The 115,343-nt window shown below is 50.1% G+C and carries 112 protein-coding genes and 4 tRNA genes (2 of these 116 cut by a window edge); 35 read left to right on the forward strand and 81 right to left on the reverse strand.

What is annotated here, in order from left to right; translation table 11 throughout:
- On the reverse strand, window positions 1-504 hold the 5' portion of the coding sequence (locus CWI69_RS05380; protein ID WP_126762567.1) for an amidohydrolase family protein. Its footprint begins 2,589 nt before the window's first position; 504 of the gene's 3,093 nt are visible here — the first part of the coding sequence; it begins with the start codon at window positions 502-504; its stop codon lies off the left edge, out of view.
- Window positions 505-722: 218 nt separating this feature from the next.
- Here CWI69_RS05380 and CWI69_RS05385 point away from each other — a divergent pair, with 218 nt between their 5' ends.
- On the forward strand, window positions 723-1,187 hold the full coding sequence (locus CWI69_RS05385; protein WP_126762568.1) for a c-type cytochrome: 465 nt from the start codon (window positions 723-725) through the stop codon (window positions 1,185-1,187).
- A gap of 4 nt (window positions 1,188-1,191) precedes the next feature.
- On the opposite strand, the gene CWI69_RS05390 is transcribed toward CWI69_RS05385, so the two are convergent.
- Window positions 1,192-1,818 carry a cytochrome b/b6 domain-containing protein gene (locus CWI69_RS05390; RefSeq protein ID WP_126762569.1) on the reverse strand — a complete coding sequence of 209 codons (627 nt, stop codon included), beginning with the start codon at window positions 1,816-1,818 and terminating at the stop codon, window positions 1,192-1,194.
- Between the two features lie 78 nt (window positions 1,819-1,896).
- On the opposite strand from CWI69_RS05390, the gene CWI69_RS05395 reads away from it, so the two are divergent.
- Entirely contained in the window at window positions 1,897-2,280 is a 384-nt protein-coding gene (locus CWI69_RS05395; RefSeq protein ID WP_126762570.1) for a response regulator, read from the forward strand.
- On the opposite strand, the gene tyrA is transcribed toward CWI69_RS05395, so the two are convergent.
- From tyrA to ffh, 6 genes are all read right to left on the reverse strand, one after another.
- A complete protein-coding gene (gene tyrA / locus CWI69_RS05400) occupies window positions 2,227-3,384 on the reverse strand; it encodes a bifunctional chorismate mutase/prephenate dehydrogenase (RefSeq protein ID WP_126762571.1) in 1,158 nt (385 codons plus the stop codon). The two genes, CWI69_RS05395 and tyrA, sit on opposite strands and share 54 nt — an antisense overlap.
- Before the next feature lie 102 nt (window positions 3,385-3,486).
- Entirely contained in the window at window positions 3,487-3,846 is a 360-nt protein-coding gene (gene rplS, locus CWI69_RS05405; protein ID WP_126762572.1) for a 50S ribosomal protein L19, read from the reverse strand.
- Between the two features lie 20 nt (window positions 3,847-3,866).
- On the reverse strand, window positions 3,867-4,637 hold the full coding sequence (trmD, locus tag CWI69_RS05410) for a tRNA (guanosine(37)-N1)-methyltransferase TrmD (RefSeq protein WP_126762574.1): 771 nt from the start codon (window positions 4,635-4,637) through the stop codon (window positions 3,867-3,869).
- On the reverse strand, window positions 4,637-5,167 hold the full coding sequence (gene rimM, locus CWI69_RS05415; RefSeq protein WP_126762576.1) for a ribosome maturation factor RimM: 531 nt from the start codon (window positions 5,165-5,167) through the stop codon (window positions 4,637-4,639). The genes trmD and rimM overlap by 1 nt, the downstream gene beginning before the upstream one ends.
- Window positions 5,168-5,188: 21 nt before the next feature.
- Complete coding sequence (gene rpsP / locus CWI69_RS05420) at window positions 5,189-5,437, reverse strand: 30S ribosomal protein S16 (protein WP_126762578.1); 249 nt, start codon at window positions 5,435-5,437, stop codon at window positions 5,189-5,191.
- A gap of 106 nt (window positions 5,438-5,543) precedes the next feature.
- On the reverse strand, window positions 5,544-6,917 hold the full coding sequence (gene ffh, locus CWI69_RS05425) for a signal recognition particle protein (RefSeq protein WP_126762580.1): 1,374 nt from the start codon (window positions 6,915-6,917) through the stop codon (window positions 5,544-5,546).
- Window positions 6,918-7,075: 158 nt separating this feature from the next.
- On the opposite strand from ffh, the gene CWI69_RS05430 reads away from it, so the two are divergent.
- A complete protein-coding gene (locus CWI69_RS05430) occupies window positions 7,076-7,864 on the forward strand; it encodes a cytochrome C assembly family protein (RefSeq protein WP_126762582.1) in 789 nt (262 codons plus the stop codon).
- A gap of 93 nt (window positions 7,865-7,957) precedes the next feature.
- The gene (locus CWI69_RS05435) at window positions 7,958-9,259 is read left to right on the forward strand and encodes an HlyC/CorC family transporter (RefSeq protein ID WP_126762584.1); all 1,302 of its coding nucleotides are present in this window, start codon (window positions 7,958-7,960) and stop codon (window positions 9,257-9,259) included.
- A gap of 14 nt (window positions 9,260-9,273) precedes the next feature.
- On the opposite strand, the gene CWI69_RS05440 is transcribed toward CWI69_RS05435, so the two are convergent.
- Window positions 9,274-9,894 carry a transglycosylase SLT domain-containing protein gene (locus CWI69_RS05440; RefSeq protein WP_241971035.1) on the reverse strand — a complete coding sequence of 207 codons (621 nt, stop codon included), beginning with the start codon at window positions 9,892-9,894 and terminating at the stop codon, window positions 9,274-9,276.
- Window positions 9,891-11,504: a glutamate--cysteine ligase gene (gshA, locus tag CWI69_RS05445; RefSeq protein ID WP_126762587.1), complete on the reverse strand. Its 1,614-nt coding sequence runs from the start codon at window positions 11,502-11,504 to the stop codon at window positions 9,891-9,893. The genes CWI69_RS05440 and gshA overlap by 4 nt, the downstream gene beginning before the upstream one ends.
- 179 nt (window positions 11,505-11,683) lie before the next feature.
- Here gshA and CWI69_RS05450 point away from each other — a divergent pair, with 179 nt between their 5' ends.
- Both CWI69_RS05450 and CWI69_RS05455 read left to right on the forward strand, forming a co-directional pair.
- Window positions 11,684-13,711: a response regulator gene (locus CWI69_RS05450; RefSeq protein WP_198678891.1), complete on the forward strand. Its 2,028-nt coding sequence runs from the start codon at window positions 11,684-11,686 to the stop codon at window positions 13,709-13,711.
- Between the two features lie 15 nt (window positions 13,712-13,726).
- Window positions 13,727-13,906, forward strand: coding sequence for a hypothetical protein (locus tag CWI69_RS05455; RefSeq protein ID WP_126762589.1), 180 nt, complete (start codon window positions 13,727-13,729; stop codon window positions 13,904-13,906).
- Window positions 13,907-13,955: 49 nt separating this feature from the next.
- On the opposite strand, the gene CWI69_RS05460 is transcribed toward CWI69_RS05455, so the two are convergent.
- The 8 genes from CWI69_RS05460 to alaS form a co-directional block, all read right to left on the reverse strand.
- Complete coding sequence (locus tag CWI69_RS05460) at window positions 13,956-15,086, reverse strand: sodium ion-translocating decarboxylase subunit beta (protein ID WP_126762590.1); 1,131 nt, start codon at window positions 15,084-15,086, stop codon at window positions 13,956-13,958.
- A gap of 7 nt (window positions 15,087-15,093) precedes the next feature.
- Window positions 15,094-16,884, reverse strand: a complete 1,791-nt coding sequence (gene oadA / locus CWI69_RS05465; RefSeq protein WP_126762591.1) for a sodium-extruding oxaloacetate decarboxylase subunit alpha — start codon at window positions 16,882-16,884, stop codon at window positions 15,094-15,096.
- Window positions 16,885-16,902: 18 nt separating this feature from the next.
- Entirely contained in the window at window positions 16,903-17,139 is a 237-nt protein-coding gene (locus CWI69_RS05470; RefSeq protein WP_126762592.1) for an OadG family transporter subunit, read from the reverse strand.
- 114 nt (window positions 17,140-17,253) lie between these two features.
- Window positions 17,254-17,330, reverse strand: a tRNA-Arg gene (locus CWI69_RS05475).
- A 26-nt stretch (window positions 17,331-17,356) separates the two neighbouring features.
- Window positions 17,357-17,433 (reverse strand) — tRNA-Arg (locus CWI69_RS05480).
- 15 nt (window positions 17,434-17,448) lie between these two features.
- Window positions 17,449-17,541 (reverse strand) — tRNA-Ser (locus CWI69_RS05485).
- Window positions 17,542-17,723: 182 nt separating this feature from the next.
- Window positions 17,724-17,915 carry a carbon storage regulator CsrA gene (gene csrA, locus CWI69_RS05490; protein WP_126762866.1) on the reverse strand — a complete coding sequence of 64 codons (192 nt, stop codon included), beginning with the start codon at window positions 17,913-17,915 and terminating at the stop codon, window positions 17,724-17,726.
- A gap of 185 nt (window positions 17,916-18,100) precedes the next feature.
- Window positions 18,101-20,701, reverse strand: a complete 2,601-nt coding sequence (alaS, locus tag CWI69_RS05495) for an alanine--tRNA ligase (protein ID WP_126762593.1) — start codon at window positions 20,699-20,701, stop codon at window positions 18,101-18,103.
- A gap of 195 nt (window positions 20,702-20,896) precedes the next feature.
- On the opposite strand from alaS, the gene CWI69_RS05500 reads away from it, so the two are divergent.
- Window positions 20,897-21,790 carry an aspartyl protease family protein gene (locus CWI69_RS05500; protein WP_126762595.1) on the forward strand — a complete coding sequence of 298 codons (894 nt, stop codon included), beginning with the start codon at window positions 20,897-20,899 and terminating at the stop codon, window positions 21,788-21,790.
- 22 nt (window positions 21,791-21,812) lie between these two features.
- Here the strand turns inward: CWI69_RS05500 and CWI69_RS05505 are convergent, their stop codons facing one another.
- The gene (locus tag CWI69_RS05505; RefSeq protein ID WP_126762597.1) at window positions 21,813-22,274 is read right to left on the reverse strand and encodes a regulatory protein RecX; all 462 of its coding nucleotides are present in this window, start codon (window positions 22,272-22,274) and stop codon (window positions 21,813-21,815) included.
- Window positions 22,275-22,350: 76 nt separating this feature from the next.
- On the opposite strand from CWI69_RS05505, the gene CWI69_RS05510 reads away from it, so the two are divergent.
- Complete coding sequence (locus tag CWI69_RS05510) at window positions 22,351-23,061, forward strand: SIMPL domain-containing protein (protein ID WP_126762599.1); 711 nt, start codon at window positions 22,351-22,353, stop codon at window positions 23,059-23,061.
- Here CWI69_RS05510 and CWI69_RS05515 read toward each other — a convergent pair.
- From CWI69_RS05515 to CWI69_RS05630, 24 genes are all read right to left on the reverse strand, one after another.
- Window positions 23,058-24,107, reverse strand: coding sequence for an agmatine deiminase family protein (locus tag CWI69_RS05515; RefSeq protein WP_126762601.1), 1,050 nt, complete (start codon window positions 24,105-24,107; stop codon window positions 23,058-23,060). The genes CWI69_RS05510 and CWI69_RS05515 overlap by 4 nt on opposite strands.
- Entirely contained in the window at window positions 24,104-24,958 is an 855-nt protein-coding gene (rluB, locus tag CWI69_RS05520; RefSeq protein ID WP_126762603.1) for a 23S rRNA pseudouridine(2605) synthase RluB, read from the reverse strand. The genes CWI69_RS05515 and rluB overlap by 4 nt, the downstream gene beginning before the upstream one ends.
- Entirely contained in the window at window positions 24,955-25,557 is a 603-nt protein-coding gene (gene scpB, locus CWI69_RS05525) for an SMC-Scp complex subunit ScpB (protein WP_126762605.1), read from the reverse strand. The genes rluB and scpB overlap by 4 nt, the downstream gene beginning before the upstream one ends.
- Window positions 25,538-26,368, reverse strand: coding sequence for a segregation and condensation protein A (locus CWI69_RS05530; RefSeq protein ID WP_126762607.1), 831 nt, complete (start codon window positions 26,366-26,368; stop codon window positions 25,538-25,540). Before CWI69_RS05530 ends, scpB begins: the two co-directional genes overlap by 20 nt.
- Window positions 26,369-26,370: 2 nt before the next feature.
- Window positions 26,371-27,000: an L-threonylcarbamoyladenylate synthase gene (locus CWI69_RS05535; protein ID WP_126762609.1), complete on the reverse strand. Its 630-nt coding sequence runs from the start codon at window positions 26,998-27,000 to the stop codon at window positions 26,371-26,373.
- Between the two features lie 26 nt (window positions 27,001-27,026).
- Window positions 27,027-27,860 (reverse strand): PHP domain-containing protein, encoded by an 834-nt coding sequence (locus CWI69_RS05540; RefSeq protein ID WP_126762611.1) that lies wholly within the window; start codon window positions 27,858-27,860, stop codon window positions 27,027-27,029.
- Window positions 27,857-29,878 (reverse strand): NADPH-dependent 2,4-dienoyl-CoA reductase, encoded by a 2,022-nt coding sequence (locus CWI69_RS05545; RefSeq protein ID WP_126762613.1) that lies wholly within the window; start codon window positions 29,876-29,878, stop codon window positions 27,857-27,859. The genes CWI69_RS05540 and CWI69_RS05545 overlap by 4 nt, the downstream gene beginning before the upstream one ends.
- A gap of 98 nt (window positions 29,879-29,976) precedes the next feature.
- Window positions 29,977-31,359, reverse strand: coding sequence for a cell envelope integrity TolA family protein (locus CWI69_RS05550; RefSeq protein ID WP_126762615.1), 1,383 nt, complete (start codon window positions 31,357-31,359; stop codon window positions 29,977-29,979).
- Between the two features lie 9 nt (window positions 31,360-31,368).
- Window positions 31,369-33,336 carry a BCCT family transporter gene (locus CWI69_RS05555; RefSeq protein WP_126762617.1) on the reverse strand — a complete coding sequence of 656 codons (1,968 nt, stop codon included), beginning with the start codon at window positions 33,334-33,336 and terminating at the stop codon, window positions 31,369-31,371.
- A gap of 127 nt (window positions 33,337-33,463) precedes the next feature.
- Window positions 33,464-33,727, reverse strand: a complete 264-nt coding sequence (gene rpsQ / locus CWI69_RS05560; protein WP_126762619.1) for a 30S ribosomal protein S17 — start codon at window positions 33,725-33,727, stop codon at window positions 33,464-33,466.
- Entirely contained in the window at window positions 33,727-33,918 is a 192-nt protein-coding gene (rpmC, locus tag CWI69_RS05565) for a 50S ribosomal protein L29 (protein WP_126762620.1), read from the reverse strand. The genes rpsQ and rpmC overlap by 1 nt, the downstream gene beginning before the upstream one ends.
- The gene (gene rplP, locus CWI69_RS05570; RefSeq protein WP_126762622.1) at window positions 33,918-34,331 is read right to left on the reverse strand and encodes a 50S ribosomal protein L16; all 414 of its coding nucleotides are present in this window, start codon (window positions 34,329-34,331) and stop codon (window positions 33,918-33,920) included. Before rplP ends, rpmC begins: the two co-directional genes overlap by 1 nt.
- Before the next feature lie 11 nt (window positions 34,332-34,342).
- A complete protein-coding gene (gene rpsC, locus CWI69_RS05575) occupies window positions 34,343-35,029 on the reverse strand; it encodes a 30S ribosomal protein S3 (protein ID WP_126762624.1) in 687 nt (228 codons plus the stop codon).
- A 10-nt stretch (window positions 35,030-35,039) separates the two neighbouring features.
- Window positions 35,040-35,372, reverse strand: coding sequence for a 50S ribosomal protein L22 (gene rplV, locus CWI69_RS05580; RefSeq protein WP_126762626.1), 333 nt, complete (start codon window positions 35,370-35,372; stop codon window positions 35,040-35,042).
- Window positions 35,373-35,384: 12 nt separating this feature from the next.
- Window positions 35,385-35,663 (reverse strand): 30S ribosomal protein S19, encoded by a 279-nt coding sequence (gene rpsS / locus CWI69_RS05585; RefSeq protein WP_026860408.1) that lies wholly within the window; start codon window positions 35,661-35,663, stop codon window positions 35,385-35,387.
- A 16-nt stretch (window positions 35,664-35,679) separates the two neighbouring features.
- Complete coding sequence (gene rplB / locus CWI69_RS05590; RefSeq protein WP_126762628.1) at window positions 35,680-36,504, reverse strand: 50S ribosomal protein L2; 825 nt, start codon at window positions 36,502-36,504, stop codon at window positions 35,680-35,682.
- A 14-nt stretch (window positions 36,505-36,518) separates the two neighbouring features.
- A complete protein-coding gene (gene rplW, locus CWI69_RS05595; RefSeq protein ID WP_126762629.1) occupies window positions 36,519-36,821 on the reverse strand; it encodes a 50S ribosomal protein L23 in 303 nt (100 codons plus the stop codon).
- A complete protein-coding gene (gene rplD, locus CWI69_RS05600; protein ID WP_126762633.1) occupies window positions 36,818-37,423 on the reverse strand; it encodes a 50S ribosomal protein L4 in 606 nt (201 codons plus the stop codon). The genes rplW and rplD overlap by 4 nt, the downstream gene beginning before the upstream one ends.
- A gap of 18 nt (window positions 37,424-37,441) precedes the next feature.
- Window positions 37,442-38,086 (reverse strand): 50S ribosomal protein L3, encoded by a 645-nt coding sequence (gene rplC / locus CWI69_RS05605; RefSeq protein ID WP_126762635.1) that lies wholly within the window; start codon window positions 38,084-38,086, stop codon window positions 37,442-37,444.
- 38 nt (window positions 38,087-38,124) lie between these two features.
- Complete coding sequence (rpsJ, locus tag CWI69_RS05610) at window positions 38,125-38,436, reverse strand: 30S ribosomal protein S10 (protein WP_008488677.1); 312 nt, start codon at window positions 38,434-38,436, stop codon at window positions 38,125-38,127.
- 415 nt (window positions 38,437-38,851) lie between these two features.
- On the reverse strand, window positions 38,852-40,030 hold the full coding sequence (locus CWI69_RS05615) for a dipeptidase (protein ID WP_126762868.1): 1,179 nt from the start codon (window positions 40,028-40,030) through the stop codon (window positions 38,852-38,854).
- A 273-nt stretch (window positions 40,031-40,303) separates the two neighbouring features.
- Window positions 40,304-40,579 (reverse strand): hypothetical protein, encoded by a 276-nt coding sequence (locus CWI69_RS05620; protein WP_126762637.1) that lies wholly within the window; start codon window positions 40,577-40,579, stop codon window positions 40,304-40,306.
- 174 nt (window positions 40,580-40,753) lie between these two features.
- Complete coding sequence (dusA, locus tag CWI69_RS05625) at window positions 40,754-41,791, reverse strand: tRNA dihydrouridine(20/20a) synthase DusA (protein ID WP_126762639.1); 1,038 nt, start codon at window positions 41,789-41,791, stop codon at window positions 40,754-40,756.
- An 85-nt stretch (window positions 41,792-41,876) separates the two neighbouring features.
- The gene (locus CWI69_RS05630; protein ID WP_126762641.1) at window positions 41,877-43,484 is read right to left on the reverse strand and encodes an amidase; all 1,608 of its coding nucleotides are present in this window, start codon (window positions 43,482-43,484) and stop codon (window positions 41,877-41,879) included.
- 75 nt (window positions 43,485-43,559) lie between these two features.
- On the opposite strand from CWI69_RS05630, the gene zur reads away from it, so the two are divergent.
- The gene (zur, locus tag CWI69_RS05635) at window positions 43,560-44,000 is read left to right on the forward strand and encodes a zinc uptake transcriptional repressor Zur (RefSeq protein ID WP_126762870.1); all 441 of its coding nucleotides are present in this window, start codon (window positions 43,560-43,562) and stop codon (window positions 43,998-44,000) included.
- Here zur and dnaB read toward each other — a convergent pair.
- From dnaB to rnr, 11 genes are all read right to left on the reverse strand, one after another.
- Entirely contained in the window at window positions 43,997-45,409 is a 1,413-nt protein-coding gene (dnaB, locus tag CWI69_RS05640) for a replicative DNA helicase (RefSeq protein WP_126762643.1), read from the reverse strand. The two genes, zur and dnaB, sit on opposite strands and share 4 nt — an antisense overlap.
- A 92-nt stretch (window positions 45,410-45,501) precedes the next feature.
- On the reverse strand, window positions 45,502-46,470 hold the full coding sequence (locus CWI69_RS05645) for a DUF4097 family beta strand repeat-containing protein (protein ID WP_126762645.1): 969 nt from the start codon (window positions 46,468-46,470) through the stop codon (window positions 45,502-45,504).
- 14 nt (window positions 46,471-46,484) lie between these two features.
- Window positions 46,485-46,994 (reverse strand): hypothetical protein, encoded by a 510-nt coding sequence (locus CWI69_RS05650; RefSeq protein WP_126762647.1) that lies wholly within the window; start codon window positions 46,992-46,994, stop codon window positions 46,485-46,487.
- Complete coding sequence (locus CWI69_RS05655; protein ID WP_241971037.1) at window positions 46,978-47,541, reverse strand: RNA polymerase sigma factor; 564 nt, start codon at window positions 47,539-47,541, stop codon at window positions 46,978-46,980. The genes CWI69_RS05650 and CWI69_RS05655 overlap by 17 nt, the downstream gene beginning before the upstream one ends.
- Before the next feature lie 176 nt (window positions 47,542-47,717).
- On the reverse strand, window positions 47,718-48,170 hold the full coding sequence (rplI, locus tag CWI69_RS05660; protein ID WP_126762649.1) for a 50S ribosomal protein L9: 453 nt from the start codon (window positions 48,168-48,170) through the stop codon (window positions 47,718-47,720).
- A 43-nt stretch (window positions 48,171-48,213) separates the two neighbouring features.
- Complete coding sequence (gene rpsR / locus CWI69_RS05665; RefSeq protein ID WP_126762651.1) at window positions 48,214-48,441, reverse strand: 30S ribosomal protein S18; 228 nt, start codon at window positions 48,439-48,441, stop codon at window positions 48,214-48,216.
- 10 nt (window positions 48,442-48,451) lie between these two features.
- On the reverse strand, window positions 48,452-48,760 hold the full coding sequence (gene priB / locus CWI69_RS05670) for a primosomal replication protein N (RefSeq protein WP_126762653.1): 309 nt from the start codon (window positions 48,758-48,760) through the stop codon (window positions 48,452-48,454).
- Between the two features lie 23 nt (window positions 48,761-48,783).
- Window positions 48,784-49,155 (reverse strand): 30S ribosomal protein S6, encoded by a 372-nt coding sequence (gene rpsF / locus CWI69_RS05675; RefSeq protein ID WP_126762654.1) that lies wholly within the window; start codon window positions 49,153-49,155, stop codon window positions 48,784-48,786.
- Between the two features lie 128 nt (window positions 49,156-49,283).
- Window positions 49,284-49,745, reverse strand: a complete 462-nt coding sequence (locus CWI69_RS05680; protein ID WP_126762656.1) for a hypothetical protein — start codon at window positions 49,743-49,745, stop codon at window positions 49,284-49,286.
- 2 nt (window positions 49,746-49,747) lie between these two features.
- A complete protein-coding gene (rlmB, locus tag CWI69_RS05685) occupies window positions 49,748-50,494 on the reverse strand; it encodes a 23S rRNA (guanosine(2251)-2'-O)-methyltransferase RlmB (RefSeq protein WP_126762658.1) in 747 nt (248 codons plus the stop codon).
- Window positions 50,491-52,827 carry a ribonuclease R gene (rnr, locus tag CWI69_RS05690; protein WP_126762660.1) on the reverse strand — a complete coding sequence of 779 codons (2,337 nt, stop codon included), beginning with the start codon at window positions 52,825-52,827 and terminating at the stop codon, window positions 50,491-50,493. The genes rlmB and rnr overlap by 4 nt, the downstream gene beginning before the upstream one ends.
- Window positions 52,828-53,098: 271 nt before the next feature.
- Between rnr and CWI69_RS05695 the strand changes: the two genes are divergently transcribed.
- Window positions 53,099-53,938 (forward strand): c-type cytochrome, encoded by an 840-nt coding sequence (locus CWI69_RS05695; protein ID WP_126762662.1) that lies wholly within the window; start codon window positions 53,099-53,101, stop codon window positions 53,936-53,938.
- A gap of 74 nt (window positions 53,939-54,012) precedes the next feature.
- Here the strand turns inward: CWI69_RS05695 and CWI69_RS05700 are convergent.
- Window positions 54,013-54,099 (reverse strand) — tRNA-Leu (locus CWI69_RS05700).
- Between the two features lie 209 nt (window positions 54,100-54,308).
- Here CWI69_RS05700 and CWI69_RS05705 point away from each other — a divergent pair.
- On the forward strand, window positions 54,309-54,824 hold the full coding sequence (locus CWI69_RS05705; protein ID WP_126762663.1) for an RDD family protein: 516 nt from the start codon (window positions 54,309-54,311) through the stop codon (window positions 54,822-54,824).
- Between the two features lies 1 nt (window position 54,825).
- On the opposite strand, the gene lptG is transcribed toward CWI69_RS05705, so the two are convergent.
- Together lptG and lptF are read right to left on the reverse strand one after the other, a co-directional pair.
- Complete coding sequence (lptG, locus tag CWI69_RS05710) at window positions 54,826-55,902, reverse strand: LPS export ABC transporter permease LptG (protein ID WP_241971038.1); 1,077 nt, start codon at window positions 55,900-55,902, stop codon at window positions 54,826-54,828.
- The gene (lptF, locus tag CWI69_RS05715) at window positions 55,899-57,008 is read right to left on the reverse strand and encodes an LPS export ABC transporter permease LptF (protein WP_198678892.1); all 1,110 of its coding nucleotides are present in this window, start codon (window positions 57,006-57,008) and stop codon (window positions 55,899-55,901) included. The genes lptG and lptF overlap by 4 nt, the downstream gene beginning before the upstream one ends.
- Before the next feature lie 123 nt (window positions 57,009-57,131).
- Here lptF and pepA point away from each other — a divergent pair, with 123 nt between their 5' ends.
- From pepA to CWI69_RS05730, 3 genes are read left to right on the forward strand one after another with little or no spacing between them, the layout of a single operon-like run.
- On the forward strand, window positions 57,132-58,637 hold the full coding sequence (gene pepA, locus CWI69_RS05720) for a leucyl aminopeptidase (RefSeq protein WP_126762877.1): 1,506 nt from the start codon (window positions 57,132-57,134) through the stop codon (window positions 58,635-58,637).
- A 1-nt stretch (window position 58,638) separates the two neighbouring features.
- Window positions 58,639-59,091 (forward strand): DNA polymerase III subunit chi, encoded by a 453-nt coding sequence (locus tag CWI69_RS05725; protein ID WP_126762665.1) that lies wholly within the window; start codon window positions 58,639-58,641, stop codon window positions 59,089-59,091.
- A gap of 21 nt (window positions 59,092-59,112) precedes the next feature.
- On the forward strand, window positions 59,113-61,977 hold the full coding sequence (locus CWI69_RS05730; protein WP_126762667.1) for a valine--tRNA ligase: 2,865 nt from the start codon (window positions 59,113-59,115) through the stop codon (window positions 61,975-61,977).
- Between the two features lie 149 nt (window positions 61,978-62,126).
- Here the strand turns inward: CWI69_RS05730 and rraB are convergent, their stop codons facing one another.
- The 6 genes from rraB to CWI69_RS05760 form a co-directional block, all read right to left on the reverse strand.
- On the reverse strand, window positions 62,127-62,486 hold the full coding sequence (gene rraB / locus CWI69_RS05735; protein WP_126762669.1) for a ribonuclease E inhibitor RraB: 360 nt from the start codon (window positions 62,484-62,486) through the stop codon (window positions 62,127-62,129).
- A 12-nt stretch (window positions 62,487-62,498) separates the two neighbouring features.
- On the reverse strand, window positions 62,499-63,227 hold the full coding sequence (locus CWI69_RS05740; protein WP_126762671.1) for a 1-acylglycerol-3-phosphate O-acyltransferase: 729 nt from the start codon (window positions 63,225-63,227) through the stop codon (window positions 62,499-62,501).
- A 59-nt stretch (window positions 63,228-63,286) separates the two neighbouring features.
- The gene (gene parC / locus CWI69_RS05745; RefSeq protein ID WP_126762673.1) at window positions 63,287-65,527 is read right to left on the reverse strand and encodes a DNA topoisomerase IV subunit A; all 2,241 of its coding nucleotides are present in this window, start codon (window positions 65,525-65,527) and stop codon (window positions 63,287-63,289) included.
- 14 nt (window positions 65,528-65,541) lie between these two features.
- A complete protein-coding gene (parE, locus tag CWI69_RS05750) occupies window positions 65,542-67,434 on the reverse strand; it encodes a DNA topoisomerase IV subunit B (protein ID WP_126762675.1) in 1,893 nt (630 codons plus the stop codon).
- A 76-nt stretch (window positions 67,435-67,510) separates the two neighbouring features.
- Window positions 67,511-67,951 (reverse strand): DUF1249 domain-containing protein, encoded by a 441-nt coding sequence (locus CWI69_RS05755; protein WP_126762677.1) that lies wholly within the window; start codon window positions 67,949-67,951, stop codon window positions 67,511-67,513.
- Between the two features lie 9 nt (window positions 67,952-67,960).
- Window positions 67,961-68,566, reverse strand: a complete 606-nt coding sequence (locus CWI69_RS05760) for an NUDIX domain-containing protein (RefSeq protein ID WP_126762679.1) — start codon at window positions 68,564-68,566, stop codon at window positions 67,961-67,963.
- 251 nt (window positions 68,567-68,817) lie between these two features.
- Between CWI69_RS05760 and tolC the strand changes: the two genes are divergently transcribed.
- Both tolC and lpxL read left to right on the forward strand, forming a co-directional pair.
- Window positions 68,818-70,176: an outer membrane channel protein TolC gene (tolC, locus tag CWI69_RS05765; RefSeq protein WP_126762681.1), complete on the forward strand. Its 1,359-nt coding sequence runs from the start codon at window positions 68,818-68,820 to the stop codon at window positions 70,174-70,176.
- Window positions 70,169-71,095 carry an LpxL/LpxP family Kdo(2)-lipid IV(A) lauroyl/palmitoleoyl acyltransferase gene (lpxL, locus tag CWI69_RS05770; protein WP_126762879.1) on the forward strand — a complete coding sequence of 309 codons (927 nt, stop codon included), beginning with the start codon at window positions 70,169-70,171 and terminating at the stop codon, window positions 71,093-71,095. Before tolC ends, lpxL begins: the two co-directional genes overlap by 8 nt.
- Here lpxL and glnE read toward each other — a convergent pair.
- Together glnE and CWI69_RS05780 are read right to left on the reverse strand one after the other, a co-directional pair.
- Window positions 71,092-73,863, reverse strand: coding sequence for a bifunctional [glutamate--ammonia ligase]-adenylyl-L-tyrosine phosphorylase/[glutamate--ammonia-ligase] adenylyltransferase (gene glnE / locus CWI69_RS05775; RefSeq protein WP_126762683.1), 2,772 nt, complete (start codon window positions 73,861-73,863; stop codon window positions 71,092-71,094). The two genes, lpxL and glnE, sit on opposite strands and share 4 nt — an antisense overlap.
- The gene (locus tag CWI69_RS05780) at window positions 73,863-75,410 is read right to left on the reverse strand and encodes a CYTH domain-containing protein (protein WP_241971039.1); all 1,548 of its coding nucleotides are present in this window, start codon (window positions 75,408-75,410) and stop codon (window positions 73,863-73,865) included. The genes glnE and CWI69_RS05780 overlap by 1 nt, the downstream gene beginning before the upstream one ends.
- Before the next feature lie 169 nt (window positions 75,411-75,579).
- Between CWI69_RS05780 and putA the strand changes: the two genes are divergently transcribed.
- Entirely contained in the window at window positions 75,580-78,747 is a 3,168-nt protein-coding gene (gene putA, locus CWI69_RS05785) for a bifunctional proline dehydrogenase/L-glutamate gamma-semialdehyde dehydrogenase PutA (RefSeq protein WP_126762685.1), read from the forward strand.
- On the opposite strand, the gene CWI69_RS05790 is transcribed toward putA, so the two are convergent.
- Genes CWI69_RS05790 through CWI69_RS05800 form a run of 3 tightly spaced genes read right to left on the reverse strand, consistent with a single transcriptional unit; the run spans window position 78,744 to window position 82,732 of the window.
- Window positions 78,744-80,519 carry an acyl-CoA dehydrogenase C-terminal domain-containing protein gene (locus tag CWI69_RS05790; protein WP_126762687.1) on the reverse strand — a complete coding sequence of 592 codons (1,776 nt, stop codon included), beginning with the start codon at window positions 80,517-80,519 and terminating at the stop codon, window positions 78,744-78,746. The genes putA and CWI69_RS05790 overlap by 4 nt on opposite strands.
- A 54-nt stretch (window positions 80,520-80,573) precedes the next feature.
- Entirely contained in the window at window positions 80,574-81,296 is a 723-nt protein-coding gene (locus CWI69_RS05795; protein ID WP_126762689.1) for a general secretion pathway protein GspB, read from the reverse strand.
- The gene (locus tag CWI69_RS05800; RefSeq protein WP_126762691.1) at window positions 81,296-82,732 is read right to left on the reverse strand and encodes an ExeA family protein; all 1,437 of its coding nucleotides are present in this window, start codon (window positions 82,730-82,732) and stop codon (window positions 81,296-81,298) included. Before CWI69_RS05800 ends, CWI69_RS05795 begins: the two co-directional genes overlap by 1 nt.
- A gap of 104 nt (window positions 82,733-82,836) precedes the next feature.
- Between CWI69_RS05800 and CWI69_RS05805 the strand changes: the two genes are divergently transcribed.
- Window positions 82,837-83,946, forward strand: a complete 1,110-nt coding sequence (locus CWI69_RS05805; protein WP_126762693.1) for a tRNA nucleotidyltransferase/poly(A) polymerase-related protein — start codon at window positions 82,837-82,839, stop codon at window positions 83,944-83,946.
- Here the strand turns inward: CWI69_RS05805 and CWI69_RS05810 are convergent.
- From CWI69_RS05810 to folB, 3 genes are read right to left on the reverse strand one after another with little or no spacing between them, the layout of a single operon-like run.
- Window positions 83,935-84,729 carry an undecaprenyl-diphosphate phosphatase gene (locus CWI69_RS05810; RefSeq protein WP_126762695.1) on the reverse strand — a complete coding sequence of 265 codons (795 nt, stop codon included), beginning with the start codon at window positions 84,727-84,729 and terminating at the stop codon, window positions 83,935-83,937. The two genes, CWI69_RS05805 and CWI69_RS05810, sit on opposite strands and share 12 nt — an antisense overlap.
- 11 nt (window positions 84,730-84,740) lie before the next feature.
- Window positions 84,741-85,271: a 2-amino-4-hydroxy-6-hydroxymethyldihydropteridine diphosphokinase gene (gene folK, locus CWI69_RS05815; protein ID WP_126762883.1), complete on the reverse strand. Its 531-nt coding sequence runs from the start codon at window positions 85,269-85,271 to the stop codon at window positions 84,741-84,743.
- A 7-nt stretch (window positions 85,272-85,278) separates the two neighbouring features.
- Entirely contained in the window at window positions 85,279-85,632 is a 354-nt protein-coding gene (gene folB / locus CWI69_RS05820; protein WP_126762697.1) for a dihydroneopterin aldolase, read from the reverse strand.
- 98 nt (window positions 85,633-85,730) lie between these two features.
- On the opposite strand from folB, the gene plsY reads away from it, so the two are divergent.
- Window positions 85,731-86,321 (forward strand): glycerol-3-phosphate 1-O-acyltransferase PlsY, encoded by a 591-nt coding sequence (gene plsY, locus CWI69_RS05825; protein WP_126762699.1) that lies wholly within the window; start codon window positions 85,731-85,733, stop codon window positions 86,319-86,321.
- Here plsY and tsaD read toward each other — a convergent pair.
- Genes tsaD through CWI69_RS05840 form a run of 3 tightly spaced genes read right to left on the reverse strand, consistent with a single transcriptional unit; the run spans window position 86,318 to window position 89,578 of the window.
- Entirely contained in the window at window positions 86,318-87,343 is a 1,026-nt protein-coding gene (gene tsaD / locus CWI69_RS05830) for a tRNA (adenosine(37)-N6)-threonylcarbamoyltransferase complex transferase subunit TsaD (RefSeq protein ID WP_126762700.1), read from the reverse strand. The genes plsY and tsaD overlap by 4 nt on opposite strands.
- A gap of 51 nt (window positions 87,344-87,394) precedes the next feature.
- Entirely contained in the window at window positions 87,395-88,507 is a 1,113-nt protein-coding gene (locus CWI69_RS05835; protein WP_126762702.1) for a PilT/PilU family type 4a pilus ATPase, read from the reverse strand.
- 33 nt (window positions 88,508-88,540) lie between these two features.
- Window positions 88,541-89,578 (reverse strand): type IV pilus twitching motility protein PilT, encoded by a 1,038-nt coding sequence (locus CWI69_RS05840; protein WP_126762704.1) that lies wholly within the window; start codon window positions 89,576-89,578, stop codon window positions 88,541-88,543.
- 37 nt (window positions 89,579-89,615) lie between these two features.
- On the opposite strand from CWI69_RS05840, the gene CWI69_RS05845 reads away from it, so the two are divergent.
- The 4 genes from CWI69_RS05845 to CWI69_RS05860 are packed head-to-tail and all read left to right on the forward strand — an operon-like array spanning window position 89,616 to window position 92,145.
- Window positions 89,616-90,335, forward strand: coding sequence for a YggS family pyridoxal phosphate-dependent enzyme (locus CWI69_RS05845; protein ID WP_126762885.1), 720 nt, complete (start codon window positions 89,616-89,618; stop codon window positions 90,333-90,335).
- Window positions 90,316-91,143 carry a pyrroline-5-carboxylate reductase gene (gene proC, locus CWI69_RS05850; RefSeq protein WP_126762706.1) on the forward strand — a complete coding sequence of 276 codons (828 nt, stop codon included), beginning with the start codon at window positions 90,316-90,318 and terminating at the stop codon, window positions 91,141-91,143. The genes CWI69_RS05845 and proC overlap by 20 nt, the downstream gene beginning before the upstream one ends.
- A gap of 29 nt (window positions 91,144-91,172) precedes the next feature.
- Window positions 91,173-91,697, forward strand: a complete 525-nt coding sequence (locus CWI69_RS05855) for a YggT family protein (RefSeq protein WP_126762707.1) — start codon at window positions 91,173-91,175, stop codon at window positions 91,695-91,697.
- Between the two features lie 4 nt (window positions 91,698-91,701).
- A complete protein-coding gene (locus CWI69_RS05860) occupies window positions 91,702-92,145 on the forward strand; it encodes a DUF4426 domain-containing protein (RefSeq protein ID WP_126762709.1) in 444 nt (147 codons plus the stop codon).
- Here the strand turns inward: CWI69_RS05860 and CWI69_RS05865 are convergent.
- On the reverse strand, window positions 92,142-93,881 hold the full coding sequence (locus CWI69_RS05865; protein ID WP_338051896.1) for a potassium/proton antiporter: 1,740 nt from the start codon (window positions 93,879-93,881) through the stop codon (window positions 92,142-92,144). The genes CWI69_RS05860 and CWI69_RS05865 overlap by 4 nt on opposite strands.
- Before the next feature lie 72 nt (window positions 93,882-93,953).
- Here CWI69_RS05865 and CWI69_RS05870 point away from each other — a divergent pair, with 72 nt between their 5' ends.
- Both CWI69_RS05870 and hemW read left to right on the forward strand, forming a co-directional pair.
- The gene (locus CWI69_RS05870; protein WP_126762711.1) at window positions 93,954-94,550 is read left to right on the forward strand and encodes an XTP/dITP diphosphatase; all 597 of its coding nucleotides are present in this window, start codon (window positions 93,954-93,956) and stop codon (window positions 94,548-94,550) included.
- Window positions 94,547-95,683: a radical SAM family heme chaperone HemW gene (gene hemW / locus CWI69_RS05875; protein ID WP_126762713.1), complete on the forward strand. Its 1,137-nt coding sequence runs from the start codon at window positions 94,547-94,549 to the stop codon at window positions 95,681-95,683. The genes CWI69_RS05870 and hemW overlap by 4 nt, the downstream gene beginning before the upstream one ends.
- A 2-nt stretch (window positions 95,684-95,685) precedes the next feature.
- Here hemW and trmB read toward each other — a convergent pair whose 3' ends face one another.
- Window positions 95,686-96,417, reverse strand: a complete 732-nt coding sequence (trmB, locus tag CWI69_RS05880) for a tRNA (guanosine(46)-N7)-methyltransferase TrmB (RefSeq protein ID WP_126762715.1) — start codon at window positions 96,415-96,417, stop codon at window positions 95,686-95,688.
- An 85-nt stretch (window positions 96,418-96,502) separates the two neighbouring features.
- Window positions 96,503-97,564 carry an OmpA family protein gene (locus tag CWI69_RS05885; protein ID WP_198678893.1) on the reverse strand — a complete coding sequence of 354 codons (1,062 nt, stop codon included), beginning with the start codon at window positions 97,562-97,564 and terminating at the stop codon, window positions 96,503-96,505.
- Window positions 97,565-97,717: 153 nt separating this feature from the next.
- Here CWI69_RS05885 and mutY point away from each other — a divergent pair, with 153 nt between their 5' ends.
- From mutY to CWI69_RS05905, 4 genes are all read left to right on the forward strand, one after another.
- Window positions 97,718-98,734, forward strand: a complete 1,017-nt coding sequence (gene mutY / locus CWI69_RS05890; RefSeq protein WP_126762719.1) for an A/G-specific adenine glycosylase — start codon at window positions 97,718-97,720, stop codon at window positions 98,732-98,734.
- A gap of 71 nt (window positions 98,735-98,805) precedes the next feature.
- A complete protein-coding gene (locus CWI69_RS05895; RefSeq protein WP_126762721.1) occupies window positions 98,806-99,078 on the forward strand; it encodes an oxidative damage protection protein in 273 nt (90 codons plus the stop codon).
- A 188-nt stretch (window positions 99,079-99,266) separates the two neighbouring features.
- Window positions 99,267-100,379, forward strand: coding sequence for a glutamate 5-kinase (gene proB, locus CWI69_RS05900; RefSeq protein WP_126762723.1), 1,113 nt, complete (start codon window positions 99,267-99,269; stop codon window positions 100,377-100,379).
- Entirely contained in the window at window positions 100,376-101,629 is a 1,254-nt protein-coding gene (locus tag CWI69_RS05905; protein WP_126762725.1) for a glutamate-5-semialdehyde dehydrogenase, read from the forward strand. The genes proB and CWI69_RS05905 overlap by 4 nt, the downstream gene beginning before the upstream one ends.
- Here CWI69_RS05905 and waaA read toward each other — a convergent pair.
- Window positions 101,626-103,680, reverse strand: coding sequence for a lipid IV(A) 3-deoxy-D-manno-octulosonic acid transferase (gene waaA, locus CWI69_RS05910; protein WP_126762727.1), 2,055 nt, complete (start codon window positions 103,678-103,680; stop codon window positions 101,626-101,628). The genes CWI69_RS05905 and waaA overlap by 4 nt on opposite strands.
- A gap of 5 nt (window positions 103,681-103,685) precedes the next feature.
- Window positions 103,686-104,426 (reverse strand): glycosyltransferase, encoded by a 741-nt coding sequence (locus CWI69_RS05915; RefSeq protein WP_198678894.1) that lies wholly within the window; start codon window positions 104,424-104,426, stop codon window positions 103,686-103,688.
- Between the two features lie 157 nt (window positions 104,427-104,583).
- On the opposite strand from CWI69_RS05915, the gene CWI69_RS05920 reads away from it, so the two are divergent.
- Window positions 104,584-106,170, forward strand: coding sequence for a cryptochrome/photolyase family protein (locus CWI69_RS05920; protein WP_126762730.1), 1,587 nt, complete (start codon window positions 104,584-104,586; stop codon window positions 106,168-106,170).
- 58 nt (window positions 106,171-106,228) lie between these two features.
- Here CWI69_RS05920 and CWI69_RS05925 read toward each other — a convergent pair whose 3' ends face one another.
- Complete coding sequence (locus tag CWI69_RS05925; protein WP_126762732.1) at window positions 106,229-108,028, reverse strand: DEAD/DEAH box helicase; 1,800 nt, start codon at window positions 108,026-108,028, stop codon at window positions 106,229-106,231.
- A gap of 279 nt (window positions 108,029-108,307) precedes the next feature.
- On the opposite strand from CWI69_RS05925, the gene CWI69_RS05930 reads away from it, so the two are divergent.
- The 3 genes from CWI69_RS05930 to trxA are packed head-to-tail and all read left to right on the forward strand — an operon-like array spanning window position 108,308 to window position 112,041.
- The gene (locus tag CWI69_RS05930; RefSeq protein ID WP_241971040.1) at window positions 108,308-109,765 is read left to right on the forward strand and encodes an NAD-dependent succinate-semialdehyde dehydrogenase; all 1,458 of its coding nucleotides are present in this window, start codon (window positions 108,308-108,310) and stop codon (window positions 109,763-109,765) included.
- Between the two features lie 39 nt (window positions 109,766-109,804).
- Entirely contained in the window at window positions 109,805-111,154 is a 1,350-nt protein-coding gene (locus CWI69_RS05935; RefSeq protein WP_126762891.1) for an aldehyde dehydrogenase family protein, read from the forward strand.
- Window positions 111,155-111,192: 38 nt separating this feature from the next.
- The gene (gene trxA, locus CWI69_RS05940; RefSeq protein ID WP_241971042.1) at window positions 111,193-112,041 is read left to right on the forward strand and encodes a thioredoxin; all 849 of its coding nucleotides are present in this window, start codon (window positions 111,193-111,195) and stop codon (window positions 112,039-112,041) included.
- Here the strand turns inward: trxA and alkB are convergent.
- A complete protein-coding gene (gene alkB / locus CWI69_RS05945) occupies window positions 112,038-112,688 on the reverse strand; it encodes a DNA oxidative demethylase AlkB (RefSeq protein WP_126762736.1) in 651 nt (216 codons plus the stop codon). The two genes, trxA and alkB, sit on opposite strands and share 4 nt — an antisense overlap.
- 126 nt (window positions 112,689-112,814) lie before the next feature.
- On the opposite strand from alkB, the gene CWI69_RS05950 reads away from it, so the two are divergent.
- Window positions 112,815-114,233: a sodium-dependent transporter gene (locus CWI69_RS05950; RefSeq protein WP_126762738.1), complete on the forward strand. Its 1,419-nt coding sequence runs from the start codon at window positions 112,815-112,817 to the stop codon at window positions 114,231-114,233.
- 17 nt (window positions 114,234-114,250) lie between these two features.
- Window positions 114,251-115,343: the 5' portion of a tRNA(Met) cytidine acetyltransferase TmcA domain-containing protein gene (locus tag CWI69_RS05955; protein ID WP_126762739.1), read on the forward strand. 833 nt of this gene lie beyond the right edge of the window; the window shows 1,093 of its 1,926 coding nt (coding positions 1-1,093); it begins with the start codon at window positions 114,251-114,253; its stop codon lies beyond the right edge, outside the window.

Consider the following 115,343-nt stretch of genomic DNA (forward strand, 5'->3'; position numbering starts at 1 on the left):
GCGAGCACTTTGTACCGCAGTAAAACCTTGCTGAATGTAATCGTCCGCACTTTTGCTGTCGCTCGCTGCACGATCAACCCACTTGCTCTGCGCATGAATCGCATCATTGGCAGCGTTGCCGCCTTCGCGCTTGTTATTGTATTCAGGACGGGTCGAAAACCAGGGACCCCGGTCAGTTTTTTCTGGCTTCGGCACACCATAGTTACTGTAGGCATCGATAAAGCCGGGATAAACCGTGTGTCCCGAAAGGTCAATAACTCGCGCGCCTTCAGGCGCCCGATTGTTTTCGTTGATGCGTTCGATCTTGCCGTTGCGAATGACCAGGGTAGCATTCTCAATAGTCTGCCCAGGCTCGGTAACGATGGTCGCATTCTGCAGCGCAACGTAGCTTGATGAGTTGTCGTGCAACCCTTGCACAGTGGTGGTTTGCGATGCTGATACTAACGCTGGTAGCGCTGCACACATCGCAACCGCCAGCTTGCTGAGGCGGTTACTGCTAATCATCGGCGTCCCCTTTATAAGGTTTGTCTGTGGTGGTATTTTGGTTTTACTTCCTATTAACTTAGCTTACATTAAAGGTAGCATTGAGTTAAACGCAATCCAATAAGGGATAAACAGCTTAGATAAGTCGGTAAAGCGTTGTAGTATCTCTGCTGAACCCAATTACAACTGCATTCCATTGCAATATTTATTGCAACAGTAACAACAAAAGGAAACCTCTTATGTTTTCGAAAGCGGTACGCACATCACTCATTCTCGCCGCAACGCTTGCCAGCGCGACGGTGGTCGCTCAACATGCCTTCAATGATGCCGACAAAGCTGTTGAATACCGGCAAAAAGCACTTTCAGTCATGCAGAATAACTTTGCCTACATGGGCGATATGCTCAAAGGCGATATGCCCTTTGATTTGGCTATTTTCACCGAGCGTGCAGAAACCGTAGCAAAACTCGCGTCCGTGCCTTGGGTAGGGTTCTCTCAGGAAGGTGCGATGCCCGGCAATAACACCGATGCTCTGCCCGCTATCTGGGATAACTGGGATGACTTTCAGGACCGTGCTACGCAGCTGCAGGCCAATGCCGACAAGTTAGCCAGCGCGGCAAATTCAGGTGACCGGGGACAAATTCGCGATGCCTTTATGCAGACCGCAGATACCTGCAAAGGCTGTCACGACCAGTACAAGGATTAATCTGCTAGCCCCAGAAGTACCAGGCACTGGCGGCGATGACGGCTGCCAGCAGCCAACCCCAGATACTGTTATACAGGCGCGGGGCGCGATTTAACTCGCGCTTTCCGTGTAGCATTGCGGCAAGCAGGTTGGTGCCGCGCAACCAGTAAAAAACGATAGCTACCACGTGCACCGCGATAAGACCAAGTAGCAGGTTAAAGTTAAGCTTATGAATATCGGTCAGCTGCTCCTGCGTAGCGCTACTGACCAGACTTGCCAGCGGACCGGAGAAGAATATTTCATCAGTGGCAAAAAGTCCGGTACTTAGTTGAACGAACAGCACCAGCCACAGCGCCAGAACCGCCCAGCCGCCTGCGGGATTGTGTGATGTGCCAGGTTGGTAATCACCTTTTAGCAGGTCCTTAAAGTGCGAAATGACTGCTTTAGGCCCCCTGACAAAGGCGGAAAAACGGGCATTATGACTACCTGCAATCGCCCAGACCATACGCGCCACAAGTAGCGAACCAACACCTATCGCAGTGCGCAAGTGCCATTCCATGTAGCCATTCTCTGCGGTCCACCAGAGTACCGCAATACCAATAACCAGTAACCAGTGATAGCCGCGTACAAATGCGTCCCAAACTTTACTCATGCCCAATCTCCGTTGGCGAATATCGTTTTTGCGTTAAATTTGCTAGTGTTGTAGACCTAGTCATTACGGAGGAAAACCATGACGACTAAGCAAGTAAATGTAGTCATCGTCGATGACGATGTTATTTCACTCGAAGTCATGAAAGCAATGCTCGCTCACTTTCCGGACGCTAATGTGAAAACCGCTTTAACCGGACAGGAAGCTTTCGATTTGATTACCGAACAACGTCCCGATCTGGTGTTACTGGACCAGGAGCTACCTGATTTTAACGGCGTCGAACTCTATTGCAAAGTGCATGACACGCTGGGCGAAGCAACCCCTGTTACCGCAATGGTCTCCGGCCATAAACCGGAAGAATTTCAAGCTGAGTGTGAAGCCGCTGGCATAAACAAGCTACTTCAGAAACCGCTAGCGCCGGGCGACCTGGCTGAGTTGATGCGCATCGTCAGCACTGGCAAGTAAACGTTGACTATCTTCCAGGAACTTCTGTGAAAATTCGCCGAAATAGGCACTAACTTCGGCGAATTTCTCGACAAACTTCGATTTATCACCCTTTTCCAAAGTACCTAAACACTCATCGAAAGTAGCTAAGTAACGTCGCAGCATGGCAAAGTTTTCGGGGTGCGCAAGAATGATATCGGCATAGAGATCGGCATTTTGAGCAAATAACCTTCCCACCATCATGAGTTCAAGTCGATAGATAGGCGAGCTTAAATCGAGCAACTGCTGTAAGTCAGCGCGTTCTTCCGCCAGATGAGCGCCGTAAACAAAGGTTGATAAGTGCCGCATAACCTGAATAAAGCCCATAGCTTCATCATGTTGCGTAGCCGTCGTGGTATAGAGTTGCGCGCCCCAGCGCGATAAGGTATCGAGCAACCACTGGTAGTCCTGCGGTTGCCGACCTTCAGTGACAACGATCAGCTGCTTCGCCAGAGTTGCCACCTGAGGTCCGAACATAGGATGCAGCCCTACAACGGGTCCGTCGTGGTGATTCAACATGGCTTGCAGCGGTTGCTGTTTGACACTGGTAACATCCGCCAGAATACAATGTTTGGGTAACTCAGGTAAGTTGCTGATAACTGCTTCAGTGGTTGCGATCGGCACACTTACTAAAACCAGATCGGCTGCCTGGCAATAGCTTTCCGCCTGTTCCCAGTCATCCTGATCGAGACAATGAACTGTCGCGCCGGCTTCACGGAAGCGCTCAACGAATAAACCGCCTAACGCTCCTTTCCCCCCAACCACGACTATGGTCTTATCCTGCAAGTGCACGTCCGCAGCCTGCTGTTGCTGGTAGGATTCCCGGATGACCCGGCGCAGCACATCTTCGATAAGATCAGGCGACAAACCCACTGCACGCGCTTCGTCACGCCGCGCCGCCAGAAGCCTGGTTTCGCGTTCCGGCACATACAAGGGCTGACCTAGTGAACGCTTCACTACCCCTACTTCAGCTGCCAGTTGTTTACGACGCTGTAACAGATTTAGTAACGCGCTATCCGTCTCATCAATAGCTTCACGTAATTGCTGTAACCGTACATCTGAATTTTCGGCTGACGGATCGGACATGACCAGAACTCCTCGTTTGAACGCATAGGAGCATTGTGCCTGATTTTAGCCATAAAAAAACCCGCCATTGGCGGGTTTTTTCGGGTGCTTCTAAGCAAAAGCTTAAGACAGCTTCTCGCGGATACGTGCAGATTTACCTGAACGCTCACGCAAGTAGTAAAGCTTAGCACGACGTACCGCACCTTTACGCTTCACAACGATGCTGTCGATGATCGGGCTGTGTACCTGAAAAGTACGTTCAACGCCTTCACCATTTGACACTTTACGAACCGTCATTGCAGAGTGCAATCCACGGTTACGCTTGCCGATAACCACGCCTTCAAATGCCTGAACACGCTCACGGTTACCTTCAACAACCTTAACATTAACGACCACTGTATCACCGGGCGCGTAGTCCGGAAGGTCTTTCTTCATTTGTTCGTCTTCGACCGCTTTGATCAAATTGTGACTTACTTTTGCCATGTTAGCCTCACTTTCCCAGATTAACTACCCGCGTCAGACTCAGCTTGATACTGATGAATAAATTCATCGAGTAAAGCTTGCTGCTCGTCAGTCAGAGCTAGGTTATTTAACAATTCTGGACGTCGCAACCAGGTTCTACCAAGAGCCTGCTGTAAACGCCAGCGTCTAATTTTTTCGTGGTTACCACTTAACAAAACCTGTGGTACCGCCTCACCATCTAAATTTTCTGGCCGTGTGTAATGGGGACAATCGAGTAGACCAGCAGCAAACGAATCTTCTGTTGCTGAGTCCTGATGCCCGAGAACTCCGGGAATCAGCCGCGCCACACTGTCTATTAAAACCATTGCGGGCAACTCGCCACCACTTAACACGTAATCCCCAATCGACCATTCCTCATCAACGTGACGTGTAATAACACGTTCATCAATGCCTTCATAGCGACCGGCAATTAGGATCAACCTGTCATTTCCGGCGAGCTCGCGCACGCCCTCATGATCAAGTCTGCGACCCTGGGGTGATAAATAAATCACCTTGGTACTGGCTCCCAGTTGTTGTTTCGCGGCAGCAATCGCATCAGTCAGCGGTTGCACCATCATCAACATACCAGGCCCGCCACCATAAGGGCGGTCATCTACGGTACGATGTTTGTCGTGAGTAAAATCCCGCGGGTTAGTTAACGTTATGTCTAACAACCCATCGCGAACTGCTCTACCCGTAACACCGTTGTCGGAAATTGCCTGAAACATTTCAGGAAACAGCGTAATCACGCCCACCTGTAGTTTCGCAGCCATTAAAAGTCCGACGGCCAGTCCACAACAATGCGTTTATTCTCTTTGTCCACTGCTTGAATGTATTGACTCTGAATAAACGGAATCAAACGTTCAGAGCGACCAAATGCATCGTTGCTGTTCGCTTTAACCACCATCACATCATTGGATGCTGTGGCCATTAACTGGTCAACGACTCCCATGTTATAACCGTCAGTATTTACGACTGTCATACCAATCAAATCGCGCCAGTAAAACTCATCCTCTGGCAATTCAGGTAATTGCGCTGTGCTAATCACAATGTCGGCACCTGTTAACATGTGCGCAGCATCGCGATCCTCTACACCAGCTAATTTAGCAATCAGTCCTTTGTTATGCCGACGCCATTCATCGACAGTGACATCTTGCACTTTACCCTGTAAACGAATTTGCCAAGGGTGATAATCAAATATGGCTTCAACGTCGTCCGTGTAACTTTGAACCTTTATCCAGCCTTTTACCCCGTACACTGCGCCTAACTGGCCAACGACAACGTATTCAGCAGGATGATTCATAGCTACCTTTCAAATCGTCGATTAAGCTGCGCTACGCGCATCTTTTAAAAGCTTTGCTACACGCTCAGATAAAGTAGCGCCAGTACCAACCCAGTGGTCAACACGCTCTAAATCAACACGCAATTTTTCTTCCTGACCACGCGCTAGCGGGTTAAAGAAGCCTACATTTTCAATAAAACGACCGTCGCGGGCATTGCGACTGTCGGTTACTACCATTTGGTAGAATGGGCGCTTTTTGGCGCCGCCGCGTTGTAAACGAATGGTTACCATTACGTTCCTCGATACAGTTTTTAATGTTAAGTAAATAGAAAAACCTCCGACCGTGGTCGAAGAGCCCGGCAATTCTACCGATTTTTCTGTCGAATGCAAGTATTCTCTAGCGTTTAGGGAACATGCCTGGTGGCATTTTGCCACCCATTCCACCCATGCTTCGCATCATTTTCGCCATGCCGCCGCCTTTCATTTTCTTCATCATTTTTTGCATCTGCAAAAACTGCTTCAGTAATTTGTTGACGTCTTGCACCTGAGTGCCTGAACCAGCGGCGATACGACGTTTGCGTGAGCCTTTAATAAGATCCGGGTAGTCTCTTTCTTTGGGAGTCATTGAACTAATGATCGCTTCCATGCGGACGGTCATTTTATCGTCCAGCTGCCCTTTCATCTGCGAGGTCATCTTGCCCATACCTGGCATCTTGTCCATCAAGCCCATCATACCGCCCATGTCACGCATTTGCGCCAGCTGCTCACGAAAGTCTTCAAGGGAGAACTTGCCTTCCTTCATGACTTTCTTCGCAACTTTTTCGGCTTTGCTGCGATCAACTTTCTGTTCCAGCTCGTCGATCAGCGACATCACATCGCCCATGCCCAATATGCGCGACGCAACTCGTTCCGGATGGAAAGGTTCAAGTGCGTTGTTTTTTTCGCCCACACCTAAAAATTTGATCGGTTTGCCGGTGATATGGCGGATCGACAGAGCCGCACCACCCCGCGCGTCACCGTCGGTTTTGGTAAGAATGACACCCGTCAGTGGTAAGGCTTCATTAAAGGCTTTCGCTGTGTTCGCCGCATCTTGTCCGGTCATGGCATCCACCACAAACAGGGTTTCGATCGGCTTAATCGCGCGATGTAAGTCTTTAATTTCAGCCATCATGGCTTCATCAATCGCCGTACGACCGGCCGTATCGACTAATACCACGTCAATGAATTTCTTGCGGGCGTGACTGATCGCAGCTTCTGCAATCGCCACCGGCTTCTGATCAGTAGACGACGGGAAAAATTCAACCTCGACTTCCTGGGCCAAAGTTTCCAGCTGCTTGATCGCAGCAGGACGGTAAACGTCGGCAGAAACCACTAATACTTTCTTTTTCTCGCGTTCACGTAAAAACCGGGCCAGTTTACCAACACTGGTAGTTTTACCTGCACCCTGTAAACCAGCCAACAAAATAACCGCTGGCGGCTGAGTAGCGAGATTAAGGGGTACATTACCCTCACCCATAGCATGCTCGAGTTCCTGCTGTACAATTTTCAGGAACACCTGGCCTGGGGTCAGGCTTTTGTTTACCTCGGTACCGACGGCGCGCTCTTTCACCCGTTTTATAAAGTCACGCACCACGGGCAGCGCAACATCAGCCTCCAATAAGGCCATACGCACTTCGCGCAGGGTGTCTTTGATATTGTCATCGGTAAGCCGGCCGCGGCCGGTAATATTTTTCAATGACTGCGACAAGCGGTCGCTTAAATTTTCAAACATGGGATACTGTCCATCTACTGCTAGCTGACAATGATAGTGTGTCGAGTATATCGTAAATCAAGCAAAATTTCCCAACCCTATTGGGTTTCGTTACGACAATGCATATACTTGAGCAACAATCTCAGGAAGTTAGAAAAACTTAATTTTTGGGAACCGACATGCTGAGCCTTCTTGTTCTAACTCTGCTTCTCTATATTGCCAGTACTACCGTGATGTGGCGGCAGTTGGCCATTGCTGGTGCGCCGCAAAAATTATCCTGGGCGATCGCGTCGGCAGCGGTGATCAGCCATGGCTTTTTGCTGTGGGTTTACCTTGCTGGTGACGACTTCGATCATCTGAACGTCGCGAGTAGCCTCAGTGTCGTTGCATTTCTACTTGCTTTGATTTCGTTGATCAGCATAAAGCGTAATAGCGGCCTGGTGTTGCGCCCTGTTATCTACCTGTTTGCGGCTATCAGCTGTATTATCTTGTGGTTGAGTCCTGCCAGCTGGGGCGCAACTATTGCGGAAACCCATGGCTTAGTGATTCATATTGTCCTGAGTCTACTTGCTTACGCAATTCTCATGTTAGCGACCTTGTACGCGGTACAGTTGCTCTACCTCACCTATCTGTTGAAAAATCATCGCATGAACGCTTTGGCCAGCTACCTGCCGCCATTGATGGTAGTCGAGAGTTATTTTTTCCGCTTATTGAGCACCGGCACACTGCTGCTGTTCATCGCCATTGGTAGCGGCTTCGTGTTTCTCAATGATATGTTCGCCCAGGGCCAGTCACATAAAACTTTATTAAGCTCCGTCGCTGCGATCATCTACCTCAGCGTAGTTTTATTGCATGGTGTATCAAATATCCGCGGTCGCAGCCTCGTCATTGCTAGTGTTATTGCTAGCATCATTCTTAGTTTGGGCTACTTCGGTAGTCGTTTTGTCCGCGATGTACTATTGAGCTAATCACGGATAAGGCAAGAAAAATCCTTGTCAAACTTGACTTGTCTGCCGCGCTCATTAAATTAGGCATTCACGTATTAAAAATAGGTAACCTTCTTGGACGAAATAGCCACATCGACCCTGTTAATGATTTTGGGTCTATTACTGTTTCTCTCGGCGTACTTTTCAGGATCGGAAACTGGCATGATGTCAGTTAACCGTTATCGCTTACGCCATCTCTCACAACAAGATCATGCAGGTGCAAAGCGCGTCCAATATTTATTGGATCGCCCGGACCGCTTGATCGGCTTGATTCTAATCGGCAATAACCTGGTCAATATTGCAGCTTCTGCAATCGCAACGGTGCTCTGTATTCGCTGGTTTGGCGATGCAGGAATTGTTGTCGCCACCTTTGCGCTGACGCTGGTGGTGCTCATTTTTGCCGAAGTGACGCCAAAAACCATTGCCGCGTTACATCCGGAACGGGTGGCATTTCCCAGCTCCATTATTCTGAAACCTTTACTTACCTTAATGTATCCGTTCGTCGCCTCGATAAACTTTATCACTAACGGCTTCATGCGCTTACTCGGGATCAACCCAAACACCACCCTGGGTCAGGATGCTTTAAGTTCTGAAGAATTACGCACGGTCGTGAACGAAGCGCAGTCGATGATTCCCAGCAGTCACCAGGATATGCTGCTGAGTATTCTTGATTTGGAAAAAGTCACCGTCGAAGACGTAATGATTCCGCGCGCGGATATCAGTGGCATTGACGTACAAAACGACATTAAATTGATCATCAAACAACTGTCGCAAGCGCAATATACACGTTTGCTGTTGTACCGGAACGAGATTGACGATGCAATTGGCTTTTTACACGCCCGTGACATTATGCAAATCGTTACCAAAACCAGCGGTGATGCCGATAAAGCTGAGCTTATTCGCGCCGCACGTGAAATCTACTACATCCCCGAGGGTACTCCGCTTAATGTGCAACTGTTGAAATTCCAGCACAACAAAGAGCGGATCGGTCTGGTGGTTGATGAATACGGTGACATCCAGGGATTGGTTACACTGGAAGATATTCTGGAAGAGATCGTCGGTGATTTTACTACCAACATCACTCCGACCCCGAGTGAGTCAGTGAGTCCTCAGGAAGACGGCTCGATCATTGTTGAGGGGAACGCCAATATTCGCGAGCTGAACAAAGAGTTAAACTGGGAATTACCTACTGATGGCCCGAAAACCGTTAGCGGTTTGATCATTGAGTTGCTCGGCGATATCCCACAATATCCGCTTTGTATGCGTATCGAAGGTTATGCTCTGGAGATTCTGGAAAGTAGCGAAAGTATGGTGAAACAAATTCGCTTTTTGCCCAGCGAGTCACGTCACCTGGAGCAACAAAACCTGTTTAGCTGAACCTGACCTTTGGCTTAACCAAAGAACAACCGCCAGAACCAGCCCCGTTTGAGCTCATCTTCACAACTGCGTAATTGCGCGCCGTAAGTTGCGGCGCGTTGTTTCACCCGCTCTGCGGTAGACATCAACCAGGCTTTCGAGCGATACGTCTGGCGTTGATACCCACCCCAGCCTTCATGGTAATTTAAATATTGGCCATAAGCGTCCCACTTCGAGACGCCGTTAATCCGATGGCTTTTATTAATAAACCACCCCATGAAATCAAGCGCATCAGCAAAAGAATCACGCGATGCCCAACTGTTGCCCGTCTCACGTTCGTAGTCATCCCAGGTTGGGGTTTTCGCCTGAGAATAGCCGTATGCACTGCTCACCCGGCCCCAGGGAATAATCCACAACAAGTAATCTCGTGGCGGCACAGCATCGTGTTTAAATGAACTTTCCTGATACATCATCGCCATGGGGACCTGTATAGGTACGCCCCACTTATCGCGCATTTGCGCAGCAGCGTCGTACCAATCGCGTTTCTCGTAAAAGATTTCGCACAAATCGTCAGGTTGCTTCGGCGGAGCTGAAGCACAGCCAACTAAGGTCACCAGTATGCAGCCTGAGAGTACGGCCTTTAGCTTTAGCGTCATGACTTGGCGCATTCCGCCGCGGTACAACGCGCTTTTTCAAAGTAAGTCGCTAAATAGTCATCGAATGAGGTCCCTGCTTCGGCTTGCTCACGTGCTTCTTGCTCGGCAATGGAGGCATCCCGCCACGCGACAAAATCAGCTTCAGAAAAGTACCGCAAAGGCTGATCCAGTTGTTTTTTGTACTCTTTCGCCAGACGCAGTCCAAGGTGACTATTATCGAGGTTTTCTTCACGCAAGATGCGCAGCATTTGTCCGGAAAGCGTTAACTCCGGATTTAATACCATTTGATAGTGCTCTGCTACGGTTTGCTGATAGTGCGCCTGGCCATCGGCATCAAGAAACTTTGCGATATCGTGTAAATCCGCAAAGAGTTCTTCCAGCCAATCTGCAATCGGTCGGTCATGCCCCTGATCGTTCAAACTCAAACGCGGGTCGCGGCCATCCAGCACAACTTTTGTGAAATTGCGCTCAGTAATCTGTTGCTCTTCCCAGCTCAATTCGGGGCTATCATTTAGCAAGCACTGTAACAACAGCAAATCGAGCATACGGATTTGCGCTTCTGTGATACCGATAGGACTAAATGGGTTTACATCCAGTGCCCGCACTTCAATATACTCAACGCCACCGCGTTCCAGCGCCTGAGTTGGCGTTTCGCCGCTTTTAGTGACACGTTTCGGCCGGATCGGTGAATAGAATTCATTCTCGATCTGTAAAATGTTGGCGTTCAGTTGGCGATAATCAGCTTCGCCATTGGCACCAACTTCTTTCACGCCGATTTTAGCAAAACGCTGTGACGGCGTGGTGATGGCACGGCGTAATCGCGATACGTAATCCTGTAAAGAATTATAGGTAATCTGCAGATCAGCTTGCTCTTTATTGGTATAGCCCAGATCACTCATCCGCAGAGCCGTGCCAAACTCACGATACACCGTACCTTTGCCGAGCTTCTTTAACTCCATCGCACCATCAGTGTGTTCTAAAAACGACTGACAGATTGCCGGTGACGCGCCAAATAAATAAGGTATTACCCAGCAAAGTCGTTTGTAATTACGGATTAAACCAAAGTACCGGCTCGAGATGTACTCGGCGCTTAATTCTTCACCATCCTGCGCTGCAAGAGCTTCCCACATAGCCTGCGGAATAGAAAAATTAAAATGCACGCCAGAAATAATTTGCATGCCACCACCATAGCGGTAGGTTAATCCCTGACGATAAAGATTCTTCATCCGGCCACTATGAGAGTGGCCATAACGCGCAATATGAATGTCACCGGCATCGCCGACAAAACACGGCATGCTTAACGGCCACATCAATTCATCGCCCAAATAACGATAGGTATAGCTGTGAATATCGGTGAGCTGGTCAAGGGTGACCTGAACATCAGTTGCCACTGGAGTAATAAACTCCAACAGCATCTCAGCATAGTCCGTCGTAATATGCGGATGGGTCAGCGTTTTACCTAACTCAGGAGGATGCCCCGTAGCGGCAAGCTTGCCCGTCGGGGTGATGCGCAGACACTCACGCTCAATGCCGCGCTGAAAACCCCGCAGCTCAGTTTGATTCGGAAGTGTTTTAAAGTGCTCAAGTGTATTCAACAGCGATTTCTGCAAACTGGTTCCTGCCTGTTACAACTTCTGCATTAGATGATGCAAAGCTTACTGTTTATCAGTGGCTACGTCCATGATCCGGGTATAATTACACAGCATTTACCTACTTGGCGAATGTACCATTGCATGGCATCATGAAGCTATTCTTAAATCCCGCATAATCGACCATGGTAGCAGACGAAATGGCGTCGGAAAAAAAACCGCCCAGTACCGAGCAACTCCGAGACCTTGCCGATATGGAGCAGGCAATTGCCGCTGCCAAAGCCGCCAATGAAGCTAAAAGTGAATTTCTGGCGAATATGAGCCATGAAATCCGTACCCCCATCAACGCCATTTTGGGGATGACACAATTATGTCTTAAAACCGAACTCGATAACAAGCAACGTGGCTACCTGAAATCCATCGAAAGTTCCTCGAAAATTTTACTCGGCATTATTAATGACCTGCTCGATTTCTCTAAGCTGGAAGCAGACAAACTCACGATCGAAAAAATCCCGTTTGATTTAGAGGAAGTCTTGCGCAATCTTGCCGACCTCTTCGCTTACCGGGCGCACGATAAAAACCTCGAGTTCATCATTCAGTTACCACCTAATTTACCGACCCGCCTCATCGGTGACCCGTTGCGCCTGAATCAGGTGCTGGTGAATCTGGTTAGTAATGCCATTAAATTTACCGAACATGGTGAAGTCGTGGTGGCAGTTACTAAACTCGATGAAACCGACAGTCATCTGTATCTCCGGCTATCGGTGACCGACACCGGCATCGGCATGGATGAAGAGCAGCGCCACCGTTTATTTCAGGCCTTTACCCAGGCCGACACCTCAACGACACGCAAATACGGCGGCACCGGTCTCGGCCTGGCCATTAGCCAGCGCATTGTAAAATTAATGAACGAACACGGTATAGGGGTCGTCAGTAGTAAAGGCCAGGGCACTACTTTCTTCATTGAATTGCAGCTGCCATTGCAGCAGCCAAGGCAGCAACGTATTCCCGAGCAAGTGCTAACGGCGCTGGTCGGCAAACGGGTTCTTATTGTGGAAGATAACCTGACCACACGAGAAATGCTGAATGATATGTTACGCAGTATCCAGTTACAGGTGACGAGTTTGCGTACCGCCGAAGATGCCCTGCAGTCACTGCAGCAGCAGTCTTTCGACGTCTGCATTGTAGACTGGCAGCTACCCGGTATGAGCGGACTCGAGCTTTGCACCAAAATACAGGCTAGTGATGAGGCACCTGCCTGCATCCTGGCAACCAGCTACCACGCCAGTGAACTCATTGAACGCGCAAAGCAAATTGGTGTGAAGGAACAGTTACTTAAACCTTATACCAGCAATACCGTCATTCGCGCGTTAGCTTCGGTGTTTGCGTTGCAACCATCAGCGCCCGCAGAGGATGCGGAACAGCCACTTGATGGCTTATCAGGCACCCGCGTGCTGCTGGTCGAAGATAATGACATCAACCAGCATATTGCCAAAGAAATGCTCGAGCATTTAGGCCTGCAGGTCGAGTTAGCAACCAACGGAGAAGAAGCACTTGCTTTAGTTGAGCGCAATGATTTTGGTCTGGTGCTCATGGATATCCAGATGCCAATTATGGATGGCTATACCGCAGCACGGGCCATTCGGGCGCATTATTCTTATGAGCAGCTGCCAATTATCGCGATGACCGCGAATAATGCCAACGAAGACATCGAAAAATCGCTGGCAGCGGGAATGCAAGATCATCTTGGCAAACCCATAGACGAAAACAAATTACGTCAGGCGGTAGAAAAATGGTGCCGCCGCGACTGCAAGAAAGACTCTGACGAACGATTAAGCGAGACCAGAACACAACCGCAGGTTCGCTACCCGACTCACCACGATATCGACTTTCAGAGCTCTATGGAGCGTTTAAACCACAATGTCGAACTCTACGTGCAACTGGTAGAACGCTTAAAGGAAAGTTATAACGAGGCACCATTAAAAATTGTCGACTTCATGAGCAAAGGCCAGCATGATCAAGCGCGACGCTATTTCCACACGCTGAAAGGCTCTGCTGCTAATCTTGGACTGCTCGGGGTGGAACGTCTTGCTACGCAACTTGAAGAGGCAATGAAACGTGCTGAACATGATAAGGTAGCGGACCACATTACGCGGCTAGCGCCAATGCTGCAGCAGGCTGCACTGGCAGCCTCTGATCTCAAGTTGTGGGTTGAACGGCAACCTTAAACCAGGTAGAAAATTATGATTCGCTTTTTATTTCTGATTCCAATTGTTTTATGCGTGCTCTGGTGGGTTTATCTGAGTGCTAATGGTCATAGCTTCAGGGACGGTCGCAAAGGTTTTATTTACATTTTGATTGTCAGTGCGTTTATTGCCATCGTCTACAGCTTACTGCTATGGATAACAGGACGTCAGTTCTGATACTGACGTCCATTTTCGGGCAATTAGCTCCGGCAGTTACGCCAGGCAGTTACCCTACTAAAGCTAACAGAATACCGGCCGCTACCGCGGAGCCAAGCACCCCAGCGACGTTCGGTCCCATGGCGTGCATCAGCAGAAAATTATTCTGATTAGCTTCCAGGCCAACTTTGTTAACGACCCGGGCGGCCATTGGCACCGCAGAAACACCGGCAGCACCTATTAATGGATTAATTGGTGATTTACTGAATTTAGCCATCAGCTTGGCCATCAACACACCTGAGGCGGTACCGATACTGAAGGCCACTGCGCCAAGCGCTAATATTCCAACTGTCTGCAAGCTAAGGAACTCACTGGCTGACAACTTCGAGCCCACCGCCAGACCAAGAAAGATAGTTACAATATTAATAAGCTCATTCTGGGCTGTCTTACTCAAGCGTTCAACAACGCCCGATTCGCGCATTAAGTTACCCAGACAGAACATGCCTACCAGTGGCGTTGCCGTCGGCAAAAACAGTAACGTCAGAAACAACACCGCCAACGGAAACAAAATCTTTTCGCGACGTCCGACCGGACGTAATTGTTCCATCTTCACCGCGCGCTCTTCCTTGGTCGTCAAGAGGCGCATGATGGGCGGTTGAATAATAGGTACTAAAGCCATATAGGAATAGGCAGCGACCGCTATTGCACCGAGTAGATCAGGACTTAACTTAGATGCCAGAAAGATGGCTGTCGGACCGTCAGCGCCGCCAATAATGGCGATTGCTGAGGCGTCCTGCATAGAGAATTCAAACCCGGGTAAACCGTTAAGCGCAATGGCTCCCAGCAACGTCGCAAAAATACCAAACTGCGCTGCTGCGCCTAACAGCAGTGTGCGGGGATTTGCCAATAAGGGACCAAAGTCCGTCATTGCCCCAACACCCATAAAAATCAACAGCGGAAAGACGCCGGTATCAATACCCACTACGTAGATGTAATAAAGAATTCCGCCCGGGTCATTGAGTCCGGCAAGGGGTATATTTGCTAAAATCGCGCCAAATCCAATTGGCAGTAGCAGCAGGGGTTCAAACTTTTTACGAATTGCCAGATAAAGCAATAATGCGCCGACCAGCATCATGCCTGCCTGGCCCCAGGTAAAAGCTGCTAGCGCGGTACTTTCCCATAAGGTTAGCCAACGATCCATGTCACCATTACTCCAATTCTATTAAAACGTCACCGACGGCAACGCTGTCACCTTCACGGGCGTGGACCTGCGCCACAACCCCTGCCCGATCTGCTTTAATATCGGTTTCCATCTTCATCGCCTCGACGATGATAAGAACCTCGCCTTCCGCCACTTCCTGACCCGGCTTCACTAGAACTTTAAATACGTTACCGGCCAGGGGTGCAGTGACGGGTTCGCCCTCACCGGAACTCGAACCGCTGCTTGCTTCTTCGCTGTCCGAAGTTTCAGTTGAACTAACCTCGCCTGCAGGGCCCACTTCTACGGTGAACGACTTGCCATCAACTTTCACTTTGTAGGTGGCTTTACCACCTTTGGCAGGTGTCGCTGGCTGCGCTTTTGCATTGGCTTCTGGTGGAGTTTCCGACTCAGCTTGCGGCTCCGGTTCAAAGGCATCCGGGTTATCACGGTTGGCGAGAAACTTTAAGCCAATCTGAGGGAACAATGCGTAAGTTAAGACATCGTCAACTTCATTTTCGGCGATTCGTAACGACTTCTCTTTCGCATGTTCACGGAGTTCCTCGGTGAGCTTATCCATTTCATCATCAATTAAATCGGCCGGACGGACAGTAATAGGTTCGTCACCGTCAAGCACCTTAGCCTGCAACTCTTTGTTGACTGGCGCTGCGGTAGCACCATATTCACCCCGCAGCACACCTTTCGTTTCCTTCGAAATGGATTTGTAGCGCTCACCACTTAAGACATTCATTACCGCCTGAGTTCCGACAATCTGAGAGGTCGGTGTTACCAGCGGAATAAATCCAAGATCTTCGCGGACGCGCGGAATTTCATCGAGAACTTCGTCAAACTTATCTGCTGCGCCTTGTTCGCGCAGCTGATTTTCCATATTGGTCAACATGCCGCCAGGCACTTGCGCCAGCAAGATGCGGGCGTCAACGCCCTTTAACGAGCCTTCAAATTGCGCGTACTTCTTACGTACTTCACGGAAATAGCTGGCGATCTCTGTCAACTGTTCAAGATCCAGCCCAGTATCACGATCCGTATTCTCGGTCATTGCAACCAGGGTTTCTGTCGCTGAATGACCATAAGTCATGCTCATTGAGGAAATTGCGGTATCGAGCATATCAATACCTGCATCAATCGCTTTCTGATAGGTCGCAGTACTTAATCCCGTGGTCGCATGACATTGCATTGCAATCGGCAAGCCTGTGGCTTCTTTTAAGCCGGTAATCAAGTCATAAGCCGCTTGTGGACGCAGCAGTCCGGCCATATCTTTGATGCACAGTGAGTCACAGCCTAAATCGGCAAGCTCCTTACCCATTTCCAACCATTTTTCGAGGGTATGTACAGGACTAATGGTATAAGCCATTGTGCCCTGCGCGTGACCTTCAACATCTTTGGTTGCTTTGATTGCAGTCTCGAGATTACGGACATCGTTCATGGCATCGAAAATACGGAAAACATCAACTCCGTTTTCCTTGGCGCGTTCGACAAAACGACGCACAACATCATCGGCATAGTGCCGGTAACCTAATAAATTCTGTCCCCGCAGTAGCATTTGCTGCGGCGTCTTTGGCATCGCTTTCTTTAATTCCCGGATGCGTTCCCAGGGGTCTTCACCCAGATAACGAATGCAGGAATCAAAGGTTGCCCCGCCCCAGGATTCCATCGACCAATACCCCACATTATCGAGCTGCTCGGCAATCGGTAACATATCGTCCAGCCGCATGCGGGTTGCTAATAGCGATTGATGCGCATCGCGCAAAACGAGTTCGGTCAACTTTAATGGTTTTGTCATCCTTGGGCTCCTGTAAGTTTATTCGTGCTCGCGCCGATAAGCATGGATAGCTGCGGTAATTGCAGCTAATCGCTGAGTATCACTAGCTTTAGCAGTGCGCGTGGCAGTAGAGGAACGTGAGGCAGGGTGCTCTTCTTCAGTGCCGACAAAACGACGTAACAAGCCCATCGCCAGAAGAAGGAGAGTAAGAAACACGAACACCGTGATCATGCCGGTGAGCATAATAGATAGTGCTTCCTGAAGTTGCTGCTGCATCGTCGTTAACCTGCCTTTTTAGTTGTATAAATAAGCGTAACTTAAAAGCAGAATAACACAACTTTCTGATGCGTAAGCGTTAGTTGGTTCTATAGGAGATATAAATCTAAGAAATGGCGCGCTCGGGAGGACTCGAACCTCCAACCGCCTGGTTCGTAGCCAGGTACTCTATCCAGTTGAGCTACGAGCGCGTCGTTTAATCTGATGGGGTTGCAAATGGCGCGCTCGGGAGGACTCGAACCTCCAACCGCCTGGTTCGTAGCCAGGTACTCTATCCAGTTGAGCTACGAGCGCGTTGCAAACAAATAATGGCGGTGAGGGAGGGATTCGAACCCTCGATAGGGCTACAAACCCTATACTCCCTTAGCAGGGGAGCGCCTTCAGCCGCTCGGCCACCTCACCGCTTACTTGTGGCGATGAATTCTAGCGGCACTGACAATAATGTCAAACGATTTTTTCCGTTTTACGGTGCGTTTGTGGGATTTTTAAACATCTCGGGCAAAATTCCCACAGAACTCGTCATTTTGACAGGTTATAGATCAAAAAAGCTGATGCCAATGCATCAGCTTTTACGCAGGTCTAATCTAGTCAGACGATTCTGGCTTGTCTTGGTTCTCAGCCTGAATCCGCATATAAATTTCTTCTCGGTGCACTGAGACATCCTTGGGCGCATTTACTCCAATGCGCACTTGATTCCCTTTTACACCCAATACTGTGACTGTGACCTCATCACCAATCATTAAGGTCTCACCCACTCGACGGGTTAAGATCAACATTTTACCTGCTCCTTCCCTACTATTTATTTGTGTGGGCATCCATGAGAAAACACCACACGACCAGCCTGAATTATTCTCAATGATTTGCATGAATCCTCACCAGATGTCATGCAACTTTTATTCTAGCAAGGAAACCTCAACCATGACAGCTTGATTACTCAAGTCGAGGTCGTCTTGTCCACTCTTTACCGTAATAACTCTTCAATGCGACCTTGTGCAGCTGCCAGAGCTTGGCTTACCTTGCTGCTATCCGTGCCTCCGGCCTGCGCCATATCAGGACGACCACCGCCTTTACCGCCGACCTCCGCAGCAGCCACATTGACAATATCGCCGGCTTTAACCTTGCTGGTTAAATCTTTGGTCACGCCAACAATCAGGCTTACCTTGTTGTCGTTCGCAATAGCTAGCACCACAATACCGCTACCCAGCTGATTTTTCAGATCGTCAACCATTCCACGCAGTGCTTTACTCTCTACGTTTTCTAATTGGGCCAAGATCACTTTTTTGCCAGCGATTTCGAGGGCATCATCAACCAGGCTTCCTCCTGCTTGTGCCGCTAGTTGCTGTTGTAAATCAGCAATTGAACGTTCGAGTCCTTTGGCACGATCCAGCTGTTGCTGAAGGCGCTCTGGTAAATGGGCAGGATCGGCCTTCAGAAGACCTGCGCTTTGCCGCAACAGCTGTTGCTGATGCTGACTGTGTCTGACCGCCGCTAAGCCACTGACGGCTTCTATGCGCCGCACCCCAGAGGCAATCCCTGCTTCGCTGACAATACGGAACATGCCAATGTCGCCGGTGCGTTCTACGTGAGTGCCACCACAAAGTTCCATCGAGTAGTCGCCCATGCGCACGACCCGCACGTCATCATCATATTTTTCACCGAACAATGCCATCGCGCCAGCCTGTTTCGCTTCTTCAATTGGCATTAATGCTGTAGTTAACTGGTGGTTGGCGAAAATTTCTTCATTTACCTGGAGTTCGATTGCATCAATTTCTGCTGCAGTTAATGCAGCAAAATGAGAGAAGTCGAACCGTAAGCGTTCGGCGGTTACCAAACTACCTTTTTGGGTTACATGTTCACCTAAAACATTACGCAATGCGGCGTGTAACAGGTGCGTTGAACTGTGGTTGCGTTTAATCGCGGCGCGCCGTTGGCTGTCAATTTCAACTTTGACGCGATCACCTAGCTGTAACTCGGCTTCTGCGCGGCCATGGTGGGCAATAGCCTTGCCAATGTACTGGGTATCTTCGACCACAAATACGGTACCGTCGATCAGGAAGCGACCAACATCCCCCACCTGTCCACCACTTTCGGCATAAAATGGGGTCTGTGAAAGCACCACAACACCTTGTTGACCAGGGCTTAGCTGCTTAACCTTTTCGCCGTCTGCGAACAGCTCCACCACTTCGCTGGTGCCGCTGGTGGCGCTGTAGCCAGTAAATTCACTGCGATGCGACGACTTTAACCGCTCATTGTAATCAACACCAAACTGCGAGGCTTGCTGCGCGCGTTTGCGCTGCGCTTCCATTGCTCGCTCGAAGCCTTCTACATCAATAGTCAGCTCTTTCTCACGGGCAATGTCGGCGGTTAGATCGACCGGGAAACCATAGGTGTCGTAAAGCTTGAAGACAACTTCACCAGGAATCACGCTACCCTGCAGATCCGCAAGCGCATCGTTCAGAATTGCCAGACCACGTTCCAGGGTCTTGCCAAACTGTTCTTCTTCGCGCAGTAAAGCATCACTGATAACTTTCTCTTTGCTTTGCAATTCCGGATAGGCTGCGCCCATTTGTCGCAACAGTTCAGCAACGAGCTTATAGAAAAATGGCCCCTGCGCACCGAGCATATTACCGTGACGTACCGCACGACGGATGATCCGACGCAATACATAGCCACGCCCCTCGTTAGAAGGTTGTACGCCATCAGCAATCAGGAAACTACAGGAGCGAATATGATCAGCAATAACGCGCAGCGATTTACTATCCAGATCCCGCGTCCCGATAATGTCCGCTGCAGCTTTGATGAGCGCCTGGAACAGATCAATTTCATAGTTGCTATGCACGTCTTGCAACACTGCCGCAATACGTTCCAGCCCCATGCCGGTATCGACGGATGGCTTGGGCAATGGCTGCAGTGTACCGTCAGCTTGGCGATTGTACTGCATGAAGACCAGGTTCCAGATCTCAATGTAACGATCACCATCTTCTTCTGGTGTGCCCGGTGGGCCACCCCAGACGTCTTCACCGTGATCGTAAAAAATTTCTGAGCATGGGCCACAAGGACCAGTATCCCCCATCGCCCAGAAGTTATCTTTTTCACCAATACGCGAGATACGATCTTGCGGAACGCCAATCTCATTAGCCCAAATGGCGTAAGCTTCGTCATCTTCGGTAAAAACAGTTACCCAAAGTTTTTCTTTCGGTAACTGCAGCACCTCGGTCAGAAATTCCCAGGCATATTGAATGGCTTCACGTTTGAAATAGTCACCAAAACTGAAGTTTCCCAGCATTTCAAAAAAAGTATGGTGGCGTGCGGTATAGCCTACGTTTTCCAGGTCATTATGTTTACCGCCCGCCCGCAAACAACGTTGCGAAGATGTGGCACGGTTATAGTCACGCTGTTCATCGCCCAGAAATACATCTTTAAACGGCACCATACCTGCATTGGTAAATAACAAGGTAGGGTCGTTACCAGGAATCAGTGATGCCGATGCTACACGTTGGTGACCACGGTCGGCGAAATAGGACAAAAACGCTTCACGGACTTCCGCGCTGGTCATACTCATGAACTCTTTCCTACTGCTGCTTATCAGGGTGAAAATTATGCTCGAATTAGCGCGAAAGACTACCATGAAAGCAGCGCTTCGACTAGTCTGCACAGCGGTCAAAAAAATGTCAGAGACAGTTGTTGAAATTTTTTTAAAATAAGGTATTTTTACTACCTTAGATTAAATTTCAAAAACTATAAAAAAGGAATTTTGATGCGCTCGTTACTTCTCTCTTTGTTTATTTTCATGTCAACAACAGCTGTTGCGGGCGTTTCCGAATGGATACCTTTCGAACACCGGAATGGTCAGGTTCTGGTTAAAGTTAAGGTCGAAGGCATTGACACTTACGCGATGATGGATTCCGGAGCGTCAATAAATCTCATCAATCAAAACTTTGTTGACCACCATCAACTGGAACTGCAGAAGCTTCGCGACAAAATCACCATTCAAGGTGTTCACGGCAAAAGTGAGCGTGATGTGTTTCGCGATGTCCCAACCGAAATGTTCGGTCAGGATCTGGCGCTGGACTATGTCTCAGGTGACTTTGCTGAGCCTGAAATCGCGCTTATTCTAGGCGCACCACTGCTTGATAAGTATGTTTTTCAGTTCGACTATCCCAACAGCAGATTACGTCTCATCGACCATGATTCCATCGACCTTATCGAAGTTAAAAACATTACCATGCGCTCGCGCCGGGATTACGACCAACCTATTGTCAAAGTGAATCTAAATGATGAGGTTGAAGCCTGGTTGATTCTTGATACTGGCGCCTCTACGGGTATCTACTTACAACGTGAAGTCGCCGACAATCATGGTTGGCTTGAAAGCTTTCCCGTAAGCCAGGGGCTTTCCCGTGGTGTCAACACTGTGGCTGAGGTCGAGTCATTTTCACTGCCACTGGTTGAATTTGGTCCCTACCTGCTCGAAGACGTTGAGATAATTGTTCCGATCGAAGGGGTAAGAACTGACTATGGCAGAAATCGTCAGCAACTGAACTCACGCGTACGCGGTGTCAAAATAGATGGTCTGATTGGATATGATGTCCTCAAACACTTCATTTTAACCATCGACTATAAAAATGGTCGCGGTCATATCCACGCGCCATAGTAAATTGTTCCTCAGGATAAGATTATTCAGGCTGCTGCTGGCGTTCCATGGCAGCCTTTATCTCACCGAAGCGAAACCCCCGGCTTTGCAAATGGCGCATAATTTTATCGCGTTCTTGCCGGGTTGCTGGCTGCTGTTCACCAAACTTCCGACAGAGCCGCTCGAAACACAACTCTACCCAGTCAGGCTCGGCGGCATCGACGAGTTGCAACAGCAGTTCCTCATCAATCCCCTTAACGCCGGCAGCGGCCTTAATTTTCATCCAGCCATTGCCACTGCCAAGCATGTGTCGTAACCAAATTTCAGCATAGCGCTCATCAGACTGCCAGCCCTGCTCTTGTGCGGTCGTCAAAGCCTGTTGGATAATCGGGTCCGGATAACCGCGCTGGCGCAGCTTCTGACGCAGTTCGTGGGCACTGTGTTCACGGCGACCGAGCAACCGCACCACGGTTTCGTCTGCTTGTTGTTGTTCCTCATTACTCATAAAGCACTCCAGCAAGGGAATTTTTTCTCCAGTTTACACTCTCAACTACTACCTGTTTAGGAAAAAGGACTTAATCATGCAACGCTTGCTCGTTATCTTGCTGTTTAGTAGCACTTTAGCTTTAACCGGCTGTCAGCCTGTGTCTCAACCAACCGCCACTAAAACTCCATCACCAACCCTTGCTGTCAGCGGTAACGCAGCTGTCGAAGCTGTACCCGATCGTTTGCAGCTGAGCCTTTCCGTCGAGCGTACGGGCCAGGATATTCCCAGCCTCAAAACCGAAGTAGACGGTATCACGGCAACGCTCATCGACTACCTGCGTGAACAGGGAATTCATGATGACCACATCAAGTCCTTTGCGGTCCGTATTCATCCCCAATACCGGTACGATGACGGGCAACAACAATTAACGGGTTATCAGGTCGCGCGGCGAATGACTATCGACTTTCTGCAACCTGAACAACACAGCCCATTTCTTGAATATGCGCTGCAAGTTGGCGTCCAGCGTGTTGACGAACCGCACTACACCCTAAGTAATGCCGATGCGCTCTACCAGCAAGCGCTCACCGAAGCCCTGCAACTTGCCCGGCAAAAAGCAGATAAACTAGCAGCTGCAGCGGGCGTCAGCATTATTGGTGTAGAGACTATTCACGAGAATTCAAATCAGGCCCCGGTCGTTCGCTATCGGGTAGCGCAGGCCGAAATGAGTGCGGACGTCAGTTTGCCGGGTCAACAGTCTGTTGAAGCACGGGTGGACGTTGTTTATCGTTTGAGTGATCAGAATTAAAGCAAGTTGGTTAGCGGCTTGGGCAGTAGCGCGGTCAGACAGTGCGGACCGCCACCACCACGGACAAACTCAGTTACGTTAACGGCTATAATTCTGAGTTCAGGAAACGCTTGCCGCAGTTTGCTGGTCGCCTCAGCGTCCTCGCTAACGCCAAATTGCGGCACCACTAATGCGTTAGGCAACCGCACCAGGTTTGCGTAACTCAGCAGCAAAGGCCGGGCCCCGCGCACCAGCGCGCCAGAATGCCGCACCACATCCTGGTAGATGGTTATTGGCTCGCGCAGCTGCTGGGCTGCGGGCAACTCAATCCAACGGTAGTCGCTTGCCCAGGCCTGCTGCTGCAACGCTGACACCTCGTCGTTCCATAGTGGATCGCTGGCACTGGTGCTAAACACAATGGCGTCATCAGCAACAAATTGCAGTTGATTATCGACATGCCCGCCGGTCTCGTCAGCACCTAATGCATTTTGTAAACAGATCACGCGCTGCAAGCCGAGCTTTTGGGTCAATAGCCGCGCCATTTCTGCCAGACGTTTGCCTGGGTTGCGTGCCTGCAGACTACGCCCATGTATGACCGCTGTTCCGCCGCCATCGTGGGTAAGCATACCGCCTTCAAACACCAACTCCAGCTGCCGATAAACGATGCGTTGGCGGGACGCCAGCTCGCGGGCAAAGCGTTGGTCCCGGGCGTGCGCGAGGTTCACCCCCTGCCAGCCATTAAATTGTCCGGCATTAGCGTACAGTGGTCCGGTTGCTTGCCCAACCCCATGCCGCTTCGCGGTTAGGTAAAGGGGCGCGACATCGCGGACCCAGGCATCATCATAAGCGACGGGAAACCATTCTAAGTCAGTTGGAATTTGCGCTAGAGCCGAATGCACCTGCGGTGGATGCACACCAAGACACACAGGATAATGAGGGGCGATAGCGGCGAGCATGCTCAACATCTGTTGCTGCACAGGTCTTGCATTGCCGCGCCATACATCGTTTCGATAGGGCCACAGCGCTAGCAGTGGCCCATTATGTTGCCAGTCGGCAAGCAGTTTCATTTGCGGGTACGTTGTTTCGCTTCTTGTAATCGTTTCGCCTGACTTCGGCGCGCGCGCGAGTAGCGCTTCTGCCGGGTCTCCGGCTTGCGGCCTTCGACAAAGCTACGATCTTCCGGTGGCAGGCCGACCATTTGCCGCAAATAATTGATTTGCTCCAGCGCCAGCTCGCCCCAGCCGCTTTGTGGCAGGCCTTGTTCCAGCTTGATATTACCGTAGCGGACACGCATCAGGCGACTAACAGTAACACCTTGTGATTCCCACAAACGACGTACTTCACGGTTACGTCCTTCAGTGAGCATCACCCGGTACCATTGGTTCATGCCTTCTCCGCCACCGCGTTTAATCTCTTTAAAACACGCCGGACCATCTTCCAGTTGCACGCCTTTGAGAAGTCTGCGGATCATTGCATCATCCACCTCGCCAAACACCCGCACAGCGTATTCCCGTTCAATCTGATGACCGGGGTGCATCAAGCGGTTAGCTAACTCACCGTCAGTGGTGAAAAGCAACAGACCCGAGGTATTCACATCGAGCCGGCCGACGGCCACCCAGCGTGCACCTTGTACCCGTGGTAGCCGGTCGTACACTGTAGGACGGCCTTCCGGATCTTTGCGGGTACATAACTCACCTTCTGGTTTGTGGTACATAAGTACACGGCAAACCACATCTTCAGGCGGTTTAATCGCTACTTCGTGACCATCAATCCGTACTTTGGCGTCGGTATCGATACGCTCGCCCAGAGTCGCAACTTTGCCATTGACGCTGATACGGCCAGCGGCAATTTTTGCTTCTAACTCACGGCGGGAACCATGCCCGGAACGGGCTAAAACTTTCTGTAACTTTTCACTCATGGGGCGCTTTCACTCTCTTCGGTCGCTGTCTCAGCGGTTGTTTCTTGAGCAACTGGCCCTGTATTCGCTGTCCTTGCTGGAGGCTCTGGAATAGCAGGTAACTCAGATAGGTCTTTCAGGTTAAAATAATCCAGGAATTCATTGGTGGTAGCATACAACTGCGGGCGTCCTGGTACTTCACGATGACCAATCACCTTTACCCAACCACGTTCCTGTAACGTTTTCATAATTTGCGAACTGACACTTACGCCCCGGATCTCCTCAATATCGCCACGGGTAATCGGCTGGCGATAGGCAATCAGAGCAAGGGTCTCAAGCAACGCCTGCGAGTAACGCGGCGGCTTTTCCTGCCAGAGGCTGGCGATTATACCACCTAATTCTGCGCGCGTCTGAAATCTGTAACCCGAAGCGATTTCCTGTAACTGTACACCGCGTTCCTGGTAATCACGTTGCAACTCATCCAGTACTTCGCGGACGATTTTACGGGTCGCATCCATGCCGTGCTCGAGCAGGTAGTCAGTGAGTTGAGCCACCGACATAGGCGTTTCGGCAACAAATAAGACAGCTTCGATAAGTTGTTTAATCTGTTGATTCTGCATACACCTGCTCGCGTGTTGAAATGTGGATTTCCGAGAAAGCATCGACCTGAGTTACATCGACCAGAGCTTCTTTGACCAGCTCAAGTATTGCCAAAAAGCTTACCACAACTCCCTGCTTGCCTTCGCTTGGCTCAAACAACTGAGCAAAGCGCAAGCGCTGGTGGGTCTGCAATAAATCGATAATGCGACTCATCCGTGCGCGGGTCGAAAGTCGCTCCCGGTGAATTTGATGGTGGTGCTGTAATTCTGCCTGTGCCATAGCATGACTGAAGGCAACAGCGAGCTCAGCCAGAGCGACATCGGGGAGCTGCTGCTTAACGAAGTCTTTGGCATCTGTATCGGCATGCACCACAAAGAGATCGCGTTCAGTTTGTGGCATATCATCAAGGTAGCCCGCACCCGTGCGAATCGCTTCATATTCTTGCAAACGGCGCACCAACTCGGCACGCGGATCGGCTTCTTCGTCCTCTTCAGCAGGTGGACGTGGTAATAACATCCGACTTTTAATTTCCGCTAACATTGCCGCCATTACCAGATAGTCCGCCGCCAGCTCAAGTTTGAGCTCTTTCATCATTTCGACGTATTCCATGTACTGTTTAGTAATGGGTAATATGGGTAAATCGACGATGTCTAATTTTTGCCGGCGGATGAGGTATAGCAACAAATCCATGGGGCCGGAAAAACTCTCAAGAATCAGTTCCAGCGCGTCTGGTGGAATGTAGAGATCTTCTGGCTTGTCGATAACCGGTTCGCCGCGCACAAAGCCAAGCGGTAATGACTGCTGTTGAGGCGAGGTGGTCGACTCCGCCATGGCTAGCTGAGATCATCAAACGGCTTGGTATCACCCGAACCAACGCGGGTTACTTTTACCGTATCATCAGCGAGATCGACAACTGTGGTCGGTGCCTCACCGCGGTGGTCACCATCCACGATGACATCCACCTGATGTTCCAAGCGTTCACGAATTTCAAAGGGGTCTGATTCGGCAAACTCATTATTGCCCAGAATCAGACTGGTAGACATCAGTGGCTCACCTAAGGCTTCGAGCAATGCCATGGTGATGGGATCATCGGAAACACGGATGCCGATAGTTTTGCGTTTCGGGTTTAGCAGGCGTTTGGGCACTTCTTTGGTTGCCTTAAGAATAAAAGTGTAATGACCCGGCGTATTATTCTTTAAGAGACGAAACGCCGTATTGTCTACCCTGGCATAAATCGAGAGTTCAGAGAGATCCCGGCACATCAGGGTGAAATGGTGGTCTTTATCAATTTCCCGGATCCGACAGATACGTTCCATTGCATTTTTATCGCCAATGCGGCAACCAATGGCATAACCTGAATCTGTTGGGTATACCAGCACCCCACCCTGCATGACATGGTGCACTGCTTGTTGAATCAAGCGCGGCTGCGGGTTTTCAGGATGTATGGTGAAATACTGACTCATAGTGGTGACTAACCCTTAGCTTAGGCTTACGATGCGTTCCAATGCCTCCATATTGGCACAGTGTCGGGCGGTAGACAAAGATTTTTGCCTAACTCACGCCAGGGTCGTGGACCATGAAAATCAGAACCTGCAGAGGCTGCTAAGTCAAGTTCTCGGGCCATGGTAGCAAGCGCCGAGCGCTGTCCCGGGCTTTGCTGACTGATAGCTACTTCAAGACCGTCCAGACCATAGCTTTTTGCCTCAGTGAGTAATCTGCGCAGCCACTTATTGCTCAGCTGGTAGGCATGCGGATGTGCCAGTACAGCCTGTCCGCCGGCAGCATGCACAGCAGCAATTGCAGTCTCAAGATCACTCCATTCGGTCGCTATATAGGCCTGTTGCCCTTTGCCCAGATAGCGTTGGAAGGCACTCTCAAAGTCTTTTACCCAGCCTTGCTCAACCAAGGCCTCAGCTAAATGTTTACGGGTAGGCATGGTCAGCTGTGCAGCCAGTGGCGGCGCCACATCTATTCCTGCCTTATGCAACTTATCGAGCATCAGCTGATAACGCTGTTGCCGCATTTCTTGTTGGCTCTGAAGCAACTTCAGCAACGCCGGATGCTCAGGATCCACTTGCAAGCCAACCAGGTGAATTTCGAAGTTCTGCCAGCGGCAGGTGATTTCAACCCCGGCGATCAACTCCAGCTCAAGCTCATGTTCAGCTATTGCATCAGCCGCGTGTTGCAATCCGGCAATAGTGTCATGGTCCGTCAACGCAAGATGGGTGACACCATGCTCAGCCGCCCGTTGCACCAGCTCTTCTGGTGCCAGCTCACCATCGGAGAAATGACTGTGGCAATGCAAGTCGTAGACTGCAGTCATATCGCCGCCGCCAATTCAGCGCCCTGACGAATCGCGCGTTTGGCGTCCAGTTCAGCAGCTACATCAGCACCACCAATCAAGTGTACCGATTGCCCGGCAGACTCGAGTTCCTGCTGCAGTTCCCGCAGTGGTAACTGACCCGCACAGGTGACGATAGTATCGACAGCGAGCAGTTGCTCTTTACCATCAACTTCAATCCATAAGCCTTCGTCGGTAATGCGCTGGTAAGTGACGCCAGGAATCATGTGCACACCTTTTTTCTTCAATGTCGCCCGGTGCACCCAACCTGAGGTTTTGCCTAAGCCCTTACCAACCTTACTGGTCTTACGCTGTAGCAACCAGACTTCGCGAGGCGTCGTTTCCGGCTTCGGCTGAGTTAAAGCGCCACGATCCTCATAGTCTTTGTCAATGCCCCAGATTGCTGACCATTCCTCAGCGTTTAAGGTCGGAGACTCCTTGGTCGTCAAGTATTCTGCAACATCAAAACCAATGCCACCGGCACCGATTAAAGCAACTTTAGCACCCACATTTTTATGATCACGAAGCACGTCGAGATAACTTATCACTTTGTCACTATCAATACCTTCAATGGTGATTTCACGCGGGAGAACACCAGTGGCTAACACCACTTCATCGAAATTCTCCGCTATCAGCGATTCCGCGTTTTGTCGGGTGTTGAGATGAAGTTTTACTCCGGTATCTGCCAAACGGTGGGTAAAGAAGCGAAGTGTTTCGTGAAACTCCTCTTTGCCGGGTATTTGTTTAGCATAATTAAACTGGCCGCCAATCTGACTGTTTGATTCGAACAAATGCACTTCATGTCCGCGCTCGGCAGCGTAACAGGAGAAGGCCAGGCCAGCAGGTCCCGCACCGACTACGGCTATTTTCTTTTGCTGTTGCGCAGGGCGCATCACTAATTCGGTTTCATAGCAGGCCTGAGGATTGACCAGACAACTTGCCCGCTTATTTTCAAAGACATGATCCAGACATGCCTGATTACAGGCAATGCAGGTGTTAATACGATCACTTTGGTGCGCTTCAGCTTTGGCGACGAAGTTAGCATCGGCGAGTAAAGGTCGCGCCATCGACACCATATCAGCTTCGCCTTTAGCGAGAATTTGTTCGCCAATTTCCGGAGTATTGATGCGATTAACTGCGACCACTGGAATCGAAATTTCTTCCCTCACTTTCGCAGTAATCCAGCTGAATGCGCCGCGCGGCACCGAAGTAACAATGGTGGGGACCCGGGCTTCGTGCCAACCGATACCACTGTTTATCAACGTCGCACCGGCCGCCTCGATGCCTTTTGCAAGCTCAATTACCTCTGCATATTCATGGCCGTCAGGCACCAGGTCGAGCATTGATAACCGGTAGATAATAATAAAATCTGAACCTACCTCGGCTCGCACTGCTTTCATAATTTCCAACGCAAAGCGTGAGCGATTGGCGAAGGAGCCGCCCCATTGATCCGTTCGTTTGTTGGTGCGCGGACAGAGAAACTGGTTGATCAAATAACCTTCGGAGCCCATCACCTCAACGCCGTCATAGCCAGCTTTTTTCGCCAACTTTGCACAGCGCGCAAAATGTCTGATCGTGGTGCGGATTTTTCGCTCTGACATGGCTTTTGGGGTAAATGGCGAGATGGGTGCTTTGATTTTACTTGGTGCAATCGAGAATGGGTGATACGCATACCGACCCGTATGCAGAATCTGCAAACATATCTTAGTATCGTGCCGATGCACAGCTTCGGTAATTTTCCGATGTTTGGCAACATGCCAGGGACGGCTGAGTTCAGAGCCAAAGGGCTGCACCCGGCCCCGAAAGTTAGGGCTGATACCACCAGTAACGATGAGTCCTACTCCGCCTTTTGCCCGCGCTTCGTAGAATGCGGCCAACTTGTCAAAGCCATGCTTCTCTTCTTCAAGTCCGGTATGCATCGAACCCATGAGCACACGATTTCGTAATTGTGTGAAACCTAAATCCAGGGGGCTTAACAGGTGGGGGTAAGCGCTCGCCAAAGTAACCTCAACTTAAACAGCTGTTTGAATTTCTTTACTGTACTGATTTCCCCGCCTGGCGGCAAGTACTAACGCTACCAGGCGGGGAAATCACGGTTTTAAAAATAATAGCCTATATTGATATTAAAGCGGGTTTTGGTATCCGTTGAATCGCCTGCCATGGAACCGCCGACGAAGGGCTGATTCTTGGCCGTTACCAAATCGAAGTAGGTATAAAGACCACCGGCTGAAACTGCCATACCTAGCACATTCATTACGGTGTCTTCGCCACCACCTCGCTTATCAGTCATCAGACTATAGTCGTTGTAGAACGTCAGATTTGAAATGGGACCTATACTGACTGGCAGACTGTAAGCGATATTCGCCGTATACAATGTCGCCTTGCTCGGAATAGTATCGTAAAACGCATAAGCGCCAACCACGATTCCTTCATTTGCCATATCCATATCGTAATCATACTGGCTTACCTGTCCCATAAAGGTCCAGCGGTCGACACTGTAGACACCATGAACAGCAAATGCGCTACGATCTCCGACGTCGTCGGAACCGTCGTTCATTTTGCCCATTTGTCCCGACAGTCCAACTTCAAAACTACTGTCTGGACTCAGCGCATACTTACGGGCGACACGCGCCGCGAAGCTGTTAGACTCTCCGACCGCCAATTCAGGGGTATCATAAATGCCCTCGCCGCTTAGGCGGACACCCAGTGGGTCGTAAGCGTAACGGTCTACCCGATCGCTGACATAACCATCAACACCACCCTGCTCATCGTTTTTAAAGAACGCGATGTCGAAATCCCACTCCGCGTCACGATAGAGGAACTTCACCCCAGCATCGTGATCGTCCTCAAGACCCACGTAGAAATTCGAGCTAAAGAAATAGTTGTTGGAATTATAAGGCGTATTACCAAAAGGTACTTTGGTGATACCGACTTGTCCCTGCCAGTTATCGGTGAAGTTATACCCTACCCAGGCATGTTGCACAGATTCCATGTATTGGAACCAGCGATACTGGGCCGACAAGATCACATCACCAATGGTGCCACTATAATCGAGACGGATCAGATCGAAATCGATATCACCACCACGATCTTTATTGCCTTCGTTATAATCTTCCCAGACAAATTGCGTGCGCACCGCACCACCAATGGTGATGGGTGCATTTTGCGCAGCCTCGACATCGCCCTCAAGCTGTTCAATCCGCGCCTCGAGCGCAGTATTCGAGTTGATACGCTTACGTGGCGCAACATCCTCGGCGCGTGGCGACTGCTCCAACGCGACCTCTTCGACGACATCCTCATCCTGCTCTTGTTCTGCCGCCAGTTGCGCCTCAAGGTCAGCAACCCGCTGTTGCAAACGTTGCATCTCCTGCATGACTTCCTGCAACTGCGTTGCCGTTACCTTACCGTCTGTTTGCTCCTGCGCGATAGCAGGAGCACTCAACGCAGCTCCAATACAAATTGCCAGAATTTGCTGTTTCATAGTCCCTCCTTAGCGCAACACGTGTAAGAAGTGCATGTGCTTGTGATAGTGGTCAATCACATCGCCAATGACCGCATCACGCGACCAACCCAGGATGTCATAGTCCTGGCCACCCTCACGTAAGTGCACTTCAGCACGATAATATTTCTTCTCTTCCGAAATATCCGTTGGATCGTCTTCGGCATGAATGAATGCCGGTTGCACATGGCTTTGTAAATGAACCTGGTAAACGAAGTCGATCTCGTCACCATGGATCACCCGGTAAATCAGTTGGTTGCCGTTGTCTGCGCTGATTTCGACAGTTAAGCCGCTTTCCCGCATTTCGCCGGCAACCTCTTCAAAGGCTGGTTTAACGACCTTCTCAATAAAACGTTGGCCGACCTGCAAGCTGGGGAAGTCAATTATATTATGCAAGCGTTCGCGCCAGTTCTTATTACTAACAGCTGAGCCAGTCAGATAGTTGTTCTGCAGTGCGTCTTTCTTGTGCACATCAACCCGTAGCGCTTTCACCAGACCATAAGTGGCAATCATCAGAATTATCGTAAAGGGTAAAGCACTGGCGATGGTCATGGTTTGTAGCGCACCTAACCCTCCGGCAAGTAACAATACGATAGCAACAATACCTTCGCCACTGGCCCAGAAAATACGTTGCCATACGGGCGTATCATCGCGCCCATTAGAACACAGCATATCAACGACCATTGAACCGGAATCCGATGACGTCACGAAGAACACGATAACCATTACTGTCGCTAAGCCCGATAAGAAGGTACTAAAGGGGAATCCTTCCAGGAACGCGAACAGTGCTACCGAGACATCGTTTTGTACCATTTCGGCTAACTCTGTTGCCCCCTCATTAAGAATCATATCGATAGCGGAGTTACCAAAGAAGGTCATCCACATCAGGGTGAAACCGGCTGGCACTAACAGTACGCCAGAAACAAACTGGCGAATGGTACGGCCGCGTGAAACCCGGGCGATGAATAGTCCTACAAAAGGTGCCCAGCTTAACCACCAACCCCAATAGAAAACCGTCCAACCACCGATCCAGTCGGTTTTTTCATAAGCGAATAAGTTAAAGGTATTACTGACAATTTCAGATATATAAGAACCGGTATTTTGGACAAATGCCTGCAATAAAAATACTGTTGGGCCAGCAATAAGAACAAACAATAACAACAGCACTGCCAGGCCCATGTTCAGTTCGGATAAACGACGGATGCCTTTATCCAGACCTGTGGTAACGGAAATGATTGCCAGTAATGTCACGCCGATAATCAGCATGACCTGTACCATGGTGGATACCGGGATACCAAACAGATATCCGAGACCGGAGTTAATTTGTGCGACACCATAGCCGAGCGAGGTGGCGACACCAAAGACCGTACCTATTACGGCAAATACGTCCACCACGTGCCCTATAGGGCCGTAGATGCGGTTCCCAATCATTGGGTACAAAGCAGAACGCAGGGTAAGAGGTAAACCATGGCGATAAGCGAAAAACGCCAGAATCAGTGCAACGATGGCATAAATTGCCCATGCGTGGAGGCCCCAGTGGAAGAAAGTTATCTTCATGGCCTCACGGGCGGCTTCATTGGTACCTGCTTCAGCCACCGGCGGCGATAAAAAGTGCATGACCGGCTCAGCAACACCAAAGAACATCAGACCGATACCCATACCAGCTGAAAACAGCATTGAGAACCAGGTCAGATTGGAGTAGTCCGGTGCCGAATGATCAGGGCCCAGTTTTATGGTGCCGTAACGCGAGAAGCCGAGAAAGACGACGGTTAGCAGAATAATTGCAACGGCCATCACGTAAAACCAACTCATGTTGGTGATAATCGCGGCTTGGACAGAGGCCAGACCGCTATCGGCGGTTTCGGGAAAAATAGTGGTAAAAAGAAGAATGATAAAGATTAGACCAGCCGCACTGTAAAAAACGGGTGGATTCAGACGTGCTTTATCGGAAGATTCCATGCGTCTTACTCCTCGTGGTTTTTTTATTTCCATTCATTATAGAAACTTATGCGTAAGAAGCGAATTTAGATCAAAAAAAAGGCCCCCACGAAGGAAGCCTTTTTATTCACAACTTGTTATCTACTAATTAGATAACTTCTGCGCGCTCTACAATTTCAACAAGTGCCCAAGACTTAGTCTTAGATACTGGACGAGTTTCGCGAATAATCACGGTATCGCCAGTTTTGCACGAGTTGTCTTCGTCGTGTGCGTGTAATTTAGTAGTACGAGAAATGTACTTACCGTATACAGGGTGTTTAACCCGACGCTCAATAGCAACAGTGATAGACTTGTCCATCTTATCGCTAATTACACGACCTTGCAGAGTACGAACACGTTTTTCTTCAGCCATTACGCACCTGCCTTCTGATTCAGAATTGTTTTCACACGTGCAATATCACGACGCACTTGCTTCAACATGTGAGTTTGATTCAGCTGACCAGTCGCTGCTTGCATGCGCAGATTAAACTGCTCACGACGCAAACCCAGCAATTCTTCTTGCAGCTGCTCAACGGTTTTATCTTTAAGTTCGTTCGCTTTCATTACATCACCGTCCGAGATACAAAGATGGTTTTGAATGGCAGCTTACGTGCCGCAAGAGTAAACGCTTCACGCGCCAGCTCTTCCGAGACACCGTCGATTTCATACAGGACACGACCTGGCTGAATTTGAGCTACCCAGTATTCCACGTTACCTTTACCTTTACCCATCCGCACTTCAAGAGGCTTTTGAGTAATTGGCTTATCAGGGAATACGCGGATCCAAATTTTACCCTGACGTTTAACGTGACGCGTCATGGCACGACGAGCCGCTTCGATTTGACGCGCAGTCATACGACCACGGTCAACAGCTTTCAATCCGAAAGTACCGAAGCTAACTTTGTTACCTGCTTGCGCCATACCACGGTTGCGGCCCTTATGGACCTTACGGAATTTAGTACGCTTTGGTTGTAACATTTAGTATCTCCTTACTTACGGCCTTTAGGGCGTTTGGCTGGAGCTTGTGGCTTTTCTTCGACTGGCATACCGCCCAGTACTTCACCACGGAAGACCCAAACTTTCACACCGATGATACCGTAAGTGGTATTTGCTTCAGCAGTTGCGTAATCGATATCTGCACGTAATGTGTGCAGCGGTACGCGACCTTCACGGTACCATTCAGTACGAGCAATTTCTGCTCCACCTAAACGACCGCTAACTTCCACTTTGATACCCTTGGCGCCAAGACGCATTGCGTTCTGTACGGCACGCTTCATAGCGCGACGGAACATAACACGACGTTCCAGCTGACCAGCAATGTTTTCCGCAACCAGTTGCGCGTCCAATTCAGGCTTACGCACTTCTGAGATGTTGATTTGAGCTGGCACGCCAGTCAATTTTGAAACTGCTTGACGCAGCTTCTCAACATCTTCACCTTTCTTACCGATGACCACGCCTGGGCGTGCAGTATGAATGGTGACACGGATGCTCTTCGCAGGACGCTCAATAACGATGCGAGAAACTGAAGCATTGCTCAGCTGCTTGCGCAACAATTGGCGAACCTGGTGATCACTGTGCAGGTTATCGGCAAAATCTTTTGTATTCGCGAACCAGGTTGCATTCCATGGTTTGGTGATACCTAGGCGAATACCATTAGGATGAACTTTCTGACCCATAACTTATCTCCTAGCTATCTGAAACAACCACAGTAATGTGGCTGGTACGCTTTAGGATACGATCAGCACGACCTTTCGCACGAGGCTTGATGCGTTTCATGGTAGGACCTTCGTCAACCATTACTTTTGCAACTTTAAGCTCGTCGATGTCGGCACCTTCGTTGTGTTCAGCATTCGCGATAGCTGATTCCAGCACCTTCTTCAACAGACCAGCTGCATCTTTAGGGCTGTAGTTCAGTACGTCCAGCGCTTTCGCAACTGGCAAACCGCGAATTTGGTCAGCAACCAACCGGCCTTTCTGCGGAGATAGGCGGGCGAACTTGTGAATAGCAATAGCTTCCATCTTGTGTCTCCCTTACCGTTTCTTCGCTTTCTTATCAGCAGCGTGGCCGCGATAAGTACGGGTTGGTGCAAATTCACCAAGCTTGTGACCAATCATTTCGTCAGAAACGAAAACTGGCACGTGCTGGCGACCGTTATGAACAGCAATAGTAAGGCCGATCATATCAGGGATAATCATTGAACGACGGGACCAAGTTTTAATTGGCTTCTTGTCCCCGGCTTCCAACGCTTTCTCCACCTTATTTAGCAGGTGAAGGTCAATAAATGGACCTTTTTTAAGAGAACGTGGCATGTTTAATCCTCAACTCTTATTTGTTGCGACGACGTACGATGAATTTATCAGTACGTTTGTTCTTACGGGTCTTATAACCCTTAGTCGGTGTACCCCATGGGCTCACCGGATGACGACCACCTGAAGTACGACCTTCACCACCACCATGTGGGTGATCAACTGGGTTCATCGCCACACCGCGGACGGTAGGACGAACACCACGCCAGCGCGTTGCACCAGCTTTACCCAATTGACGCAGCATGTGCTCTGCGTTGCCGACTTCACCGATGGTTGCACGACAATCCGACTGAATCCGGCGTACTTCGCCAGAACGCAGACGTAAAGTTACGTAACCGCCATCGCGAGCCAAAACCTGAACATAAGCACCAGCTGAACGCGCCAGCTGAGCACCTTTACCAGGCTTCATTTCGATTGCGTGAACAACAGAACCTACTGGAATATTCCGTAAAGGTAATGCGTTACCCGCTTTAATCGGTGCATCTGATCCAGACTTAACCTGGTCACCAGCTTTCAAGCCCTTAGGAGCAAGAATGTAGCGACGTTCGCCGTCTGCATACAGAACCAATGCGATATTTGCTGAACGGTTTGGATCATATTCCAAACGCTCAACTTTCGCAGGGATACCATCTTTGTCGCGTTTAAAGTCAACCAAACGGTAGTGATGCTTATGACCACCGCCGATGTGACGAACTGTAATACGACCGTTATTGTTACGACCACCTTTCTTGCTGTTTTTATCCAGCAAAGGCGCGTAAGGCTTGCCTTTATACAGGTCTTCGTTAACCACTTTAACTACGTGGCGACGACCTGGAGACGTAGGCTTACACTTAACTAATGCCATGTGAATTCCTCCTATTACTCAGCGCCGCCGACGAAGTCGATGTCAGCACCTTCTTTAAGGGTGACATACGCTTTTTTCCAGTCACTACGCTTACCGAAGCGCATGCCTGAGCGTTTGGTTTTGCCTTTCACGTTGACAGTACGAACGCGTTCAACTTCAACCTCGAACAGTTTTTCAACTGCAGCTTTGATTTCAGATTTGTTCGCATCGGTAGCAACCTTGAAAACAACGGTGTTGCTGGTTTCAGCTGCAACAGTTGATTTCTCAGAAACGTGAGGAGCAAGAATCACTTTAAGTAAACGTTCTTCACGCATCATGATAATACCTCCTCAAGTTGCTTCACCGCGTCCGCAGTCATCAGAACTTTTTCGAAAGCAATCAGGCTAACCGGATCAACGCCCTGAACATCACGTGCGTCAACCTTGTGCAGGTTGCGTGACGCTAAGAACAAGTTTTCATCAAGTTCTTTAGTCACGATTAACACGTCGTTCAAGCCCATTTCTTTCAGCTTAGCGGACAATTGCTTAGTCTTTGGTGCTTCAACACCAAAGCTCTCTACCACGACTAAACGATCCTGACGAACCAGTTCAGACAAGATGCTTTTCATCGCACCGCGGTACATTTTCTTGTTTACTTTCTGTGCGTGGTTTTGTGGTTTCGCTGCGAAAGTTACACCACCACTACGCCAGATTGGGCTGCTAGCAGTACCCGCACGGGCACGACCAGTTCCCTTTTGACGCCACGGCTTTTTGCCGCCGCCAGAAACTTCAGCGCGTGTCTTCTGTGCTTTAGAGCCCTGACGAGCACCAGCAGCATAAGCAACGACGACCTGATGAATCAGAGCTTCATTGAACTCACGTCCAAAGGTAGCTTCGGAAACCTCAAGAGCGCCTTTTGCGTCTTTAAATGTTAATTCCATCACCATTCTCCTCAGACGTTACGCCTTTGCCTTGACTGCTGGCTTGATGATTACATCACCACCAGTAGCACCAGGGACAGCGCCGCGAATTAGCAACAAACCACGCTCAGCGTCTACACGTACAACATCAAGCGTTTGTACGGTAATTTGTTTGTTACCCATTTGGCCTGCCATTTTCTTGCCTTTGAATACCCGACCAGGAGACTGGTTTTGTCCGATAGAACCCGGTGCACGATGTGACAACGAGTTACCATGGGTAGCGTCCTGGGTACGGAAATTCCAGCGCTTAACAGCACCTTGGAAACCTTTACCTTTAGAGATGCCGGTAACGTCTACTTTTTTGGTGTCCGCGAATAATTCTACGGTAATTTCAGAACCTACTGCGAAATCATCACCTTCGCCGTCTTCCAGGCGGAATTCCCAGAGACCACGACCTGCTTCAACACCCGCTTTCGCGAAGTGACCAGCAGCTGGTTTGTTTACGCGGTTCGCTTTTTTGTCACCTGTTGTAACTTGAAGCGCACGATAGCCGTCCGTTTCCTCAGTTTTAACCTGAGTCACACGGTTTGCAGTCACTTCAATCACAGTAACAGGTACAGAAGCGCCGTCTTCTTGGAAGACACGTGTCATTCCTACTTTACGACCGACTAGACCAATAGCCATTGTTAAAACCTCTCGTGTGTAATCCTATTACTGCCCGCTTAACCCAGGCTGATTTGAACATCAACGCCAGCTGCAAGGTCAAGACGCATCAGCGCATCAACAGTCTTGTCAGTTGGGTCCATGATATCAATCAGACGCTTGTGGGTACGGATCTCGTACTGGTCACGCGCATCTTTGTTCACGTGTGGTGAAATCAACACGGTGAAACGTTCTTTGCGCGTAGGCAGAGGGATTGGACCACGTACCTGAGCACCAGTGCGTTTTGCAGTTTCGACGATCTCTGCAGTCGACTGGTCTATCAGACGGTGATCGAACGCTTTCAGTCGAATCCGAATTCTTTGATTAGCCATAAAAAATCAAAGCCTCAAATAATAAAGAGCATTTAAAAAAAGAGCACAGAAAAAAACCTACACCCTGGCAGCATACCGGGAGAGGTATTTTCAACGAAATATCCATTCAATCCCCTATCGGGATTGCTGTGGCAACCAACTACCGGTTGAATTCTTTTCCCTTCAGGGAATAAATAGTCCCCATAGGGATCATCAACCGTGGCGGCGAATTATACAGACAAAACATAGAAAAGCAAGAGCGTTACTCGTTATTCGTACGTTCGCTTCGCTCACTGTTCGTTAATCGTTAAACAAAAAACTCTCCGCTCAGTATCAACTGAAACGGAGAGGTGGTTTTGATTATTGTTTTGTTGTTGTCGTTGCGCGTTTTTCACGAATAACGAGTAACGAATAACGAATAACGCTCTTGAATATATTAATGGTTGGCGGCGTAGGCTTCTACTTCGCGCCAGACGCGCAGAATATTCTCATTCAGAATCATTTTAATCTCGGCATCTGAATAACCGCGGTCCATCAGGCCCTGAACCAGGTTAGGATAGCTAGATACGTCTTTTAAACCCACTGGCAGCGAGTCACCCACGCCATCATAATCTGAACCTATACCAACATGCTCGATACCCACCAGATCAACGACATAGTCAATGTGGTTAAGTACTTGTTCCAGGGTCGCATAGGGGAACGGGTTGTCAGCACGCAATTCGGCAATACGTTGTTGGGCTGTTTCGCTCTCTTCACCGAACTCTTCGTTTACCTGGTCTACCTGCTGATTCAGCATGTCGCGCCAGCGGTTGGCTGCCTGGGTTACAAAGCTGGAACCAAAGTTGATCATAATCACACCACCGTTTTCAGCCAGGGCTTTGATCATCTCATCGCTCATGTTGCGTTCAAAACCAGGTGTATAACTGCGTAATGATGAATGCGAGGCGATCACCGGTGCTTTACTGATCTCAATGGTTTGCCAGAAAGCGTCGTCAGAAACGTGAGAGATATCCACCATCATGCCGATATTATTCATCTCCACCACCAGCTCTTTACCAAATGGGCTTAAACCATCCCACTGGCGCCGGATATCGTAGGACGAATCAGCGATATGATTTGATAATGAATGGGACAGGGTAATATAGCGGATACCACGGTCGTAGAATTCTTTAAGATTGGCCATATCGCCTTCTATCGGCGAGCCATTTTCCATACCCAGGGCCAGCGAAATCAAGCCCTCTTCGTACTGTTGCATAACGTCGGCGACATTATAGGCCATCGCGAATTTTTCTGGTGCACGCCAGGCCAGCGCTTCCATACTATCGATCAGCTGATGGGCAAGTTGCTTACTTGCGCCCGGGGTTTGCTCCAGTTGCGCAGGAATATAAATCGACATAAACGGCACGTTCAGGCCGCCGGCAACCGCACGCGGGTAATCAAAGTCACCACCTTCGGTCGCTTTGCTGACATCGTCCCAGTGATTGTTCAAGCGGTACGGCACATCAATATGGGTATCGATGATTAGGTTTTCCTGGGCCAGTTGTATTGCTCGTTCACTGGCGCTGTATTGCTTTTCATTGTTTACTGGCGCTGCCAACGCAGTTGAAACCGCCATCGCTGTTGTCAGAACTGTAGTCAGACTTAGGGTGCTGACCTTACCGAACCATGCGTATTTGTTCACTGCACATTCCTCTGTAATTCAAAATTACGTTTTTATTGTGTTTTATAGTGAACAGCAGACTAGCACAACTATTTAACTAAAATCACCCTGTCTTGATCCCGTTAAGCGCATGGTTCGTGGCAACGACCGCAGCTGCAGCTAAGATGCTGGCGACCGGGGCAAAGGTCAAAATAATCAGCCAAGTGGTTATTGAAGCAAACATTATGATTACTCCGGCTGAACCCGTTTCGAACTCTCATTGATGTCATTTTGCGAAGCTTCAACTGACGCATAGACCACCACACGATAAGGGATTTCTTTGCGCATCTCGGCCAGATTATGGATACTTGAGCGCTTGGTCTGTAGCGTAAGCTGCTGCTTCACGATCTGAGTTTGCGCCGCCAATGACTGGCTTATCGCTTCATGCAACGTGGGTTGCTTGGCCAACGCTGGTGCAGCGAAAATTGACGAAACAATGGCCAGACTTAAAACTAACTTTTTCATTTTGTTCTCCTAGCTTTGGTGTTGAATACTCACCGTCGTCACAACGGTATGAGTTAAGTCGCTAGAAGTAATACAAAGGTTGTGCCAACTTTGTAAGTGTTAACGCATCACGTTGTTTTACAAAGTTTTTATTTTTATTTTGAAGCTAGTTAAAGAAGTGCTGACTGGATTTCACTACGTGTTTTCGACTATTTTTTGGTCAAAATCCTCACGCGCAGTGAGCACCAATGCCAAGCCTTCCCGTAGCAACTGTTCAGCTGACTCTGCAGCGGGACCTTGTTGGCTCAACCATTGCCGCCAGCGCTTGGCACCCGGCTGTCCCTGAAACAGTCCCAGCATATGCCGGGCGACGTGCCAACAACGCCCACCCTGCTCTAGGTGAGCCTGCATGTACGGGATCATTTGCTCGACCGCAGCCGCCTGGAAAGTAAAGTCAGCGGCCTCATTGGCAGGATTGTGTTGCGGTGCCGTGAGGAGCTCATCAAAGCAACCCAGGAAGGCGGGATTCTGGTAAGCCTCGCGCCCGATCATCACGCCGTCAACATGTTCCAGGTGAGTAGCGATAGCGCTGGCACTGGTAATGCCACCATTAATCATCATATGCAACTGCGGGTAACGTTGCTTAGCTTGATACACTCGCTCGTACTGTAATGGTGGAATCTCACGATTTTGCTTCGGGCTTAAGCCCTGCAACCATGCCTTGCGAGCGTGCAGAGTAAGATGCTCAGACCCTGCTTCGCTGATGCTATCGATAAAGCGGTAAAGAAATTCATCGCTATCGAGCTCATCTATTCCGAGTCTGGTTTTTACCGAAATTCTTAATTCGGGCGCAGCCTGTCGCATCGCCTTTATGCATGCAGCAACGACCTCCGGATCCGCCATCAGACAAGCGCCGAAGCTACCATTTTTAACCCGATCGGAAGGGCAACCTACGTTAATATCTACCCCTGCATAACCACGTTCGTAGGCCCGTGCCGCACACTCAGCCATAGCACCGGGGTCACTACCACCAAGCTGTAGCACAACAGGTTGTTCTGCAGGATTAAATGCAAGGAAATCATACTTACCGTAGATTATGGCGCCCGTTGTCACCATTTCCGTGAAAAGCACGGTTTCACTGGTAAATAAACGATGAAAATACCGACAGTGGCGGTCGGTCCAGTCCAGCATCGGGGCTACGGCAAGTGTCGGAGCTATGAGTTTCTGGACCATGATAATCTCTGATAGTAAAGCGGAGGCCGTATTCTACGTTTTCGGCCTCGCTTTGCAAGTTTGACTTACCTGCCTGATGGCAGAGCTAGTGGTCGCGCGGCATTAGCGGAGGTGCTTTACGCGCTTGAGTTACCTGTTCAAAACCATACGCAGCTTCAATCAGGGTGGCTTCGCTATTTGCCCCAGCGAAGAAACTTAAGCCGACCGGTAAATGCTGAACAAAGCCCATAGGCACAGTGATGTGCGGGTAGCCGGCAACCGCAGCCGGTGAACTCGCTGAGCCAAGGTAATGATCACCATTGATCAAGTCGATCTTCCATGCTGGTGCTGTGGTTGGTGCAATCAACAGATCAAGCTTGTGCGCCTTCAGTGTTGCGTCGATACCATCTACGCCAGCAGCTTGTTTAGCGCGTTTGAGCGCCGCTTCATATTCTTCCTGTTGCGCTTCGCTACGGGCGTCCGCCATGGTGAACAGCTCTTGCCCAAAGAATGGCATAATACTGTCAGCTTGAGCTTCGTTGGCGGCAATCAGATCCGCCAGGCTGCGATAAGGAGATTGCGGATGCTGGGCAAAATACGCCGCCATGTCAGCTTTGAATTCGTGTAACAGCACGGTGAATTCGTCCTGACCCCAGCCACGACCATTCACGAATTCGATATCGTCTACGATAATGGCACCAGCGTTGCGCAGCGCCTCAAGTTGCGCGTCAAATACCGCATCAAGACCCGCATGATACCCCGTTAAGTCGCGCATAACGCCAATACGTTTGCCGCGTAAGCCATCGTCCTTCAAATGGGCTGTGAAATCTGTGTCAACTGCATAACCTGCGCTGTCCGCTGCATCTTTCCCCTGCATAGCTGCCAGCAGGTACACTGCGTCGCGCACCGAGCGCGCCATCGGCCCCGCGGTATCCTGACTGTGTGAAATTGGAATAATACCGCTGCGGCTGATTAACCCAATGGTTGGCTTAATAGTAACGATACCGGTAACCGCCGCCGGACAGACCAGCGAACCATCGGTCTCAGTTCCTACCGCCAAGGGTATAAAGTTAGCACTCACTGCTGCAGCTGACCCAGCACTAGATCCGCAGGTGCTGCGGGTGGTGTCGAACGGGTTCTTTGTTTGTCCACCGACACTACTCCAGCCAGAACTTGACGCGGTTGAACGAAAATTCGCCCATTCGCTTAAATTAGCCTTACCAATGATAATTGCACCAGCGTCCCGCAGGCGCTCAACCAAAAATGCATCCTGCGCCGGGAAGTGCTCTTTAAGTAACAATGAACCTGCGGTATTTGGCAGACCGTCGGCAGTGTCGATATTGTCTTTAAGCAGAACCGGGATCCCGTGCAACGGACCCCGCACCGTCCCGTTATCGCGTTCAGCGTCTAGATCACGGGCCAGCGCCAACGCTTGTTCCAGCGGTAACAACTGATTTACCGCGCGCAAGTCAGCGCCGCGCTGGTTGTGTTGGGCGATTTGTTGATAGTAGTGGCGCACAATAGCTTCGGCATTAAGCTGTCCGTCTGCCATTGCTGCCTGCAATTCATCGACTTGTACTTCCTGATAGTCAAATTGGTAGTCAAAATCAGTTGCCGCAATGGCCTGACTTTGCCAAAGTAATCCGGCACTGAATAAGGTGATGAGAAGGCGGCGCCAGCTGCGGCGCTTAGGTTGATTCCCGATGGTTGTCATTGTTGTTTTCCTGCTAAGAGTTAATCCATGGCATCAGTCTATCCCATCGCAGACGAGCGTGGTAAACTTTGCGATATGACGTCAAAAGAAACCGCTCGACTGGTCACTAAGGCCGAAAAATTATGCGAACAACGAGGTGCGCGGCTAACTCCTGCGCGCCGCGAAGTGTTTGAGATCCTCGCTGCCGAAACTGGTGCTGTCGGTGCTTACGATTTGTTAGATAAGCTCAGATCCGCAGTGCCAAATGCCAAGCCGCCGACCATTTATCGTGCGCTGGATTTTCTCCAGGAGCAGGGCTTCGTACACAAAATCACGTCATCTAACAGTTACGTTTTATGCAGCCATTTCGACCATCAGCATCCGGTACAAATGTTAATTTGCGAGCGCTGTGGTTCCGTGCAGGAGATTCAGTCGGAAGGCGTCTACGATGCGCTACGCAAACAAGCGGAAGATCAGGGCTTTCAGGTGATCAGTCAATCCATCGAAGCACACGGTGTGTGCCGCGACTGCGCTTAATACTCGGGTCCGTCAGGGATCTCGTGTTTAGCGAGATTATCGAAACGTGAGTATTGCCCCTGGAATTTTAGCTTGATGGTGCCAATTGGCCCATTCCGTTGCTTACCAAGAATAACCTCAGCAATTCCTTTCTCCTCACTATCCGGATGATAAACTTCATCACGATAGATGAACATAATCACGTCGGCGTCCTGCTCAATAGAGCCTGACTCACGCAGATCCGAATTGACCGGGCGGCGGTTTGAACGCTGTTCAAGTGAACGGTTTAGCTGCGACAAGGCTACCACAGGCACTTCCAGCTCCTTCGCCAGCGCTTTCAGGGAACGTGAAATCTCAGCAATTTCAAGGGTCCGGTTTTCAGACATGCCCGGTACCGTCATCAACTGCAGGTAATCCACCATGATGACGGATAAGCCACCATGTTCACGAAAAACGCGGCGCGCCCGTGAACGCACTTCAGTTGGCGTTAATCCTGAAGAGTCATCAATGTAGATATTATTGCGGTCTTTCAAAATTGAAATGGTTGATGCCACCCGGCTCCAGTCTTCTTCTTTTAACTGGCCATTACGAATACGCGTCTGGTCCACATGGCTTAATGACGCCATCATCCGCATCATGATTTGCTCGGAAGGCATCTCCAGACTAAACACCAGAACCGGTTTGTCCTCTTTCAGAGCAATATTTTCACAAAGGTTCATGGCGAAGGTGGTTTTACCCATTGATGGCCGCGCCGCCACAATAATCAAATCGGACGACTGCAGACCGGCGGTCATGCGATCTAAGTCAGTAAAGCCCGTTGAACGCCCGGTAACGCCATTTGGATTATTACTGCGACTGAGTTCATCAATACGATCGACAGTACGCTGCAGGATAGGCGCGATGGCCTGAGGCCCTTCACTCGCGGTTGTGCGTTTTTCGGCGATGTGGAAAACTTTACTTTCCGCCAGGTCCAATAATTCAGCACTGCCGCGATTCTGCGTATCAAAACACGACTCGGCAATTTCATTGGAGGCGGCAATCATTTCCCGCAGGATTGCCCGCTCGCGGACGATCTGCGCATAAGCTCTTATGTTTGCGGCACTAGGAGTGTTTTTTGCGATCTCACCCAGGTAAGCGAAACCACCTACATCTTTCAGTTCGCCTGCAGCCTCTAGCGTTTCAGAAACGGTAATCAGGTCAATCGGTTGATTTTGCTCCGATAACCGATGCATGGCGCGGAAAATAAGCCGGTGTCCGCGATGGTAAAAGTCATCGCTGATGATATCACCAGAAATCGCATCCCACGCCTGGTTGTCGAGCATTAAACCGCCTAATACCGATTGCTCTGCTTCAATCGAATGGGGGGGCGTTTTAATCGCAGCTAATTTAGCGTCGTTGCGTTGGTGCTTGTCCGGGCGGTTGCCTGCCATAGCTCTCTCAGGTGAATCGGAAGAATGGGTACGACTATACAAAAACCTGAGGACGGAGGGAAGCGGATCCGCACGGATCCGCTCCTTATTGGTTATTTTTTACGAATGATGATATCGCCACTCATGGTCGTGAGTTCAATGTTACCTGCGCCACTACCCACTTTGGTATTCAGATGGGCACCAACGCCCCACTTTGATTCCTCAGCTTGCGCGTTATTAAGCTTGTTAACGATATCGCCACCGCCGCTGACATTCGCCTCAAGGTTTGCATTCACGGCCCCGGCGAAAATCAGTTCTACATCGCCGCTGACCGAGTTTCCCTCAATCCGGCCATTATCTGCCAGGTTCAAGCTAGCTTGCACGTCGCCACTGACTGACTTTAAAACCAGCCGGGTAATCGTTTGCAAATTAAGATCGACATCCCCGGAGACACTTTCTGCAGAAATTTCACGTGCTGAGGTGGTCGCCTGCACATCACCGCTTGTTGAAGCATAGCTCGCTTTATCAGCTGCACCGTCGCGGTCGATGATATCGCCGCTGACTGATTTCAAAGCAATACCACCCGCTAAACCTCTACTGATCACGTCGCCGCTTACGGTCGAAAGTCTGATGTCACCAGTCAGGTTAGTCGCATCAATGTCGCCGCTCACGGTATTTACACGGATCTCACTGTTAAAGTCAGACAGGGCAAAGTCACTTGATACACCGCTCACGTGTAGCTCAGCAGTACGTGGCAGGTGCACGGTTAAATCACTCACGTCATTACCAGAAAAGTTTCCGCCATTTGGCATCTCAACCCGTATGGTCAAGTTGCTACCATCGAGCTCAAAGGTGAACCCCGTCGCATACTCATCAAGTTGTCCTTTGACTTCGGCGTAATTCGTGTCCGAGCCAATAATTTGGACTTCGCCACGCATGTTTTCGATATTCACCACGACATCAGCGGGAACTTCAAGTTGCTGGTCGACAGTTTCCTGCTGCGCCAGAGCACTGGTCGATAGCAAACTAAACCCCATCAACAAACTCGCACTGAGCACTAAATTTGTCATTGTCTTCATCATAAATTCCTCGTTAGTTAAACTTGTTGTAACGGTTCATTGACCTTGAACTGCGATTCCAGCAGTTCCAGCTCTTTGCTGTACAGCCATTGCAATAATTGCCACAGCTGCTGATTGTTAGGTTCTTGCACGAGTTGTGCACTCACCTCTTTAATACTTGCCTGAATTTGTCCCAGCTCCTGCTCGAGGTAACTACTTTGCCCATCCCAGCCCACGGTCTGATAGTGAATTAACAGCTGTTGCTTTTGTTGTTCATGTTGCTGATTGAGCATGGTCAACAGCAGCTCTGCCTGCGGCGTAGCAGTGCCCGAGTCAGGTTGCATGCTATTAAAAGTAATCAACCCCACCGCGAGTACCGTGCAGGCAGCGCTGGCCCAGACCCAGTTCAGCCATTTACCTGAGCGCTGGCTCCGCCGCGTGATACTGTGTTCAATACCCCGCCATAAATCCTCACGGGGTTGTGGCGCTTGTTTTCCTGCGGCGGCGTCCTGCACAAGCTGGTTTAACTTCTCATTCGCTGTGGTCATCGCTTAGCCACTCCTCTAACATTGTTCGAGCCCGATGCACCTGTGCTTTACTGGTGCCTACTGCAATTCCCATTTCCGCAGCAACATCTTCATGCCGCAGACCTTCAATACAATGTAAAACAAACGCCCAACGGGTCTGCTCTGGCAGTCGCCTGATTAATTGATCAAGTTCACTCAGATCGGCACTTTCCTGATATTCCAGCGTATCCGCGTACCCCGCCTCGCCCGTCAGCTGCATCCGCTGCCAGCGGTTTGCTTTACGTAGCTCGCTAATAGCAACCCGCGTAGCTACGGTGTGTAACCAGGTACTGAATTTACTCTCGCCGCGAAAACTGCTGAGGTTGTCCCACAATTTAATAAATACTTCCTGGGTCAAATCATGTGCCGCGTCCGTATCGCCAGCCAAGCGCCATACCAAACCATAAACCCGGCGATGATGACGCTCGAAAAGTTGCTGAAAAGCATGCATATTGCCTTTCGCGGCTTGCGCCACCAGGCCCTTATCAGGGTCATCGAATGCGCTATGACTGATCACTTGTGCGGTCACTTGTGGTCCTTATTCGTTTGCCGATACAGCTTACTTCGCGGTTCTTGTTAGATAGGTCGCAATGAATTAGATAAAAGTTTACATGGGTAGATAAAAAAGCAAAAAAAAACCGCATCCTGTCCAACAGGATGCGGTCTTCTGTATGTTGTTTGCTTTACTAAGTGTGCATATGCACCTTAGTCCGCAGCAACCACTTGCAATTTAACGCTAGCAAATACATCAGCGTGCAGGTGCAGCTCGATGTCGTACTCGCCAGTTTCACGCAATGTACCGTTTGGCAATAATACTTCGCTCTTCTGCACTTCAACACCGGCCGCTGTTACTGCGTCAGCGATGTCTTTAGTACCGATAGAGCCAAACAATTTACCTTCGTCACCAGCTTTAGAGCTGATCACGATTGGGTCAAGTGCGTTGATTTTCTCTGCACGTTTCTCTGCGGCAGCTAAATCAGCAGCGATTTTCGCTTCTAATTCAGCACGACGCTCTTCGAATACCTTGATGTTCGCTTGGGTTGCAGGAACTGCTTTACCTTGCGGGAACAAAAAGTTACGTGCATAACCAGACTTAACAGAAACCTGGTCACCCAAGCCACCTAAGTTGGCAATTTTGTCTAATAGAATAATTTCCATTGTTCGCTACCTCTGAGTTTCTGAGATCGTTCGCGATGCCGGCTTACTGATGTGAATCAGTATAAGGCAGCAACGACAAATAACGTGCACGCTTGATGGCACGCGCCAACTGACGCTGGTACTTCGCTGAAGTGCCAGTGATGCGGCTAGGAACGATTTTGCCACTCTCAGTAACGTAGTTTTTCAGAGTAGCGATATCTTTATAATCAATTTCTTTTACGCCTTCGGCCTTAAAGCGGCAGAATTTACGGCGACGGAAAAAACGAGCCATGATGGTCTCCTCAAATCTTCACAAGTTGCTGGGCATGCAGTACAAGTTTTCCAACTCCGTTTTTATCTTCAATACGATTCAAAAAACCAGTTACTTGCAATTGCGTCCCAACGGTCAATTCGTTTGCCCATTGCGCAGCTTCACTACCACTCAACACAACCAGAATTCTTACAAAACTGCGGCGTGTTAATCCAGCTTCCTGTTGCTCCGACTGATGGTCGAAGACAAAGCGTAAATGCTTTATACCCGCTGGACTGGTGGTTAACTTCGGCGGTTTGCTGACACTACCACCTAAATTCAGTTGATTGCTTAATTCCACAATGGTAGACGTCGCAAATCAGCTTACGCTGCTTCGCTGTCGTCTTGTTCTTCGTTGCGGCTATCACCTTTACGCTCTTCTTTCTTAGTCAAAGGAGAAGGTTCAGTGACGGCATCTTTCTTACGCATGATCATGTTGCGCAACACGGCGTCGTTATAACGGAAAGCTGTTTCAAGCTCTTCGATAACTTCGTTAGATGCTTCGATGTTCATCAATACGTAATGTGCTTTGTGCAACTTGTTGATTGGGTAAGCCAGTTGACGACGGCCCCAGTCTTCCAAACGATGGATGGTGCCGTTACCTTGTTTGATCGTGTCGCTATAACGCTCGATCATACCCGGTACTTGCTCGCTCTGGTCCGGATGGACCATGAATACGATTTCATAATGACGCATTTCTGCTCCTTATGGTTCATAGCTACTTGAGGCTCAGTCACACCTACAGCAGCAAGGAACGCTTTTGATAGTTTAATAAAACATTAGACTGATTTAAGCGGCGGGAGTGTAGCCGAAATAGCTTCAGATCACAAGCTTGCCTGATGGTTTTCTGCGTTTTCAATCAAATCAATCAGCACTTTTACAAATTGTTCGGGCAGCGCACCCACGGCATTTTTCGGACCCTGGATCTTAAAACGCTGCACCTGCGGCGCTGCTGAACCTGCTTCTTGTATTGGGGCGGTAAGCACACCATGAATCACGACCTGCTCGGCAATATCAACATTAATATCAAGTTGCCAGGCGTAAACTTCATCGTTTTCGACCAGCTGCCACTCATGGCGCTGCCCGATGCGTTGTTGCAAGTCGTAAAGCACATCGTCCCGCAAATCAGGTCCGCTGGCGGTAATGTAAGTGACGTGCAGTTGCGGTTTATTGGTTCGGTCACCTGGCAAAAAGTTTCCTGTGGGTAACCATGCCAGGGCCAGCAATACCATAACTAACAGCGACAGCACCACCGGGCGCATGCGCATTAACGGAACTTTGCCCATGCTTAGCTTGCCTGACGCTGACGGACAGCTTCAAACAAACATACGCCCGTTGCGACTGACACATTCAGACTCGATACCGAACCAAGCAGTGGAATTTTTATCAGTTCATCACAGGTTTCACGAGTCAGACGGCGCATACCATCACCTTCGGCGCCCATAACTAAGGCAACAGAACCGGTAAGATCGACTTGATACACAGATTTATCAGCCTCGCCGGCAGTACCCATAATCCATACCTGCAGATCCTGTAATTGCTTAAGGGCCCGGGCCAGATTCGTCACTTGCACCAGAGGTACGGTTTCTGCCGCACCGCTTGCAACTTTGCGCACCGTCGGATTCATCGAAGCCGATTTGTCCTTAGGTATCAGTACCGCAGTCACGCCAGCGGCATCAGCAGTACGCAAACAGGCACCCAGATTATGTGGGTCAGTGATGCCATCAAGAATTAAAAATAGCGCTTTACCGTCGCTTTTCGCTACCAGATCCGGCAAATCATTGTCACTCAACAAGGGTGCTTCAAGTGCTGTGACAACAACCCCCTGGTGATTGCCGCCCTCGGCTTTTTTATCGAGAGTTTGCTTAGGCACAAACTGCGGCCGTGTGCCCATCTTTTGTGCCTGTTGCAGCAACTCTTGCAGGGCTTTATCCTGCCGTTCGCGCAAGGCAAATACTTCCACCACCCGCTCGGGATGGCGCTCGATAAGCGCGCGAACAGCGTGTAAGCCAAATACTGAAATTTTCTTACTCATTTCTTACTACTGCCTTTGTTGCGTGAACTGCTCTTGCTGCTGCTTTTGCCGCGTTTACCTTTAGCAGATGACTTCTTGCGCGGTTTTCGGGCTGCTTTATCAGCACCACCAGCGTTTTCTTCCCCGGGCATGCGGTCTTTGCCGGCAGGACTTTCCGCTGCTAACAAGGTTAAATCAATTTTCCGTTCATCAAGGTTTACGCTGCGCACCCGAACACGTACTTTGTCACCCAGACGGTACACGCGACGGCTATTTTCGCCGATTAACAAGTGCCGCTCATTGTCGTAACGGTAATAATCGTTATCGAGATTACTGACATGCACCAGCCCGTCGATCGATAGATCATCGATACGAATAAACAGACCGAAGTTGGTAACAGAAGCAATCACACCAGTAAATTCTTCGCCAACGTGATCCTGCATGTACTCACATTTGAGCCAGTCGGCAACTTGACGGGTAGCATCGTCCGCACGCCGCTCGGTCATCGAGCAATGCTGACCAAGTTCGTCCAGTTGCTCCGTCGGGTACATCCACGCGCCAGCTAAAGCTTGGTTTGGCCCTTGTTGCTTCTTCAACAAGGCCTTAATGGCCCGGTGCAGAATTAAGTCAGGATAACGGCGAATGGGTGAGGTAAAGTGTGCATACTCCTCCAGTGCCAGACCAAAATGTCCTGCATTATCCGGACTGTAGACCGCCTGCTGCATTGAACGTAACAACATGGTTTGAATAAGTTCCGCATCGGGACGCTCGCCTACTTGCGCAAGCACTGCAGCATAATCAGCGGGACTGGGATCATCAGAGCCTTTCATGGTTAATCCTAACTCGGCCAAAAAGCTGCGGAAGTTAGTTAACCGTTCGGCCGAAGGTGGCTCGTGCACACGAAATAGCGCGCCGGCTTCCTCATGCCCTTCAATCAGCCGGGCAGTGGCCACATTCGCCATTATCATGCATTCTTCAATGATCGTATGGGCAACGTTACGACGCACAGGCTCAATACTTTCAATTTTCCGCTGCGCGTTGAAAATAAAGCGTGTTTCCAGGGTTTCAAACTCAATTGCTGAACGTTGTTGGCGCGCTGCTTTTAGCACCTTGAACAACGAGTGCAGGTGATCAACCTGGTTCAATACATGTTCGTAATCCTGACGTAACTTAGGATCACCATCGATTATATCGGCAACCTTGTTGTAGGTTAGTCGTGCATGTGACTTCATTACGGCCGGATAGAATTTTGATTCACGCAACTTGCCCTTCGCTGAAATCCGCATTTCTGCGACCATGCATAAGCGGTCGACATCAGGGTTCAGTGAACATAGCCCGTTAGATAATTTCTCGGGCAACATGGGTACCACAAAATTTGGAAAGTAAACTGAGTTACCACGTTCCAGTGCGTCTTTATCCAGCGAGGTATTGGGACGAACATAATAACTAACATCGGCAATCGCCACCCATAGACGCCAGCCATCACCATCTGGTTCAGCACAAACTGCATCATCAAAGTCGCGTGAATCTTCACCATCAATGGTCACCAGCGGCAGATCGCGTAAATCGACACGGTCTGCATAGGCTTCCTGCGGCACAGTTTCGCCAAACTTCTCAATTTCTTTCAGCGTTGCCGGACTCCACTCGGTGGGGATATCGTGTTCACGGATCGCAACTTCTATTTCCATTCCTGGTGCCATATGCTCACCAAGAATTTCACTCACCTCACCGATCGGGCTGGTTCTGCGATTCGGCCGACGGGTAATATCGACCACCACGATCTGCCCATGACGCGCGCCGTTACGTGCATCTTCAGGGATTAAAATATCCTGATTCAGGCGGCTATCGTCAGGCACTACAATGCCAAGGTCGTGGTCAATAAAGAAACGACCTACAATGCCACCCTGACGCGGCTCGATAACGCGAACAATACGTCCCTCGCGGCGACCTTTGCTATCACTTCCCTGCTCTTGCACCAATACGCGATCGCCGTGTAAAACGCTGTACATCTGGCTAGGTGGAATGAACAAGTCACTGCCACCATCATCCGGATGACAGAAACCAAAACCATCGCGATGGCCAATAATACGGCCTTTAATCAGGTTCATGCGTGACGGCAAACCGTACGCATTGGCTTTGGTATAAATTAACTGGCCGTCCCGTTCCATCGCCCGCAGGCGACGTTTAAGGCCAATATGTTGACGTTCATCATCGAGCTTAAAGCGCTCAATGATTTCTTCAAATGTGGTCGGTTTTAAACGCGCTTCAATGGCTTCAAGAAGCGCTTCGCGTGACGGAATTTCCACCTCGTACTCTGGAGTCGGGGAAGTATCCTGATCGTTATTGTGACTCATATCACCTCAAATTTTGTGCTTCTGACACTGACTAAGTTGCTCTTACTATAGCAGAATTCAGACATGGCGTCGCTAATTCCCTCTCCCTATCCGAGCGAGATTGTCACCGCTTTATCTGTCGGCGTAACTCGCTCTTTTTGACGTTCTCCGTTCCTCTGCTAGGCTTAAAAAACTTTGCCTCATTGTACGTTTTTTGAACAACGCAAGTCGATTTCTACACGCTTCCACAGCGGCGCTTGATACGGGGTAAGTTACAGAAGGAGACCTTACAATGGTCAGGAAACACATCATCACCCTGGTTATTATTTGCAGCTTGTTTTCTGGTTTTTCCGCGCAAGCCGCTGCAAATGACGAACAAGAGCTGATTAAACGCGGAGATTATCTGGTCAATGATCTGATGGCATGCGGTCACTGCCATGGTAAGAACCTTGCGGGAGGGATCGTTATTCCAGAGGACTTTGGTGACATCCATGTACCCAATATAACGCCGCACCCGACGACTGGAATTGGTGCCTGGTCACAGGACGACATTGTTCACGCTTTACGCAACGGACGACGCCCCGATGGCAGTATAATTGGAGTGCCTATGCCAGTAGAAGTGTATAAAACACTGTCCGATGCGGATGCATACGCAGTAGCCGCATACCTGCAAAGCATCACGCCAATTGAACAGTCAGTTCCCAAGTCAAATTTCCCGGACGGCATGCTGGACAGCGTTGATAAAGCTCGTCGGCCATTTGTCAGTTCGGTCGCGGCCGTAGATCGTGAAGATCATCTTGCATGGGGAGAATATGTCGCCACTCAGGCACATTGCTTCACTTGTCATACGCCCTGGCATGAGCCTGAACTTACTGGTGCGGGAGGAAATCCGCTACCCGTACAACGCGGTGTTTACATCTATTCAGCTAATATTACCCCTGCTGGCAGGGTCGGAGGCTACTCGGATGAAGAGTTAGAGCATGTTCTCCGAAAGGGGGAATTACCTGATGGCAGTAAATTGCATGAAATGATGCCATCCGAATTCTATTCCGATATGAATTCAGCAGACATGACGGCTTTGCTCACCTACCTGCGTTCTTTGCCGCCTAACGACTCGCCGCCTAACAAATAGACGCTAAGAAGTAACGCCAGCAGTAAGCGCTTAATGGAGTTTAGAACATTGGGATACAGTGCTAGCAAGAAGAGTGGTGCCGAAGGGGGGACTTGAACCCCCACGCTGTTACCAGCGGCGGATTTTGAATCCGCTGCGTCTACCAATTCCGCCACTTCGGCATTGAAGATTTGACTTGCTTGTCGGTAGTGCGAGGCATTATACGCAAGGGAATTTTGCAATCAAGCGAATTATTTCACAATTCTTTCGTTCGGCTAAAACATGACCAGCTTAAGGTTTTTCAGTGCCTGTCTTGCTTCTATGCCGGTAGATCATGATAATCTCCACTCCAGATAGTTCAGAGTTTACCGGTCAACAGAAAGGGTGCGTCATGCCAGAAGTCAGTCCATCTCATACGCTGCATGCGTCATTTCCAAGTGCCGGCTTCGGCCGCCGGATTGCTGCCTGGGTCTACGACCTTCTGGTTGCCGTAGCGGTCATCATGTTGTCATCTGCACTGGCCCTTGGCTTTGCGGCACTTTTAACTGGCTCCGGTTGGATGACGCTGCCTGAGGGTATGGATCACGCCGGCTGGCTCAATAGCTCTCCACTTTATGGCATCTATATTCTGACTGTACTCGGATTCTTCTTCGGCTGGTTTTGGCGGCGTAGCGGTCAGACCTTGGGCATGCGTGCCTGGCGACTAAAAGTACAACAACCTAACGGTGCCCGTATTACCAATAAACAAGCTTTTATCCGAGTGCTGACCTGCGCTTTTGGATTGGGAAATTTGTGGGTGTTAGTCGATTTCAAAAACCGCCGGGCCTGGCATGATTATGCCGCCGGAACTGAGCTGGTTACGCTCTCAAAAGAGGCCAACCAGCTGTATTACTGGCGCGATCTGTAACTTAGCTGCCACGTCGCTGCATCAGCCATAATGCCGCTCCGGCAAACAGTAGACTTGGCAACAATGCGCCAAGCAGCGGTGGTAACTGATACACCTGCGCCAACGGACCAAAAATCTCGTTGCTGACGTGAAAGCCAAAACCAGTAATCACCCCCAACAGAATGCGCGCACCCATGGTGGTTGACCGTAACGGCCCGAAAATAAAGGACAACGCAACCAGCAACATAACAGCGACGGTAACGGGGGCGAAAATCTTACGCCACAAGGCGAGTTCATAACGTTCCGTCGCCTGCTGATTCGCCGATAAATAATCCAGGTAATCAACTAAACCACTGATCGACAGAGCCTCAGGTTTCACCGTAACCACACCTAACTTATCCGGCGTCAGGGACGACTCCCAGACCCAGCGTGGTAGTGTGCGTTGGGTGATTTGCTCGATTTCATGGTCGGTGATGACGACGTCATTAAGAACCCACTGACCGCCCTGATAGGTGGCGCTTTGGCTTTGCACTACCGAATCAAGTTGCCGGTCCTGTGTAAATCGATAAATGGTTAAATCCCGCAGCCGACCGGTATCTTCCACTTCAGAAATATTGACAAAATGTGCGCCATCTTTGGCCCATACACCTTGTTGCGCAGAAATCAGGCTGCCGCCGGAAATAGCTGAAGCGCGCAACTCTCTGCCTTGCGCTTCCAGCTGAGGTGCCACCCACTCTCCCATCGCCATCACTGCCAGCATCATGATAATGGCAGCTTTCATGACTGAAGCCACAATGTTCAGGCGCGAGCGCCCTGCAGCCAGCATCACGACCAATTCTGAATTACTGGCTAACATCCCCATGCCAATCAGACCGCCGAGTAATGCCGCCATCGGGAAAAATACTTCGATGTCACGCGGCAAACTGTAGAGCACAAAAAGCCCGGCATCAGCCACCGAATAAGTACCTTTACCGACCGACTTCAATTGTTCGACAAAGCGGATAAGGGACGACAAGCCACCTAATACGGCCAGGCTCAACAACGAGGTCATAAGTACTGAGCGCGCGATGTAACGATCGAGAATTGAAAACTGCATCATGCCGCAGACCTCCGCAACCGCGCCAGAAAACGCAGGCCAAACGGGCGGCCTTTACCCACCAGGATAACGCCAAAGATGAGCAGCAGAACATGAATCCACCAAAGTCCAATAACCGGCGGTATCACGCCATCTGCAACGGCTGACTTGGCGGCCATCAGCAACAAAAAGTACCCCAGATAAATGAGCAGTGCTGGTGCCATCCGGGCAAATTTCCCCTGCCGCGGGTTAACCCTGCTAAGTGGCACCGCTATTAGCGTCAATAAGGGCATAGCTAATGGAATCGCAACACGCCACTGCCACTCAGCAGCAGCTTCAGGGTTGTGCTCGCCCCACAACTCAGTGGTTTTATAAGCTTCCAGCTTGCGGATATACTCCGTCGCCTCCTGCTCCTTGATCTGCAGCTGATAACTGGCAAATTCCATCACCTGATAATCGCCATCGCCAGCGTTTTGGGCGTAACGGGTACCGTTGTTCAGTACCAGTTGCTGTGAACCGCTTTCGTTGGCAATCACGTTCCCAGTATCTGCCATCACCACACTGCCGCCGACAACTCTGTTTTCTTCATCACGTAGCGACTGTGCTACAAAAACTTCATCCAACTCGCCTGTCTGGGTCAGACCCTGGACAAAAATAACCGCTTTTTGGTTACTCGCTTGCTGAAAACGCCCCGGCCTGATCACAGACAAACCACTATCGCTACGCGCACTCTCTTCAACCTTGCGTTCCTGCTCCAGTGACCATGGCACCAGCCACAAGGTTAACGAGGCCGTCGCCAACGCCAGAATAGTTGCCAACACTAAGGTGACACGGGTTACGTACCACTCACTGACACCGCAAGCGTGCAAAACGGTCATTTCGTTATCGGCATAAATGCGGCCATGAGCAAGAAGAATGCCCAGAAACAAACTAAGTGGTAGAATAAGTGCAGCTAATGCTGGCAGGTTTAAACCCAGCAATTTTATTACCAAATCGCCGGGGATTTCACCGGCCGAAGCTTCTGCCAGCACACGAACGAACTTTTGGCTGACAAAAATGGTCATCAACACCGTTAAAACGGCGATCTGAGATTTAAATGTTTCTCGCATTAAATAGCGGAATATACGCACTGGTGACCACTCTTAACTTTGGTTTTTGCTGGAAAATACGCAATTTTTCAGTAAACTTGTCGTTTTAACAAGAATTATTCTATGGCAGCCCTACCCTGTCAACCGCCGAAAACGGGAGTAAGTATGGAGTTTAGCGTCAAAAGTGGCAGTCCGGAAAAGCAACGTTCAGCCTGTATCGTGGTCGGGGTCTTTGAACCGCGCCGCTTATCAGGCGTCGCCGAGCAGTTGGACCAGGTCAGCGAAGGCTACCTCAGTAACCTGTTACGCCGTGGTGACCTCGAAGGTAAAGCGGGTCAAATGTTGCTGTTGCACCATGTGCCAAATATTTTAAGTGAACGCGTACTCCTCGTTGGTTGCGGGAAAGAACGTGAGCTTGATGAACGTCAGTATAAACAAATTATTGAAAAAACCATTCATACTTTGAATGAAACGGGTTCAATGGAAGCCGTTTGCTTCCTCAGCGAGCTGCATGTAAAAGGCCGCGACACCTATTGGAAAGTACGTCAGGCAGTTGAAGCTGCACAGGCCGGTCTGTACACCTTTAACCAACTCAAAACCCGTAAAGAAGAGCCACGCCGTCCCTTACGTAAATTGGTATTCAATGTTCCAACAAGGCGCGAACTGCCCCTTGGCGAACGCGCAATCCAGCATGCTCTGGCGGTAAGTAAAGGGGTTACAATCTGTCGTGATGTGGCCAATATGCCACCTAATATTTGCACACCCCGCTACCTTGCTGAGCAAGCTGAAGCCATGGCAGCAAACTACGATAATTTAACCTTCAGTGCGGTCGAAGAAAAAGAGATGGCCGAACTGGGTATGAATGCCTACCTGGCCGTGGGGCGCGGCTCCGAAAATGAATCTGTATTGTCGCTGTTGCATTACCAGGGGGCAGGCGATGACGTCGCGCCACTGGTGCTGGTTGGCAAAGGATTAACCTTTGATGCCGGTGGCATATCGATCAAGCCCTCTGCCAATATGGACGAAATGAAATATGACATGGGCGGCGCAGCCTCTGTTTTAGGCGCTATGCAAGCACTCGCCGAACTGCAACTGCCAGTCAATGTGATTGGCGCAATTGCTGGCTGTGAAAACATGCCCGATGGCAAGGCCTATCGCCCGGGCGATATCCTCACCACCATGAGCGGACAAACAGTTGAAGTTATCAATACGGATGCTGAAGGTCGCTTAGTACTTTGCGATACCCTGACCTACGTCGAACGTTTTTCACCTGAGACCGTGATTGACGTAGCAACGCTGACCGGAGCCTGCATTATTGCGCTGGGACATCATGCCAGCGCCCTGATGAGCACGCATAACCCGCTGGCTCATGAGCTGCTGAATGCTTCTGAGCAAAGTGGCGATCGCGCCTGGCGATTGCCGCTATGGGACGAATATCAGGACGCTCTCGACAGTCCATTCGCGGATATGGCAAATCTCGGCGGGCGTGATGCCGGCTCGATTGCAGCCGCATGTTTTCTGTCCCGGTTCACCAAAAAGTACCATTGGGCGCATCTTGATATTGCCGGCACAGCATGGCGCAGCGGCGCGAAAAAAGGTGCGACCGGACGCCCCGTGCCGATGCTAACGCAATTTTTGATCAACCGTACGGCAACAGGTCAACAAGACTAATATGGCACAAGGCATCTTTTATGTTCTCGACGGCCTGAACGAAGAGCAACAACTCACATTGTTCTGTAAACTGATCAGCGAACGCTGGCGCGAACTGGGCAGTATGCGGGTATGGTGCCGCGATCAACAGCATGCAGAAGCGCTGGATCAAGCCTTGTGGCAGCAACCGACCGATGCCTTTGTACCGCATAACCTGGTCGGTGAAGGTCCGCCCTACGGCGCTCCTGTCGAGTTATGCTGGCCCGCGGCAACGGTCGCCTCGCGCCGTTGTAAAGTCATCGTCAACTTTATGCCGACAGCACCACAATTCGCGGGTGCCCAGCTTATTTTAGATCAAGTTCCGAGTGCCCCTGAGCAGCGCCAGGAAGCGCGCGAACGTTTCAAATGGTATCGCCAGCAAGGGGTCAACCTCAGTACCGTTAATGCGGCTGAGCTAGCAACACATTCAAACTAATTAAAGTCGTGAAGGTTTCTCATGGATAAAACGTATTCGCCCGATGCTATTGAGCAAGCGCTCTACCAGAAATGGGAGCAGGCAGGTTATTTCAAACCCTCAGGCCAGGGCAGCAGTTACTGCATTATGATACCGCCGCCGAATGTTACTGGTAGCTTACACATGGGGCATGCTTTCCAGCACACCATCATGGACACGCTGACGCGGTACAAGCGCATGGACGGTTTCAACACACTGTGGCAGGTCGGCTCAGATCACGCGGGTATCGCCACTCAGATGGTAGTGGAGCGTCAGCTCGCAGCACAGGGAACCAGCCGTACCGAACTCGGACGGGAAGCCTTTATTGATAAAATCTGGGAATGGAAAAATCAGTCCGGCGGAACCATTACCCAGCAGATGCGGCGGCTCGGCGACTCAGTCGACTGGGATCGCGAACGTTTCACTATGGATGATGGCCTGTCTAATGCCGTCAAAGAAGTGTTCGTACGGCTGCATAAAGAAAACCTGATTTACCGCGGTAAACGCCTGGTGAACTGGGATCCTAAACTGCAAACTGCAATTTCTGATCTGGAAGTTGAGAATAAAGAACAGCAGGGACATATCTGGCACTTACGCTATCCGTTAGCTGATGGCGCGAAGACCGCCGATGGTAAAGACCATTTGATCGTCGCGACTACCCGCCCGGAAACCATGCTTGGCGACGTCTGCGTCGCTGTGCATCCTGATGACGAACGCTACCAGGCCCTGGTTGGTAAATTTATCGAGCTACCGCTGGTCAATCGACGGATCCCAATTATTGCCGATAGTTATGTGGATCAGGATTTTGGCACTGGCTGTGTGAAAATCACTCCGGCCCATGATTTTAATGATTACGAGATCGGTAAACGCAATAAAATGACCATGATTGCGGTACTCGATGACCATGCCCACGTGCGCGAACGTGCAGGTCTGTACACCGCGACAGGTGAAGCTATCGACGCCATCGACGGCTTCGACGGCACCTTACCAGCAGACTATCAAGGGCTGGAACGCTTCGCCGCGCGCAAAAAGATCATTGCCGACTTTGATGCCGCTGGGTTACTCGACAAAGTTGAGCAACACACCAATAAAGTGCCTTATGGCGACCGCGGCGGTGTGCCAATCGAACCCCATCTGACCGATCAGTGGTACGTGCGCGTGGCGCCGCTTGCGGAAGTTGCCACCAAAGCCGTTGAAGATGGTGAAATTCAGTTTGTCCCCAAGCAATATGAAAACATGTACTTCTCCTGGATGCGTGACATTCAGGACTGGTGTATTTCCCGGCAACTCTGGTGGGGCCATCGCATCCCGGCCTGGTATGACGAACAAGGAAATGTTTATGTTGGCCGCGATGAAGACGAAGTCCGCCAGGAATATAACCTGGGTGCCGACGTGGCGTTGCAGCAAGACGAAGATGTTCTCGACACTTGGTTCTCATCTGCGTTGTGGACCTTCTCGACCTTAGGCTGGCCGGAAAACACCGATGATCTGAAAACCTTTCATCCGACCGATGTACTGGTCACGGGTTTTGACATTATTTTCTTCTGGGTCGCGCGCATGATCATGATGACCATGCATTTCCTTAAAGATGAAAATGGCAAACCCCAGGTTCCTTTTAAAACCGTGTATGTCACTGGTCTGATTCGTGATGAAGAAGGCCAGAAGATGTCGAAATCGAAAGGTAATGTTCTTGACCCACTCGACATGATTGATGGTATCGATCTGAAGCCGCTGATTGAGAAGCGCACCGCCAACATGATGCAGCCGCAACTTGAAGCGAAAATTAAGAAACGTACCGAAAAACAGTTCCCTGAAGGTATCAGCGCGCATGGTACCGATGCACTGCGCTTTACTCTGGCAGCTCTGGCATCGACCGGCCGTGACATCAACTGGGACATGAAACGGTTGGAAGGTTACCGCAATTTCTGTAACAAACTCTGGAACGCCAGCCGCTATGTGCTGATGAACACAGAAGAACATGATTGCGGTACCAATATAGAAAATAGCGATAGCGAGATGACACTGTCACTCGCTGATCAATGGATCATCGAATGCTTTAACGATACCGTGAAGCAGTTCCGTAATGCCTTAGACAACTACCGCTTTGATCAAGCTGCTGCTATTGCCTATGAGTTCACCTGGAACCAGTTCTGTGACTGGTACCTGGAGTTAACCAAGCCAGTACTGTTTAACGGTGATGAGGCACAACTGCGTGGCACTCGCCATACGTTGGTTACGGTACTTGAGAAGCTGTTACGATTGTTGCATCCATTACTGCCGTTTATCACCGAAGAGATCTGGCAGCGCGTTGCACCGCTGGCCGGTGTCCAGGGTGATACCATCATGTTGCAGGCCTATCCACAGGTTCAGCAGGAACGTTTCGCTACTGCGCGGGATGACATGGAATGGTTAAAACAAGTTATCGTTGCCATTCGTAACATTCGCGGTGAAATGAATTTGTCACCAAACACGCCTTTACCGGTGTTAGTATCGAACGCTGATGCGCAAAGTCGCGAGCGACTGCAGCAGAATGCGAGCTTCCTGAGCGCATTGGCGAAATTAGAGTCGGTTGAGTTCCTCAATGCGACTGACGATGCTCCTGCCAGTGCTACAGCTCTGGTAGGTCGCATGGAACTGCATATTCCAATGGCTGGCTTAATTGATACCGGCGCAGAGCTGGCAAGGCTTGATAAAGCAATCGAAAAAGCTCAGAAGGAAGTCGCAATGTTCTCACGCAAGCTGAGTAACGACAATTTCGTTAGTAAAGCGCCAGCTGAGGTTATTGCGAAAGAACGCGAGAAGCTGCAAAACGCTGAAGAAACCCTTGTCCAGTTGCAACAACAACGCGAGAAAATCGCTGCGCTGTAATATCAGCGCAGCGACAACCGCGATTAAAGCTGCAAACATAGGAATCACCACGGTCACCACAAAGATGTCTTTATAGGCCTCTTTGTGGGTTAACCCCATCAGGGTTAATAACGCCCCTATTTTTTTATTTTAGGGGGCTCGGTGCTTAGTTATTCTTCTTCATCGTCACCGAAATACGTGCCCCAACCGTCGTACTCGACGCCTGATTCGTCAGCTAATTCAGCCACTTCCAGCGCTTGTGCTTCGATTTTATCACGCTCAAGTGGCAACTCACTCACCGCGGCAAACGCAAACCAGCGACTGCCATCATCAAGTTCAAATTCATCGGCATCATCAACGTGAAAACCGGCCTTTACCAGTTCGACTGCAGCTTTTTCCAACTTGGTAAAGTCAGGACTGGCGAGGTGATGTTCGATGGTGTAAATACCGTCTTCTGGCGCACCGTCGGCCAATAGTGCCGCTATGGTTTCCGCGGTTTGTTCCTGGATCGCTTGTTTGTCGACGCTCATAAATTGCTCCGGTTAGCTTTTTGGCTGTTGCGCCAACTCGTGATCGAGTTCGCTGATTTTTAGTTGCATCTGTTGATGACACTTAGCCATCAACGCGCGTACGTTATCGCTAGAATAGTCGCTTACCGCAATCGGCGGCAACATCTCAATGATCACTTTGCCATTATTCCAGCGGTTTAATTTGATACGCCCATGCAGGTTTGACACACATATAGGTACGATAGGAACCTGAGCTTGCAAGGCGGTACGGAAGGCGCCTGTCTTAAAGGGCAACAGCCCGCGTCCGTAACTACGTGTTCCTTCAGGGAACAGCAGTACTGATATCTGGCGTTCGCGGATAGCTTGTGCAGCTTGTTCTATAGTGCCCCGGGCCCGACCGGTATTCTTGCGGTCAATTAAGATGTTGCCCGATAACCAATAGAGTTGGCCGAAGAACGGGATCCATTTGAGACTTTTCTTGCCAATACTCACTGCTCGTGGCGGCATCGCACGACTCAGGGTGAAAATATCGTAAGTGTTCTGGTGATTGGCAACGTAGACATAGGGCGCACCTTCGTATAGCCCTTCCGGCACACGAATTTCCAGTTCCACACCCAACAAACGATGTGTGCGTCCGTACCAGTGTGCGAAAATAGGGGTGTTATTAGGGTGAAACGGGCGTGCCAGACAAAATAACAGGCCCAACACACCACATATAATCACGAAACAGCCAAGTAAAATCAGTCGTACAACAGCGAGCATGCAATCTCCTCTTTTTGCTGCCCGCTAGTATACCTGTTTCGGCCGTAAAAAACGTCCGATCAGTCCTGACTATCTACGGTAATTGCATCAACCCGCTGTAATCCGCGTGGCAATTTATTACCTCGACGGCCGCGTTCACCGCGATAATGCTCGAGATCTGCAGGCTTTAGGGTCAACTTACGTTTACCAGCTAACAAGGTGATTGCGGCATCGGCTGGCACAACATTGGTGGCCACCACGTATTCTTCCCGGGACTGGGCGCGCAACGTAGGAATGCTAATCATCTTATTGCCCTTGCCTTTCGACAACTCCGGCAACTCTGTGAGTGGGAAAATCAACATCCGGCCTTCATTTGAAACGACAACCAGCATATCCGTCGCGACGTCGCTCACTTTATTCGGCGGCAAGATTTTTGCTCCGGTAGGTAAATTAAGTACCGCTTTACCGTTTTTATTACGACTAACCAAATCACTGAACTTGCAGACAAAACCGTAACCTGCATCAGAAGCTAATAAATAACGCTGCTCATCCTGCGCCATCAGCACATGCTCGACAATTTCACCAGCAACCAGATTAAAACGGCCGGTTAAGGGTTCACCCTGAGTTCTGGCCGAGGGCAACAGGTGCGCTTCGCAAGAGAAGCTGCGCCCGGAACTGTCGAGAAACACAACTTGCTGATTACTCTTGCCTTGCGCACTGGCAAGGAAGTTATCACCTGACTTGTAAGCGAGGCTGGTGCCATCAACATCATGCCCCTTGGCAGCGCGTACCCAGCCTTTTTTCGAAAGCACAACAGTTACCGACTCAGCTGGCGTAAGATCACGTTCGCTGAGAGCCTTCGCTTCCTGTCGCTCGACTAACGGCGAGCGACGGTCGTCGCCGTATTTCTCGGCGTCAGCAAGAATCTCTTTACGCATTAAGGTTTTCAGGCGGCGGTCAGAACTTAGCAGCGTTTCCAGCTTTTGACGTTCCTGCTCTAACTCGTCTTGTTCGCCTTTTAACTTCATCTCTTCTAACTTCGCTAAATGGCGAAGTTTCAGTTCGAGTATCGCTTCGGCCTGGGTTTCCGACAGTTTGAAACGCTTTATCAGCTCTGCTTTTGGCTCGTCTTCATAACGGATGATTGCGATAACTTCATCAAGATTAAGGTATGCAATTAATAAGCCTTCAAGGATATGCAGGCGTGCCAGAACTTTATCTAAGCGATGCTGCAAGCGGCGTGTCACCGTGGTTTGGCGGAACGTCAGCCACTCTTTCAACACGGTAAGTATTGGTTTTACCTGCGGACGGCCATCAAGACCCAGCATGTTCAGGTTCACCCGATACTGTTTCTCCAGATCGGTAGTCGCAAACAGGTGTTGCATCATCTGTTCAATGTCGACGCGATTAGAACGCGGAACCACGACCAACCGCGTCGGGTTTTCGTGATCTGATTCGTCGCGTAAATCCGACACCATGGGCAGTTTTTTCGCTTGCATCTGGCCGGCGATCTGCTCCAGAACTTTCGAACCGGACGCTTGATGAGGCAGCGCATAAATAACCACTTCACCGTCTTCAATCAGGTATTTCGCACGCATCCGGATGCTGCCGCGGCCGGATTCGTAGAGTTTTACAATTTCATCCTGCGGAGTAATGATTTCAGCGTCGGTCGGGTAATCTGGTCCCTGTAGATGCTCCATTACTTCGGCAAGGTCAGCACTTGGCTTTTCGAGGAGCAGCGCACAGGCATGGGCAACTTCCCGTGCATTGTGCGGTGGAATATCCGTCGCCATACCTACCGCAATACCCGTCACCCCATTTAACAAGATGTGCGGGAGTCGGGCCGGCAGCATCCGCGGCTCTTTCATGGTGCCATCGAAGTTTGGTGTCCAGTCTACCGTGCCCTGACCCAGCTCACTTAACAGCAACTCACTGAAGCGCGATAACTTCGCTTCGGTATAACGCATCGCAGCAAATGACTTAGGATCATCCTGCGAGCCCCAGTTACCCTGACCATCCACCAGTGGATAGCGATAGGAAAAGGGCTGCGCCATTAACACCATGGCTTCGTAGCATGCGCTATCGCCATGGGGATGAAATTTACCTAACACGTCACCCACGGTACGCGCCGATTTTTTATACTTTGCCAGCGCTGACAAGCCAAGCTCTGACATTGCATAGATGATACGCCGCTGCACGGGCTTAAGGCCGTCACCAATATGTGGCAGCGCCCGATCCATGATCACGTACATGGAGTAATTTAAATAGGCGTCCTCAGTAAAGCGGCGTAACGGAATTTGTTCTACTGTGTCTATCGACATTCTTATTGTTCTCCTTACAGCTCAGCCAGATCGACCAGATTGCCTTTACTTTCCAGCCAGTCACGGCGGTCACCGGCACGCTTTTTCGCCAACAACATATCCATCAGCTCTTCGGTGGCAGCTTCATCGTCCACAGTCAATTGCACCAGGCGTCGCGTATTTGGGTCCATAGTTGTCTCACGCAGCTGTAGCGGATTCATTTCGCCCAAACCTTTAAACCGTTGCACGTTGACTTTACCTTTGCGTTTTTCCGCATCAATTCGATCCAGAATGCCCTGCTTCTCATCCTCATCGAGAGCGTAGAAGACTTCCTTACCAACATCGACACGATACAGTGGTGGCATTGCTACATAGACATGGCCGAAATTCACCAGCGACCGGAAGTGGCGGACAAATAAAGCACACAACAGAGTCGCGATATGGAGTCCATCTGAATCGGCATCAGCCAGGATACATACTTTGCCATAACGTAATTTTTCTAAATCTTCCGAGTCTGGATCGACACCCAGAGCCACGGAGATATCGTGGATTTCCTGTGAACCCAAAATTTGGTCTGATTCAACTTCCCAGGTGTTGAGGATCTTACCGCGTAACGGCATCACCGCCTGAAAATCTCGGTCCCGGGCCTGCTTGGCCGAGCCCCCAGCCGAGTCCCCTTCCACCAGAAACAGTTCACCTCGCGACGGGTCCTGGGTCGCACAATCGGTCAGTTTACCCGGCAGCGGCGGTCCCTGAGTAACCTTCTTACGCACCACTTTTTTACTGGCGCGCATGCGCCGCTGGGCGTTGTTGATACATAGATCGGCTAACTGTTCAGCTTGCTCGGTATGCTCGTTTAACCATAAGCTGAAGGCATCTTTTACCACGCCTGAGACAAACGCTGAGCACTGCCGTGACGACAGCCGCTCTTTGGTTTGTCCGGCAAATTGTGGGTCCTGCATTTTCACAGAAAGTATGTAGGTACAACGTTCCCAAATATCTTCCGGTGTCAGGCGAACGCCACGCGGCATAAGATTGCGAAACTCGCAAAACTCGCGCATAGCTTCTAACAGACCTTGCCGCAAACCGTTGACATGAGTACCGCCTTGCGGCGTTGGGATCAGGTTGACGTAACTTTCGGCCACGCCTTCTCCACCTTCAGGTAACCAGGTCACCGCCCAGTCCACGGCTTCTTCATTACCGGCGTAGCTGCCAATAAAAGGCTCTTCTGGCAGGGTTGGCAATTCTTGTACTGACTCGACGAGATAATCCCGCAAGCCGTCTTCGTATTGCCAGGTTTGCTCTGTCGAATCGACTAAATTGCGGAAAGTAATTTTCAAACCCGGGCAAAGCACTGCTTTCGCGCGCAACAAATGCGTCATTTTCAGTACAGAAAATTTTGCTGAGTCGAAATATTTCGGATCCGGCCAAAACCTCAGCGTAGTGCCCGTGTTGCGTTTGCCGACAGTGCCCGTGACCGTCAAATCACTGACTTTATCGCCATTTTCGAAAGCCATTTCATAAACTTGTCCGTCACGTTTAACCGTAACATCAACCCGTTTTGAAAGTGCGTTCACCACGGAAATACCAACCCCATGCAAACCACCGGAAAAGTTGTAGCTCTTATTCGAGAACTTTCCGCCGGCATGGAGTTTCATCATGATCAACTCGACCCCTGGCACCCCTTCTTCAGCGTGCACATCGACCGGCATACCACGACCATCGTCCTGTACTTCTAACGATTGATCCGGATGCAAAATAACCAGCATCTCTCGAGCGTGGCCAGCCAGAGCCTCATCGACACTGTTATCGATGACTTCTTGACCAAGATGGTTCGGGCGAGTGGTATCGGTATACATGCCGGGGCGACGACGCACCGGCTCAAGGCCATTGAGGACCTCAATCGCATCTGCTTTGTAATCTGACATGCGCTCTTCTTTTCGGTGACAAGAATTGTTGTTATAGGATGCTCATATACTGTTACAGGATGAGCCGAAACTCAAGCTAGTATTCGGTTGCTAAACCCTGTTCGCGGATAAGCTCAAGCCATTCCTGTAAAAAACGATTCACCTGAAATTTCTCGTTGACTTGATGCATAGCGCGATTTGGTTGTTCGTATACGGCTTGCAGGCGCGTCACATTTTGACTGCGCGTGACTTCCGCAAGCTGAGCGTCGTGGTACAACCGCACCTCAAGTTCAGTTTCCACTAATCCCGGCAACTGTGCCTGAAGCGCATGCTGTTTGATGCGAACATCGGTGGTGTACGGTGCACTCTGAATCACTGCGACCCGAAAGTGTAAATGTGAGCCAACCTTAATCAGGTATTCACGCCCCTGTTTCACCTGCGCCAGCACTTTAACCAGCGCAGCATAGTTTATTGCCGCAAGGCGTTGCAATGCGGCTAAGTCAAACTGGTAACGTTTTCGCTTCACGTCTGTAGTCATAGAACTCAGTTAATCTTCTCGTATCTGTTGCAAATGAAGTTGTAACCATTGTAGCCCAATCACGCTGGCTGCATTGTTAATTTTTCCGTGCTCCAGTAACTGCACGACTTCCTCGCGAGGTAAAACGTGTACCCGGATATCTTCATTCTCACTCGCTAAGCCACCTTGTTTTGCCGCTTTACTACTGTCCACACGTGCTACGTAGATTGAAATTTTTTCAGTACAGCCACCCGGCGTTGATAAATAGGTTAAAGCGAAATCAAGCTGCCCGGTAGTCAGCCCTGCCTCTTCCTGTAACTCACGATGTGCCACAGCCTCTGGTTGTTCCTCGGGATCATCGATCATACCGGCCACAAACTCGAGTAGCCAGGGTGAGTCATCTTGTTCGAGAGCGCCGATGCGAAACTGTTCTAACAGCACAAGCTGGTCGCGTTCAATATCATAAGGCACCACCACCACCGCATGTCCGCGATCCATAACTTCGCGATCAAATTCTGGCGACCAACCACCACCAAACAATTTATGTTTTATACGGTAATTAAAAATACTCAAAAAACCTTTGCGAATAGGCTTTTTCTCAATAACTTCATAATCATCATGGCTAAATTTTTGCACGTTAAACCTTCTGCGTTGCTGTTGCGTCTAAATTGTTCTGATTCGCTCTTTAAGCGTTTTACGAGAAAGTGTATGTTTTAGCGCACAAATCTCATAATTGGTTACATTTAAGCATGTCCTGTTGCAACTGAAAGCATGAATCCAACCAACTATCGGGTGTATGCTAGTAATCATTCAAATGTGTATGTAAAATACCAAACAATTAGCAACGGTCATCTGAGCCAGACAAACCTATCAGGATAACTGAACTCATGAATAAAAAGTTTCTTTCAGCTCTCATCGGACTCACTTTTGCTGCGGGCAGTTCCGTCACCTATGCTGACGATCTCGCGCAGATTTTTCAATTAGCTCTGCAAAATGATCCCACCCTGAAGCAGGCACAAGCAGAAAGTAATGCTGCGCGTGAGGGTGTTAACATCGCTCAGGCAGACTGGTGGCCACAGGCGGATTTATCCGCAGGGTATTCTCGCACCACTCGCGAAACCTTAGATTTCGACAGTGGCGGTAATATGTTTATGTACGATATTACCAGTACCGGCTGGAATGCAGGGATCAACCTGAGTCAAACACTCTTTAGTAAAGCGGTTTGGGAGCAGACCGAAATCGCTGATAAACAAGCATATCAGGCTGAAGTGAATTACCTGAGTGTGCGCCAGCAGTTGATGATTCGCGTGGTTAACGCTTACTTTACTGTACTTGAACGTAAAGATGATTTGGAATTCGCTGAAGCAGAAAAGCGCGCGATTGAACGTCAGTTAGAACAAACTAAGCAACGTTTTTCAGTAGGTTTGACTGCGATCACTGATGTGCACGAAGCGCAAGCTCAGTTTGACAACGCAGTTGCACGAGAGATCCAGGCTCGTAATGCAGTTGAGATCGCCCGCGAAAGCTTACGTGAGATTACCGGTCGTTATCACGAAGACCTGGCGGAACTGAATAAAGAGGAATTTTCGCCGACACTACCAAATCCAGAAAATCCTGACGCATGGGTCGACATCGCTGAAGATAAAAACTTGCAGTTGCTGGTTCAACGCGTCGCCGTAGAGGTTTCTAACCAACGAATTGATTTAGCACAAGCTGGTCACTACCCGCGTGTCTCACTTTCTGGTAGCGTTTCGACGCAGGATAGCGAGAGTGAGGTGCTTGGGCAAACTACAAATCCACCGCGTATGGATAGTACGTCCATTGGTTTAAATTTGAATGTTCCGCTGTTTAGTGGATTCCGTACTTCATCACAAGCAGACCAGGCGCGGGCAAACTATGTTGCCAGCAGCCAACAACTTGAGCGCACACGACGTGATGTAGAGCGCCAGGTCCGTAGTTCTTATTACGATATAGTAGCTGCCATGGCGACGATTCGCGCCCTGGAGCAAGCCGTGGTTTCTGCCGAAAGTGCTTTAAAGGCAACACAAACAGGTTTTGAAGTCGGTACCCGGACCATTGTTGATGTACTTGATAGCACACGTAACTTGTTTAATGCCCGCCGTAATCTGTCGACTGCACGTTACAATTACATCCGTCAATCACTGACACTGCAACAAGCTTCCGGTAAAATCAGTGAACAAGATCTGATGGCAATTAACGCAAGTCTGATTAATGAAAATAATTGAGAAACCGAAGTTCGAAGCAAGGTTTTTACTTCCTAAATATTGGCTGACCTGGTTAGGGGTCAGCCTTCTTTATTTGATATCCTGGCTTCCCTACAAATGGCAACTGGCCATGGGGCGAGGTCTGGGTAAACTGTTCTATAGATTCGTTCCTAAACGCGCACAAGTTGCACGTCGTAATCTCGAACTCTGCTTTCCTGACAAATCGTCCAGCGAAATCGAAGAGCTACTTCGCAAAAATATGCAAAATACAGGCATTGCGTTTTTCGAGACGGGTATGGCGTGGTGGTGGCCGGACTGGCGGGTTCGCCGTAAACTTCATGTGCATGGCGTTGAACATCTGCAAGCACCGCTGCGTGAAGGCAGAGGCGTATTGCTCTTACTGTTCCACTTTTTGAGTCTCGAGATGCATGCCCGCTTGCACGGTTTTATTCAGCCTGCAGTTGGCCTTTATCGTCCGCACAATAACGCGTTGATGGAATTTCTGCAGACCCGGGGACGGGGCCGCTCCAACAAATACCTGATCCCGCGGACCGATGTCCGCAGTATGATGCAGGCGATTGAGCAAGGTGAAATTGCTGGTTACCTTCCTGATCAGGATTATGGTCGGCGACGCACAGTTTTCGCACCGTTTTTCGCCGTTGAGAAGACCAGTACCACCACCGGGACGCTATTATTCGCTGCCAACAAGAAATGCGCCGTACTTACCGCCACCTGTTTTCGTCGCGCCGATGGCAGTGGTTACGATGTCACTTTTTACCCTGAATTTGGCAACTTTCCGACCGGCGATTCGGTCGCGGATGTCACCAGGGTGAACAAAATGGTGGAGTATGCGATTATGCAACGCCCCGAGCAGTACATGTGGGTGCACCGCCGCTTCAAAACGCGACCTAACGAAGACGATCCCAGTCTGTATAGCTAAGCAAACCACTGACGCCAGGCTTGCTGGACGATACTACGCTCTTTTTCTACGGGCAGGTGAGTCAGCGAGCCGCGGTCGTCTAATGCCAGCTGATGTAACCACTCGCGCTCGCGTATGTAGACATCGATCAGGGCCTGGGCTTGCTCAGTACTGATAATACCCAGCTCACCGGCACACTCGATAATACGCACGTTATCGGAATAACGCGGCAATTTCGGATAGTCGTGACTAAATCGCAGTACCAGATACTGCACCAGAAATTCGATATCGGTGATGCCTCCTACCCCTTGCTTTAAATCAAAGCTGGAGCGAGCTTTCGACTCGTTGTCACGCTGCTCGTTGTGCTCGCGCATTTTTTCGCGCATCGAAACGACGCTTTCGGCCAGCTCCTGTTGGTCACGCTTACGACGCAACTGGGCATCCCGCAGTTGTGCAAAAGCTTCACGCAATTTATCACTACCGAATACCGCTCTTGCCCGCACTAAAGCTTGTAACTCCCAGGTCCAGGCATCCTCAGCTAAATAGTTGGCATAGGTTTCAATACGGCTGACCAATAAACCGGCTTTGCCCGACGGCCGTAAGCGCATATCGACATCGTACAACACGCCAATCATGGTCCTGGTGGTAAACAAATGTAAGATACGCTGCGCCAGACGCAGGTAAAACTGCTGCACCTCGAGCGGTTTGGCACCGTCCGTTTCACCCTGATAATCGCTATCGGTAATAAATACCAAATCAAGATCCGAACTGTAACTCAGTTCCAATCCCCCGAGCTTGCCATAAGCGATCACCGCCAATCCGGTGTCTTCCATGGAACGTCCCGGCGGACAACCATGGCGTGCGACAAGATGCTGCCAGGCCAGATGCACGACATGCTCAATAATTGCTTCGGCAAGGTAGCTTAAGTGATCACTTACTTTCATCAGCGGTAATGCGCCGCTGATGTCTGCAGCTGCTATTTTTAATTGACAGGACTGCCGCGCCTGGCGCAAGGCATTCATTTGTGCTTCCAGGTCATCCTCCTGCTCCGGAATGCGCACCATATAGTCGTTAATAATGGCTGGATAATCGCACAGTTCAGGAAGTTCGTAGAGGTGCTGGGGATCGATGAGTTCGTCAAGCAAAATAGGGAAATTTGCAAGATGCTGGGTGATCCAGGAACTCGCTCTGCATAGCTTAATTAACTGCTCTCGAGCGCCAGCATTTTCCACCAATAGCTCAACATAGGCAGTACGGCTCATAATCCGCCGTAACACGGTAAATACCCGCTCCAGCACAACTTCTGCGTCGGCCATTTGCAGACTACGCTGTAACAGTAGCGGTACCAGTTTCGCCATCGCTTTACGACCGCGCGGCCCACTCCCACGTTTACGCACTTCCTGGCGTAAATCACTTACCGAAATCCAGACTCGCTGAGCGCGTTGCTTATTCAGGCCGGCGTCGTGCAATACATCAAGCGCAGTGTCGTCTTCGATCATGTCCTGCCACAACAGTTGTAGCGGGCCTGCATCCTCATCGTCACTGTCGTTATCCCCAATGACGCCCTGAAAGTGCCTGTGTACTGTCGCCATGGTGGCCTGAACTTGCTTGGTCAGCTCTTGCCAGCTAAGTTCAAAAGCTCGGGCTACGCGTGCCTGACGCTCGCTATCACTGGGCAACGTCTGCGTCTGTTCATCGTTAAGCTGCTGAAGTACATGCTCAACTTTGCGCAGAAACTCATAGCAAGCCATAAGTTCTTTGACGGTGGCTTGCGGTAACAAGCCAAGCTCACCAATCGCCTGGTAAGCACTATAGATAGAGGCCGTTTGCAGTTGCCTTTGCTGACCACCACGGATCAACTGGAACGTCTGCGCGATAAACTCGACTTCACGAATACCGCCAGGACCAAGCTTAATATTGTTCTGCACCCCCTGCCGGCGGGTCTCCTGGGTGATCAGGGTTTTCATTTTGCGCAAGGCATCGATCGCCGAGAAATCAATATAACGGCGGTAAATGAAAGGTCGTAGCAGTTGCCGCAGTTGCTGCTCGTACGCAGCCGGAGCGCCGATCAAACGCGCCTTAACCATGGCATAACGTTCCCAGTCCCGACCTTGTTCCTGATAATAGTTTTCCAGCGCTGCCAGACTGGTCACCACTGGCCCGGACTGGCCAAAAGGACGCAGCCGTAAATCCACCCGGAATACCCGGCCGTCGCCGGTGACGGTATCCAATAAGCCTACTAAGGATTGTGCCAGCTTGGTAAAAAACACATTGGTTTCAATAGGTTTCCGGGGGTGGTCCGTTTCGCCATGTTCGGGATAACAAAATATAAGATCAATATCTGACGAGAAGTTAAGTTCGCGGCCACCTAGCTTGCCCATGCCAATAATCAACAGTGGCTGGGCATTACCCTGCTCGTCACGCGGGCTACCATAACGCTCGCTCAGTTGTGGGTACAGCCAGTCACGAGCAGCTATAATAAAGGCGTCAGCGGCAGCTGAAATATGGGTTAGCATTTCCCGCAACTGCAGCTGCTGCGCCAGATCAGCGGCGGCTAAACTGGCGAACCAACGCTGCCGGAAGTGCCGCAGCACCTGCTGAGCTTCACTCTCAGTGGTTACTTCCTGCAACGCATCACGTAACAGCGGCAGATAATCGTCAGGTTCGGGTAAGCGAACCTGGCCAGCTTCATCGGTAACAATAGCATCAGCGTCATTTTGCCAGACTGTGGCAATGAACTCGCTTACTGAACACCAAAATTCCTGCTGTTGCGAATGCTTTGTCATCATTAACCTAACCAATAAGGCTCTTGTTTTAAAGCCGCTTTGCGTGAGTGCTCTAAGGCATAAAGTAAGGATTCCAACTGCACAGTTTGCCAGTTCAATAACCGCTCAGGCTGATGGTCATCGTTATCCTTGATTGCATCACGAAGTAATTTCAACGCCATGATTTCCCGGATCCCGCGAACCATATCTTGCCAGGGCGCACGAAACTGCTCTCTGTCTTCTTCATCGAACAGGTAGCCGACACAATAGCCGAGTTGCAGTGAGCCTTGCAGCAGGGGTAATTGTTTAAGGTAGTATTCGGGTTTCAAATCGCCTTCTCTGGCAAAGGCATCGATCACATTTTGCCAATCTTCCCGCAGCCGTTGACTTGCCCACTGCCGTAACGGCAGTTGTGCGACCTGTTCGTGGCGCGGCTGTTCATGACAGAGCGCGCCCAGTTCCAATAAGGTCAGTTGATAATCATCACGAATACTTAAACTCTGGACCAGTTCTAACTGAACTGCATGCTGTTGTTGTTCCTTAATAGCTTCGTACAGCTTCGGGTACTGTTCCAGTGCCCGGTGATATGCGCCATCTTCGGCGGTGAGCTCTGTCAAACCGTCGTAACGGCTAAGCCAACCCAGATGGCCCAGCATTTGCTCCAGCCGTAAAATGTGATCGCCGACATCAATTTCCAACGTGGCAAGCTGCTGCAGTACAACTTTACTCAATCGGATACCATCGGTAATACCCGCCACCGCACGCACACTTGGGACTTCGGTTAAACAGGCGTCATTGTGCTGCCAGTACTGCAAAGCGTAGGTCAGCGCCCGGTACAGTCCGGTCCCCACGTCGTCGTTAGCCTGTTGCGGCACAAAATGCGCATGCGTGAACGGCTCTAACACCGTTTTACCGGCCAACATGTAACCGCGCGCCGCTTTACTAAGACTGCCCAAACGCGCGTTTAAACGGGTAATAAAGCGCCGCGCCAAACGATAGGCATCTGCGATCTCGCCCTGCTGCACCTCAAGCTCAATTTCGGCCAGTGGTCGCTGTTGCTCGCCTACGATGATTGAACCTTCATCGTAAACCAATTCGATCTGTCCTTCGCCACTGGGCAGGTACCAGCGATAGCGGGTGAAATCCGTCCGAAAAATTTCCTGCAGTTCGCGATTAATATCGAATAAAGCAAAATCATCAGGCCAGATATCTTCTTCAAATAAGGTCAGATCCGGTTGTTCTGAGGTGATCACCGTGTTGTATTCTGGCCGGCTATGCACCCCACCTAAGACTTCTCCGGCAAGCTTAATGGTTTGTTCACGGTCGTCACCGCGTTGGCGGATCCGTAAGCCCATGTCATGCTGGCGTAAGCGCAAGTCCTCGGTATCGAAATAACGGTTACTAAGCTGTAACTCAGTCATCTTCGCTTCTTTCGCAAGGCTTTGGCACAATGCCAGCACTTGTTCGCGACTTGCACCTTCCACTAACAGTTTGATTTCAATTTCCTGGCTCACAAAAACTCTCACGTGCTTGGTCTGGATCAGGTTATCTACGGTACTCGCAGCCTGCATGCTGGTCAACTGAAATGGTCTTGACAGAGAGGCACAAAAATTGCACCGTGGGCGGCGAGAAAAGATTTAGAAATCTGATTGTATGGGCTTTACGTGCGCAAAAAAAGACATATACTTGCGCGCAAATTATGCCCTCTCCAGCCCTAGGCTGAGTCTTACAGGAGATGCTATGTTCAAAGCCAGTGATGTACTTCAGGCTCAGTATACCGGTGCCGACCTCGGCACCTTGCAGCGCGCGATCACAGAGAACTATTTAGTTGATGAAGACGCGTACCTGCAAGAATTGATGCAACTAGTACCTAGTGATGATGAGACCCTTGACGCGGTAACTGAAAACTCCGCCAAGTTGGTTCATACCGTGCGCGACCGTGCAGATGGTGGCGGCGTCGACGCTTTTTTACAGGAATACAGCCTCGATACCAAAGAAGGTATCATCCTGATGTGTCTGGCCGAAGCGTTACTACGGGTACCTGACGCGCGGACTGCCGATGCGCTGATTCAGGATCGCCTCTCAGGCGGAGCCTGGCAGAAGCACATGGGGCAAAGTGCCTCCTGGCTCGTCAACTCCGGCACCTGGAGTCTGGCGTTAACCAATGCAGTGATCAATCCTACCGGTCAGCCCATGGAAACCCCAAGAGGGGTGTTCCGGCGTTTAACCCGACGCCTGGGCATGCCAATAGTACGCAAGGCTACATATGCCGCGATGCGCATCATGGGCAAACAGTTTGTGCTTGGCCGAAGCATCGAAGAAGCCCTGAAGAATAGCCGCGCAAATCGTGACAAAGGTTATACCCACGCCTATGACATGTTAGGTGAAGCAGCATTAACTATGGCGGATGCGCGCCGCTACCATGAAGAGTATGTGAATTCTATTAAGGTGGTGGCTAAAGAGGATTTTAACAATCCGAACGCACCGCGACCGACGATTTCAATTAAACTATCAGCATTACACCCGCGCTACGAAGCTGCCAACCAGAATCGGGTACTGACCGAGCTGGCGCAGAGTCTCACCGACCTGGTGAAGCTGGCAAAAGAAGCTGATGTCGGGGTCAGTATTGACGCCGAAGAAGCCGATCGTCATGAATTATCGCTGGAATTATTTGAGAAAGTATATCGCAGCGGTGTCTGTAAAGGCTGGCCACGCTTTGGCATGGTGGTTCAGGCCTACTCCAAGCGGGCCCTGCCAACATTATGCTGGCTGACCGCGTTGGCCCGTGAGTGCGGTGATGAAATTCCGGTGCGGCTCGTCAAAGGCGCATACTGGGACACCGAAATCAAACTTTGCCAGATGAATGGCTTGACCGGTTACCCCGTGTTTACCCGCAAGGCGAACACTGATGTCAGCTACCTCGCCTGCTCTCGCTACTTGATGAGCGAGTCCACCGACGGTGCGTTGTACCCGCAATTCGCGACCCACAATGCACAAACGGTAGTTGCTATTCAGCAGATGAACCAAAGTGCAAAGCGCCGCATTGAGTTTCAGCGTTTACATGGCATGGGCGATGAACTCTACGATACATTACTGCAGGAAGCCCCAGACACCACGGTGCGGATTTATGCTCCGGTAGGTGCCCATAAAGACCTATTGCCATATCTGGTCCGCCGCCTGCTGGAAAACGGCGCGAACACCTCGTTTGTGCATAAGTTAGTCGACCCGGAAACACCGGTTGACGAGCTGATCAAGCACCCGATGCGCACCGTCGCCAAATATGAAACTTTGGCTAACACTAAAATTCCATTGCCGACGCAGATTTTCAGCGATCGCAAAAACTCGTTAGGATTGAACATGAATATTCATTCGCAAGCAGATGACTTTATTGCTGCGGTGCAGCAATACCGTGATAAACAGTGGCAAGGTGGTCCAATCGTCAATGGTGAACTGGCCGACGCTCATCACCGGGTAAGCATTACCAGCCCGCAGGAAACACAACGACAAATCGGCAGTATCAGCTGGGGCGATAAAGCACTTGCTGAGCGGGCTTTAAACAGCGCCAATGCTGCGTATCGCCGCTGGCGCGATACCGATGTCGAAGTGCGGGCAAAAGCACTGGAAAAATTCGCCGATTTGATGGAAGCGAACCGTGACGAGATGATCGCTCTGTGTTCCCTTGAAGGCGGTAAAAGCCTGCAGGATGGTATCGATGAAGTTCGTGAAGCGGTCGATTTCTGTCGTTACTACGCAGTTGAAGGCCGCAAGTTAATGGCCGACAGCACAACCTTGCCAGGCCCGACGGGCGAAACCAATGAACTGCTGGTGCAAGGTCGCGGTACCTTCATATGCATCAGCCCATGGAACTTCCCATTGGCCATTTTCACCGGTCAGGTGGTTGCGGCATTGGTTACCGGTAACTGCGTCATCGCCAAACCGGCAGAGCAAACCGGTCTTATCGCCTTCCGCGCAGTCCAGTTGCTGCTCGAAGCAGGTATACCAGGGGACGTGCTGCACTTTATGCCAGGTAGTGGCGCGGAAGTAGGCTCTTTCCTGGTTAGCCAGGAAGATATCGGTGGCGTTTGCTTTACCGGTTCAACCTACACTGCGCAATCTATTAACCGCGCGCTTGCCGCACGTACCGGTGCAATTGTGCCGCTGATCGCTGAAACCGGTGGACAGAATGCCATGTTGATCGATTCAACAGCACTTCCTGAACAAGCCGTCACTGATATTGTTGATAGTGCGTTCAAAAGCGCCGGTCAACGCTGTTCAGCGTTGCGGGTCTTGTTCGTCCAGGATGATATTGCCGACCGCGTTATAGAGCTGCTGAAAGGCGCTATGGCGGAGCTGGAAGTAGGCGATCCGATGCTGCATGAAACCGATGTTGGTCCGGTAATTGATGGAGTCGCAAAGAGCAACCTTGAACAGCATATCAGCGACATTTCGCAAGCGGGCCGCTTAATTGGACGGGCGCCAATGCCCGACTACACCAATGGCGGAACTTTCGTTGCACCAACAGCGATCGAAATCGATAGTATCAACCAGCTGGTAAAAGAAAACTTCGGTCCAATTTTACACGTGATCCGTTATTCAACGGACAATCTTGACGACGTCATCAACAGCATCAATGCCACCGGCTTTGGTTTGACCTTTGGTATTCATAGCCGCAATGAAACATTTGCTGCCGATGTTGCACGCCGGATTGACGTAGGTAACGTTTACATTAACCGTAACCAAATCGGTGCCGTGGTTGGTGTCCAGCCGTTCGGTGGCCGTGGCATGTCGGGTACCGGTCCAAAAGCAGGTGGGCCACATTACCTCACCCGCTTTATCACTGAGAAGACCCGCACCAACAACATCACTGCTGTTGGTGGTAACGCAACCTTGCTCTCGCTGGGCGATTAAAACTCACTCAGCTCATGCAAGTACAGTGACTGGCTGCCGTCTTCGACGGCGGCGGCCAGACTTTCTATCCGGGGCAATAACCGCGCCATAAAGAACTTGGCGGTCTTCACTTTACTCGACAAGTGTGGGCGCTCAGCGGTCAAAGGTAGCGCAGCTTTTGCCATGCGTAACCAGAGATAGCCGTAGATCACGTATCCCAGCAAGTGCAGATATTCCATCGCCACACTATTGATCACATTTTCGTCACGACCCACCTGTGATAACACCTTTTCAGTGACAGCCGATACACGTTTTACAGCTTCAGCAAGTTGCTGGTATTCAGCCTCAAGCTCAGCTACCGGCTCGTCTAACACCGCCTGAATATCTTCTAATAACGGCTTAAGGAGTTCACCGCGTGAGCCGGCAACTTTGCGGCCCAGAAGATCCAGTGCCTGAATGCCGTTGGTTCCCTCATAGATTTGCGCAATGCGACAATCGCGCACCAGCTGCTCTTGGCCCCACTCGCGGACATAGCCGTGGCCACCCAAAATCTGTTGGCCAATGACAGTAGTCTCAAAGCCAGTGTCGGTGATAAATGCCTTTGCAATTGGGGTGAGCAGCGCCACCAGAGCTTCGGACCGGACTTTCTCTGAAGCATCGTCACTGTATTTCGCGGTATCCAATTGTTGCCCGACGTAAGTCGAGAATGCCCGGCCGCCTTCAACAAAGGCTTTCATGGTAAGCAGCATACGCCGCACGTCGCCATGTACAATAAGCGGATCCGCTTCTTTATCGAAGTTCCGTGAAACCTGCGCGCCGCGCCCCTGAATGCGCTCCTGCGCATACTCCAGCGCCGTTTGATAAGAGCGTGCAGCTGCACCTAAACCCTGGATGCCTACGCCTAAACGTTCGTAGTTCATCATCGTAAACATCGCCGGCAAACCCTGGTGGGGCGCACCCACCAACCAGCCCTTGGCAGCATCAAAATTCATCACGCAGGTTGCTGATGCATGAATTCCCATCTTGTGTTCGATGGAGCCGCACTGAACCCCGTTACGCTCACCCACGTTGCCATCGGCATCAGGTAAAAACTTAGGCACGATAAACAGACTGATGCCCTTGCTTCCGGGTGGTGCGTCAGGAAGCTTTGCCAGCACCAGGTGAACGATATTTTCCGTAAGGTCGTGTTCACCTCCGGTAATAAAGATTTTGGTACCGGTCACCGCGTAGCTGCCATCGGCTTGCGGCTCCGCTTTAGTTCTTATGATGCCAAGGTCGGTGCCAGCATGAGGTTCAGTCAGACACATGGTGCCGGTCCATTCGCCTGCAGTCATGCGTGGTAGATAGAGGTTTTTTAGCTCGTCACTTGCGTAGGCATCAATGGTAATGATGGCACCGGCGGTGAGGCCCGGGTACAGTGAAAACGAAATATCCGCAGCGCAAAGCATTTCTTCGTACTGGGCAGAAACAACTTTTGGTAAGCCCATGCCGCCAAACTCGGGGTTGGCGGTGACGCCGACCCAACCACCGGCAGCAAGTTGCTGGAAGTTCTCTTTATAGTTCGCAGGTGTGGTGACCACACCATTATCGAATGTGACGCCTTCTTCATCGGCAGCCCGGGCGTGCGGCGCGATCATTGATTCCGCTAATTTAGCAGCCTCATCAATAATCGCCGTCGCCATATCCATATCAACTTCGGCAAGTGCGGAAAAGCGCACCCAGTCCTGATCTGCATGGAACACGTCTTGCAGCAAAAACTGCATGTCATCCCGAGGAACCCGATAATCAGCCATACACCACCTCAATAAAATCAAACAATGAATTTAAACAGGTGTTTTAATATCAACTTAACGCGGGCTTGTCCAGTCTTCGAGTGCAGGTTGTTGAAAGGCATCATTGCCAAGCGCCAGTACAACATGGCTTGGAGCAATAGTAAGAATTTGAATTCCCTGCCAAAGATCGCCTTGTCGCAAGCGCTGTCCGGCAAGTTCGATAAAACGTTCATTGGCGCGTGAAGAATACTGATGGGCATCGTAACTGAAACTTGGGATCTGCGACTGTAAGCGACCGCTGAGTTCACTGATTCGTGGTAGCACCGAGTTCTGCTGACTGCCCGGGGTGCCCGTAGCGACAATGGCTTCTTCAAAAGCGGTGAGTAAGTCTGCCGGAACCTGATTGAGATCGACGCCCTGATTCTGTGCAACGGCCGCTGGTTCTGAAAAGCTTGATTGCGTTTCGCGCTGACGTTCTGGCATCTCTGCATCTCTTGTCTGCTGCACAGAATCTGCTGCAGGAGCAGGTAGTTTCACCACACGCACCGGTTGTGGCGTACCCAGCTGTAACTGTTGTTCCGCTGCAATAACTGGAGCTACAACTGGTTGCTGCGCCGGATCCGGTGCCATCAGCCACTGCACCAGAAACCACCCCGCCACTGCGGCGAGCGGGACTGCCAGCCATGCCAACCAGCCAAAAGATCTGGGTTGGCGCGCCGCCGGTTCGAGTATCACCGCGGACTGCACCGGCAAAAGTTTAGACTGTTGCTGCCGTAGCGCTTTCAATACTGACGACATTAGTACTGCTCCCGGGGTTCTGCTTGCTGTAAGCGCGGTCCGATGATCGTGTGGTGGCTGGCCAGCCAGGCCAGAGTAATACCATCAAGCTCACCGGTTATCGGCAAACCATGTTGTTGTTGCACAGCCTGGGTCAACTCGGCTAAGTCCTGACTGGGCTGTGCAACGTAAGTATTCAACTGCTGTTGCAGCCAGAGCTGATAGGTTTCAGCATTGGCTAAACTGTAGCCCGGCGGATGCGGAAATAACGCCATGAACCCACCGGTCCAGTTATCTGCGGGCTGAGTGTCAGTAGCAGCAATCCACTGCCAGTCGCCCGATTCCAGTTGTAACAATACCGGCAAATTCAGTGCGCGGATGCGATCGAACCGCAACTGTCCGCTGACGCAACCGAGTTGATACGCCACCACCCAGTCACATAAGGTTTCGTCGCTCGCCGGTTGCGGTAACTGCCAGGCGCGCAGTAAGTTCCTTATCGGTTGTTGCTGTACAACCGGCACAACCGCATCAATCGCCGGAGTGGTCGTAGTTTGCTGCCACCACCAACTACCCACAGCTCCAAGCAATAAGGCAAGAACCGTTGCAGCTACAACACCCACTGGCCTGGAGTCCCGTCGCGTGGCACTGCTATCAAGCTCTAACTCCTGTGCCGCATGACGGATCTGTGCCCGACCCACGACCTGTACCTGATCGTTATAAGCCGCCAGCAAAGCGCGATCACAAAGTAAATTCAGGCGTCTGGGTATACCGCCACTGTAACGATGCACTAACCGTAGCGCAGTTTTATCAAATAATGATCGCTGTGCCCCGGCGACCTGCAGTCGGTAGTTGATGTAGCGTTCAGTATCAGCTTCCTGTAGCGGCAAAAGATGGTAACGTGCGGTGATACGCTGCGCCAGTTGCCGTAACTCACGACGCCGCAACAAATCCTGCAATTCAGGCTGACCAATGAGTATCACCCGCAAGAGTTTACTCTGATTGGTCTCCAGGTTGGTTAATAGCCGCAATTGTTCGAGCACTTGTGGCCGCAGATGTTGTGCTTCGTCAATAAGTACCACACACTGCTCACCCTCAGCGTGGGCCGCGAGTAAGAACTCTGAGAGTTTGTCGGTCAGACGTTTATTGGTGATATTACGTTTTGCATAACGGATGCCAAACTCATCGCACAAGGTGGCGAGCAGCTCTGTTTCATTAAGCATCGGGTTAAGGATAAAAGCTGTGCGCGTTTGCTCTGGCAGCTGTTCAAGTAAGGCACGTGACACTGTTGTTTTTCCCGTGCCCACTTCACCCGTCAGCAGAATAAAGCCGCCACTACCTTGCAAGCCATAGCTCAAATGAGCAAGAGCCTCCTGATGACGTTCACTGAGAAACAGAAAGTTAGGATCAGGCGCAATAGAAAAGGGTTCTGTTTGTAAACCAAAGTAGTTCAGATACATAGTTTGCGATCATTTGCCAACGTGAAACGATCTTCAGTGTAACGACTGACTTGCATCAGGGCTAGTCATTCGCCATCATCAGGATAAATAAATAGGAGTCTGGTGTGAAAGTCTATCTGGTCGGTGGCGCCGTGCGCGACAAATTATTGGGTAAAACCGTACATGAACGCGACTACGTGGTGGTCGGCGCGACCCCGGAAGAAATGTTAGCCCGCGGCTTTCGCCAGGTAGGTAAAGACTTCCCGGTATTCTTGCATCCGCACACCGATGAAGAATACGCTCTGGCCCGCACCGAACGTAAGTCAGGTCGCGGCTATACCGGCTTTACTGTTGCCGCGGATCCCTCGGTTACGCTCGAACAGGACTTACAACGACGCGATCTCACCATTAATGCTATTGCTGAAACTGACGATGGTGAGCTTATCGATCCATACGGTGGCGTGGCAGATCTTAAAGCACGCCGCATCCGGCACGTATCCGCAGCTTTCGTTGAAGATCCATTACGGGTGCTGCGAGCGGCGCGATTTGCGGCACGATTTGCTGACGATGGCTTTGTCGTCGCCGCGGAAACGCTCGAACTGATGCGCGAGATCAGCGCCAATGACGAGCTGGCCACACTCGCCAACGAACGCGTCTGGCATGAAACCGTAAAAGCGCTAAAAACGGCCCGACCCGATGTTTATTTCCAGGTTCTGAAAGACGCTCATGCCCTTTCGCCCTGGTTTCCCGAACTGGAACAGGATGAGACCTTTAAAGCCGTTACCACACGCTTAGCCACGCTTGACGTAGCTAGCACAGAATTAGTGTTCGCCTTGTGGATGGGCGAGCTGCCCGACACGGGAGAGGTGAACGCCTTGTGTGACCGCTTACGCGTTCCAAATCAGTGGCACAAGCTCGGTCAACTTGCGTGCCAATGGCATGCCGCTAAGCAATCGCTCATGCAAAGTTCGGTAGTTATTGACTGCCTGCAGCAAGCTGATGTCTGGCGCCGGCCCGAAAGGTTCCAGCAATTATTGGAAATTTGGCGTGAACAAGGCCTCGGTGCCACTGACAGGGAGAAGTTACAGCTTGCCTTTCATACCGCCAGCGATGTTTCTGCCGGCGCACTGCTTACGCAAGCACGTGAACGGGGAGAAAGTCTGGTTGGTCCGGAAATAGGCGCAGCAGTACAACAAGCGCGTAATGCTGCGATTACCGAGGTCTTAAAGGAATAAGTAAAGAAGGACGATGCCAAGCACCAGCCGGTAGATAACAAAAGGCAACATTCCCATGCGCTCAATCACCTGCAGGAAAAGCTTGATACATATGTAGGCGGCCACAAAAGCAATAGACATACCCAGCGCAACCATGCCCCAGGCAACTGGTTCTGCCTGTTGTATGAGCTGTGAGCCCTTATAGCCACCCGCCAGCAGAATAATCGGTATCGACAATAAAAAGGAAAAACGGGCTGCATCCATCCGCGTTAAGCCCAACAACAAGCCCGCAGTCATGGTAATGCCCGAACGTGAGGTTCCGGGGATTAACGCGATTGCTTGTGCCCCGCCAATAAATAGTGCCTGCTTCAGCGTCAACGCCTTAAGTGACGAAGTCTCGCTGGCACGTGCGTCGGCGTACCAAAGCACCAGACCAAAGACAATGGTCGAGCCTGCGATGACCAGAGCCGAGCGGCCAAAATTCTCCAGTAAATCGTTGCCGAGTAATCCCGCCAGTGCCGCAGGAACGGTTGCCCAGACTATAAACCAGGCTAAGCGGCTGTGACTGCTATGCTGTCCACGCAGACTGTTAAACCAACCAACAGCTAATTCCATCACCTCTTTGCGATAATAAAACACCACTGCCGCCAGAGTCCCAACGTGTACCGCAACATCAAACGCCAGGCCTTGATCGGGCCAGCCCAACAACTGCGACGGTAAAATCAGATGGGCCGAACTTGAAATAGGTAAAAATTCAGTAAGCCCCTGAATAAGAGCAAGAATGATAGCTTCAAAGGTACTCAACTTAGCTGTCCTTATGCATTGTTGGGAGTGATCAGGTAAGGCAGATCTTCAAACGGGAATTCTATCGGTTGTAACCGTTGTGCGCCACGATAATTCTGCCAAAGCTGTGCAAATGTTTGTCCCTTCACGGGGTGATACAGATGCGGTGCCAGCTCAGCCAGCGGCCATAAGACAAAAGCATTGTGTAAAATTTCCGCGCGTGGAAGTTGCACCGGGCTATCACAGACTTTATCGTCGTAGAGTAGCACGTCAATATCAAGGGTTCGGGGGCTGAACCTCGCGGCGCTGGATGGGTGCCCATGGGCACGTTCTATGGCCTTACAGGATTTGCTTAGTTCGATAACTGAGAGGTCAGTAGTAAGAGCCACAACCGTATTCAAAAAGTCATGCCCGGCAAACCCAATGGCCTCACTCTCATACACCGAAGCCACCCGCATGGGATATTCGGCAGAGGCAAACTGCTTATGCAACGCCCGCAGGCCCGCGGCGATATGATGATGTCGTTGTCGATTGCTTCCCAGCCCTAAAAATACCTGTGCCAGCGGCATATCAGTTACGACTCCGGATAATCTCAACTCCGACAGTCTCTGCTGCGGCAACCGCCATTGGCTTGCTGACACGCACTTTGACACTCGGCACCTGAAATTCATTTAAAATCAACTGCGCCACTTCTTCGGCTACTGTTTCAATCAGCTGTCGCGGTCGTGACTCAACCAACTTCACCACGGCTTTGCTCAAGGCATCGTAATCCAGCGCATCCGCTAAGGCATCACTGGCCGCGGCAGCTGCTTGGTCCCAGTCCATGGTCAAGTCAAACAGCAATGGCTGCCGCTGCTCATGTTCCCATTCGTAGACACCAATCAGGGCATCTGCGCGTAAGCCTTTAACAAACACTTTATCCATTAAACACTACCCTTATTATCAGCGTAGAAATTTCTTCCATAAGCGCTTATGCTTAAGGCTTTGCATAGTAACGGAAAGCGCGCCGGAAAATAAACTATATGGGTGCAATAATTGTATTGGCCATCATCGTGGCCTATTTATTCGGATCACTTAGCAGTGCAGTTATCATTTGCAAACTGTTTGGCTTGCCTGATCCCCGCGTCACAGGCTCTAAAAACCCCGGTGCCACCAACGTTTATCGTCTGGGCGGTAAAGTTCCCGCACTGCTGACCTTAAGCTTTGATGTTCTGAAAGGCATGATCCCAGTTTGGATATCTTATTTCCTCGGCATCGGCCCACTATTTCTGGGTATGATTGCCGTCGCGGCTTGTCTTGGCCACATTTTCCCACTGTATTTTCAGTTTCGCGGTGGTAAGGCTGTCGCTACCGCCCTAGGTACAATGTTTCCGGTCGCCTGGGAAATGGCACTGCTGCTTATTGCCACCTGGTTGCTGGTGTTCCGCATCGGCAAAGTTTCATCTTTAGCCGCTATTATCACGGTGACGCTCGCGCCCTTTTACGCCTATTGGATCAAGCCGCAGTACACGGTTCCGACAATCATGATTTCAATTCTTATTATCTGGCGTCATCAGGCCAATATATCCCGTCTGCGCCACGGCAGTGAGCAGCGCATTAAACGACGTCACTAAATGCTTAGTTTCGGTTCTGCCAGTTGTTCCAGTGGCCAGCGCGGAAACGTCTTCACTGCAGTACCCACCTGCTCGCCAGCAGCTAAGCGTTGAGCTCCGGCAAACGCAATCATGGCACCATTATCAGTACAGAATTCCGGACGCGGAAAAAATACCTGGCCACCAATTTGTTCTGCAAATGCCTGTAATTGCCGGCGCAACTCTTTGTTCGCACTTACCCCACCGGCCACCACCAGCCGTTTAAGACCAGTTTCACGTAGCGCCCGGCGGCATTTAATCACCAGGGTATCCACTACCGCTTCCTGGAAAGCGCGGGCAATGTTCGCGCGGGTTTGTTCATCGGCGCCAGCATCTGCAATAGTATTTGCAGCAAAAGTCTTCAGACCACTAAAGCTGAAGTCCAGACCCGGTCTGTCGGTCATTGGCCGCGGAAATTTATAGTGACCTGCTTCTCCCTGTTCAGCCAGCGCCGCCAATCGCGGTCCGCCGGGATAATCCAGTCCCATAAGCTTTGCAGTTTTATCAAACGCTTCACCTGCGGCATCATCTACCGACTCGCCCAACAGCTGATAACGACCAATCCCATCGACCCGCACGAGTTGTGTATGACCGCCAGAAACAAGCAACGCGATGAACGGGAAATCTGGAGCCTCAGGTTCAAGCATCGGCGCCAACAGATGGCCTTCCATGTGATGCACAGCGACTGCCGGAACTTGCCATCCCAACGCTAAGCTACGACCAATACAGGCACCTACCAACAATGCCCCCACCAGGCCAGGGCCCGCGGTATAAGCGATACCGTCGATATCGGCAGAGGTCAGTTTGGCTTCGGTAAGTGCGGCTTGAATAAGTGGCAGGGTTTTGCGGACGTGATCGCGTGATGCCAGTTCTGGCACCACACCACCATAATCCGCATGTAATTTCACTTGCGAATACAATTGATGAGCTAACAGGCCCTGTTCTGTATCGTAAATCGCGATTCCTGTTTCATCACAGGACGTCTCGATGCCTAAAACGCGCATGGCTAACCTCGTACCACCACCATAAATTAGAGTGCGGTAGTTTACTCGAAGTTACTCAAGATCGACAGTCACTCCTTTCATGCCACCTTCATCACCGGGACGGGATTCGCCACTTAGTTTAATACGCAAGCGCAGATCATTAGGTGCATCAGCGTGGCGGATGGCTTCTTCAAAGGATATCTTCCTTGATTTATAAAGATCGAACAGTGCCTGATCAAAGGTTTGCATGCCCAATTCACGCGATTTGGCCATGATTTCTTTGATTTCGCCCATATCATTCTTAGCAATTTTTTCTGCCACGATAGGACTGTTCAACAGCACTTCAATTGCTGCCACCCGACCGCCATCCGATGTTGGCACCAATTGTTGGGCGACGATACCGCGCAGGTTAAGAGATAAGTCAAACATCAACTTGCCAACTTTCTCTTTCGGGACCATGTGCATGATCCGCTCGATAGCCTGGTTCGCATTATTGGCGTGCAAAGTAGCGACGCATAAATGCCCAGTTTCCGCAAAAGTCAGCGCGTATTCCATCACTTCCTGCGAACGGATCTCACCGACTAAAATAACATCAGGAGCCTGCCGTAAGGAGCTCTTCAGAGCTGCTTCAAAACTTTCAGTATCCGTGCCAACTTCACGCTGGGTTACCATCGACTTGCCATGCTCATGAACGAACTCTACGGGATCTTCAATAGTTATAATATGCCCCCGTGAATGCTGATTACGAAAACCAAGCAAGGCAGCTAGACTGGTTGATTTACCGGTACCTGTACCACCGACCACCAGCATTAGGCCACGTTTGGCCATAATCAGCTTGGTGAGAATTTCTGGTAGTTTCAAATCGTCGACCGTCGGAATTTCCGTAACAATTCGCCGAATGACCATACCGGGTCGTTGCCGTTGCCAGAATGCGCTTACCCGAAACCGCCCGATGCCCTCACGAAAGATCGCAAAGTTTGCTTCGAATTCTTTGAAGAACTCATCATGATGCTTTTCACCAAGGGCATCCTTTACCAGCTCTAACGCACCTTCTTCCGAGAGCTTTTGCTCACTAAGATGACGTAACTCGCCGTTAATTTTCGCACTAGGCGGCAAATTCGCTGAAATAAAGAGATCCGAGGCCTCTTTCTCAATCATGATCTTAAGTAACTTATCTAGCAACATAGTGCTTCCTCGATTCTGATCAGTCGCCATTGCTTATTTAAACGCCTCTTTATTGGCCGCTTTCGCGCGCGCGTCGACACGAGACACCAGGCCCTGATTGAGAAGATTCAACAAGCCTTGATCCAAGGTCTGCATACCATGCGAGGCGCCGGTCTGAATGGATGAATACATCTGCGCAACTTTATCTTCGCGAATCAGGTTTTTAATCGCTGAGGTCGCAATCATGATTTCATGTGCAGCTATACGCCCACCGCCCACACGCTTTAACAAGGTTTGCGAGATAACAGCACGTAGCGACTCAGATAACATGGAACGCACCATAGGTTTCTCATCACCGGGAAATACGTCAATAATACGGTCTATGGTTTTTGGCGCAGAGGTAGTATGCAAAGTACCAAAGACCAAATGCCCCGTTTCCGCCGCAGTCATTGCTAAGCGAATGGTTTCCAGATCCCGCATCTCACCGACCAACACCACATCCGGATCTTCACGCAATGCCGACCTTAATGCAGCACTGAAGCTGTGAGTATCGCGATGAACTTCACGCTGGTTAATCAGGCTTTGCTTATTTTTATGCACAAACTCAATAGGATCCTCGATGGTGAGGATGTGGTGATGCTTGGATTCATTGATAAAATCAACCATAGCCGCCAGGGTCGTCGACTTACCCGAGCCGGTAGGTCCGGTCACCAGCACTAAGCCGCGCGGTTGATCAGCGATGGTTTTAAAAATCTCCGGACAACCCAGTTGTTCAAGCGTTAGTACTTCACTGGGAATGGTCCGTAAAACCGCACCACAGCCGCGGTTTTGTACGAACACATTGACCCGGAAACGGGCTAGATCAGGCACTTCGAAGGAAAAGTCACACTCGAAATTTTGTTCGTATTCTTTGCGCTGGCGGTCGTTCATGATGTCGTATACCAATTCCTGCACTTGCTTATGGGTCAGTGCTGGAATATTAATTTTACGAACATCACCATCAACCCGTATCATAGGGGGTGAATCTGCCGAAAGGTGTAAATCCGACGAGTTATGTTTGACGGCAAAGCCTAGTAACTCAGTTATATCCATACCAGTTCTCTTATTGTTATCGGTGAGCCGTTAGATGATGAATAGCATAGTTGAACGCCTAAAAGAAGTCCGCAACAGCATTGCATCGGCCTGTCTACAAAGCAATCGTAGACCAGAATCGGTGCAATTGTTAGCTGTAAGTAAAACCAAACCAGCTGATAAGATACGCGAATTATACTTGGCGGGACAACGGCATTTCGGTGAAAACTATCTGCAGGAAGCACTTGAAAAGCAGCAGGAACTCGCCGACTTAAGCGACCTGGTCTGGCACTTCATTGGCCCCATTCAATCAAATAAAACGCGTGATATCGCCGCCAACTTCAGTTGGGTACAAAGTATTGATCGGTTAAAGATTGCGCGCCGGCTCAATGACCAACGCGCAACAGATTCAGTACCGCTCAATATTCTGATTCAAATTAATATCGATGACGAAAAGAGTAAAGCAGGAATTCATCCCGAGCAGCTACCTGCCTTCGCTGCGGACTTACAAGAATTTCCGCAATTGACCTTGCGGGGATTGATGACTCTGCCTGCAGCTGACGCTTCGAGCGCCCAGCAACAACGCAGCCTGCAGGCAATGCAACGGTTGTATTCCGAATTAGCATCCCAATATCCAACTGTGGATACACTTTCTATGGGTATGAGTAATGATCTTGAAGCGGCTATTAACGCCGGTTCAACGATGGTCCGTATTGGTACGGCATTATTCGGTGCCCGTGATAAAAAAGGAGTAACGAATGACAACGCAAGTGCGTAAAATTGCCTTTATTGGCGCAGGGAATATGACCCAGAGTATCGTCGGCGGTATGGTTTCCAGTGGTTACCCGAGTGACCAGATCTACGTCAGCAACCCAAGTGTCGGAAAGCTTGAAAAAATGGCGGACTCGTTGCACGTCCATACCAGTCAGGACAACGCCGAAGTGGCTAACGCTGCTGATGTCATCGTACTTGCGGTAAAACCTCAGCTAATGGCTGATGTCTGCAAAGCGCTGACCGAACAGGTTGAAAATTTAACTGACAAACTCATTGTTACCATCGCTGCCGGGATTCGTATCGAGAAATATCGCCAGTATCTGAGCCCTGACATCCGCATGATCCGCGTTATGCCAAATACGCCATCATTGGTAGGTAAAGGCATGTCGGGCTTGGTCGCTGATGATCGCGTAACTGACGCTGACAAATCTTTCATTACTGAGGCATTTGATGGTGTCGGCGCAACCCTTTGGGTTGCTGATGAAGACGAACTTGATATCCTTGGCGCTGTCGCCGGAAGTGGACCAGCTTACTTCTTCGAGTTCATGGCGAGCTTGCAAAAAGCAGCGGTCGCTCTCGGATTCGATAGTGATAAAGCGCGGACCATGGTACAACAAACAGCATTAGGCGCTGCCGAGATGGCCATAGCGAGTGACCTGGAGCTTGAAGACTTGCGTAAACAAGTTACCAGTAAAGGCGGCTCAACGGCGAAAGGGATAGAACAGTATCAAGCGTTCGATATTGATAAAATCTCTGATTCTGCGGTCAAAGCAGCAGTAAAACGTAATCAGGAAATGGCTGAACTTTTTTAAAACGTTTACCTGTCTAAAGGCGAAAAACTATGGAACTTATGCGTTTTCTCATCACCATTGTATTCGAGCTTTTTCTCATGGTGGTGATCTTACGAGTCTGGCTGCAAGCGGCTCGTGCTGATTTTTATAACCCGGTCAGTCAGTTTGTGGTCAAGGCAACAAACCCGCTGGTCCTACCCTTGCGGAAAGTCATTCCGATGGTAGGAGTATGGGATCTTGCCACCATAGTACTGGCACTGCTGGTCAGTATTGCTAAATTTGTTACGCTTTACGCGGTGCATGGATACCCGATGATCTGGAGTGATATTCTGCTGGTTGGCGTACTCAGTGCGGTAAGTCAGTTTCTTCAGTTGCTGTTCTGGATCGTAATTATTCGTGCACTTTTAAGCTGGTTCGCACAGGGATACAATCCTATGCAGGCCATTTTAGTCCAGCTGACCGAACCATTTTTAGCGCCTATCCGTCGCATCATTCCACCGCTTGGTGGACTAGATTTATCGGTACTGGTTCTGGTGATTGGTATTCAGGCGCTCCGCATCCTGATAGGAATTTAATCTCATGCACAAGCTAAGCTCGTGGTTAATGCTGTCATTTATTATCGCAGGAGCTGTGTTTGCAGCTCCTGTACATGCCGAGCAAAGTAAGCGTCTTGGCCCATGGGAAGTCCATTACAATGCTTTTAATTCAACCTTGTTGCGCCCGGAGATGGCGCGTCAGTATCAACTTGAGCGTTCCAACACAACAGCAACGCTAAATATTGTCGTACTGGCTGCAGAAAAGCCGGGTAAACCTGCACAACAAGTGTCCATTAAGGGGTATGTGATGAATCCGCTGAGCATGCAGACACCCTTGGATTTTCGTGAAGTTGTTGAAGGCGATGCAGTGTATTACCTGGCGCAAACATCATTTACCAATCTCGAAACTCTGCGGTTCTTTATCACCATAAGCAAAGGTGATGAAATACAAGAACTACGTTTTTCTGAGGAGCTCTGGCGCAATTAATTTTCGCCGCGCTCCAGCAACTTAACACCTACCTTGCTAATTTTATTATCCTCGTTCAGCTCACGAATGGTGAGCTGGACATTACCTAACGTCAGCTGGTCACCAACCACCATGCGGCGGTGAAACTTCTCTGAAAAATACGCATGTAGGCTCATGGAAGCCTGAGCTTCGGGCAAACGACCCAGCGGATAGAAACTGGCAACATCAGCCAGCGACAAATCGCCGTTTAAGGTGAAATCACCAAAGAAGTCACTGGTGTTAAGTGATCGCAACTTGCCACCGGCCGCCAACACCCGACTGATTTCATCGATATGCTGTACCTTGGCAACGACCAATATATGATCACCTTCCAGCAACTTCGGCCGTGTTTTCGGCTGTATCCACTCGCCGTCTCTAATCAAGCCCATAAACTCGAGTGGCACCGACCAACGTAACTCATGCCAAAAATGATCGCATGCCGGTGAACGCTCACTGATTTCGTAGGACCATACCTCCAGCGGGTCATTGCTCCCCACCTGATCGAGCGCCATGCGCCGATCTGGTTCAGCCTCAAGCGGCACCTCTAACTTAAGCCAGCGGGCCATAGGAGCAAGGGTCCAACCCTGCAACACTAACGACACCAGTACTACGACAAAAGCCACATCGAAAAATAGCTCTTGTCCCGGCAGCCCACTTAACCATGGGTACAACGCCAGAATGATAGGCACCGCTCCACGCAGCCCTACCCAACTGATAAATAACTGTTCACGCACCGGGAAAGAAAAAGGTGACAGACTGATCACCACGGCTAATGGTCTGACAATGAAAATCATCAGACCTGCGATACTCAGGGATAGCCACAGGTTCTCAATCAGATGAGATGGTGTAACCAGTAATCCCAGAATCAGAAACATCATGATCTGACTTAGCCATGCCAGTCCATCCTGCACTTGTAAAATATGAATAAGTTGCGGCAGACGGGCATTACCAATAATGTATCCCATTAGATAAACAGCGAGAAAACCACTGCCGCCAATTCCTGAAGTTAATGCGAACACAACCACGGCACTGGCGGCCGCGAGCAGCGGAAAAAAAGTAAATTGAGCGGTGATTTTGCGCGCCATCTGCACAAACAATCGCCCGCCAATCCAACCACAAGCAAAGCCAACAATGAGTTGCTGCGCGACTTCTAAACCAACCACAGAAAATGAGAAGCTCTGTCCCGACGCTATTAAGGTGGTCATCGTCATGGTCAGAATGACGGCCATGGGATCGTTAGTACCTGACTCAATTTCCAGAGTCGAAGCGACGCGCTGTTTGATTTTCAGATTCTGTGACTGGAAAATACCGAACACCGCTGCGGCATCCGTCGAACTGAGAATAGCCCCTATTAACAAGGCTGTGGCCCAGGGTAGATCGAACAACCAGACAATACCCAGGGCAGTCAGTGATGAGGTTAAAGCAACACCTAGTGTGGCAAGACTGATGGCAGGCCAGAGGGCGACGCGAAAACGCTCACGCTTGGTGCGCATGCCGCCATCGAAAATAATGATCACCAATGCCAGCGAACCAATTAAAAAGGCAAGTTCGGGCTGATCAAACTCGATGCCGAGCAAACCTTCTTCGCCCGCTAACATGCCAACCACTAAAAATACGAGCAGCAACGGAGCGCCGAGCCGCGAAGATACGACCGCAGCGAGGATGCTCACCAGTAGCAGTGAGCCCATGAGCAGCATAATACCGTTTAGATCTGCCAACGATTTCCCCTTTGGTCAATGTGCCGCATGCCTTATACTAGACCTATTGTGCCGAAACTGAAGTCATCTGTCATGCAAGAAGTCGTATTAGCTACTGGTAACCAAGGAAAAATCCGTGAGTTGAAGAGGTTATTGCAACCGCTCGACTGGCATGTCCGTGCGCAAGGAGAATGGAACTTCGAGGAAGCTGAAGAAACCGGTCTCAGTTTTGTTGAAAATGCAATTCTAAAAGCACGCCATGCGGCACAGCACACCGGGCTGCCGGCCCTTGCTGATGATTCAGGCTTAGCCGTCGATGCCCTCGGCGGTGCTCCGGGCATCTATTCTGCGCGTTATGCCGGTGCCAGCGCATCTGATCAGGACAATGTAGCAAAACTTCTTGTTGCTTTAGCTGACACCCCAGCTGAGCGACGCACTGCAAGCTTTCACTGTGTGCTCGCTTTTATGCGCCACGCAAGCGACCCCACACCCGTTTTGTGCCATGGGGTGTGGCACGGCGAAATCGCCATGCAGCCAAGTGGAGAAGGTGGATTTGGTTACGACCCAGTCTTTTATCTCGCTGGCGAAAACTGCACCGCCGCACAGCTCTCCGCTGAACAGAAGCAGCAACTGAGTCATCGTGGTCAGGCACTGCGTCAGCTGATCCAACAACTACAAGCACAATTATGATGCTTCCACCGTTATCACTATACGTGCACATCCCCTGGTGTGTACAAAAGTGCCCCTATTGTGATTTCAATTCACATGCGCTTAAAGGTGGTGTTCCCGAAGATGCCTACATCGCCCGTTTGCTTGACGACCTCCGCGCTGACCTGGAATGGGTGCAGGGACGTTCTATAGAGAGCATTTTTATTGGCGGAGGAACGCCGAGTTTACTTACCCCCGAAGCGGTGAAACGGTTGCTTACCGGGATAGCAAACTATGTTGATATTAGCGCTACCTGCGAAATCACCTTAGAAGCAAACCCGGGAACATTCGAAAAAGAACGCTTCCAGGGCTTCGTCGATGCCGGTATTAACCGTTTATCGATCGGTGTGCAAAGTCTCGCCGCTGAACAACTTCAGCGGTTAGGTCGGATCCATAACCCGCAACAGGCTATTGCCGCGGCTGAGCATGCGCGAAATCTTGGGTTGCGCAGTTTCAATCTGGACTTGATGCATGGGCTGCCGGAGCAGAGCCTGGCGCAAGCGATGGCTGATCTCGACGGCATTATTGCGTTAAATCCGCCCCACATATCCTGGTATCAACTGACCATTGAACCCAATACCTCATTTGCCAGCCGCCCGCCGAAGCTTCCTGATGATGAAGTGCTGTGGGAGATCTATCAGCGTGGCCACGAAAAACTCGAGGCGGCCGGCTATCACCACTACGAAGTCAGTGCCTACGCGAAAGCAGGGGAACAGAGTCAGCACAATCGCAATTATTGGCAATTCGGAGACTATCTGGGGATTGGCTGTGGCGCTCACAGTAAAATTACGGTCGCTGATACCGGGCAAATTCTGCGTTGTGAGAAAATCAAACACCCACAGGGCTATTTAGACCTGACGCGCCCCTTGCGCTATCGTGTCTGGCAGGTAACGCCCGAAGAATTGCCATTCGAATTCTTTATGAATCTGCTGCGTTTAAACGAACCTATGCGCAAGAACCTCTTTACCGAACGCACAGGCTTGGCCTTGTCCGATGCCGAGCAAGCACTAGCTCCAGCCGTGGCGAAAGGCTTGTTGACGAGCGGCGATGTAGAATGGCAAACGACGCCGCTTGGGCGTCGCTTTCTGAATTCAATACTGGATGAAATGGTTTAGTACTAGTCAACGCGGCGGAATTTCAAATCCCAGACACCATGCCCTAAACGCTCACCGCGTTTTTCAAACTTGGTTAAGGGTCGCTCTTCCGGGCGCGGAATGTAATCATTGGTAGCGGAAAGGTTTTCCCACTTAGCTGCCGATTGCATCACCGCTAACATGTGTTCAGCGTAGTTTTCCCAATCCGTGGCTAAATGTAGTACTCCGCCAACTCGCAATTTACCGCGTAAATGTTCGACAAATTCAGGTTGAACCAGACGACGTTTGTGGTGGCGCTTTTTGTGCCATGGATCAGGGAAGAAAATTTGCACCCCCGCCAGAGTGTTGTCCGCAATGCAATCCTGAAGAACCTCCACGGCATCATGCTCAAATACCCGCAAGTTTGTAACGCCCTGCTCTTCGGCTTCCATCAGGCACGCGCCGACGCCTGGTCGATGGACTTCGATGCCAATAAAGTTCTTTTCTGGCGCAGCAGCGGCCATAGACACCAGTGAATGCCCCATGCCAAAACCGATCTCAATGATTGTATCTGCGTCACGACCGAACACCTCGACTAAATCAAGTTTGCCGTCTTCGTGCTTGAGTCCCATCGTTGGCCAACTGCGCTCAAGTGCGGCAGCCTGACCTTTGGTTAGACGCCCTTCGCGTTTGACAAAACTACGGATTTTTCGGATATAGCGCCCTTGTTCCTGCGCTTCGTTTAAATTGGTTTGGCTTGATTGCTTTTCGTTCATGGCAGCGTTTTTCTATCTCAAATTAAGACAAAAAAGGCGCAACCAAGTCAGACTCGGTGCGCCTTTCTCAAAAAATAACTAAGTCTTAGTTATCTTCTTTTACCGGTACTTCTTTAGTTACCGACATTTTCGCTTCAATACGGCGATTCTTCGCACGGTTTTCAGGTGAAGTGTTCGGCACTAACGGACGATTTTCACTGTAACCTACTGTGCTCACACGCTCTTGCTCGATACCGAAGTCCGAGATTAAGCTATCACCTACTGATCTTGCACGACGCTCTGACAAGCCCTGGTTGTATTCTACAGTACCAATACTGTCAGTATGACCTTCGATACGGATGTCCAGCTGCGGGTATTCTTTCAGGAATTCCGCAGTATCCTGGATTTCATCTTTCTCGCCTGCAGGGATAACCGCAGAGTCAAATGCGAAGTTAATCATTAATTCATGAGTTATGGTTTCGTTGGTATACATTACACAACCATACTCATCGACTTTGTAGGTCGGTTGCGTATTGGGGCAACGATCCTTGGAGTCAACAACACCATCACCATCTGAATCGACTGGTGCAGCCTCTTGGGCTGGTGCAGTCGGTGCAGGAGCTGGGCTAGCTGACTTGCCAAAGTAATAACGAAGTCCGGTCATCAACAAGAATTCAGTTAAATCACCGTCGCTTTGTTGTACACCACCTTCAACAAACAACTGCCAGTTGTTGTTGAGTTGTTCACGGTAACCTGCTCCAACGCGCAAGAAGCGGTTAGAAATGTCACCAAGCTCGGTGTTATTAATACCGATGCTACCGTAAACACTTTCGGTAAAGTTGTAGAGTAAATCGACACCATAGACTTGACCTGTGGCCGAGTCTGCGTTCTCAAGATCTCCACGAAGATAATCATAGTACAGACGGTAGCCCCACTCTGGGGTAAACTGGAAACCGGCTTCTAAACCATAGAAGGCACTGTCGAACCCACCTTTGAACGTACGTAATTGATTGTTGTCGATAGCGACACGATCAGAGTCCGTACCTAATGGCCCAAGACGTGGACCGACATACCATTGACCTTCGTTCGAACTGGCTTGCGCGAATGCGGTACCAGTAACTGAAAGGCCTGCTATTACAGCAAATGAAACTGCGGCGATACGATTCACGAGATGCTCCTTTAATTTCTCAATGAATGGATTTTGATTTCCCTTTACTATATACGATATAAGCAAATTTTGCTTGAATTTCGGCAAATTCTTTAAGGTTTACAAAACCTTTACGAAGTATTGAACTGCAGTTAAAAAAATCGTTGAGGATTCATGCAACCTACTGAATTTTATAGAAGCTCGGCTGAACAAATTATCTCACCCGAGCAGTTTGCCAAAATCGTTATCGATTGGCAGGCTCAGCACGGCAGAAATGATTTACCCTGGCAGCGTGAAAACAACCCTTATCATGTGCTTGTCAGTGAGCTAATGCTACAGCAGACCCAGGTGAAAACAGTAATACCTTACTTCGAGCGCTGGATCACCCGCTTTCCAGATGTCAGTGCCCTCTCAGCAGCTTCAGAAGATGAGGTCATGCAATTGTGGCAAGGCCTGGGTTATTATCGTCGCGCCCGTAATTTACAAGCCGCCGCAACAACTGTCGTCAATCAATACGATGGTCAGATCCCATCCTCAGCCCTTGAGCTACGTGAAATCCCTGGTATTGGCGCCTACACCGTTGGCGCTATTCGCGCCTTTGCTTACGACGCGCCTGGCGCGATTGTGGATGGCAACGTTAAACGTTTATTTGCACGTTTATTTACCCTCCCCTTTCTGATCAATAAAAGTTCTCATGATCGCTATTTTTGGGATTTAGCGGAGCATTATACCCCGCAATCGCAGAATCGCCGCTTTGCACAAGGTCTGCTTGATCTCGGTGCGACCCTTTGTAAGCCAAAGCAACCTGATTGCGAAGTCTGCCCTTTTCACGCAAGCTGCCTGAGCCTGAAACATGACCAGGTCAGTGCGTTTCCTAAACGTCAGGCTAAAAAACCTATTCCAACCCGGCAAGGCTACTTTATCCTCGACTTAAATACCGAGGGCGTATTGCTAGAAAAGCGTGATGCCAGCAGCGTTTGGCCAAACCTCTGGAGCCTGCCAGAACTGCTGACGGCGCCAGACTCTGAGCCTTTTGGTCAGTTTACGCACACCTTCAGCCACTATAAGCTTGAGGCATCCATCTGGCGGCAACCGACAACGTTAAAACCCCAACAGCAGCGGGTTCCGTTAAGCGCCATCGGTACATTGGGTTTACCAGCCCCTATTCGCAAATATCTGCAACAAGTATGAACATGGACAAGTTTGTCAGCACCCTGATTAATGCGTAATATTGCAGTTCTCCAACGAGTATTGAGGTAGTTATGAGTCGCACAGTATATTGCCAATATTTAAACAAAGAAGCCGAGGGTCTCGACTTTCAACTGTACCCTGGCGAACTGGGTCAAAAAATTTACGAATCAATTTCCAAAGAAGCCTGGGCCGAGTGGCAGAAGAAGCAGACCATGCTTATTAATGAGAAACGTTTGAACCTGATGGATCCCAAGTCCCGGGAATTCCTGGAGGAGCAGATGAAAGCTTTCCTTTTTGAAGGAAAAGACATAGAAATTGAAGGCTATACGCCTCCCAGCAAATAAGCGCAAACCCAGCCCCTTAATTCAGGGGCTTTTTTTTGGCCAGCTTTTACACTTCTGTACGTTTATCAGGCGCCATTTCCTAAATTTTACTAAACTATGATCAACATAGGCGTGAGTTATAGTTCGAAGCTAGAGAAACCCCTTTGATTCTGTTAGACTACGAACGAATTTTTCAAGAGGGAGCCACTATGAAAATGCCTTCCTGGCAGCGGGCTGTTGTGAAAGTTGGCAGTGCGTTGATTGCGCCAGACGATACAGGAACGAGCAGTAAGTATTTATTAGCCATTGCCCGTTTTATCATTGAATGTCATGAACGCGGACAAGAAGTCGTGCTAGTGTCTTCCGGCAGTGCAGCTGCTGGACGTAAGCACATTAGTTACGATAGCGATACTATTCCGGTTACCGTGAAAAAAGCAATGGCAGCCGTCGGTCAAACCGACATGATGGCAAATTGGTCACGCTTTTTTGACTTCCCCTGTGCACAGGTGCTGATGACCCATGGTGATTTGCGCGATCGTGCACGCTACGTCAGTATCCGTAACACTTTGCACACATTGTTAGAACACAATGTATTACCCATTGTAAATGAGAACGATGCGCTCGCGACCGACGAAATGAAAGTCGGTGACAACGACAACTTAGCAGCTATGGTTGCTACTTTGGTTGACGCTGATGCGCTGTTTATTTGCTCCGATATTGATGGGTTATTTGACGCAGACCCCCGGGTTAAACCTGACGCCAAGAAGATTCCTGTGGTGGATAAAATTACCGAGGAAATTTTTGCTCTGGCTGGTGGTACGACAAACAAGATCGCCACTGGTGGCATGCGCACGAAAATTGAAGCGGCAGAAAAAGCTACCTCGCACGGTATCGACACCTACATTGTCAACGGACGTAAAGGCGAAACATTTGAACTGTTGTTGCACGGAAAAAATCCCGGAACGCTTTTCAGTCGCCAACAAGATCCAATGACGAACAAGAAACACTGGTTGCGGCATACCCTGGTATCACAAGGTGAGATTGTTGTTGATGCCGAAACCGCGAATAGCGTGGTTGCGGGTCAGTCTCTTACAACTATGGGAATTGTCGACATACAGGGTGACTTCAATCGTGGCGATGCTGTCGTCATTCGCAACGGTGATAACGCCGAGGCCGTCGCAAAAGGAATTTGTCAGTACAGCTCACATGAGCTGATACATATTAAGGGACAAGAAGTCAGCGCCATCGCGAAGCAATATGGGTACAGTCCCATCACTGAAGTTATCGAAAGTAACGATTTAATGATCCTGGAGGATGAATGAGTAACTCCGTAGCACAAGAAATTTCAAAACGCGCTGCCATTGCAGCGCGAGCAGTGGCAACACTGAGCGAAGCAGAGAAAAACAAGGTTCTGCAAACCATGGCAGACACCATTCGCAAACACCAAGATAAAATCCTTGCCGTTAACGAGCAGGATATGCAAGCCGGTCGCGAGAAAAAATTGTCTGACTCTATGCTTGATCGTCTGCAGTTAAACCCTGACCGTATCGAGGGCATGGCGACCGCGATCGAAGAAATCATTGCGCTGCAGGATCCAGTTGGCGAGCGCAAACCTTTCAACACCCGCCCAAATGGCATTGTCGTTGAAAAAATGCGTATCCCTCTTGGCGTTATATGCATGATCTATGAGGCTCGTCCAAATGTAACAGCAGATGCTGGAGCACTTTGCTTCAAATCTGGCAATGCGGTGATTCTGCGTTGTGGCCGTGAAGCTATCGAGAGTAGTAAAGCTATCGCCGAGGCATTACATGAAGCACTGCGTGAATGTGGACTTCCAGAAGATGTGATTACTGTGGTGCCAACCCCGGATCGTGACTTGATGCTGCAACTGCTGCAACAAGACGACTACATTGATTTAGTGATTCCACGTGGCGGTGAAGGCTTAATCCACTTTGTCAGTGACAACAGTAAGATTCCAGTCATTCAGCATTATAAAGGTGTGTGCCATCTTTATGTCGATAAAGATGCTGATCAGGACAAAGCTCTGGCGTTATTGTTAAATGGTAAAACCCAGCGCACGGGCGTGTGTAATGCACTTGAAGGATTGTTGGTGCATCAGGCGATAGCCGGAGAATTCTTGCCTAAGGCCGCGCAGGCTCTGCAGGAGAAATCCGTCAAGATTCATAGCGATAAGGCATCTGCCAGCTATTTTTCCGACGCCGATGTGATTGGCGATGACGAGTTTGGTGAAGAGTACCTGGCGCTTGAGTTAGCTGTCCGGACCGTTGCCGATTACGACGCCGCTATTCAACACATTCAAACCTTCGGTAGTGGTCACACGGAAGTCATTGCCACTGAAAATGAAGCAACAGCCCAGCGGTTTATTCGTGAAGTTGATTCGGCGGTTACCATGTGGAATGCATCCTCGCGCTTCAGCGATGGCGGTCAATTAGGCTTAGGTGCCGAAATTGGTATTTCGACCAGTAAACTGCATGCTTATGGTCCTATGGGACTGCAGGCGCTGACAACCGAGAAGTTTGTGGTGACAGGAACAGGTCAAATCCGCGACTAGGATTTGCCCTGATAACCTTTAGTTAATAGAGGCCAATCGCGTTCTTTCTGCCAATGGAAGTCGCGCTTGGCCTCTTTAGCTTTCGCAGCCTCTTTATGCAGACTGCGTAACAGCCGCGCCAGATTTGCTTGCTGCCATTCGCCAGCATCGCGGAAGCCACACTTATCGAAATCAACCAGCCACACCTTGCCAGCGGCGTCGAGCATGATGTTGTGGCAATTCAAATCAGAGTGATAAACCCCGGCGTCGTGAAACTGGCGGATCACCCCGCCAACCTCACGCCACTGCTGAGCAGTTAACTGACGCTGTCCAAGAAGTTTAAACAAATCTTCCGCTTGCGGAATAATCTCGACCAGAATATCCGCCCGGTAGCCCCACACGGGTGCTTTTTCGTAGCGCGCGGCCAGTGGTTTAGGAACCGGTAACTGGCGCTCCCGTAACCGCATCAATAGCTCAAATTCGGCCATTGCACGGCTATTCGCTATAGCTTCACGGGCAAAACGATCTTTATTGACTTTGCCAACCAGCCCACCACGATAATAGTGGCGAAGCAACATGCCTTGTTCACCAGCAGCGATAAACCATGCGGTGCTGCGCCCCGTTGCTGAGCCTTTTATTTTGTCCTGTCTGCGCCAGTAGTCAGCAGTAAAATAATCGTCACTGAAATCATCAAAGTGTTCGCCGTCGTACCAAATTTCCACGTTGCCTTGCGGCTTCAGTGTGGTTACTTTTTTCATACTCGGTAACTCCGTGGCAGTGCTGCCAGTAACATTGTTACACGTGGGTACCTGATGCATCATATGTTGGTGCAGGTCGCTCAGCATCGCTGCTGTTGCCCCCTGATCCTGAGCGAACTCAGATACCGCTGCCCGCTGCATGGTAAAACGCAGATTTGCGTCATTTAACAAGTCGAGCCACTGCAGGGCAAGCTCATCGGCATCTGCTGCCCAGCGTACGCCACCGACACCGTCTAAGCGTTGATAGATTTCCTGAAAATTAAAAACGTGAGGGCCGGAAACAACCGGGGTATGGGTCGCAATCGGCTCTAAAGGATTATGCCCGCCGCGCTTAATTAAACTCCCGCCAACAAAAGCGACATCGGCAGCAGCGTACCAAAACACCAGCTCACCCATAGTGTCACCAAGCCAGACCTGGTTGTTTGCCTCAGGACTCTCGGCTGCGCTGCGCCGTACATATGATAAACCTTTGCCGGCGACTTTTTCAGCCACCGCCGCAAACCTTTCCGGATGGCGCGGCACCAGGATGAGCAACGCATTAGGGACGTTATCCAGTAATTCGGTGAAAGCTTTTAGCACCAGTTCATCTTCACCCTGATGCGTGCTTGCGGCCAAAACAATCGGCCGCTGCAGCTGCTGCTTCAGCGCCGTAGCCCGCGCCAGCAAATCGACCGGAACATGGCTATCAAATTTGAGATTCCCGCGTACCGCGATGCGATCTGACGCCACACCTAAATGCATAAAGCGTTCAGCACTCGTATGATTCTGTGCAGCAACCCAGGTGAGCTGCTGCCATATCGGCCCTGTTAACCAGCTATATTTGAGATAAGTTTGCTGAGACTTCTCTGACATGCGTGCATTTAACAGCAGCACAGGAACTTTATGTAACTGTGCTTGTTGCAAAAATCCCGGCCACACCTCGGTTTCTAAAACCACTACCACGCGCGGCGCCAACTTATCAAAAAAGCGGCGCATGGCGCCTGGGGTGTCAACCGGCAGATAGAGATGATGAACGTGGTCGGCAAACAGCGTTTGCGCTAATTCCGAAGCCGTTGGAGTCATCGACGATAACGTTACTGGTAGTTGTGGATACCGCGCCAAAACCTGTTCGATGAACTCTCGGGCGGCCACGGTTTCACCAACTGAAACGCAATGAATCAATAGCCCCTGCCTGGCGTTAGCCGGAATCGTCTGCAGAGCTAATCGCTCCCGCCACCGCAAACGATACGCTGGAGCTTTACGACCGCGCAACCACAGGTAAATAAAAACCAAGGGCAAACAAGCACGGATCAGCAACCGATAAAGCAAGGTCATTACAGCTAACGCCAGTACTCTTTAATCCAGGTCGTCGGTAATACTTTGCGGTACCACTTACCGCTGCGTCCGGCGACTGCATCGTCAGGATGTGGCCGGCCGTGGAAAATAATTACTTTGGCGCCCTCGGGGATCCGTGGCTGTTGAAAAAAGCTCAACGGAAATGGTCGTAGGCAGTGGCGTTTAAAACTACGGCACCACTCTGCCGGCCAGTATTTAAGTTTCCCCTGACGATCAACGAACTGCGTAATAAACTCCTGTTCGTTACGAACGTCTTTACGCGAGCCGACGGGATCATTTTTTAAATGTTCAAGAGCATCAACGTGAGCACCGATATTAAAACGGAATACTGAAGTATTACCCGTTGCATCTGATTTATCCCATTCTTTGATGACCAAAAACTCTCCTTCCGGCTCAAAGAATTCATCAAGACTGCCAACAATAACAATATCCAGATCGAGAAACAGCGTTTGGCCTTCCAGGTCATATAATGGCTTGGCGAAACAGGTTAACTTGAGCCACCCGTGACCGAAGGTCCAGGGTTTACGTTGATCAAAATCTTCGAATCCCACTTCCGGGATCGGCTTCACTTCAACTTCCTCACGGATGCCCTCAGCATCGTCAGTTAAACACACAAAACGAAATGGTCGCGATAAATTACGACTTACCATTGAATAGAGCGTATTGACATAATCGGAGCCATATTTATTGCCCCACTTGATACAAATAACGTTAACTGGCTGCATTCTAATCCCTGCCTGTAAGACTCGCATACGAATCTGCGCATAATGCCAAATTCTGTATGCTGTGGCTATGTTTCGCTTTAGAAAACACGATCTTTTCCTAAACTCCATCCGTAACTCGAGACTAAGCTTAGTACAGATTAACTGACGTAGGGACTCGATGACTCAGATTCACCCAAAGTGTGTTACGCGACTGGCGGATCTTGCCGACACCAATTACACAGCAGTCGCACTAATTCTTGGGGATCAGCTTAATGCCCGCCATAGCTGGTTCCGCAAAAAACGCGCTCACACTTTGTACGTGTTGTTTGAGATGCGTCAGGAAACCGACTACTGCCGGCACCATATACAGAAAGTTGTCGGTTTCTTCGCTGCTATGCGTAACTTCGCCAACGCTCTGTTACGCGCAGGTCATCACGTTCTTTATCTGACTCTCGACAATCCGGATAACCTTCAAGACCTGACAAAAAATCTTGAGGCGGTGTTGTCATCCTGCGGTAGCAATGAATTATGGCTACAACAACCCGACGAATACCGCCTCGATACGCAACTTAGTGAATGGCAAGCTACTGCATCGGCTAACCTAATCTGGCAGGACAGTGAGCACTTCCTTACTGAACGTGATGCACTAATACAGTGGTTTGGTGAAAAAGATAACTACCTGATGGAGCATTTTTATCGGCGGGTGCGTAAACAAACGGGCTACCTCATGAGCGATGGCGAACCTGCAGGAGGTAAATGGAATTTCGATAAAGACAACCGCAAGACACCTGAGAAAACGCATTCGTTACCCGAACCATTGTTATTCGCTCATGATGTCAGTGAACTTGTTGATTTACTGGCCAATGAAGAGGTAGAGACTTTTGGTAATATTGATAGAAAGAAGTTTATCTGGCCACTGACGCGAAACGAAGCAACTCAGGTGCTCGACTATTTTGTCAGTGAACTCTTGTGTCACTTCGGTGACTATCAGGATGCAATGCTTAGTGAGCACTGGGCTCTTTATCATGCTCGCCTTTCCTTTGCCTTAAATACGAAGATGTTAAGCCCCAGGACCGTAGTCGAAGCGGCAATAACAGCGTGGCAGAAAAATCCACAGCAGATTTCACTAAATCAGATCGAAGGTTTTGTCCGGCAGATTATCGGTTGGCGCGAGTTTGTACGAGCAATCTACTGGCGTTTTATGCCTGATTACGGACACAGCAACTTCTTCCAGCATTCACGGCCGCTGCCAGATTTCTACTGGACTGCTAAGACCGAAATGAATTGTTTGCAGCACAGTATTCAGCAATCCCTTGATTACGCCTATGCTCATCATATTCAACGCTTGATGGTCACGGGTAACTTTGCGCTGCTCATCGGCGCTGATCCCGATGCGGTCGATGCCTGGTACCTGGGCATCTACATTGATGCAATTGAATGGGTTGAATTACCCAACGCAAGGGCCATGAGCCAGTTTGCCGACGGTGGAAAACTCGCGACAAAGCCTTATGTATCCAGTGGCAGTTACATTAATAAAATGTCTGATTACTGCAAATCATGCGCCTACAAAGTAACGGAGAAAATCGGTGAAGAAGCCTGTCCGTTTAATTTGTTGTACTGGCATTTTATCGATCGCCATCAAGACAAATTGGCCAACAATCAGCGTATGGCGTTGATTTTGAGTCAGTGGCAAAAACGTGATGAAGCGGACAAGAAAAAAATTCGTCAACAGGCAGACGAGTTTTTAAAAAGCCTTAGTAGTTAGCAGCTGCAGAAACTAAAAAGGGAGCTCAAGAGCTCCCCTTTTCATTACTGATTATTACTTATTGAAAGCGACGGGTCCGGCGCTCACCACCTGGCTGACGCTCTTTACGCGCAAGGCCCTTTGGTGCTGGCCGGTCACCACGAGGCTTGCGCGCGCGTGGTGGAATCGCCTGATCAGCAAGTTCCATGCCCATCTGCTGTTGACGTACGCGAGCACGTTGCAGAATGCGTAGGACACCCGTTGGCAAACCTTTTGGCAGCTCAACTAAGCTATGGTTTTCAAATAACTGGATTTGACCAATATATTTGCTATCCATCTCTGCTTCGTTCGCAATCGCGCCAACGATATCCTGAGGACGTGCACCGTGGTCGCGGCCAACCTGAATGCGATAGGTATCGAATTCAACATCAGCGTCACGACGGTCACGTGCACCGGCACGTTTCTCTGGACGCTTGCGGTCGCCACGGTCGTTCCGATCAGCGCGCTCGTTACGTTCAGCAAATTTACGCGGTGCCGGGTCTGCAGAAACAATCAACGGACGTTGTAAGTTCTGCTGCGCCAACAAAGCTACAGCGATCTGACTGGCTGATAAGTCAGTCTCTTTCTGCATTTTTTCAACGATTGCAGTAAGCTCGTCCAAACCACCTTTTTCCAGCTGAGCAACAATTTTCTGCTGCAAAGAGGCCTGACGGTGGGCGCTTAACTCTTTCGCATCTGGCACTTCGAAAAATTCAATCGTGCTGCTGGTCAAACGCTCATACTGGCGTAACAAGTGTTTTTCACGCGGGCGATAGAACAAAATGGCTTCGCCACTACGCCCTGCACGACCAGTACGGCCGATACGGTGAACATAAGATTCCGTATCACCAGGTAAGTCATAGTTCACTACGTGGGTGATCTCTGGCACATCAAGACCACGCGCGACCACATCAGTCGCAACAAGGATTTCAATATGGCCACTGCGTAACTGACCAACGGTTTGCTCACGTTGGCTCTGATTCAGGTCACCACTGAGCGGTGACGCTTTAAAACCTGCAGCTTGCAGCTGTTCAGTTACTTCCATGGTGTCATTACGCGTACGTACGAAAATAAGTACCCGCTGGTATTCCATGGTTTCTAATAAGCGCGTCAAAGCCATCATCTTAGTGATGCCACGCACCTGCCATGCGCGTTGACGAATGGTCGACTTCGCGGCAGTTTTAGCTTCGATTTTAATCGTCAGCGGCTGCTCACCTTCGCTGGTTACCAAAAAGGTTTTTGCCAGCTTACGAATTGCATTCGGCATAGTTGCCGAGAACAACGTGCGTTGTGAGGTGTTTGGTACAGCACTCATAATTGCTTCGATATCGTCGATGAAGCCCATATTGAGCATTTCATCAGCTTCATCCAACACTGCCATACGCAGTGCGTCGAGCTTCAATACGCCTTTTTTAAGCATATCAAGAAGACGACCCGGAGTACCCACGATAATCTGAGCACCAGTTCGCAATGCTTTAATTTGCGGACCAAAAGCTGCACCACCGTAGACAGTTGCTACTTCCAGACCACGCATCTGCTTGCCAAATTCAGTAATGGCTTCCGCCACCTGAATCGCCAGCTCGCGCGTTGGTGCAACAACTAACATTTGGGTTTGACGTACTTTCGGGTCTACCAGAGTTAATCCAGGCAAACCAAAAGCTGCAGTTTTACCGGTACCGGTCTGCGCTTCACCCAATACATTCTTACCTTCAAGCAAGGCTGGAATGGCTTGGATTTGAATTGGGGTAGGTGTAGTAAAGCCCATGCTTTCAACTTGTTTAAGCACAGTACTTGGTAGGCCAAAATCGGCGAACGATTGGCCAGTCATTAAATCAGACATTTGTATCTCACATCATTTCTGTAAAGCGTAATTAGGGGGTAATTCGCCCAGCTACAGAACACGATGAACACTCTGGCAGGATAAATAGGCGCTGAACCCCAGCGTAGTCAGGGGTTGAGCCGCTCCCATCATTAGCGGTAATGACCCTGAGGCCGCGAACTATACGCGAATCCGCGCAAAATAACAAGCTAAACTGACGTTGCATGTGAACCGGAGAAGCAACATACTCATAAGATACATAAAGGTTTTTAAAACTTGCCAACAAACAAGGGGACACTTATGACATCCCATAGTATGCGTTCATTAACAAAGACAAATGCATTTATTGACGGCCACTGGGTGCCAGTAGAGGAACGTTTTGAGGTGACCAATCCGGCTACCGGTGAAGTTCTTGCTGAAGTGGCAAACTCTGACGCGGCAGTTGCTGAACGCGCCGTTGAGGCAGCGCACAATGCGCTTCCCGGGTGGCGCAAAAAAACCGCACGCGAACGTGCTGAATTATTAAAGCGCTGGTTCGACTCAATGCTGGCGAACAAACAAGCTTTGGCTGAATTGATGTCTGCTGAACAAGGCAAACCCATCGCCGAAGCCGCGGCAGAAATTGAATATGGTGCAAGTTTTGTCGATTGGTTCGCAGCAGAGGCTGAGCGCAGTTATGGTGACGTACTGCCACTGCAAAGTCCGGACAAGCGCGTTTGGATCACCAAACAAGGTGTTGGTGTCTGCGCCGCAATTACCCCCTGGAACTTCCCCAACGCCATGATAACCCGTAAGGTTGCCCCGGCACTTGCCGCGGGCTGCACTATGGTGGTAAAGCCACCGCAACTAACCCCATTATCGGCACTTGCTATCGCCCAGCTGGCGAGCGAAGTCGGAATCCCCGACGGCGTGCTCAACATCGTGCCAAGTACCGATGCTAAGAGCATAGGCAAAGTTCTCACCGAGCACCCGTCGGTGCGTAAATTTAGTTTCACCGGCTCTACCGAAGTTGGTAAAACGCTAATGCAGCAATGCGCCAGTACCATGAAAAAAGTTTCGTTCGAACTCGGTGGCAATGCACCTTTTATCGTTTTTGATGACGCCAACATTGAACTCGCAGTCGAACAACTTCTGATCTGCAAGTTTCGCAATGCCGGACAAACCTGTATCAGCGCCAATCGTATTCTGGTTCAGGAAAGCGTGCTCGATAAGTTCGTCGAACAGTTAAAGCCGGCATTAAGTAATTTGAAAGTAGCAGCAGGCACTGCAGAAGAAGTGGATTACGGTCCACTGATTGATCAAGGCGCAGTTGATAAGGTCAAGCGCTTAGTCGATGATGCTGTCGAACAGGGCGCTGAATGTTTACAAGGTGGAAAAGTACTCGACGAGCTTGGTAAGTTATTCTACGCACCAACATTACTCACCGGCATATCATCCACTATGGATATAGCTCAGGAAGAGATTTTTGGGCCGGTTGTAGCCATTCAAACCTTTGATACAGAAGAGGAAGGCGTACGCAAAGCGAATGCTACTCCGTATGGGCTGGCTGGATATTTCTGTGCCGAGGATTATCGCCGCATCGAACGTGTCAGTAATGCACTGGAATGTGGCATGCTAGGTATTAACGCCGGTGCGATTTCCCATGCCTACAATGCCTTTGGTGGGGTAAAAGAATCGGGGATTGGCCGCGAAGGCTCACGCTACGGTTTGGCAGAGTATCAGGAAACCAAAAACCTTACGTTAGGTGGTTTTGCTTAAGGAGTATTACCGGTGTCAGATCAGAATATTACTGAGCTTATGCAACGCTTGCGCCACTCCTATGTGAGTGGCCTGACCCGCCCTCATTCATGGCGCATCAAGCAGCTTAAACAGTTAGCCTTATTGTTGGAGACTCATGAAAGCGAGCTGCTCGCGGCTCTGCACTCAGATTTAGGCAAGAGCGCAGCCGAGGGTTGGCTGACAGAGCTGGGCTATTTGACGACTGACATTGAGCATACCTGCAAGCATCTGCGCAAATGGATGAAGCCAAAACGAGTCAGTCAGCCGCTTATGGCCTGGCCGGGGAAAAGCTTCCTGCACCCGGAGCCGTTGGGTGTGGTGCTCATCATCGGTGCCTGGAATTACCCGTTACAACTCTTATTAAGTCCGATGGTTGCGGCGTTGGCAGCTGGTAACTGTGTCATTCTGAAGCCCTCTGAATTAGCCCCCGCAACTGCTGATCTTATGGCTAAACTGCTGCCGGACTATCTGGCGAATGAAGCCGTACAAGTCGTAAACGGTGGCGCCGAGGTTGCACAACAACTGCTTGAACAAAAGTTCGACCATATTATGTACACCGGCGGCGGCCGGGTCGGTCGTATTGTAATGAAGGCGGCAGCTGAGCATCTGACGCCGGTTACCTTGGAGCTGGGAGGGAAAAGCCCCGCTGTGGTGCTCGCCGATGCTGATCTCAAAACATCGGCACGCCGCATTGCCTGGGGAAAGTGGCTGAATGCCGGGCAGACCTGCATCGCGCCCGATTACGTACTTGTGGATGAGAGTGTGAAAGAACCTTTTTTGGTAGCCTTACGTGAGGCCATCGAAGATTTCTTTGGTAGTGACCCCGGCAGCGCGGACGATTATGGTCGAATAGTTAATGAGCAACACTGGCAACGTCTGGTCGCTTATCTCGAACAGGGCAACATACATCACGGCGGAGAAATTGACCGGCAGTTGCGTTATATCGAGCCAACCATACTCACTGACGTAGCCGTTGACAGCCCGGTCATGCAGGAGGAAATTTTTGGTCCGATTTTGCCGATATTAACAGTACCTAATCTGGCCAGTGCCATCGAGTTTATCCGCGAGCGTGATAAGCCTCTGGCGCTCTACGGATTTAGCGGTTCTTCCCGTAGTCTGAAGCAACTGACAGAACAAACTCATGCGGGCAATCAGTGCAGCAACGATACCTTGATGTTCATGTTGAACCCAAAATTACCTTTTGGTGGTGTAGGACCCAGTGGCATGGGGCGTTACCACGGTAAGTTTGGTTTCGACACCTTCAGCCATCAGAAGGCTGTGATGCAGCGCCCCTTTTGGTTTGACCCTAAATTCCGTTATCCTCCATACACGTCATTTAAACAAAAACTTTTACGTTGGTTTAGTTAAGCAAAAACTAAGTCGTTCAACCTAAAGAAGGAATTACTGTGGCAAACGTAGGCACTCAGGTAACAATTGAAAACTTTCAGCAAGTCATTCTGGAGGGCTCAAAAGATAAACTCGTCATCGTCGATTTTTGGGCCGATTGGTGCGAGCCCTGCAAACAGTTAATGCCAGTTCTCGAGAAACTGGCCAACGAATTCAGTGACCGGGTGACGCTGGCGAAAATAGACTGCGATGATCAGCAACAACTCGCCCAGCAATTTGGTATTCGCAGTCTGCCTACTGTTGCCTTCTTCAAGGACGGTCAGCCGGTGGACGGCTTTGCTGGCGTTGAGCCGGAAAGTGCGATTCGTGCCCGTATTGAAGAGCATGTTCCCGGCCCGGGCGACGACTTGCTGCAAAAAGCACAGCTGTTGCTGCAACAGGAGCAATTTGAAGACGCCTATGCCGCAGCTAAACAAGCTTATGACCTGCAACCAGACGATGTCCGGGTGCAGCTTGTTTTGGCTGATGCAGCATGCAGTTTAGGCCGGATTGAACAAACAGAAAAATTGCTCGACGCGATCCGACTCGCTGATCAGGACAGTTATTTTCAACAGGTGCAGAGTAAGCTACAACTTGCTCAACAAGCAGCAGACAGCCCGGAATTGCGCGCCCTGCAGCAACAGGTTCAGGAGCAGCCGGACAATCTTGAACTGGCTCTGGAGCTTGCCAATAGCCTGTACCAGGCCCAGCGCATGGAAGAGGCATTAGATGTTATTTTCTCGGTGCTGCGGCGTGATTTCGAGTTCCCGCAAGCAAAAAAACAAGCGCTCGACATGCTCAATGGTTTACCCAAAGGCGATCCACTTGCAGCGAAATATCGTCGGATCCTCTACAGCATGATGTACTAAGGCCCTGCCCGGCGTAACGTGAGATTAATGCGTTGCGCACCCAACAAAGGGTGTTGCCCACCTGCTAATTTGGCTATGCCATGAAATCGCAGGCGGTCAACACCGCCCCATACCACCACATCACCATGCACCAGCTCAATCCGCGCGGGCCGATCGGAGCGTTTCATTCCGCCCCATAGAAAACGTGCGGGTAAGCCAAGAGATATCGAGACAATCGGTGCTGACAACGAATGCTCATCGCGGTCCTGATGCAAACCCATCTGCGCCCCCGGCTGATAGCAATTGACCAGGCATGCATCCGCTTTGAAGTTACTAAACCCCAGCTCCGCAGCTGCATTGCGGGCTAAATCGGCAATGACTTCAGGCATTGCCGGCCAGGGCTTTGCGGTTAAAGGGTCGGTGGCCTCGTAACGATACCCCTTACTATCACTATGCCAGCCAAACTCGCCACTGTTGGTCGTCATAACCGACATTGATTTACCGCCCGGTGTCTGTAAACGCCGCCAGGGCGCCTGCGCGGCGATGGCAGTAACTTCAGCCAATAGCTGCTGTTCAATCGGAAGCGCGTATCCGCGCAGAATTGCGCTCTGCTCACCCAGAGAAATTTTACTAAAACTTCCATTTGTCGAAAATAAGTCGTGTTGCATCGTATCTATATGTTGCTGGTGCTTGCCGCATTCTAAAGCATACGCTAGGATTGAGCGAATATCCGTCGGGGGACACCAAATAACCCCGCTTAGCTAAGTATAATAACTATAAATAAAGGTCTCCCTATGAGTACATCACGCGAGCATTTTAGCTCGAAAATTGGCTTCATATTGGCCGCAGCGGGTTCTGCTGTGGGTATTGGTAACCTCGTTGGTTTCCCGGTCGCAGCAACGAAAAATGGTGGCGGCGCTTTCCTCCTCATTTATGCGTTTTTCGTAGCCTTTATCTGTTTACCAATAATGCTCGCAGAAATGGGTCTGGGTCGCCGTACTCAACATAGCCCTTATAGCGCTTATGCCGAGCTTGGCCAAAACACCAAACGCTGGCGTATCGCGGGCTGGCTGGCAACCATTACTCCGTTTATGATTGCCGTGTTCTACATGGTGATCACGGTCTGGATATTTGGTTATCTGTTCCAGACCTTAGCCGGTAATCTCGATGCTATTGCCCAGCCCACCTACTTCGGCGAGTTCGTGAATGACTATTCGTTTATTGCTTATCTCGTTGCAGTAACTGTGATCATTAATTTTATTTTGGTCGGTGGTGTGCGAAAAGGTATTGAGCGTGCGTCCAAAATTTTGATGCCGACGCTCTTTTTAATGTTGATCTTGCTGGTTATTTTCGTACTTACCCTTGATAACGCAATGGCGGGTGTAAAATTTTACCTGATTCCGGATTTCAGCAAAATCACCGGTAGCGTAATTAATGGCGCGTTAGCCCAGGCTTTCTTCTCGCTATCTCTCGGCATGGGTATTCTTATCACTTATGGCTCTTATTTCCGCCGTAATGACGATATCGTCAACTCAGGCAAGCTGGTCGCGATTACCGATACTGCCGTTGCCTTTACCGCCGGCTTGATGACTTTACCTGCAATCTTTGCAATTTATCCTGAAACCAATCCAGAGTCCTTAAGCGATTCATCTGTTTCGATGATATTTTCGTTTTTCCCGCAAATTTTCATGCAGCTTTCGAATACTGTCGGTTATGGTTTTGCGTCAGTCGCAGCCTCGGTGTTTTTCCTGTTAGCCTTTGTCGCAGCCATCACCTCTTTGGTTTCGATTATCGAAGTGCCGACCTCATCGTTTATGGAAAAACGTAATGTCTCGAGAAGCAAAGCCTTACTGGTGATGGGTATTGCCATCACCATCCTGACGCTACTTGCTGCCACCTCATTCGGCTTATTACCCTGGGTCAGTAATGTAGTGACCTATGCTGGCATTGATAAATCGTTGTTCGATATTATCGTTGATGTTTTTTACGACACGATTTTGCCGCTCAACGGCTTATTGATCTGTTTATTTGTGCGCTACCGTTGGAAGCGTGAGAACTTCACCGCAGAATTGAGTAAAGGTAATAGCAACTATCCGAACACCTTTTTGCATAAGTATGTGAACTTTGCGATTGGCACCTTCATCCCTGTCATCCTCGCTATTGTTTTCATCAATACTGTGGCAGCCAAGTTCTTCGGTGTAGCGCTGCTGTAGCTGAACTGAGCACGGGTATGTTCCTTGAGCAAGCGTTCACAAATGCGCGTAACCATCTAAAAACAGCACGGCAACGTGCTGTTTTTATTTTTACACCAACCAACACGGACACGCGCAGCCAGCTTCTTACCCAGCTACATCAACTCATTCCTGACGCTGTCTGCTTCAGCGATACGCCGGCAAATGGTAAAACCATGCATCGCTACAGGGATGCCTTAGGGCAGACCAGTAGGGATGTGATACTTGACTATCAGAACCTCATTCATGCCGACGCATTAGCCGCTTTAACAGGCACAGTTTCAGGTGGTGGCTGCTTATGGGTCATCCTGCCATCACAAAGTTCACCATTTCAGGACAGGTTGCTGGCAAGCGTTGCCCGATCCGAACTCATCCGTCACATAAACAGCTGGTCAGACTTAACAACGCATCTGTCAGCTATTAAAGAACTTAATTTAGCACTATCACCACCTCCGGAGTTCCCTTCAAAAGAACAGCAATCCGTTATCCATGCAATGTGCCACACATCGACTACCACCCACTTGCTGCTGGCAGATAGAGGTCGCGGGAAAAGTACGACCATGGCACTGGCGATAAAAGCAGCGGGCTATAATTCGCAGCGACCAATTTTAGTCACTGCATCACAACCACAAGCCGCAGCAACCCTACTCGAACACAGTGAAGGCGGTGCAACCTTCCGTGCCTGGGATCGCTTACTTAAAGATGCTGAGAGTTATGGCTCTACCCTGGTTATTGATGAGGCAGCGGCTATACCACTACACATTCTGAAAGAACTAATGAGCCATTACCGGGTATGGGCGATTGCCACAACAGTGGACGGCTACGAAGGCTGCGGTAAAGGCTTCGCCTTGCGCTTTCTCAGCTGGCTACAGCAGTCGACGACAGTTCAGCAGCATACACTGACTGAACCCTTACGCTGGAGCGCCACAGATACTGTTGAGCCGTGGCTGAACAATCTGCTAATGCTCACTGAAACACAGTTGCCACAGCCGCCGCAGTCTTTGCCTGTATTGCGCTGGAACTTTGTCCATGCGAGCGAGCTCAGCGATCACGCTTTACAACAGGTCATGACGCTGTTGCTTGAGGCACATT

It is taken from the genome of Pseudidiomarina halophila (assembly GCF_003987215.1).
GTDB classification, from domain to species: Bacteria; Pseudomonadota; Gammaproteobacteria; order Enterobacterales; family Alteromonadaceae; genus Pseudidiomarina; species Pseudidiomarina halophila.

Coding starts and splice junctions, on each gene's coding strand:
- CWI69_RS05385 (WP_126762568.1), top strand. CDS start 723: ATGTTTTCGAAAGCGGTACGCACATCACTCATTCTCGCCGCAACGCTT.
- CWI69_RS05390 (WP_126762569.1), bottom strand. CDS start 1,818: ATGAGTAAAGTTTGGGACGCATTTGTACGCGGCTATCACTGGTTACTG.
- CWI69_RS05395 (WP_126762570.1), top strand. CDS start 1,897: ATGACGACTAAGCAAGTAAATGTAGTCATCGTCGATGACGATGTTATT.
- tyrA (WP_126762571.1), bottom strand. CDS start 3,384: ATGTCCGATCCGTCAGCCGAAAATTCAGATGTACGGTTACAGCAATTA.
- rplS (WP_126762572.1), bottom strand. CDS start 3,846: ATGGCAAAAGTAAGTCACAATTTGATCAAAGCGGTCGAAGACGAACAA.
- trmD (WP_126762574.1), bottom strand. CDS start 4,637: ATGGCTGCGAAACTACAGGTGGGCGTGATTACGCTGTTTCCTGAAATG.
- rimM (WP_126762576.1), bottom strand. CDS start 5,167: ATGAATCATCCTGCTGAATACGTTGTCGTTGGCCAGTTAGGCGCAGTG.
- rpsP (WP_126762578.1), bottom strand. CDS start 5,437: ATGGTAACCATTCGTTTACAACGCGGCGGCGCCAAAAAGCGCCCATTC.
- ffh (WP_126762580.1), bottom strand. CDS start 6,917: ATGTTTGAAAATTTAAGCGACCGCTTGTCGCAGTCATTGAAAAATATT.
- CWI69_RS05430 (WP_126762582.1), top strand. CDS start 7,076: ATGCTGAGCCTTCTTGTTCTAACTCTGCTTCTCTATATTGCCAGTACT.
- CWI69_RS05440 (WP_241971035.1), bottom strand. CDS start 9,894: ATGACGCTAAAGCTAAAGGCCGTACTCTCAGGCTGCATACTGGTGACC.
- CWI69_RS05450 (WP_198678891.1), top strand. CDS start 11,684: ATGGCGTCGGAAAAAAAACCGCCCAGTACCGAGCAACTCCGAGACCTT.
- CWI69_RS05455 (WP_126762589.1), top strand. CDS start 13,727: ATGATTCGCTTTTTATTTCTGATTCCAATTGTTTTATGCGTGCTCTGG.
- CWI69_RS05460 (WP_126762590.1), bottom strand. CDS start 15,086: ATGGATCGTTGGCTAACCTTATGGGAAAGTACCGCGCTAGCAGCTTTT.
- oadA (WP_126762591.1), bottom strand. CDS start 16,884: ATGACAAAACCATTAAAGTTGACCGAACTCGTTTTGCGCGATGCGCAT.
- CWI69_RS05470 (WP_126762592.1), bottom strand. CDS start 17,139: ATGCAGCAGCAACTTCAGGAAGCACTATCTATTATGCTCACCGGCATG.
- csrA (WP_126762866.1), bottom strand. CDS start 17,915: ATGTTGATCTTAACCCGTCGAGTGGGTGAGACCTTAATGATTGGTGAT.
- alaS (WP_126762593.1), bottom strand. CDS start 20,701: ATGAGTATGACCAGCGCGGAAGTCCGTGAAGCGTTTTTGTCCTATTTC.
- CWI69_RS05500 (WP_126762595.1), top strand. CDS start 20,897: ATGCGCTCGTTACTTCTCTCTTTGTTTATTTTCATGTCAACAACAGCT.
- CWI69_RS05505 (WP_126762597.1), bottom strand. CDS start 22,274: ATGAGTAATGAGGAACAACAACAAGCAGACGAAACCGTGGTGCGGTTG.
- CWI69_RS05510 (WP_126762599.1), top strand. CDS start 22,351: ATGCAACGCTTGCTCGTTATCTTGCTGTTTAGTAGCACTTTAGCTTTA.
- CWI69_RS05515 (WP_126762601.1), bottom strand. CDS start 24,107: ATGAAACTGCTTGCCGACTGGCAACATAATGGGCCACTGCTAGCGCTG.
- rluB (WP_126762603.1), bottom strand. CDS start 24,958: ATGAGTGAAAAGTTACAGAAAGTTTTAGCCCGTTCCGGGCATGGTTCC.
- scpB (WP_126762605.1), bottom strand. CDS start 25,557: ATGCAGAATCAACAGATTAAACAACTTATCGAAGCTGTCTTATTTGTT.
- CWI69_RS05530 (WP_126762607.1), bottom strand. CDS start 26,368: ATGGCGGAGTCGACCACCTCGCCTCAACAGCAGTCATTACCGCTTGGC.
- CWI69_RS05535 (WP_126762609.1), bottom strand. CDS start 27,000: ATGAGTCAGTATTTCACCATACATCCTGAAAACCCGCAGCCGCGCTTG.
- CWI69_RS05540 (WP_126762611.1), bottom strand. CDS start 27,860: ATGACTGCAGTCTACGACTTGCATTGCCACAGTCATTTCTCCGATGGT.
- CWI69_RS05550 (WP_126762615.1), bottom strand. CDS start 31,359: ATGAAACAGCAAATTCTGGCAATTTGTATTGGAGCTGCGTTGAGTGCT.
- CWI69_RS05555 (WP_126762617.1), bottom strand. CDS start 33,336: ATGGAATCTTCCGATAAAGCACGTCTGAATCCACCCGTTTTTTACAGT.
- rpsQ (WP_126762619.1), bottom strand. CDS start 33,727: ATGGCTGAAGAAAAACGTGTTCGTACTCTGCAAGGTCGTGTAATTAGC.
- rpmC (WP_126762620.1), bottom strand. CDS start 33,918: ATGAAAGCGAACGAACTTAAAGATAAAACCGTTGAGCAGCTGCAAGAA.
- rplP (WP_126762622.1), bottom strand. CDS start 34,331: ATGTTACAACCAAAGCGTACTAAATTCCGTAAGGTCCATAAGGGCCGC.
- rpsC (WP_126762624.1), bottom strand. CDS start 35,029: ATGGGTCAGAAAGTTCATCCTAATGGTATTCGCCTAGGTATCACCAAA.
- rplV (WP_126762626.1), bottom strand. CDS start 35,372: ATGGAAGCTATTGCTATTCACAAGTTCGCCCGCCTATCTCCGCAGAAA.
- rpsS (WP_026860408.1), bottom strand. CDS start 35,663: ATGCCACGTTCTCTTAAAAAAGGTCCATTTATTGACCTTCACCTGCTA.
- rplB (WP_126762628.1), bottom strand. CDS start 36,504: ATGGCATTAGTTAAGTGTAAGCCTACGTCTCCAGGTCGTCGCCACGTA.
- rplW (WP_126762629.1), bottom strand. CDS start 36,821: ATGATGCGTGAAGAACGTTTACTTAAAGTGATTCTTGCTCCTCACGTT.
- rplD (WP_126762633.1), bottom strand. CDS start 37,423: ATGGAATTAACATTTAAAGACGCAAAAGGCGCTCTTGAGGTTTCCGAA.
- rplC (WP_126762635.1), bottom strand. CDS start 38,086: ATGGCTATTGGTCTAGTCGGTCGTAAAGTAGGAATGACACGTGTCTTC.
- rpsJ (WP_008488677.1), bottom strand. CDS start 38,436: ATGGCTAATCAAAGAATTCGGATTCGACTGAAAGCGTTCGATCACCGT.
- CWI69_RS05615 (WP_126762868.1), bottom strand. CDS start 40,030: ATGGCGGTTTCAACTGCGTTGGCAGCGCCAGTAAACAATGAAAAGCAA.
- CWI69_RS05620 (WP_126762637.1), bottom strand. CDS start 40,579: ATGAAAAAGTTAGTTTTAAGTCTGGCCATTGTTTCGTCAATTTTCGCT.
- dusA (WP_126762639.1), bottom strand. CDS start 41,791: ATGGTCCAGAAACTCATAGCTCCGACACTTGCCGTAGCCCCGATGCTG.
- CWI69_RS05630 (WP_126762641.1), bottom strand. CDS start 43,484: ATGACAACCATCGGGAATCAACCTAAGCGCCGCAGCTGGCGCCGCCTT.
- zur (WP_126762870.1), top strand. CDS start 43,560: ATGACGTCAAAAGAAACCGCTCGACTGGTCACTAAGGCCGAAAAATTA.
- dnaB (WP_126762643.1), bottom strand. CDS start 45,409: ATGGCAGGCAACCGCCCGGACAAGCACCAACGCAACGACGCTAAATTA.
- CWI69_RS05645 (WP_126762645.1), bottom strand. CDS start 46,470: ATGATGAAGACAATGACAAATTTAGTGCTCAGTGCGAGTTTGTTGATG.
- CWI69_RS05650 (WP_126762647.1), bottom strand. CDS start 46,994: ATGACCACAGCGAATGAGAAGTTAAACCAGCTTGTGCAGGACGCCGCC.
- rplI (WP_126762649.1), bottom strand. CDS start 48,170: ATGGAAATTATTCTATTAGACAAAATTGCCAACTTAGGTGGCTTGGGT.
- rpsR (WP_126762651.1), bottom strand. CDS start 48,441: ATGGCTCGTTTTTTCCGTCGCCGTAAATTCTGCCGCTTTAAGGCCGAA.
- rpsF (WP_126762654.1), bottom strand. CDS start 49,155: ATGCGTCATTATGAAATCGTATTCATGGTCCATCCGGACCAGAGCGAG.
- CWI69_RS05680 (WP_126762656.1), bottom strand. CDS start 49,745: ATGGGCAAAGTTCCGTTAATGCGCATGCGCCCGGTGGTGCTGTCGCTG.
- rlmB (WP_126762658.1), bottom strand. CDS start 50,494: ATGAGTAAGAAAATTTCAGTATTTGGCTTACACGCTGTTCGCGCGCTT.
- rnr (WP_126762660.1), bottom strand. CDS start 52,827: ATGAGTCACAATAACGATCAGGATACTTCCCCGACTCCAGAGTACGAG.
- CWI69_RS05695 (WP_126762662.1), top strand. CDS start 53,099: ATGGTCAGGAAACACATCATCACCCTGGTTATTATTTGCAGCTTGTTT.
- CWI69_RS05705 (WP_126762663.1), top strand. CDS start 54,309: ATGCCAGAAGTCAGTCCATCTCATACGCTGCATGCGTCATTTCCAAGT.
- lptG (WP_241971038.1), bottom strand. CDS start 55,902: ATGATGCAGTTTTCAATTCTCGATCGTTACATCGCGCGCTCAGTACTT.
- pepA (WP_126762877.1), top strand. CDS start 57,132: ATGGAGTTTAGCGTCAAAAGTGGCAGTCCGGAAAAGCAACGTTCAGCC.
- CWI69_RS05725 (WP_126762665.1), top strand. CDS start 58,639: ATGGCACAAGGCATCTTTTATGTTCTCGACGGCCTGAACGAAGAGCAA.
- CWI69_RS05730 (WP_126762667.1), top strand. CDS start 59,113: ATGGATAAAACGTATTCGCCCGATGCTATTGAGCAAGCGCTCTACCAG.
- rraB (WP_126762669.1), bottom strand. CDS start 62,486: ATGAGCGTCGACAAACAAGCGATCCAGGAACAAACCGCGGAAACCATA.
- CWI69_RS05740 (WP_126762671.1), bottom strand. CDS start 63,227: ATGCTCGCTGTTGTACGACTGATTTTACTTGGCTGTTTCGTGATTATA.
- parC (WP_126762673.1), bottom strand. CDS start 65,527: ATGTCGATAGACACAGTAGAACAAATTCCGTTACGCCGCTTTACTGAG.
- parE (WP_126762675.1), bottom strand. CDS start 67,434: ATGTCAGATTACAAAGCAGATGCGATTGAGGTCCTCAATGGCCTTGAG.
- CWI69_RS05755 (WP_126762677.1), bottom strand. CDS start 67,951: ATGACTACAGACGTGAAGCGAAAACGTTACCAGTTTGACTTAGCCGCA.
- tolC (WP_126762681.1), top strand. CDS start 68,818: ATGAATAAAAAGTTTCTTTCAGCTCTCATCGGACTCACTTTTGCTGCG.
- glnE (WP_126762683.1), bottom strand. CDS start 73,863: ATGATGACAAAGCATTCGCAACAGCAGGAATTTTGGTGTTCAGTAAGC.
- CWI69_RS05780 (WP_241971039.1), bottom strand. CDS start 75,410: ATGCAGGCTGCGAGTACCGTAGATAACCTGATCCAGACCAAGCACGTG.
- putA (WP_126762685.1), top strand. CDS start 75,580: ATGTTCAAAGCCAGTGATGTACTTCAGGCTCAGTATACCGGTGCCGAC.
- CWI69_RS05790 (WP_126762687.1), bottom strand. CDS start 80,519: ATGGCTGATTATCGGGTTCCTCGGGATGACATGCAGTTTTTGCTGCAA.
- CWI69_RS05795 (WP_126762689.1), bottom strand. CDS start 81,296: ATGTCGTCAGTATTGAAAGCGCTACGGCAGCAACAGTCTAAACTTTTG.
- CWI69_RS05800 (WP_126762691.1), bottom strand. CDS start 82,732: ATGTATCTGAACTACTTTGGTTTACAAACAGAACCCTTTTCTATTGCG.
- folB (WP_126762697.1), bottom strand. CDS start 85,632: ATGGATAAAGTGTTTGTTAAAGGCTTACGCGCAGATGCCCTGATTGGT.
- plsY (WP_126762699.1), top strand. CDS start 85,731: ATGGGTGCAATAATTGTATTGGCCATCATCGTGGCCTATTTATTCGGA.
- tsaD (WP_126762700.1), bottom strand. CDS start 87,343: ATGCGCGTTTTAGGCATCGAGACGTCCTGTGATGAAACAGGAATCGCG.
- CWI69_RS05835 (WP_126762702.1), bottom strand. CDS start 88,507: ATGTTGCTAGATAAGTTACTTAAGATCATGATTGAGAAAGAGGCCTCG.
- CWI69_RS05840 (WP_126762704.1), bottom strand. CDS start 89,578: ATGGATATAACTGAGTTACTAGGCTTTGCCGTCAAACATAACTCGTCG.
- CWI69_RS05845 (WP_126762885.1), top strand. CDS start 89,616: ATGAATAGCATAGTTGAACGCCTAAAAGAAGTCCGCAACAGCATTGCA.
- proC (WP_126762706.1), top strand. CDS start 90,316: ATGACAACGCAAGTGCGTAAAATTGCCTTTATTGGCGCAGGGAATATG.
- CWI69_RS05855 (WP_126762707.1), top strand. CDS start 91,173: ATGGAACTTATGCGTTTTCTCATCACCATTGTATTCGAGCTTTTTCTC.
- CWI69_RS05860 (WP_126762709.1), top strand. CDS start 91,702: ATGCACAAGCTAAGCTCGTGGTTAATGCTGTCATTTATTATCGCAGGA.
- CWI69_RS05870 (WP_126762711.1), top strand. CDS start 93,954: ATGCAAGAAGTCGTATTAGCTACTGGTAACCAAGGAAAAATCCGTGAG.
- hemW (WP_126762713.1), top strand. CDS start 94,547: ATGATGCTTCCACCGTTATCACTATACGTGCACATCCCCTGGTGTGTA.
- trmB (WP_126762715.1), bottom strand. CDS start 96,417: ATGAACGAAAAGCAATCAAGCCAAACCAATTTAAACGAAGCGCAGGAA.
- mutY (WP_126762719.1), top strand. CDS start 97,718: ATGCAACCTACTGAATTTTATAGAAGCTCGGCTGAACAAATTATCTCA.
- CWI69_RS05895 (WP_126762721.1), top strand. CDS start 98,806: ATGAGTCGCACAGTATATTGCCAATATTTAAACAAAGAAGCCGAGGGT.
- proB (WP_126762723.1), top strand. CDS start 99,267: ATGAAAATGCCTTCCTGGCAGCGGGCTGTTGTGAAAGTTGGCAGTGCG.
- CWI69_RS05905 (WP_126762725.1), top strand. CDS start 100,376: ATGAGTAACTCCGTAGCACAAGAAATTTCAAAACGCGCTGCCATTGCA.
- waaA (WP_126762727.1), bottom strand. CDS start 103,680: ATGACCTTGCTTTATCGGTTGCTGATCCGTGCTTGTTTGCCCTTGGTT.
- CWI69_RS05915 (WP_198678894.1), bottom strand. CDS start 104,426: ATGCAGCCAGTTAACGTTATTTGTATCAAGTGGGGCAATAAATATGGC.
- CWI69_RS05920 (WP_126762730.1), top strand. CDS start 104,584: ATGACTCAGATTCACCCAAAGTGTGTTACGCGACTGGCGGATCTTGCC.
- CWI69_RS05925 (WP_126762732.1), bottom strand. CDS start 108,028: ATGTCTGATTTAATGACTGGCCAATCGTTCGCCGATTTTGGCCTACCA.
- CWI69_RS05930 (WP_241971040.1), top strand. CDS start 108,308: ATGACATCCCATAGTATGCGTTCATTAACAAAGACAAATGCATTTATT.
- CWI69_RS05935 (WP_126762891.1), top strand. CDS start 109,805: ATGCAACGCTTGCGCCACTCCTATGTGAGTGGCCTGACCCGCCCTCAT.
- alkB (WP_126762736.1), bottom strand. CDS start 112,688: ATGCAACACGACTTATTTTCGACAAATGGAAGTTTTAGTAAAATTTCT.
- CWI69_RS05950 (WP_126762738.1), top strand. CDS start 112,815: ATGAGTACATCACGCGAGCATTTTAGCTCGAAAATTGGCTTCATATTG.